Origin of the sequence: Haloprofundus sp. MHR1, assembly GCF_005155585.1 — an archaeon.
GTDB classification, from domain to species: Archaea; Halobacteriota; Halobacteria; order Halobacteriales; family Haloferacaceae; genus Haloprofundus; species Haloprofundus halophilus.
In genome coordinates this window covers 1559764-1667666 of the sequence record NZ_CP039833.1, presented here as the reverse complement: position 1 = coordinate 1667666, position 107903 = coordinate 1559764, and the positions used below count along the sequence as shown (strand labels likewise).

General features: G+C 66.6%; 120 protein-coding genes and 3 tRNA genes (2 of these 123 only partly in view). 64 read left to right on the top strand and 59 right to left on the bottom strand.

Annotated elements, in window-relative coordinates:
• Positions 1 to 153: the 3' end of a hypothetical protein gene (locus FCF25_RS08415; RefSeq protein ID WP_117593158.1), read on the top strand. It extends 525 nt beyond the left edge of the window; the window shows 153 of its 678 coding nt (coding positions 526-678); its start codon lies off the left edge, out of view; its stop codon occupies positions 151 to 153.
• A 10-nt stretch (positions 154 to 163) separates the two neighbouring features.
• Entirely contained in the window at positions 164 to 2275 is a 2112-nt protein-coding gene (locus tag FCF25_RS08410) for a caspase family protein (RefSeq protein ID WP_254425849.1), read from the top strand.
• Here FCF25_RS08410 and FCF25_RS15940 read toward each other — a convergent pair whose 3' ends face one another.
• Entirely contained in the window at positions 2276 to 2410 is a 135-nt protein-coding gene (locus tag FCF25_RS15940; protein ID WP_256360024.1) for a hypothetical protein, read from the bottom strand.
• A gap of 210 nt (positions 2411 to 2620) precedes the next feature.
• On the opposite strand from FCF25_RS15940, the gene FCF25_RS08405 reads away from it, so the two are divergent.
• From FCF25_RS08405 to FCF25_RS08395, 3 genes are all read left to right on the top strand, one after another.
• Positions 2621 to 3271: a helix-turn-helix domain-containing protein gene (locus FCF25_RS08405; RefSeq protein ID WP_137048167.1), complete on the top strand. Its 651-nt coding sequence runs from the start codon at positions 2621 to 2623 to the stop codon at positions 3269 to 3271.
• Positions 3272 to 3383: 112 nt separating this feature from the next.
• The gene (locus tag FCF25_RS08400; protein WP_137048165.1) at positions 3384 to 3749 is read left to right on the top strand and encodes an ArsR family transcriptional regulator; all 366 of its coding nucleotides are present in this window, start codon (positions 3384 to 3386) and stop codon (positions 3747 to 3749) included.
• Positions 3750 to 3814: 65 nt separating this feature from the next.
• On the top strand, positions 3815 to 4102 hold the full coding sequence (locus FCF25_RS08395; RefSeq protein WP_232819706.1) for a hypothetical protein: 288 nt from the start codon (positions 3815 to 3817) through the stop codon (positions 4100 to 4102).
• A gap of 37 nt (positions 4103 to 4139) precedes the next feature.
• On the opposite strand, the gene FCF25_RS08390 is transcribed toward FCF25_RS08395, so the two are convergent.
• On the bottom strand, positions 4140 to 5378 hold the full coding sequence (locus FCF25_RS08390; protein ID WP_137048162.1) for a potassium channel family protein: 1239 nt from the start codon (positions 5376 to 5378) through the stop codon (positions 4140 to 4142).
• Between the two features lie 122 nt (positions 5379 to 5500).
• On the opposite strand from FCF25_RS08390, the gene citZ reads away from it, so the two are divergent.
• From citZ to FCF25_RS08370, 4 genes are all read left to right on the top strand, one after another.
• Positions 5501 to 6640: a citrate synthase gene (gene citZ, locus FCF25_RS08385; RefSeq protein WP_137048160.1), complete on the top strand. Its 1140-nt coding sequence runs from the start codon at positions 5501 to 5503 to the stop codon at positions 6638 to 6640.
• 154 nt (positions 6641 to 6794) lie between these two features.
• On the top strand, positions 6795 to 7037 hold the full coding sequence (locus FCF25_RS08380; protein WP_117593173.1) for a hypothetical protein: 243 nt from the start codon (positions 6795 to 6797) through the stop codon (positions 7035 to 7037).
• A 175-nt stretch (positions 7038 to 7212) separates the two neighbouring features.
• Entirely contained in the window at positions 7213 to 10821 is a 3609-nt protein-coding gene (locus tag FCF25_RS08375) for a PAS domain S-box protein (protein ID WP_137048158.1), read from the top strand.
• 186 nt (positions 10822 to 11007) lie between these two features.
• On the top strand, positions 11008 to 11235 hold the full coding sequence (locus tag FCF25_RS08370) for a HalOD1 output domain-containing protein (protein WP_117593181.1): 228 nt from the start codon (positions 11008 to 11010) through the stop codon (positions 11233 to 11235).
• A 43-nt stretch (positions 11236 to 11278) separates the two neighbouring features.
• Here the strand turns inward: FCF25_RS08370 and FCF25_RS08365 are convergent, their stop codons facing one another.
• Positions 11279 to 12589, bottom strand: coding sequence for an MATE family efflux transporter (locus tag FCF25_RS08365; protein ID WP_137049380.1), 1311 nt, complete (start codon positions 12587 to 12589; stop codon positions 11279 to 11281).
• Between the two features lie 158 nt (positions 12590 to 12747).
• On the opposite strand from FCF25_RS08365, the gene FCF25_RS08360 reads away from it, so the two are divergent.
• Positions 12748 to 13179 carry a gamma-glutamylcyclotransferase gene (locus FCF25_RS08360; RefSeq protein WP_137048157.1) on the top strand — a complete coding sequence of 144 codons (432 nt, stop codon included), beginning with the start codon at positions 12748 to 12750 and terminating at the stop codon, positions 13177 to 13179.
• 253 nt (positions 13180 to 13432) lie between these two features.
• Positions 13433 to 14644: a threonine ammonia-lyase gene (gene ilvA / locus FCF25_RS08355; RefSeq protein ID WP_117593189.1), complete on the top strand. Its 1212-nt coding sequence runs from the start codon at positions 13433 to 13435 to the stop codon at positions 14642 to 14644.
• A 27-nt stretch (positions 14645 to 14671) separates the two neighbouring features.
• Here the strand turns inward: ilvA and FCF25_RS08350 are convergent, their stop codons facing one another.
• Positions 14672 to 15049 (bottom strand): hypothetical protein, encoded by a 378-nt coding sequence (locus FCF25_RS08350; RefSeq protein WP_137048155.1) that lies wholly within the window; start codon positions 15047 to 15049, stop codon positions 14672 to 14674.
• Between the two features lie 90 nt (positions 15050 to 15139).
• On the opposite strand from FCF25_RS08350, the gene FCF25_RS08345 reads away from it, so the two are divergent.
• Both FCF25_RS08345 and FCF25_RS08340 read left to right on the top strand, forming a co-directional pair.
• Entirely contained in the window at positions 15140 to 15520 is a 381-nt protein-coding gene (locus FCF25_RS08345; protein WP_117593195.1) for a Rid family detoxifying hydrolase, read from the top strand.
• Entirely contained in the window at positions 15517 to 15717 is a 201-nt protein-coding gene (locus FCF25_RS08340) for a hypothetical protein (RefSeq protein WP_117593198.1), read from the top strand. The genes FCF25_RS08345 and FCF25_RS08340 overlap by 4 nt, the downstream gene beginning before the upstream one ends.
• Positions 15718 to 15743: 26 nt before the next feature.
• Here FCF25_RS08340 and FCF25_RS08335 read toward each other — a convergent pair whose 3' ends face one another.
• Positions 15744 to 15983, bottom strand: coding sequence for a hypothetical protein (locus FCF25_RS08335; RefSeq protein ID WP_117593200.1), 240 nt, complete (start codon positions 15981 to 15983; stop codon positions 15744 to 15746).
• Between the two features lie 89 nt (positions 15984 to 16072).
• Between FCF25_RS08335 and FCF25_RS08330 the strand changes: the two genes are divergently transcribed.
• The 5 genes from FCF25_RS08330 to FCF25_RS08310 all read left to right on the top strand — a co-directional run bounded on the left by FCF25_RS08330 (position 16073) and on the right by FCF25_RS08310 (position 20820).
• Positions 16073 to 16153, top strand: a tRNA-Ser gene (locus FCF25_RS08330).
• A gap of 309 nt (positions 16154 to 16462) precedes the next feature.
• A complete protein-coding gene (locus FCF25_RS08325; RefSeq protein ID WP_117593203.1) occupies positions 16463 to 16648 on the top strand; it encodes a hypothetical protein in 186 nt (61 codons plus the stop codon).
• Positions 16649 to 16987: 339 nt separating this feature from the next.
• Positions 16988 to 18625 carry a thermosome subunit beta gene (gene thsB, locus FCF25_RS08320; RefSeq protein ID WP_137049379.1) on the top strand — a complete coding sequence of 546 codons (1638 nt, stop codon included), beginning with the start codon at positions 16988 to 16990 and terminating at the stop codon, positions 18623 to 18625.
• Positions 18626 to 18865: 240 nt separating this feature from the next.
• Positions 18866 to 19765, top strand: coding sequence for a hypothetical protein (locus tag FCF25_RS08315; RefSeq protein WP_137048153.1), 900 nt, complete (start codon positions 18866 to 18868; stop codon positions 19763 to 19765).
• Positions 19766 to 19827: 62 nt separating this feature from the next.
• Positions 19828 to 20820 carry an ornithine cyclodeaminase family protein gene (locus FCF25_RS08310; RefSeq protein ID WP_137048152.1) on the top strand — a complete coding sequence of 331 codons (993 nt, stop codon included), beginning with the start codon at positions 19828 to 19830 and terminating at the stop codon, positions 20818 to 20820.
• A gap of 38 nt (positions 20821 to 20858) precedes the next feature.
• On the opposite strand, the gene FCF25_RS08305 is transcribed toward FCF25_RS08310, so the two are convergent.
• Positions 20859 to 21092 (bottom strand): hypothetical protein, encoded by a 234-nt coding sequence (locus FCF25_RS08305; protein ID WP_117593210.1) that lies wholly within the window; start codon positions 21090 to 21092, stop codon positions 20859 to 20861.
• Between the two features lie 112 nt (positions 21093 to 21204).
• Positions 21205 to 22590, bottom strand: coding sequence for a short-chain fatty acid transporter (locus tag FCF25_RS08300; protein WP_168191222.1), 1386 nt, complete (start codon positions 22588 to 22590; stop codon positions 21205 to 21207).
• 286 nt (positions 22591 to 22876) lie between these two features.
• On the opposite strand from FCF25_RS08300, the gene FCF25_RS08295 reads away from it, so the two are divergent.
• From FCF25_RS08295 to FCF25_RS08285, 3 genes are all read left to right on the top strand, one after another.
• Positions 22877 to 24040 (top strand): thiolase domain-containing protein, encoded by a 1164-nt coding sequence (locus tag FCF25_RS08295; protein ID WP_137048150.1) that lies wholly within the window; start codon positions 22877 to 22879, stop codon positions 24038 to 24040.
• Complete coding sequence (locus FCF25_RS08290; RefSeq protein WP_137048148.1) at positions 24033 to 24368, top strand: Zn-ribbon domain-containing OB-fold protein; 336 nt, start codon at positions 24033 to 24035, stop codon at positions 24366 to 24368. The genes FCF25_RS08295 and FCF25_RS08290 overlap by 8 nt, the downstream gene beginning before the upstream one ends.
• 64 nt (positions 24369 to 24432) lie before the next feature.
• Entirely contained in the window at positions 24433 to 25395 is a 963-nt protein-coding gene (locus tag FCF25_RS08285) for an NADPH:quinone reductase (RefSeq protein ID WP_137048147.1), read from the top strand.
• A 28-nt stretch (positions 25396 to 25423) separates the two neighbouring features.
• Here FCF25_RS08285 and FCF25_RS08280 read toward each other — a convergent pair whose 3' ends face one another.
• The 7 genes from FCF25_RS08280 to FCF25_RS08255 all read right to left on the bottom strand — a co-directional run bounded on the left by FCF25_RS08280 (position 25424) and on the right by FCF25_RS08255 (position 32933).
• Positions 25424 to 27133, bottom strand: coding sequence for an acyl-CoA synthetase (locus FCF25_RS08280; protein ID WP_137048145.1), 1710 nt, complete (start codon positions 27131 to 27133; stop codon positions 25424 to 25426).
• A complete protein-coding gene (locus FCF25_RS15585) occupies positions 27130 to 27270 on the bottom strand; it encodes a hypothetical protein (protein ID WP_157972682.1) in 141 nt (46 codons plus the stop codon). Before FCF25_RS15585 ends, FCF25_RS08280 begins: the two co-directional genes overlap by 4 nt.
• 56 nt (positions 27271 to 27326) lie before the next feature.
• Positions 27327 to 28091, bottom strand: a complete 765-nt coding sequence (locus tag FCF25_RS08275; protein WP_137048144.1) for an enoyl-CoA hydratase/isomerase family protein — start codon at positions 28089 to 28091, stop codon at positions 27327 to 27329.
• Positions 28092 to 28201: 110 nt separating this feature from the next.
• On the bottom strand, positions 28202 to 29188 hold the full coding sequence (locus tag FCF25_RS08270; protein WP_137048142.1) for an LLM class flavin-dependent oxidoreductase: 987 nt from the start codon (positions 29186 to 29188) through the stop codon (positions 28202 to 28204).
• A gap of 3 nt (positions 29189 to 29191) precedes the next feature.
• Complete coding sequence (locus FCF25_RS08265; protein ID WP_137048140.1) at positions 29192 to 30406, bottom strand: acyl-CoA dehydrogenase family protein; 1215 nt, start codon at positions 30404 to 30406, stop codon at positions 29192 to 29194.
• A gap of 182 nt (positions 30407 to 30588) precedes the next feature.
• Complete coding sequence (locus FCF25_RS08260) at positions 30589 to 31362, bottom strand: SDR family NAD(P)-dependent oxidoreductase (protein WP_117593236.1); 774 nt, start codon at positions 31360 to 31362, stop codon at positions 30589 to 30591.
• Positions 31359 to 32933: a class I adenylate-forming enzyme family protein gene (locus FCF25_RS08255; protein ID WP_137048138.1), complete on the bottom strand. Its 1575-nt coding sequence runs from the start codon at positions 32931 to 32933 to the stop codon at positions 31359 to 31361. The genes FCF25_RS08260 and FCF25_RS08255 overlap by 4 nt, the downstream gene beginning before the upstream one ends.
• A 116-nt stretch (positions 32934 to 33049) precedes the next feature.
• On the opposite strand from FCF25_RS08255, the gene FCF25_RS08250 reads away from it, so the two are divergent.
• The gene (locus tag FCF25_RS08250) at positions 33050 to 34231 is read left to right on the top strand and encodes an iron-containing alcohol dehydrogenase family protein (protein WP_137048136.1); all 1182 of its coding nucleotides are present in this window, start codon (positions 33050 to 33052) and stop codon (positions 34229 to 34231) included.
• A gap of 30 nt (positions 34232 to 34261) precedes the next feature.
• Here FCF25_RS08250 and FCF25_RS08245 read toward each other — a convergent pair whose 3' ends face one another.
• Entirely contained in the window at positions 34262 to 35836 is a 1575-nt protein-coding gene (locus tag FCF25_RS08245) for an AMP-binding protein (RefSeq protein ID WP_137048134.1), read from the bottom strand.
• 79 nt (positions 35837 to 35915) lie between these two features.
• Here FCF25_RS08245 and FCF25_RS08240 point away from each other — a divergent pair, with 79 nt between their 5' ends.
• On the top strand, positions 35916 to 36371 hold the full coding sequence (locus tag FCF25_RS08240) for a MaoC/PaaZ C-terminal domain-containing protein (RefSeq protein ID WP_137048132.1): 456 nt from the start codon (positions 35916 to 35918) through the stop codon (positions 36369 to 36371).
• Positions 36372 to 36379: 8 nt separating this feature from the next.
• On the opposite strand, the gene FCF25_RS08235 is transcribed toward FCF25_RS08240, so the two are convergent.
• The 3 genes from FCF25_RS08235 to FCF25_RS08225 all read right to left on the bottom strand — a co-directional run bounded on the left by FCF25_RS08235 (position 36380) and on the right by FCF25_RS08225 (position 38768).
• Positions 36380 to 36847 (bottom strand): MaoC family dehydratase, encoded by a 468-nt coding sequence (locus tag FCF25_RS08235; RefSeq protein WP_137048130.1) that lies wholly within the window; start codon positions 36845 to 36847, stop codon positions 36380 to 36382.
• Positions 36848 to 36851: 4 nt separating this feature from the next.
• A complete protein-coding gene (locus FCF25_RS08230; protein ID WP_137048128.1) occupies positions 36852 to 37919 on the bottom strand; it encodes a phosphotransferase family protein in 1068 nt (355 codons plus the stop codon).
• A 138-nt stretch (positions 37920 to 38057) separates the two neighbouring features.
• Entirely contained in the window at positions 38058 to 38768 is a 711-nt protein-coding gene (locus FCF25_RS08225) for an HAD family hydrolase (protein WP_137048126.1), read from the bottom strand.
• 141 nt (positions 38769 to 38909) lie between these two features.
• Between FCF25_RS08225 and FCF25_RS08220 the strand changes: the two genes are divergently transcribed.
• From FCF25_RS08220 to leuS, 3 genes are all read left to right on the top strand, one after another.
• Positions 38910 to 40577 (top strand): long-chain fatty acid--CoA ligase, encoded by a 1668-nt coding sequence (locus FCF25_RS08220; RefSeq protein ID WP_137048124.1) that lies wholly within the window; start codon positions 38910 to 38912, stop codon positions 40575 to 40577.
• Between the two features lie 63 nt (positions 40578 to 40640).
• Positions 40641 to 41885 carry an MFS transporter gene (locus tag FCF25_RS08215; RefSeq protein WP_174786373.1) on the top strand — a complete coding sequence of 415 codons (1245 nt, stop codon included), beginning with the start codon at positions 40641 to 40643 and terminating at the stop codon, positions 41883 to 41885.
• Positions 41886 to 42002: 117 nt separating this feature from the next.
• Positions 42003 to 44648 (top strand): leucine--tRNA ligase, encoded by a 2646-nt coding sequence (leuS, locus tag FCF25_RS08210; RefSeq protein WP_137048122.1) that lies wholly within the window; start codon positions 42003 to 42005, stop codon positions 44646 to 44648.
• Positions 44649 to 44670: 22 nt separating this feature from the next.
• Here leuS and FCF25_RS08205 read toward each other — a convergent pair whose 3' ends face one another.
• From FCF25_RS08205 to FCF25_RS08155, 11 genes are all read right to left on the bottom strand, one after another.
• Positions 44671 to 45141 carry a hypothetical protein gene (locus FCF25_RS08205; protein ID WP_117593261.1) on the bottom strand — a complete coding sequence of 157 codons (471 nt, stop codon included), beginning with the start codon at positions 45139 to 45141 and terminating at the stop codon, positions 44671 to 44673.
• A gap of 216 nt (positions 45142 to 45357) precedes the next feature.
• The gene (gene hsp14 / locus FCF25_RS08200) at positions 45358 to 45801 is read right to left on the bottom strand and encodes an archaeal heat shock protein Hsp14 (protein ID WP_117593263.1); all 444 of its coding nucleotides are present in this window, start codon (positions 45799 to 45801) and stop codon (positions 45358 to 45360) included.
• Positions 45802 to 45937: 136 nt separating this feature from the next.
• Complete coding sequence (locus tag FCF25_RS08195) at positions 45938 to 46357, bottom strand: Hsp20/alpha crystallin family protein (protein ID WP_117593266.1); 420 nt, start codon at positions 46355 to 46357, stop codon at positions 45938 to 45940.
• A gap of 108 nt (positions 46358 to 46465) precedes the next feature.
• Positions 46466 to 47272: a prephenate dehydratase gene (gene pheA / locus FCF25_RS08190; protein ID WP_117593268.1), complete on the bottom strand. Its 807-nt coding sequence runs from the start codon at positions 47270 to 47272 to the stop codon at positions 46466 to 46468.
• Between the two features lie 62 nt (positions 47273 to 47334).
• Positions 47335 to 48000: an imidazole glycerol phosphate synthase subunit HisH gene (gene hisH / locus FCF25_RS08185; protein WP_137048120.1), complete on the bottom strand. Its 666-nt coding sequence runs from the start codon at positions 47998 to 48000 to the stop codon at positions 47335 to 47337.
• Positions 48001 to 48095: 95 nt separating this feature from the next.
• Positions 48096 to 49127 (bottom strand): phosphonate ABC transporter, permease protein PhnE, encoded by a 1032-nt coding sequence (phnE, locus tag FCF25_RS08180; protein ID WP_117593273.1) that lies wholly within the window; start codon positions 49125 to 49127, stop codon positions 48096 to 48098.
• A complete protein-coding gene (gene phnC / locus FCF25_RS08175; protein ID WP_137048119.1) occupies positions 49124 to 49900 on the bottom strand; it encodes a phosphonate ABC transporter ATP-binding protein in 777 nt (258 codons plus the stop codon). Before phnC ends, phnE begins: the two co-directional genes overlap by 4 nt.
• Before the next feature lie 30 nt (positions 49901 to 49930).
• Positions 49931 to 50980 carry a PhnD/SsuA/transferrin family substrate-binding protein gene (locus FCF25_RS08170; RefSeq protein ID WP_117593278.1) on the bottom strand — a complete coding sequence of 350 codons (1050 nt, stop codon included), beginning with the start codon at positions 50978 to 50980 and terminating at the stop codon, positions 49931 to 49933.
• A 103-nt stretch (positions 50981 to 51083) separates the two neighbouring features.
• A complete protein-coding gene (locus FCF25_RS08165) occupies positions 51084 to 51680 on the bottom strand; it encodes a uracil-DNA glycosylase family protein (RefSeq protein ID WP_117593281.1) in 597 nt (198 codons plus the stop codon).
• Between the two features lie 24 nt (positions 51681 to 51704).
• Positions 51705 to 52331 carry a DUF99 family protein gene (locus tag FCF25_RS08160; protein ID WP_137048117.1) on the bottom strand — a complete coding sequence of 209 codons (627 nt, stop codon included), beginning with the start codon at positions 52329 to 52331 and terminating at the stop codon, positions 51705 to 51707.
• On the bottom strand, positions 52328 to 52504 hold the full coding sequence (locus tag FCF25_RS08155; RefSeq protein ID WP_117593285.1) for a DUF5786 family protein: 177 nt from the start codon (positions 52502 to 52504) through the stop codon (positions 52328 to 52330). The genes FCF25_RS08160 and FCF25_RS08155 overlap by 4 nt, the downstream gene beginning before the upstream one ends.
• Positions 52505 to 52615: 111 nt before the next feature.
• Between FCF25_RS08155 and FCF25_RS08150 the strand changes: the two genes are divergently transcribed.
• The gene (locus FCF25_RS08150; RefSeq protein WP_137048115.1) at positions 52616 to 53242 is read left to right on the top strand and encodes an MBL fold metallo-hydrolase; all 627 of its coding nucleotides are present in this window, start codon (positions 52616 to 52618) and stop codon (positions 53240 to 53242) included.
• A 50-nt stretch (positions 53243 to 53292) separates the two neighbouring features.
• Positions 53293 to 53658, top strand: coding sequence for a hypothetical protein (locus FCF25_RS08145; protein WP_117593289.1), 366 nt, complete (start codon positions 53293 to 53295; stop codon positions 53656 to 53658).
• Positions 53659 to 53662: 4 nt separating this feature from the next.
• On the opposite strand, the gene FCF25_RS08140 is transcribed toward FCF25_RS08145, so the two are convergent.
• Both FCF25_RS08140 and FCF25_RS08135 read right to left on the bottom strand, forming a co-directional pair.
• Positions 53663 to 53812: a 50S ribosomal protein L40e gene (locus FCF25_RS08140; protein ID WP_058580509.1), complete on the bottom strand. Its 150-nt coding sequence runs from the start codon at positions 53810 to 53812 to the stop codon at positions 53663 to 53665.
• A 126-nt stretch (positions 53813 to 53938) separates the two neighbouring features.
• Positions 53939 to 54205 (bottom strand): co-chaperone YbbN, encoded by a 267-nt coding sequence (locus tag FCF25_RS08135; protein WP_117593291.1) that lies wholly within the window; start codon positions 54203 to 54205, stop codon positions 53939 to 53941.
• Positions 54206 to 54379: 174 nt separating this feature from the next.
• Between FCF25_RS08135 and FCF25_RS08130 the strand changes: the two genes are divergently transcribed.
• The 4 genes from FCF25_RS08130 (at position 54380) to hisE (ending at position 57546) form a co-directional block, all read left to right on the top strand.
• On the top strand, positions 54380 to 54541 hold the full coding sequence (locus FCF25_RS08130) for a preprotein translocase subunit Sec61beta (protein WP_117593294.1): 162 nt from the start codon (positions 54380 to 54382) through the stop codon (positions 54539 to 54541).
• 67 nt (positions 54542 to 54608) lie between these two features.
• Complete coding sequence (gene pdxT, locus FCF25_RS08125) at positions 54609 to 55205, top strand: pyridoxal 5'-phosphate synthase glutaminase subunit PdxT (RefSeq protein ID WP_137048113.1); 597 nt, start codon at positions 54609 to 54611, stop codon at positions 55203 to 55205.
• Positions 55206 to 55270: 65 nt separating this feature from the next.
• Positions 55271 to 57136, top strand: a complete 1866-nt coding sequence (locus FCF25_RS08120; RefSeq protein ID WP_137048112.1) for a prolyl oligopeptidase family serine peptidase — start codon at positions 55271 to 55273, stop codon at positions 57134 to 57136.
• A gap of 77 nt (positions 57137 to 57213) precedes the next feature.
• Entirely contained in the window at positions 57214 to 57546 is a 333-nt protein-coding gene (hisE, locus tag FCF25_RS08115; RefSeq protein ID WP_137048110.1) for a phosphoribosyl-ATP diphosphatase, read from the top strand.
• 24 nt (positions 57547 to 57570) lie between these two features.
• Here the strand turns inward: hisE and FCF25_RS08110 are convergent, their stop codons facing one another.
• The 10 genes from FCF25_RS08110 to ahaH form a co-directional block, all read right to left on the bottom strand.
• The gene (locus tag FCF25_RS08110; protein ID WP_117593302.1) at positions 57571 to 57978 is read right to left on the bottom strand and encodes a DUF6276 family protein; all 408 of its coding nucleotides are present in this window, start codon (positions 57976 to 57978) and stop codon (positions 57571 to 57573) included.
• 150 nt (positions 57979 to 58128) lie between these two features.
• On the bottom strand, positions 58129 to 58824 hold the full coding sequence (locus FCF25_RS08105) for a V-type ATP synthase subunit D (protein WP_117593304.1): 696 nt from the start codon (positions 58822 to 58824) through the stop codon (positions 58129 to 58131).
• Positions 58825 to 58945: 121 nt separating this feature from the next.
• Positions 58946 to 60370: an ATP synthase subunit B gene (locus FCF25_RS08100; RefSeq protein WP_117593306.1), complete on the bottom strand. Its 1425-nt coding sequence runs from the start codon at positions 60368 to 60370 to the stop codon at positions 58946 to 58948.
• Complete coding sequence (locus FCF25_RS08095; RefSeq protein WP_117593309.1) at positions 60370 to 62130, bottom strand: ATP synthase subunit A; 1761 nt, start codon at positions 62128 to 62130, stop codon at positions 60370 to 60372. Before FCF25_RS08095 ends, FCF25_RS08100 begins: the two co-directional genes overlap by 1 nt.
• Entirely contained in the window at positions 62127 to 62459 is a 333-nt protein-coding gene (locus FCF25_RS08090) for a V-type ATP synthase subunit F (RefSeq protein ID WP_117593311.1), read from the bottom strand. Before FCF25_RS08090 ends, FCF25_RS08095 begins: the two co-directional genes overlap by 4 nt.
• Entirely contained in the window at positions 62456 to 63502 is a 1047-nt protein-coding gene (locus tag FCF25_RS08085) for a V-type ATP synthase subunit C (RefSeq protein ID WP_117593313.1), read from the bottom strand. Before FCF25_RS08085 ends, FCF25_RS08090 begins: the two co-directional genes overlap by 4 nt.
• Positions 63499 to 64080 (bottom strand): V-type ATP synthase subunit E, encoded by a 582-nt coding sequence (locus FCF25_RS08080; protein WP_137048108.1) that lies wholly within the window; start codon positions 64078 to 64080, stop codon positions 63499 to 63501. The genes FCF25_RS08085 and FCF25_RS08080 overlap by 4 nt, the downstream gene beginning before the upstream one ends.
• A gap of 20 nt (positions 64081 to 64100) precedes the next feature.
• A complete protein-coding gene (locus tag FCF25_RS08075) occupies positions 64101 to 64364 on the bottom strand; it encodes a F0F1 ATP synthase subunit C (RefSeq protein WP_117593317.1) in 264 nt (87 codons plus the stop codon).
• 186 nt (positions 64365 to 64550) lie between these two features.
• Positions 64551 to 66818, bottom strand: a complete 2268-nt coding sequence (locus FCF25_RS08070; RefSeq protein WP_137048107.1) for a V-type ATP synthase subunit I — start codon at positions 66816 to 66818, stop codon at positions 64551 to 64553.
• Positions 66805 to 67137, bottom strand: a complete 333-nt coding sequence (ahaH, locus tag FCF25_RS08065) for an ATP synthase archaeal subunit H (RefSeq protein ID WP_117593322.1) — start codon at positions 67135 to 67137, stop codon at positions 66805 to 66807. Before ahaH ends, FCF25_RS08070 begins: the two co-directional genes overlap by 14 nt.
• 184 nt (positions 67138 to 67321) lie before the next feature.
• Here ahaH and FCF25_RS08060 point away from each other — a divergent pair, with 184 nt between their 5' ends.
• Positions 67322 to 67945 (top strand): methyltransferase domain-containing protein, encoded by a 624-nt coding sequence (locus FCF25_RS08060; RefSeq protein WP_137048105.1) that lies wholly within the window; start codon positions 67322 to 67324, stop codon positions 67943 to 67945.
• A 95-nt stretch (positions 67946 to 68040) separates the two neighbouring features.
• Here FCF25_RS08060 and FCF25_RS08055 read toward each other — a convergent pair whose 3' ends face one another.
• Entirely contained in the window at positions 68041 to 68475 is a 435-nt protein-coding gene (locus FCF25_RS08055) for a type IV pilin (protein WP_137049377.1), read from the bottom strand.
• A 113-nt stretch (positions 68476 to 68588) separates the two neighbouring features.
• A complete protein-coding gene (locus tag FCF25_RS08050) occupies positions 68589 to 69896 on the bottom strand; it encodes a hypothetical protein (protein ID WP_137048103.1) in 1308 nt (435 codons plus the stop codon).
• A gap of 181 nt (positions 69897 to 70077) precedes the next feature.
• On the opposite strand from FCF25_RS08050, the gene FCF25_RS08045 reads away from it, so the two are divergent.
• From FCF25_RS08045 to FCF25_RS08030, 4 genes are all read left to right on the top strand, one after another.
• Entirely contained in the window at positions 70078 to 71313 is a 1236-nt protein-coding gene (locus tag FCF25_RS08045) for a helix-turn-helix domain-containing protein (protein ID WP_137048102.1), read from the top strand.
• A gap of 116 nt (positions 71314 to 71429) precedes the next feature.
• On the top strand, positions 71430 to 72224 hold the full coding sequence (locus FCF25_RS08040; RefSeq protein WP_137048100.1) for an electron transfer flavoprotein subunit beta/FixA family protein: 795 nt from the start codon (positions 71430 to 71432) through the stop codon (positions 72222 to 72224).
• Entirely contained in the window at positions 72221 to 73168 is a 948-nt protein-coding gene (locus FCF25_RS08035; RefSeq protein ID WP_137048099.1) for an electron transfer flavoprotein subunit alpha/FixB family protein, read from the top strand. The genes FCF25_RS08040 and FCF25_RS08035 overlap by 4 nt, the downstream gene beginning before the upstream one ends.
• Before the next feature lie 235 nt (positions 73169 to 73403).
• Entirely contained in the window at positions 73404 to 74246 is an 843-nt protein-coding gene (locus FCF25_RS08030; protein ID WP_137048097.1) for a polyprenyl synthetase family protein, read from the top strand.
• Positions 74247 to 74256: 10 nt separating this feature from the next.
• Here the strand turns inward: FCF25_RS08030 and FCF25_RS08025 are convergent, their stop codons facing one another.
• Positions 74257 to 75414 (bottom strand): DUF373 family protein, encoded by a 1158-nt coding sequence (locus FCF25_RS08025; RefSeq protein ID WP_117593336.1) that lies wholly within the window; start codon positions 75412 to 75414, stop codon positions 74257 to 74259.
• 239 nt (positions 75415 to 75653) lie between these two features.
• On the opposite strand from FCF25_RS08025, the gene FCF25_RS08020 reads away from it, so the two are divergent.
• On the top strand, positions 75654 to 76649 hold the full coding sequence (locus FCF25_RS08020) for a radical SAM protein (RefSeq protein ID WP_137048095.1): 996 nt from the start codon (positions 75654 to 75656) through the stop codon (positions 76647 to 76649).
• Between the two features lie 238 nt (positions 76650 to 76887).
• Here FCF25_RS08020 and FCF25_RS08015 read toward each other — a convergent pair whose 3' ends face one another.
• Positions 76888 to 77574 (bottom strand): hypothetical protein, encoded by a 687-nt coding sequence (locus FCF25_RS08015; protein WP_137048093.1) that lies wholly within the window; start codon positions 77572 to 77574, stop codon positions 76888 to 76890.
• Between the two features lie 89 nt (positions 77575 to 77663).
• On the opposite strand from FCF25_RS08015, the gene FCF25_RS08010 reads away from it, so the two are divergent.
• The 3 genes from FCF25_RS08010 (at position 77664) to FCF25_RS08000 (ending at position 79147) form a co-directional block, all read left to right on the top strand.
• Positions 77664 to 78101: a TRAM domain-containing protein gene (locus FCF25_RS08010; RefSeq protein WP_117593341.1), complete on the top strand. Its 438-nt coding sequence runs from the start codon at positions 77664 to 77666 to the stop codon at positions 78099 to 78101.
• Positions 78102 to 78189: 88 nt separating this feature from the next.
• Entirely contained in the window at positions 78190 to 78651 is a 462-nt protein-coding gene (locus FCF25_RS08005; RefSeq protein ID WP_117593343.1) for a Tfx family DNA-binding protein, read from the top strand.
• An 88-nt stretch (positions 78652 to 78739) separates the two neighbouring features.
• On the top strand, positions 78740 to 79147 hold the full coding sequence (locus FCF25_RS08000; RefSeq protein WP_117593345.1) for a lipoprotein: 408 nt from the start codon (positions 78740 to 78742) through the stop codon (positions 79145 to 79147).
• A gap of 25 nt (positions 79148 to 79172) precedes the next feature.
• On the opposite strand, the gene FCF25_RS07995 is transcribed toward FCF25_RS08000, so the two are convergent.
• Positions 79173 to 79652, bottom strand: coding sequence for a hypothetical protein (locus tag FCF25_RS07995; RefSeq protein WP_137048091.1), 480 nt, complete (start codon positions 79650 to 79652; stop codon positions 79173 to 79175).
• 133 nt (positions 79653 to 79785) lie between these two features.
• Here FCF25_RS07995 and FCF25_RS07990 point away from each other — a divergent pair, with 133 nt between their 5' ends.
• Positions 79786 to 80571, top strand: coding sequence for an SDR family oxidoreductase (locus FCF25_RS07990; protein ID WP_137048089.1), 786 nt, complete (start codon positions 79786 to 79788; stop codon positions 80569 to 80571).
• Positions 80572 to 80773: 202 nt separating this feature from the next.
• Here FCF25_RS07990 and FCF25_RS07985 read toward each other — a convergent pair whose 3' ends face one another.
• Entirely contained in the window at positions 80774 to 81790 is a 1017-nt protein-coding gene (locus FCF25_RS07985; protein ID WP_137048087.1) for a mannose-1-phosphate guanylyltransferase, read from the bottom strand.
• Positions 81791 to 81839: 49 nt separating this feature from the next.
• Entirely contained in the window at positions 81840 to 82121 is a 282-nt protein-coding gene (locus tag FCF25_RS07980) for a hypothetical protein (protein WP_137048086.1), read from the bottom strand.
• A gap of 277 nt (positions 82122 to 82398) precedes the next feature.
• On the opposite strand from FCF25_RS07980, the gene FCF25_RS07975 reads away from it, so the two are divergent.
• The 5 genes from FCF25_RS07975 (at position 82399) to FCF25_RS07955 (ending at position 85309) form a co-directional block, all read left to right on the top strand.
• Positions 82399 to 83334 carry a replication factor A gene (locus FCF25_RS07975; RefSeq protein WP_117593354.1) on the top strand — a complete coding sequence of 312 codons (936 nt, stop codon included), beginning with the start codon at positions 82399 to 82401 and terminating at the stop codon, positions 83332 to 83334.
• The gene (locus FCF25_RS07970) at positions 83335 to 83928 is read left to right on the top strand and encodes an RPA family protein (protein ID WP_117593356.1); all 594 of its coding nucleotides are present in this window, start codon (positions 83335 to 83337) and stop codon (positions 83926 to 83928) included.
• Positions 83929 to 84196: 268 nt separating this feature from the next.
• Complete coding sequence (locus FCF25_RS07965) at positions 84197 to 84424, top strand: hypothetical protein (protein ID WP_137048084.1); 228 nt, start codon at positions 84197 to 84199, stop codon at positions 84422 to 84424.
• Entirely contained in the window at positions 84414 to 84626 is a 213-nt protein-coding gene (locus FCF25_RS07960) for a hypothetical protein (protein WP_137048082.1), read from the top strand. The genes FCF25_RS07965 and FCF25_RS07960 overlap by 11 nt, the downstream gene beginning before the upstream one ends.
• 266 nt (positions 84627 to 84892) lie before the next feature.
• On the top strand, positions 84893 to 85309 hold the full coding sequence (locus tag FCF25_RS07955) for a ribbon-helix-helix protein, CopG family (protein WP_117593360.1): 417 nt from the start codon (positions 84893 to 84895) through the stop codon (positions 85307 to 85309).
• Between the two features lie 25 nt (positions 85310 to 85334).
• Here the strand turns inward: FCF25_RS07955 and FCF25_RS07950 are convergent, their stop codons facing one another.
• Positions 85335 to 85790, bottom strand: a complete 456-nt coding sequence (locus tag FCF25_RS07950) for a DUF5814 domain-containing protein (RefSeq protein ID WP_117593363.1) — start codon at positions 85788 to 85790, stop codon at positions 85335 to 85337.
• Positions 85791 to 85932: 142 nt separating this feature from the next.
• Between FCF25_RS07950 and FCF25_RS07945 the strand changes: the two genes are divergently transcribed.
• Positions 85933 to 86005 (top strand) — tRNA-His (locus FCF25_RS07945).
• A gap of 363 nt (positions 86006 to 86368) precedes the next feature.
• Here FCF25_RS07945 and FCF25_RS07940 read toward each other — a convergent pair.
• The gene (locus FCF25_RS07940) at positions 86369 to 86560 is read right to left on the bottom strand and encodes a hypothetical protein (protein WP_117593365.1); all 192 of its coding nucleotides are present in this window, start codon (positions 86558 to 86560) and stop codon (positions 86369 to 86371) included.
• Positions 86561 to 86951: 391 nt separating this feature from the next.
• Positions 86952 to 88127 carry a CBS domain-containing protein gene (locus tag FCF25_RS07935; protein ID WP_117593367.1) on the bottom strand — a complete coding sequence of 392 codons (1176 nt, stop codon included), beginning with the start codon at positions 88125 to 88127 and terminating at the stop codon, positions 86952 to 86954.
• Between the two features lie 91 nt (positions 88128 to 88218).
• Here FCF25_RS07935 and FCF25_RS07930 point away from each other — a divergent pair, with 91 nt between their 5' ends.
• From FCF25_RS07930 to FCF25_RS07880, 11 genes are all read left to right on the top strand, one after another.
• Entirely contained in the window at positions 88219 to 88608 is a 390-nt protein-coding gene (locus tag FCF25_RS07930; RefSeq protein ID WP_137048081.1) for a cupin domain-containing protein, read from the top strand.
• Positions 88609 to 88677: 69 nt separating this feature from the next.
• A complete protein-coding gene (locus FCF25_RS07925) occupies positions 88678 to 90738 on the top strand; it encodes a DEAD/DEAH box helicase (protein WP_137048079.1) in 2061 nt (686 codons plus the stop codon).
• A gap of 101 nt (positions 90739 to 90839) precedes the next feature.
• Entirely contained in the window at positions 90840 to 92690 is a 1851-nt protein-coding gene (locus FCF25_RS07920) for an SLC13 family permease (RefSeq protein ID WP_174786372.1), read from the top strand.
• 57 nt (positions 92691 to 92747) lie between these two features.
• Positions 92748 to 92820: transfer RNA gene (locus FCF25_RS07915), tRNA-Pro, on the top strand.
• A 283-nt stretch (positions 92821 to 93103) separates the two neighbouring features.
• Entirely contained in the window at positions 93104 to 95209 is a 2106-nt protein-coding gene (locus FCF25_RS07910; protein WP_117593373.1) for a minichromosome maintenance protein MCM, read from the top strand.
• Between the two features lies 1 nt (position 95210).
• Positions 95211 to 95492, top strand: coding sequence for a hypothetical protein (locus FCF25_RS07905; protein WP_137048077.1), 282 nt, complete (start codon positions 95211 to 95213; stop codon positions 95490 to 95492).
• Between the two features lie 130 nt (positions 95493 to 95622).
• Positions 95623 to 96243: a hypothetical protein gene (locus tag FCF25_RS07900; RefSeq protein WP_198665664.1), complete on the top strand. Its 621-nt coding sequence runs from the start codon at positions 95623 to 95625 to the stop codon at positions 96241 to 96243.
• Between the two features lie 40 nt (positions 96244 to 96283).
• Complete coding sequence (locus FCF25_RS07895; protein ID WP_137048075.1) at positions 96284 to 96622, top strand: hypothetical protein; 339 nt, start codon at positions 96284 to 96286, stop codon at positions 96620 to 96622.
• On the top strand, positions 96619 to 97458 hold the full coding sequence (locus FCF25_RS07890; RefSeq protein ID WP_137048073.1) for a hypothetical protein: 840 nt from the start codon (positions 96619 to 96621) through the stop codon (positions 97456 to 97458). The genes FCF25_RS07895 and FCF25_RS07890 overlap by 4 nt, the downstream gene beginning before the upstream one ends.
• Positions 97459 to 97483: 25 nt before the next feature.
• Positions 97484 to 98251, top strand: a complete 768-nt coding sequence (locus FCF25_RS07885) for a hypothetical protein (RefSeq protein WP_137048071.1) — start codon at positions 97484 to 97486, stop codon at positions 98249 to 98251.
• Positions 98248 to 98940 carry a MinD/ParA family protein gene (locus FCF25_RS07880; RefSeq protein ID WP_117593383.1) on the top strand — a complete coding sequence of 231 codons (693 nt, stop codon included), beginning with the start codon at positions 98248 to 98250 and terminating at the stop codon, positions 98938 to 98940. The genes FCF25_RS07885 and FCF25_RS07880 overlap by 4 nt, the downstream gene beginning before the upstream one ends.
• A gap of 21 nt (positions 98941 to 98961) precedes the next feature.
• On the opposite strand, the gene FCF25_RS07875 is transcribed toward FCF25_RS07880, so the two are convergent.
• Positions 98962 to 99825: a transcription initiation factor IIB family protein gene (locus tag FCF25_RS07875; RefSeq protein ID WP_137048070.1), complete on the bottom strand. Its 864-nt coding sequence runs from the start codon at positions 99823 to 99825 to the stop codon at positions 98962 to 98964.
• 169 nt (positions 99826 to 99994) lie between these two features.
• Between FCF25_RS07875 and FCF25_RS07870 the strand changes: the two genes are divergently transcribed.
• The gene (locus FCF25_RS07870; protein ID WP_137048068.1) at positions 99995 to 100510 is read left to right on the top strand and encodes a hypothetical protein; all 516 of its coding nucleotides are present in this window, start codon (positions 99995 to 99997) and stop codon (positions 100508 to 100510) included.
• A gap of 4 nt (positions 100511 to 100514) precedes the next feature.
• Here the strand turns inward: FCF25_RS07870 and FCF25_RS07865 are convergent, their stop codons facing one another.
• The 4 genes from FCF25_RS07865 to FCF25_RS07850 all read right to left on the bottom strand — a co-directional run bounded on the left by FCF25_RS07865 (position 100515) and on the right by FCF25_RS07850 (position 102751).
• Positions 100515 to 101273: a CpsD/CapB family tyrosine-protein kinase gene (locus FCF25_RS07865; protein ID WP_137048066.1), complete on the bottom strand. Its 759-nt coding sequence runs from the start codon at positions 101271 to 101273 to the stop codon at positions 100515 to 100517.
• Positions 101274 to 101367: 94 nt separating this feature from the next.
• A complete protein-coding gene (locus FCF25_RS07860) occupies positions 101368 to 101787 on the bottom strand; it encodes an HIT family protein (RefSeq protein WP_117593391.1) in 420 nt (139 codons plus the stop codon).
• A gap of 69 nt (positions 101788 to 101856) precedes the next feature.
• Positions 101857 to 102474, bottom strand: a complete 618-nt coding sequence (locus FCF25_RS07855) for a uracil-DNA glycosylase family protein (protein ID WP_137048064.1) — start codon at positions 102472 to 102474, stop codon at positions 101857 to 101859.
• Between the two features lie 67 nt (positions 102475 to 102541).
• The gene (locus tag FCF25_RS07850; RefSeq protein ID WP_137048062.1) at positions 102542 to 102751 is read right to left on the bottom strand and encodes a hypothetical protein; all 210 of its coding nucleotides are present in this window, start codon (positions 102749 to 102751) and stop codon (positions 102542 to 102544) included.
• A gap of 121 nt (positions 102752 to 102872) precedes the next feature.
• Between FCF25_RS07850 and FCF25_RS07845 the strand changes: the two genes are divergently transcribed.
• The gene (locus FCF25_RS07845; RefSeq protein ID WP_137048061.1) at positions 102873 to 103127 is read left to right on the top strand and encodes a hypothetical protein; all 255 of its coding nucleotides are present in this window, start codon (positions 102873 to 102875) and stop codon (positions 103125 to 103127) included.
• 9 nt (positions 103128 to 103136) lie between these two features.
• On the opposite strand, the gene prs is transcribed toward FCF25_RS07845, so the two are convergent.
• Positions 103137 to 103988: a ribose-phosphate diphosphokinase gene (gene prs / locus FCF25_RS07840; protein ID WP_137048059.1), complete on the bottom strand. Its 852-nt coding sequence runs from the start codon at positions 103986 to 103988 to the stop codon at positions 103137 to 103139.
• 75 nt (positions 103989 to 104063) lie between these two features.
• Complete coding sequence (locus FCF25_RS07835) at positions 104064 to 104882, bottom strand: hypothetical protein (RefSeq protein WP_137048057.1); 819 nt, start codon at positions 104880 to 104882, stop codon at positions 104064 to 104066.
• A 182-nt stretch (positions 104883 to 105064) separates the two neighbouring features.
• Here FCF25_RS07835 and FCF25_RS15580 point away from each other — a divergent pair, with 182 nt between their 5' ends.
• Positions 105065 to 105217 carry a hypothetical protein gene (locus FCF25_RS15580; RefSeq protein ID WP_157972685.1) on the top strand — a complete coding sequence of 51 codons (153 nt, stop codon included), beginning with the start codon at positions 105065 to 105067 and terminating at the stop codon, positions 105215 to 105217.
• Between the two features lie 13 nt (positions 105218 to 105230).
• Here FCF25_RS15580 and FCF25_RS07830 read toward each other — a convergent pair whose 3' ends face one another.
• Positions 105231 to 105587 carry a hypothetical protein gene (locus FCF25_RS07830; RefSeq protein ID WP_117593403.1) on the bottom strand — a complete coding sequence of 119 codons (357 nt, stop codon included), beginning with the start codon at positions 105585 to 105587 and terminating at the stop codon, positions 105231 to 105233.
• Positions 105588 to 105790: 203 nt separating this feature from the next.
• Between FCF25_RS07830 and FCF25_RS07825 the strand changes: the two genes are divergently transcribed.
• Together FCF25_RS07825 and FCF25_RS07820 are read left to right on the top strand one after the other, a co-directional pair.
• Positions 105791 to 106915 (top strand): tRNA (guanine(26)-N(2))-dimethyltransferase, encoded by a 1125-nt coding sequence (locus FCF25_RS07825; RefSeq protein ID WP_137048056.1) that lies wholly within the window; start codon positions 105791 to 105793, stop codon positions 106913 to 106915.
• Positions 106916 to 107128: 213 nt separating this feature from the next.
• On the top strand, positions 107129 to 107903 hold the 5' portion of the coding sequence (locus FCF25_RS07820) for a YihY/virulence factor BrkB family protein (protein WP_232819707.1). The gene runs 458 nt beyond the window's last position; 775 of the gene's 1233 nt are visible here — the first part of the coding sequence; the start codon lies at positions 107129 to 107131; the stop codon falls past the right edge of the window.

The window sequence follows — 107903 nt, the reverse complement described above, 5'->3', positions numbered from 1 at the left end:
TACCACCTATCCCTCCCGGACGACAGTCCGCGAGTCGACCAGTTCGAGCACGTGTTCGACGCGCGCATCGAGCTCCGTCAGCGCGAACCGTACGGCCCCGAACAGCGGTGGCACGTCCCGGGCTACGGGACGACGGGGTGGATACAGATATGAGGGGGAAGCCGTGAGCACGCTCCGCTGCGTCTCGTTGAACGGGCGGGACGGTATCCGCCTCGTCGACAGTATCGAGAACGCGCGGTTCGAGCTGTACACGCCCGAACCGGTCGTTCCGCGGCAGGCGGGCCCCTCGGCGTTCTGTTTCCCGGTCGGCCTCGCGGTCGAACTTCGCACGACCTCGCTTCGCCTGCCGAAGTTGGCAGGGGTGATCGTACGAACCCAGGACGGACGGACCGTCACGCAGTCGATGAACCGCACCGGCCTCTCGCTCGACGCCGACGCCTACGACGTCGAGGTGACGACGGCACCGATGAAGCTGTTCGTCGCCGTCGACGACGCCGTCTCGATACGCTACGGCGAGCGGAGCACGACGTTCGAGTTCGACGGTCCGACGCGCGTCTACGTCGGCGCACGGTCGTTCCACGAGCGGCCGGCCGGTACCGTCGTGACGCCGGACGACCCCGAGGAGACGATGCGCGCCGTCTCGCTGCTCGGGTCGGCGTTGAAGACGACGACGCCGGAGCGGTCGTTTCCGACGCTTCGGGGCCACCCGCCGCTCGTCGAGCGCGGGGAAACGTTCGACGCCCCCGACCGCCTCGAAGCGCCGGAGACGGGCGTGACGCTCGTTCTTCCCCCGGAGCGCTCGGCGGTGTACGCCAGCGCGCCGCTGGCGTACTACCTCGGAGCCACGGTCGTTCCCGGGTCGGAGGCGCGGCTCGACGTCGCCGGCCGGTCGTTCCCGCTCGCACCCGACGGCGACGTCGAGCGCGAGCTCGGGCGGACGCTCCGGCAGGTGTTCTTTCTGGACTGTCTCACGCGGACGGAGGGGTACTATCCCGTCGACCTCCACGAGCGGCACGCCGTCGAGACGGCGTTCGACGTCGCGTTCGCCTCGCTGTACGAGTTGCCGCTGGACGAACAGCTCGCGGAGTACCTCTCGATGCCGTTCGAGGACCTCGAACCGTACCTTCCGGCGTGGAACCTCACGACGGACGTCCGGCCGACCGCGGAGAACGTCGAGATGCTCCCGTTCGTCGCCAACGACCTCTCGTTGGTTCGGTGTCCCGACCGACTGTCGCTCACGCCGCCGGAGCCCGAACCGAGGGCGGTGACGGATTTCTTCCGCCGAACTACCCGCGCACCGGCCGCGAGCGGGACGAGCGAAACGCTCGTCCGCGGCGCGTCCGACGCGGCGGAAACCGAGGAGATAGTCCACCCGCGACCCGCGGACACGGTCGAACACGCCTGGGTCGGTGAAGGGTTCCCGCTCGGGGCGAGCAAGGCGACGGCGGCGTCGTACCGCCGCCGCCTCGAACGCGACGTCTCCGGACGGACGAGCATCGACATCACCGTCGTCTGCAACGACGAGCAGATGCGCGAGGAAGGAGTCGTCGCCGAGCTGTACGGCCTCAGGGACCTGTTGCAGTTCGAAATCGACATCCGGTACGACCTCACCCGCGAGGAGCTGACCGAGGTGCTCTCGCGGCCGACGAACTTCCTGCACTACATCGGCCACGTCGACCACCGCGGGATGCAGTGCGTCGACGGCTTCCTCGACGCGCAAGAGCTCGACGACGTGGCCGTCGAGTCGTTTCTGCTCAACGCCTGCAGTTCGTACAAGCAGGGCGAGGCGCTGGTCGAACGCGGAAGCTACGGCGGCGTCGTGACGCTCTCGGACGTGACGAACACGACGGCGACGAAACTGGGACAGACGCTGGCGCGGTTGCTGAACTGCGGGTTCACGCTCCGGTCGGCGCTGACGATAGCCCAACAGGAAGTGTTCACCGCGAACCGGTACATCGTCCTCGGCGACGGTGGGTTGTCGCTGTGTCAGAACGAAAGTGGGGTTCCGAGTGTACTCCACCTCGACCACAAGCAGGCTGACGACACGTACGAAATAGAGATAGAGTACTATCCGGCGAAAGCCTACGACTTGGGTTCGCTGGCAAAGCCGCTCATCAGCGCGACCGACAAGTACTATCTGGCGACTGGCTCTATCGGAAAGTTCGAGGTGAGCGCCGACGAAACCGAACGGTTCCTGAGAATGGAGCGGGCGCCAGTGAAAATCAACGGTTCGCTTCGGTGGAGCGACGAGTTCTGTACGAACCGCGACGAGTAATCACGGACCGTTGATGCAGATCGAGTGGTTCGCCGCCACGGCTCCCGCCTGCGAGAGCAGGAGGGTCATCGTGAACAGGACGCCGATCATTCGCGGGTGGTCGCGCAGGTAGCTTGCGATTGGGTGGTCGCTCATGTACATCCGCTACGACACGCGGTGGTGAAATTTAATTAACTAAAATAATCTTATAAATGTATAGTGCTAAAAACTCATACACTTCCCGGCTGTGAGTTTCGCCGTCAGCGACCGAAAAATGTCCCGAAACCGTTCAGGTTCGGACTCGACCCGTGGTCGAGTTGACAGTCTCTGCTCGTTACTTTTGCCGCTCCGTTCGGTAGACCCCCTATGGGCGTCGTTGCCGAGTTCTCTATCCCGGTGGAGTCGTTCGCACTCGCAGAGACGTTCGACCGCGTTCCCGACGTACACGTCGAGGTCGACCGTCTCGCAACGCACAGTCGAGAGTGGGTACTGCCGTTCCTCTGGGTGTCCAGCGAGAGCGAGTCGACGGAGGTGGTGCGGGAGACGGTAGCCGACGACTCGACGGTGGACGAACTCACCGTCGTCGGCGAGTGGGCGTCGATTGCGCTCTACAACGTCCACTGGAGCGAGTCAGTCCAGCAGTTGGTCGACGAGATAACCGACCAACACGGTATCGCCCTCTCGGCGAGGGCCCACGACGGCAAGTGGTCGCTCAGGCTCCGGTTCGTCGACCGGTCGATATTCGAGGACTTCCGGACGTACTTCGACGACCACGACCTTCGGTTCGAGTTGGAGCGCATCCGGGAGATGCAGGAACCGAAACAGCGCGAGTACGGCCTCACGACCCCGCAGCGGGAGACGCTCGTCACCGCGTTCGAGATGGGCTACTTCACGGTTCCGCGGAAGACGAACATCACCGACCTGGCCGACGAACTCGGCGTGTCGCCGAACGCCGTCTCGCAGCGGCTTCGGCGGGCGAACGCGTCGCTCGTACAGAACACGCTGCTTCTCGACTAACGCTCCGACTGCGGAGGCGGGCGACCGGCGTCTGACCGGGGCTCGTCCGGCCTCGGGTCGCCTTCAGAGTTGAGTGCGCGGCGTCAAGGAGGTCGCAGAACTGTGGATGTGTATGAACGGACCGACGGCGACGAACTCCCCCGAAGCGACCGAACTCGACGCGGACGAGTGGAACGAACTGTTCGACGCACTCGCGGTCGACCGCCGACGGACGGTTCTGCTCGAACTCGTCGAGCGGGGTGCCCCGTTGTCGGTGGACGCGCTGGCAGAGGCCGTCTTCGAGCGGCACGGGCCGGGAGCGGACGCACCGCACGCCGAGTCGACTGCCGGAATCGAGTGCCTCCGAATCGAACTGTACCACGTCGACCTCCCGAAGTTGGCCGCCGCGGACCTCGTCGCGTTCGACGAGGAGACGCAGCGGGCCTCGGCGACCGAGCGGACGGCCGCGAGCGCCGAACTCCTCGACGGGTTGCGATAGCCGCCGGTCGCACGCCGCCGAAGCGGAGCGACGAGATTTTGGGCCCCTGCGCCCATTCGGTACTCGTGAGCGACGTTCCTGAGCGACCGAAGTCGGGCGGCCTCGTGCGGGCGCTGTCGGTTCCCCAGCACGCGAAAGTCGGCGTCGCGTCGGGTGTGCTGCTGGCGCTCTCTGCGTATCTCTTCCGAGTACTCGAACTGTTCGGGCCGTTCGGCGGCACCCAGCAGTTCCCGCTCGTCGGCCCGGAGGGGTGGTTTCTCCTGCTGGCGTTCGTGCTCGCGACGACGACGGCGATGCTCGTCACCGCCGCCTTGACCGTCGTCTCGGCGTATCGGTTGGCGCGCGAGCTCTAACACCGTCGGTCGAACGTACCGTTGCTCGGACGCACCGTCACTCGAACTCTCGGGGGTCGCCCGCGAGTTCGCTGAGGCGCTCGGCCCCCGCGCGAGTCCCCTTCGCGATGATGACGTCGCCGGCGTGAAGTTCGGTCGCCGGTCCCGGCGAGACGACCCACTCGCCGTCGTGTCCCTCTTCGGTCGACTCGGGACGGCGGACGGCGATGACGCGCATCCCCGTCTCCGTTTTCACCATCCGCTCGGCGAGCGTCGCGTCCGCGAGCGTGCTCCCTGCACCGACGGTGAGGCGGACGATTATCTCGTCGGACTCCTCGACGGCGGCGGCGACGACCGGGTGGGCGTCCAGGCCGCGGAGAACGCCCTCGCTGATTTCGAGGGCGGCGTCGCTTATCTCCTCGGTGGCGGTGGCGAGGTGGACGAGGCCGCGAAGCGAGATGGGGTCTTCGACGCGGGCGGCCGCGCGGAGCACCCACGCCTCGAAGCGCGACTGGAGCGCGTCGACTTCGGCCTCCAGTTCGTGGACCTCCTCGGCGACGCCCTCGCTGTCGAACAACACCGCGCCGTAGGCGAGGTCGACGGCGAGTTCGCTCATGTTCTTCATCAACACGATGGAGTCGACGGCTCGGCCCAGGTCGTCGATGGTCGGGGCGGGCGCGTCCGGCGCCTCGTACGTATCGCCCGTCGCCGTCTCGTAGACGGTGTCGAGCCCCTCCGTTCGGCCCCTGAGGATGACCACGTCGCCGGCGCGCAGCGTCGCGTCCCGGTCGGGGTTCGTCAACCACCCCGTCTTCCCCGTCGGCTGCGACTGCCGGATGGCGATGACCCGGACGCCGGTCTCGGTCTCCATGTTGATGTCGGCGAGCGTCCGGCCGTCGTACGGCGTCCCCTCGACGAGTTCGGCGCGGACGACCGCCTCGACGGCTTCGGGAAGCGCCGCGCGCATCGCCTCGGGGAGACCGATGTCCTCGAGGACGATCTTGGCGATATCGCCGGCGGCGTCGGCGATTTTCTCCGCCGCGCCGACGACGCCGAGCACGGGCGCGAGCGCCTCCGCGTCCTCGGTGCTGCGCGCGGACATCAGGAGACTCATTCGGGCTTTGAACTGGAGGATGTCCATCTGCTCTTCGAGCGTCAGTACCTCGGCGGCGAGTTGGTCGCTCCCGTGCAACACGGCGGAGTACGAGAGGTCGATGAGCAGTTCGGCGGTGTCTTTCATCTCCGAGAGCACCGCTTTCACGCTCACGGGTTCGTACTTGACCTCTCCGGGGTCCATGCTGTCGAATTCTCGGCGCGACGGCAAAAGGGTTGTCAGGCCGTCGCACCGGCGAAGGTAAAACCCGGCAGTGAAGGCGAGAACGGCAACGCTTTTTTGAAAGGGTCATGAACCTTCGTGACATGGCAGACGAGCTAAAACGGGGCCTTGAAGGCGTCCTAGTCGCCGAATCCGAACTCAGTCACATCGACGGCGACGAGGGCCGTCTCATCTATCGCGGCTACACCATCGAGGACCTCGCGCGCAACGCGAGCTACGAGGAAGTGCTCTATCTGCTGTGGCACGGGGAACTTCCCACACGCGAGGAACTCGACTCGTTCTCGGCGTCGATGGCCGAGGAGCGACACCTCGACGACGGCGCGTACGACGAAATTCGCGAACTCGCCGAACAGGACGAAGAGCCGATGGCGGCGCTCCGGACCATCGTCTCGTCGTTCTCGGCGTACGACCCCGACGCCGACGTCGAGGACGTCACCGACGAGGCGGTCAACGCCCGCAAGGGGCGGCGCATCACGGCGAAGCTCCCGACGGCGCTGGCGGCGTTCAACCGCCTCCGAAACGGTAACGACCCGGTCGAACCGCGCGAGGACCTCGGTCACGCCGCGAACTTCCTCTACATGCTCAACGACGAGGAACCCGACGACGTGCTCGCCGAGACGTTCGACATGGCGCTCGTGCTCCACGCCGACCACGGTCTGAACGCCTCGACGTTCTCGGCGATGGTCACCGCCTCCACGCTGTCGGAACTGCACAGCGCCATCACGAGCGCGGTCGGCACGCTCTCGGGGAGCCTCCACGGCGGCGCGAACGCGAACGTGATGAAGATGCTCAAAGAGGTCGACGAGAGCGACCGCGACCCGACCGAGTGGGTGAAGAAGGCGCTCGACGAGGGTCGCCGCGTCCCCGGCTTCGGTCACCGCGTCTACAACGTCAAGGACCCGCGCGCGAAGATTCTCGGCGAGAAGTCCGAGGAACTCGGCGAGGCGGCGGGCGACACGAAGTGGTACGAGATGAGCGTCGCCGTCGAGGAGTACATCTCCGAGGAGAAGGGTCTCGCGCCGAACGTCGACTTCTACTCGGCCTCGACGTACTACCAGATGGGCATCCCCATCGACATCTACACGCCCATCTTCGCGATGTCGCGCGTCGGCGGGTGGGTCGCCCACGTCCTCGAACAGTACGACGACAACCGTCTCATCCGACCCCGTGCCCGCTACGTCGGCGACGAGCACAACGAGTGGGTCGGCATCGACGAGCGGTAGTCCTCACGGTCCGCTCTCCGGGGCGAACGCGGTGAGCGTGCGCAGCGTAAAAGGCCGCCTCACGCCCCGTTGACGGCGTCGACGGACGGTTCAGCGTTCGTGAATTCCACCGGGCCACAAGGGTTTTACAGACAAACGGCCTACGGCGCGGTGCATGGCACAACGACGCGTCGACACCGACGAGATGAAGCAGCGAGCGAAAGTTCGAGCCAAGGCCGAAGCCGACAAACAAGCCGACGTGCTCCGCTCTCGACTGGGCGAACTCGCCGTCGAGGCCGCCGAGGAGTACTTCCCCGAACAGTACCAGCGCCGTCGCCGCGAGGACATGGCGAAGGCGTTCGCGGCGGGCGTCGCGGTCGGCGTGCTGTCGCGGTGGGCACTCAAACGACAGCGGTAGTTCGGTCACCCGTCCTCGTTTCTTTCGTCCCGCGCCCCAGCGACAGTTCCGGGTCGAACTGCGTTCGCCTCGTTCGAACGGTCGCCGCCGTTCAGTTTTCGGGAGTGACTAGTCACTGAGAGTGTAACTTCGCACACACAGCGTTTTTGTCCACGGCGTGAGGACAGTACACTCGATGAACGACAGGGACACTGTGGCGACGGAGCTACAGTTCCAAACGCTACTCGACTGCACCGACGGGGTCGCGGTGTTCGTTCTGGATGTCGACGGGCAGGTCGTGTCGTGGAATGCGGGAGCGGAGCGGATGACGGGTCGAACTGCTGACGATGTGGTCGGACAGCCGCTGTCGGTGTTCTACCGACCGTGCGCGGAGACAGAGACGCCGGCGTCGCTGTGCGACGCCGTGACTCGGAACGGTCGCGCCGAATCGACCGGGTGGGGCCGCGGGCCCGACGAGGAGAGGCGTCGCCTCGATTTGGAACTGCGACCGGCGGAAGACGGAACCGGCACCGAGGACCGATTCGTCGCCGTACTACGCGAACACGACGGCGAAGACACCGAAACCGACGAGGACGATAGAAGGGTCGGCGAGCGACGAGACGGCATCGACGACGACCGAAGCCCCGGGGACCCGGTTATCTCAGACGGCCTCTTCGAGGTCGCCGGGGACGCGCTCTATCGCCTCGACACGGACAGGCGGTTCGTCACGGTGTCGGAGGGTGTCGCGTCGATAACAGGGTACAGTCAGGAGCAACTGCTCGGCGAACACGTCTCGAGGCTGTTCGACGCCGAGACCGCCGAGCGGTTGCACCCGCTCGACGGCGCGTCGACTGCTCCCGACGACGGCGACGTGAGAACGGCGACAACCGCGCTGAAAACGGTGGACGGGTCGTCCGTCCGCTGTGAGGTTCGGAGTCGGATGGTCGGCACCGGTGACCGGGTTCGAGGGAGCGTCGGCGTCGTCGAGCGCGCCTCCGACCGCGTCGGCGACCCGTCCAGCCCGGCCCACCGGCGCGAAGTCGTCCAGCGACTTCTCGACACGGCACCGGTCGCGCTCGCGGTCAGGGAGAGCCAGACCGGGGTCACGGTGGGCAACGCGCGGGGGCGAGAGCTGTTCGGTTTCGCCGCCGAGGACGACTCGCGGGCGGTGGGACCGTCGGTTCGCTTCTTCGACGCCGAAGGCGAGCCGATGGCCGTCGACGACCGACCGATACGCCGCGCTGAGCGGACGCTCGAACCGGTGTACGGCGAGGAACTCGTGGTCGAACGCGCGGGCGGCAGTCGCCGGTCGCTCCGCGTCGACGCCGTGCCCGTGACCGACGAGACGGGCGAACTCAGACACGTCGTCGCCGTGGCCGAAGACGTCACCGAACGGAAGCAGCGGACCGAGACGCTTCGGCAGCAGCGACGACAGCTCCGAACGGAGCTGAGCGAGGTGCTCGACCGGGTGACCGACGCCGTGTTCGCGCTCGACACCGAGTGGCGCTTCACGTACGTCAACGAGACGGGCGAGAAGCTGCTCCGGCGCACGGAGGAGGAGCTGCTCGGCGAGTCCGTCTGGGACGCGTTTCCGGAGGCGGTCGGCACGACGTTCGAAGACGAGTACCGGGAGGTGATGCGCCGGCAGGAGCCGACGACGTTCGTCGAGTACTTCCCTCCGCTGTCGGCGTGGTTCGAGGTTCGAGCGTACCCCTCGGAGACCGGCGTGTCGGCCTACTTCCGCGACGTCTCCGACCGGCACCGACGCAAACAGGAACTCGAACAGTACGAGGCCGTCGTCGAGACGGTCGACGACGCGGTGTACGTCGTCGACGGGGAGTCGCGCTTCGCCGCCGTGAACGACGCGTTCACCTCGCTGGTGGGGTACTCGCGCTCGGAACTGCTCGGCGAGAAGAGCGAACTGCTCCGCGCCGACGACGTCGGCGGGACCGTCGAGCGACTGACCCGCGAACAGCTCGACGGCGACCGAACCAGAGCGGTCGTCGAGAGCGAGATCCGACGGCGCGACGGCAGCGTCTTCCCGGCCGCGACGACGGTTACTCCGTTCCCGAGCGACGACGGCGGTTGCGGGCGCGTCGGCGTCGTTCGCGACATCAGCGAGCACAGAGAGCGCGAACGACAGCTCGAATCGCTCTCGAAGGCCGCCGGACGGCTGCTCGACGCGGACTCCCAGCGGGAGATGGCGACTATCGCCGTCGACACCGCGGCGGGGGTGCTCGACGGACCGTTCGTCTCGGTCGCGCTGTACGACGAGACGAGCGGGGCGCTCCGCCCGCAGACGGGGTCGGCGACCGACGGGCGGCTCGCCGACGTGGAGCGATTGCTCGACCCGGAGGCGGAGCTCGCCTGGCAGGCGTACGTCGACGGCGAGCGGTACGTCTTCGAGGACGTCGAACCGGTCGACGAGGAGTCAGATCCGTTCGACGTCGCCGTCTACCCGCTGGGCCGTCACGGCGTCTTCCTCCTCGGGGGGAGCCCGGACCCGAAGACGGCGAGTTTCGCCCGCATCCTCGCGGCCAACACCGAGTCGGCGCTGGACCGCGGCGACAGGGAAGCGCGTCTCGTCGAGCAGCAGACGCAGCTACGCGAGCAGAACCGGACGCTCGGCCGCCTCAACCGCGTCAACGGGGTGACGCGTCAGGTTCTCCGGACGCTCGTCGACGCCACCTCCCGCGCGGAGATAGAGCGGTCGGTCTGCGAGCAGTTGACGACGACGGGACCGTATCGGTTCGCCTGGATCGGCGGCCGCGACGTCGTCGACGACACGGTCGCGCCTCGGACGTCCGCCGGATTCGAGAACGGTTACCTCTCGGAACTGCGGGCGCTCACGGACCGAACGCATCCGTCGGTTCGGGCGGTCGAGAGCGCCGACCCCGTCGTCGTCGACGACCTCCACGACGACCCGCCGTTCGACACGTGGCGCAGCGAGGCGCTGAAACGCGGCTACCAGTCGCTCATCTGTCTCCCGCTTCGCTACCACGGCACGTCGTACGGCGTGCTCTGCGTCTACGCCGACCGACCGGACGTGTTCGACGAGATGGAGCGGTCGGTGCTGCGCGAACTGAGCAACACGACGGCGTACGCTATCAACGCCGTCGAGAGCAAGCGAAGTCTCGTCGGCGACGCCGACGTCGAGCTCGAACTCACCGTCGAGGACGACTCGGTCTCGTATCTCCGCGCGAGCGAGGAGCTGGACTGTTCGCTGGAGCTCGACGACCTGGTGACGCAGGAGGAGGGCGGTCTCCGCGCCGTCTTCACCGCCCGCGGGGTGGATTCGGAGTCGTTCGTCGCACACACGAAGCAGACGCTGGACGTTCGAGAGCTCCGTCTGGTCGACGAGAGCGGGTCGGACGCGGTGTTCGAGTGCACCGTCGGCGTCGAACACATCTTCCAGACGTTCGTCGACTACGGCGTCGTCCCGCGGCGGTTCGACGCCGCGGACGGCGTCGGCAACGTCACGGTCACCGTCTCCGACCAGTTCGACGTCCGGTCGTTCGTCGAGACGCTGCGGACGCAGTACGACCGCGTCGAACTGACCGCTCGCCGGGAGCGACCGCGGGAGTCGCCGACGCTCGGGGAGATGCGCGCGCAGTTGAACGCGCAGCTCACCGACCGACAGCGGCAGGCGCTGGAGACGGCGTTCGCCAACGGGTTCTTCGAGTCGCCGCGGTCCAGCACCGAACGCGAGATCGCCGACCGCCTCGGCATCGCTCAATCGACGCTCAACGGCCACCTCAGGGCCGCACAGCGGAAAGTACTGGAGTACCTCTACGAGCCCGACTGAGCGGTACCCTATCAGTATCGCCCCGGATAGACCGGGAGCCGATGTGGATAGTGGAATCTCACATGGGGCTGGATTGCGTATCGAAAATCGAGAATGTCCGATACGGTTACTAAATGGGCCACCAGTAGTCGGCCGGTTTCTATCACTGCGGTCGAGGCTGTCGCCGAGTGTCTGAACAGCAACCCGATGGAGCTCGAGATGTCGCTCGTCGAAGTTGTCGACGCGGACGCCCTCGACGACCTGTTCGACGGAGCCCACCGAAGAGCCAGCGACGACGGTCTGCTCCTCACGATATTCACGTTCTGCGGATGCGAGGTCACGGCTTACGACGACGGAAAAGTCACCGCGACGCGACTCGACAAGCGTGCCAGCGTCACGTCGAACAGCGGTTCGAAAGCGTCGCTCCGACGCTGAGCGTACGCTGACGCTGAGCGTCGCTCCGACTCACAGCGGCCCGTCACCCTTCGGTCGCGCTTCCTCGCTCGGCCATCATTCTCGCCGCGCGACTCGCCCAGTCGCTTCTGCGGAAACTCCAGCCGACGACGAGCGCCATCCAGAGATAGCTGAGTCCGATGCCGAGATACGCGCCGAGCGGACCGTAACCGAGCGTCTCGCCGACCAGCCACGAGAAGCCGAGAAAGAAGCCGAGCATCCCGGTAGTGCGCGCGACGAACGGCGTCCGCGTCTCGCTCGCACCCTGTAGCGCCCCCGAGAGCGCGACGAACACGACGAGCACGCACCCCGAGAGCCCGTACACCCGCGCGAAGTTCGTCGCGTACCGGACCGTCTCGGGGTCGTCCGAGAAGAGGCGGACGAACCATCCCGCGCCGAGCACCAAGAGGAGGCCGACGACGCCGACGGTGACGACGCCGAGCGCCGCGACGGCCCACCCCTCGAACCTGGCCCTCTCTGGGTCACCGTCGCCGAGTGCCTGCCCGACGACGACGCTGGCGGCGACGCTGTACCCGCGAGAGAGCGGACCGGTCACCTGTTGGTACATCCGGCGACCGATCTGGAACCCGGCGTTGACGGCGGTGCCGAAGCCCAGAAGCAGCGAGTTGAACGGGAACTCCGCGAGCGTGGCGACGAACCCCTCGGCGATGCGCGGGAGACTGACCTCGACGAGTTGCCGAGCGATGACCAGGTCGCGGGGCCGCGCGAACGACGCCTCGCTCCACGGCGTCCACATCGCAAGCAGGAGAAGCGCCGCCGTCACGACGTTGGCTGCGGCCGTGGAGACGCCGACGCCGACGACGCGCAGCTCCGGGAAGCCGAACAGGCCGAGGCCGAGCACGACGGTTCCCGAGATGTTGAGCGCGTTGGCGAAGACGTTGATGTACATCGGCGTCCGCGTGTCGCCGGTTCCCTGCAACGAACGCGCGCCGATGAGCGCGACGTGACGTGCCGGTGCGGTGGCGAAGATGAGCGCGAGATACTGCCCGCCGAGCCGGGCGACCCGCTCGGAAGCGCCGAGTATCGAAATCGCCCACTCGCCGAAGAAGAGCCCGAACAGCGCGAACGGGACTCCCGTCAGAACTCCCATCAACAGCGCCTGCGTGATGGCCTCGTCGCGGTTGGCCGTCGCGCCGCTTCCGGTGTCCTGACTCGAGAGCGCGATGGCGCCGCCGCCGAGTCCGAGACCGATGCGGAGCGGGAATCGGGCGTAGAGGTCCGCGAGACCGATGGCGACGACGGCCGCCGGCGAGAACAGCGCCGTCACGATGACGTCTGTCGTCCGCATCAGCGTCCGGAACGTCTGCTCGGCCATCACCGGCCAGGCCAACGAGAGCACCCGCCGCCAGACCGGCCGTAGCCGTCGCCACAGACTCACGGTCGCCCCTCGTCGTCTCCGCGCATACGCGGACCAGGATACAGACCGTGTTACGCCCCCCGAAGGGGGAAGTGGCTGCCGGTACTCTCTCCGGTATGGACTTCTTCGTGTACGGGACGCTCACGGACCCCGAACGCGTCGCCGAGCTCGTCGACTCGTACGTGTTCGTCGGCCCCGCCCGACTCTCCGGTCTCCATCCCGTTTCGGGGCGGTATCCGACGCTCGCGCCGGGCGGCGAGGTGGCGGGACGGCTCCTCCGAACCGACGACGTGGAGACGCTCGACCGCTACGAGGGCGTCGACGCCGGGCTGTACGCCCGCGTCCAGGTTCCGCGAGCCTCGGCAGCCGCGAACACGGCCGCCGACAGCGACGACGACGAGACGCCACCGGACGTAGCGGTGTACGTCGGCGACCCCGAGCGTCTCGACACCGAGGAGTCGATCTCGTGGCCGGGCGGCGGTTCGCTCGAAGCGCGAGTCCGCCAGTACGTCGTCGACCACGACGTGCGGATACACGAGCTCGACTGACGGTTCCGCGAGCGTCGAAACCGACATCTGGTCGACATCTGGTCGATACCTGGTCGACATCTTCCCGCGACAGACGAGTGGCCGACAGGCGTCTGACGGTCGTTCGAGGTCGACGCCGTCTGTCACTTTCACTTTCACTCTGCGTGCCTGATTTTTATATACTCCCACCGCTTAGCGGAGGTTGCACGTCACACGTGCATTCCCCTTTCCCCTAAGGATAAACGATTAACAACCACCGACAGGTATCTCGGATATGCTCTCTCTGTCGGACGTTCTGGCGGCCCGCGAACGAGTCAACGAGGTCGCACGTCACACGCCACTGGAGTACTCGCACACGTTCTCGGATATGACCGGGGCGGACGTCCACCTGAAACTGGAGAACTTCCAGCGGACGGGGTCGTTCAAGATTCGGGGTGCGACGAACCGCATCGTGACGCTCTCGGAGGAGGAGAAAGCGGCCGGCGTCGTCACCGCCAGCGCCGGCAACCACGCGCAGGGCGTCGCGCTCGCTGCCACGCGCGCGGGCGTCGAGTCCACCATCGTGATGCCGAAGTACGCGCCGATTTCGAAGGTGAAGGCGACCGAGCGCTACGGCGGCGACGTCGTCCTCTCGGGCGTCGACTACAACGACGCGCAGGTGAAGGCTCACGAGATAGAGGAAGCCGAAAGCCGGACGTACGTCCACGCGTTCGACGACGAGTACGTGATGGCCGGACAGGGGACCATCGGCCTCGAAATCGTCGAGGACTGCCCGAACCTCGACACCGTCGTCGTCCCCATCGGCGGCGGCGGCCTCATCTCGGGTATCGCCACCGCGATAAAGGCGAAGAAGCCCGACGCACGCGTCGTCGGCGTCCAGGCCGAAGGCGCGTCGAGCGTCGCCGACTCGCTACAGAAGGGCGAGATACACGAGTTAGAGAGCGTCGACACGATCGCCGACGGCATCGCGACGCGGAACGTCGGGACGGCCCCGTTCGAGGTCATCCGAGAACGCGTCGACGAGGTCGTCACCGTCTCCGACGAGGAGATAGCCGTCGCGCTGATGTACCTGCTCGAACGGAGCAAGACGCTCGTGGAGGGCGCGGGCGCTGTCGCGCTCGCGGCGCTTCTGTCCGATACGTTCGACTACGAGGCGGGCGAGACCATCGTCCCCGCGCTCTGTGGCGGCAACATCGACCTCAACACCCTCACGACGGTCATCCTCCGCGGCCTGGTCGAGACCGGCCGTTATCTCAAGGTTCGGACCGTGCTCAAGGACCGCCCGGGCGCGCTGGAGGACCTCATCCACATCGTCGCCGAGCAGCAGGCGAACATCTACGCCATCCGCCACGACCGAACGTCGCGCGACATCGGGATGAGCGACACCGAGGTCGAACTCGACTTGGAGATGCGCGGGCCGGAACACGTCGAGGCGTTGCTCGCCGAGATACGCGAGCGGGGGTACGAAGTGGAAGTGCTGGTCTGAAGCGGTCAAGCGCGCCGTGGTCCGTCCCTACCGCGACGATTCGAGGAGCGGACGTGCGGCGAGAGCGAGCGAGACGAGGGCGGCGACCGCGAGCACGACGCCGAATCCGAGCAACGGTCGAGTCGGCGGCACGGCGTACCGGACCCCCGCGAGGGCGACGACGGCGTAGCCGAATCCGGCGACCGACTCGGCGATTCGCCGCGCCGTCGTCAACTCCGGCGACCGGAGGTGACGGTACGACACGAATCCCGCGAGAGCGGCACCGACGAGACCGGCGGGGATGCCGAGAAAGAGCGAGAACTCGATAACCGACGACGCGAGTTCGGTGACGAGGCCGCCGACGAGCAGGAGCGTGGAGAGCGCGACGCCGACGGCGACGACGAACGCGTAGCGAGAGGAGTTCACGACGAGACGTATCGGCGTCTGAGAAGAAGAAGGTACGTCTCGGTCGCCGGGTCCCCGCGTATTAAGTCGTCTCCGCGAGAGCCACCGAGCATGAAGCGAATCATCAGCACGGACGACGCGCCCGCCGCCGTCGGCGCGTACAGTCAGGCGACGACGAACGGTTCCATCCTCTTCACCGCCGGTCAGATTCCGCTGACACCGGACGGCGAACTGCTCGACGACGCCGACATCGCGACGCAGACCGAGCAGTCGCTCGACAACGTGATGGCGATTCTCGACGCCGAGGACGCCGACGCGAGCGACGTGCTGAAGATGACGGTGTTCCTCGGAGACATCGACGACTTCGACGAGATGAACGAGACGTACGCGACGTACTTCGACGAAGAGCCGCCGGCGCGCAGCGCCGTCGAGGTCGCGGAACTCCCGAAGGGCGTCGGCGTCGAAATCGAGGCCATCGCGTCGCTGGAGTGAACCGACGCGTCAAGTCGAGTCTCCTCTGGGGGCTGGTCGGGTTCTTCGCGTTCCTCGTACTCGTGCAGGGGTACGACCTCGCGGTCGGACGACTGCCGCTCGGCTTTCTCGCGCGGGTCGGCGTCGCGGTCGGCGTCGGGGCGGTCGCCGCGGGCGTCTCGTACGTCGCGGAGCGGCGGTTGCTCGCGAGACGGTGACGGCGAGACGGTGACCGCGAACCGGTTCAGACGTCCTCTCGGAGGCGAATCTCGCCTTCGCTCACCGTCTCGACGTACTCTCCCCCGACGGCCAAGTCGTCGGCGTCGGCGTCTTCGCGGCCGAAGACCGCCATAATCGCGTCGGTGACACCGGGGTCGGGGTCGACGTAGGCGACGTTCCCGTCGACGGATGTCACGAGACCGAGTTTCTCGCCCGCGGCGTCGACCAGCACTTTGCCCTCGTCTTCGGAAGTCAGCGTTGCCATCGCCGGTAGTTCGGCCCGTGGTACCGTAGTGCTGTCGGGCGGTGCGAAAGGAAGGGTTTAAACGAGACACCGGCCAAAATTCGATGCGAGCCAGGATGGCCGAGTGGTAAGGCGCACGCCTGGAAAGCGTGTTCCCTCTGGGATCCAGGGTTCAAATCCCTGTCCTGGCGTTCTCGTAGAACAACACTCCTGAGCGGCGCGTCTCGTCGCGCCGCGGGGCGGTGTTGTGCGTCGGAACCTGACGACAGGTGATTTGAATCAGGGAAGTCGCAACCTGTGAGCAGAGCGAGCAGGTCCGTCTTCACGTCGTTCAAATCCCTGTCCGTAGCGCGTCTCCCCCGACAACACCTCCGAGTAGTACACCTCGTCCTCGACGACTCGTGACGTCCGTCTCCGGCGCGGAGAGTGGTCGCACGTTCGACACGACAGCGAGAATCAGAGAAAGATTGATACGGGTGGCAGACAATCACAAACACGAAATGCCTGACACGAAAAGCGGCCGCGAGAGGAAGGGCAGAAACAAGCGTGCACAGCTGGAGCACCACCTCGCTCGTCGGGAGGTACGGACGCTTGACGTGAACGACGAACCGGAGATATACGACGACGTGGAGGAACTCGACGAAGCCGTTCTCAACCTCTACGCCCTGAACGGTCGAGAGCAGTAACCGAACTCCCCGTTTCGCTTTTTTTTGGGTCGACAGCCGAGCCACGCGTCTCGTACGCACAGCGAAGAGACGTACGCTGTCACGCGGAGTCAGTTGCAGATGGCCGTCTGCGGTCGATTTTGTATATAAAAGGCCGATTTTTCCGCCCCGAGCGTCGATTCGAGATTCCTGTTAACACAGTTCATTAGTATCCGGTTCACGGGTCCGGTCCGTGTGTTTTCGAGCGGTGAGTGACAGTGTGTGGCGTGGCGTTCGATAGCTCGTCAGCGGAACTTTTTTATAGAAGCACAAACAATCCCGGTGTAGACCATGAGCCAGCGAATGCAACAGGGTCAGCCGATGATCATTCTCGGAGAGGATTCCCAGCGCGTCAAGGACCGCGACGCGCAGGCGTACAACATTCGCGCGGCCCGCGCGGTAGCGGAGGCCGTCCGCTCCACACTCGGGCCGAAGGGGATGGACAAGATGCTCGTCGACTCGATGGGCGACGTCACCGTCACGAACGACGGCGTCACCATCCTCAAGGAGATGGACATCGACAACCCGACGGCCGAGATGATAATCGAAGTCGCCGAGACCCAGGAGGACGAGGCCGGCGACGGGACGACGACGGCCGTCGCCATCGCGGGCGAACTCCTCAAGAACGCCGAGGACCTCCTCGAACAGGACATCCACCCGACGGCGGTCATCAAAGGTTACACCCTCGCCAGCGAGAAAGCGCGCGAGGAAGTCGACAACATCGCGACGCGGGTCGACCCCGACGACGAGGAGCTGCTGAAGAAGGTCGCCGAGACCTCGATGACGGGCAAGGGCGCGGAGCTCAACAAGGACGTGCTCGCCGACCTCGTCGTCGGCGCGGTCCAGCAGGTCACCGTCGAGGCCGACGACGGCTCGCACGTCGTCGACATGGAGAACGTCAAGATCGAGACGCAGACCGGTCGCTCCGCCGGCGAGTCCGAACTGCTCCGCGGCGCGGTCATCAACAAGGACCCCGTCCACGACGACATGCCCGTCGAGTTCGACGAGGCGAACGTCCTGCTGCTCAACGAGGCCGTCGAAGTCGAGGAGGCCGGCGTCGACACGAACGTCTCCATCGACAGCCCCGACCAGCTCCAGCAGTTCCTCGACCAGGAGGAGGAACAGCTGAAGAAGAAGGTCGACCAGATCGTCGACTCCGGTGCGGACGTCGTCTTCTGTCAGAAGGGCATCGACGACCTCGCCCAGCACTACCTCGCCAAGCAGGGCGTGCTCGCCATCCGCCGGACGAAGAAGTCCGACATCGAGTTCCTCAAGAACGTCGTCGGCGGCAGCGTCGTCACCGACCTCGACGACGTCGGCGACGCCGACCTCGGCTTCGGCTCGGTCCGCCGCGACGAGGAGGACGAACTGTTCTACGTCGAGGGTGAGGACGCCCACGGCGTCACGCTCCTGCTCCGCGGTTCGACCGACCACGTCGTCGACGAACTCGAACGCGGCATCCACGACGCGCTCGACGTCGTCGCCACCACCGTCTCCGACGGCCGCGTGCTCGCCGGCGGCGGCGCTATCGAGGTCGAACTCGCCTCCCGGCTCCGCGACTTCGCCGACTCCGTCTCCGGTCGCGAGCAGCTCGCCGTCGAGGCGTTCGCCGACGCGCTCGAACTCGTCCCGCGCGTCCTCGCCGAGAACGCCGGTCTCGACGCCATCGACACGCTCGTCGACCTCCGCGCGGCCCACGAGGACGGCGACGTCCGCGCCGGCCTGAACGCCTTCACGGGCGACGTGGAAGACACGTTCGAGGCGGGCATCGTCGAACCCGCTCACGCCAAAGAGCAGGCGCTCTCGTCTGCCACCGAGGCCGCGAACCTCGTACTGAAGATAGACGACATCATCGCCGCGGGCGACCTCTCGACCGGCGGCAACGACGACGAGGAAGGCGGCGCACCCGGCGGCATGGGTGGCATGGGCGGCATGGGCGGCATGGGCGGCGCGATGTAACACGACCTTTTACGCTACACTCGGGCGGCAACGCCGCCCTCGTTCGGTAAAAGCTCGGCCAAAAGCACTCGTCGCTCGCTTCAGTCGCTCCGCGACTTCCGCTTGCGACTCGGCCCGCTCGGGCCTGACGGCCCTCGCGGTGAGTGAACTGGACGACTTCCGCCTGTGGTACCGCCGTTCGACCGACTCTCGAATTTTTCAAACACAAAACATATACTGCGTTTCCGAGTAGCGGCGGCTATGCCCTCCAGACGTACAGTCGTCGCTGCCGGATTGGTCGCTATCTCCGGGTGTTCGACTGGTTCGAGTGACGAAGGGAAAACGGACGAGAACCGGCAGACGAAGTCTCGGTCGAATCTGACGACGGCCGACGAAGAAACCGAGAGTGCAACGCCGGTGCAGGAACTTCGCGTCGGCGAGACGGCAGACATCGACGGCGCTTCCGCCACTGTGTCGGCGATAGATACACAGGAGTCGGTCTACGTCACACGAACCGACTGGATGGACGTTCTCACCGCCCACCCAGCGCGATTCGTCTTCGCGTCGGTAACTGCCGAGACCGAGTCAGAGTTCCCAGTATCGCGGTTCAGTCTCGTCGACGACGACGGGCACACCAGCGAATACACCGATTTCGGGAGTCGTCCCGGCTACTCCATCGTGCCCGATAGCGAACCGCATCAGTCGCTCGATGCCGACGGTTCGGAAGGGTGGATCGGATTCTCCCTCCCCGCACCGTACGACGGTGACGGACTCCGACTGACGTTGACCGCAGGTAACGAGACGGCGACGTGGGAACTCCCGGAGAAACTCGTCAAAACGCTTCGTACGCCGCTTCCGACGTTCGAGTACGTCGAGGTCGAGATACCCGAGGGAGCGTCGCTCGACGACTCTTTCGAGGTGTCTGTTACGGTCCGGAACACGAGCGATGTAGACGGAACGTTTCGCGGGAGTCCGAACGTCAACGAGATGCTGTACGGCCCGTTCTCGCTGTCCGTTCCGGCCGGAACGGAGGAGACGTGGACGACCGAGATTCGAACGTCGGAGTACGCCGACGAGAACGGCGACGAAATCCGTATCTCCCTGTACAGTCCGCTGGAAACCGTCGAACGAACCGTCGTCGCCGACGCCTCGCAGTCGTAGCCGCGACCAACCCCACCGAAGCTTAGCAGTAACTAAATAGGCGCTCCGCAAATTTTGCGAGCATGAAGACGCTGCTCCTCAACAGCGAGGACGTACACCACAACGCTCGGATGCCGGAGCTCATCCGAGCCGTCGAGGACGCCTTCGCCGCCTACGAGCGCGGCGACGCGCAGATGCCGCCGAAGTCGTACATCGACCTGCCGCAGTACAACGGCGACTTCCGGTCGATGCCCGCCTATCTGGAGGCCGCCGACTGGGACGCCGCCGGCATCAAGTGGGTGAACGTCCACACGGACAACCCCGGCGACCACGACCTGCCCACCGTCATGGGGACGATGATCTACTCGGACCCCGAGACGGCGTTCCCGCTCGCCATCATGGACGGCACCGAGTTGACGATGCAGCGCACCGGCGCGGCCGCCGCCGTCGCCACCGACCACCTCGCCGTCGAAGGGGCGAGTTCGATGGGTATCGTCGGCGCGGGCGTCCAGTCGTACACGCAACTGCGAGCGATTTCCGAAGTGCGGCCCATCGAGGAAGTCGTCGTCTCCGACCTCGACGAGGAGCGCGTCGCGCGCTTCCTCGACACCTTCGAAGACGAGTTCGACATCCGCGCGGGCAGCATCGAGGAGGCCGCCTCCTGCGACGTGCTCTCGACGGTGACGCCCGTCGAATCGCCTATCGTCCCCCGTGAGGCCGTCGGCGAGCACACCCACATCAACGCGATGGGCGCCGACGCCGAGGGGAAACACGAACTCGCCGACGAGGTGCTTCTGGACGCCAAACTCGTCATCGACGACTACGAGCAGACGACCCATTCCGGCGAGATCAACGTCCCCTACAACGCGGGCGTCCTCGGCGACGACGACATCTACGGCCAGATTGGTGAAATCGTGGTCGGGAAGATAGCGGGCCGCACGGAAGACGACGGAATCACCGTCTTCGACTCGACGGGCCTGGCGATTCAGGACGTCGCCGCCGCCCACGTCGTCTACGAGCACGCCGACGAGAACGACAACGGCTACCCGTTCGACCTGATGGGTCTGGACGGGTAGGCGTCGGTTAGGAGCTCGGGCTTCGTCGCCGTCTCACGTTACTCCGCTTCCGTCTCGTCGGTTTCTCTGCGCCGGTCGATGCGTTCGAACACCCGCGTGAGCAACCAGACGATTATCACGAACGGGAGCAGCGGGACGATGAGAATCACCAGAAGCAGCGCGTACGTCAGGCCGATGACGTTCATCTCGGTGTCTGGGCGACTCTTGTACCCCGGGGTCACCGTCCGGTAGGCTTTCGTCATCAACCCCGGCGTCTCGTCGTCGGAACTCATGAGTGAGTGTACGACGTCCGCCGGATTAAGCGTTGGTCGGCCGACGGGTCGTTCTCGTCGAACCGGCGGCAGTCGCAGCGCCGAAAGGACGAAAAACGCGTCTGTGCGCCGACTACGCGCCGATTCCCATCCCGAGGAACAGAGTCATCGTGATGGCCATGATGATGAACCCCGCGACCATGGCGACGGTGGTGTAGCCGAGGATGTCGCGGGCGCGTAGTTGCGCCAGCGCGAGCGCCGGAACCGCCCAGAACGGCTGAATCATGTTCGTCAGTTGGTCGCCCATCATCTCGATGACGACGGCGGTGTACAGCGGCATGCCGAGTTCCCGTGTCGTCTCGAGGAGAATCGGACCCTGTGCGACCCACTGACCGCCACCGGAGGGGACGAACACGTTGACGATACCCGCGCTGATGAGGCCGAGCACCGGCCACGTCAGCGGCGTCGCGATGTCGGCGAAGAAACCGGCGATGGCCGCGGCGAGTGCGGTTCCCGTGAGCAGTCCAGCGATACCTGCGTAGAAGGGGAACTGAAAGAGGATGCCGGCGACGTTCTTCACGCTCTTGTCCATCTGCGTGACGATGCGCTTCGGCGTCACCCACAGTACGATGGCGCAGAAGATGAAGAACGCGTTGATGGTGTTGAGGTTGATGGCACCGAGACCGCTCTGAAGGACGTCGGAGAGGAAGTAGTACGCCGGGAACAGCGCGATAATCAGACCGAGGAACCGCGAGTTGTTGAGACGGTCGGCGGCGGTAACGCGCGACTGTTCCCCTGTAGCGACGCCGCCGTCGGCGGCGACGCCGGAGTCGGGTGCGTCGTCCTTCGTCTGCAGGCCGGTCGCGATCTCGTCGTAGACGTTCTCCGGTAGTTCGGTTATGTCCTCGCTACCTTTCGGGTGGAGACTCCCCATTACGAGGGGGATGACCGCGAGCAGGAGCACGACGGTGACGATGTTGGTCAGACTACCGATGGTCTCACCGAGCGGGATACCGCCCTGTGCGTACTCGGGGAACGTCGACGGGATCGCCGCCGGGTCGGCCATGATGAGACCGCTCGACGTGGTGATGCCGGAGTGCCAGATCATGAGCGCCGTGTACCCGGCGGCGATGAGAAGCGGGTAGTGAAGCTTCAGTCCCTTCTCCTTGCCGCGGAACGCCACCTGACGGGCGATGACCGCGCCGACGATGAGGCCGATGGCCCACGAGATGAGACCGGCGAGCATGGCGACGAACGAGGTCAGCGCGACGGCCGAGAACTGCGATTTCGGGAGTCCGGCGATTCGTCGTAAGAGCCTCGACACCGCGGGCGACTTCGCGATGGCGTCGCCGACCATCAGCGTGAGCGCGAACTGGGCCATGAACACCAGCAACGTCCAGACGCCGCCGAACCACGCGTCCATCACGCCCGTCGGCGAGGTGCCCACCAACAGCGCCCCGACCGCAGCGATGAGCGTGAGAATGATGACGAGCACGTACGGGTCCGGTACGTACTCCATCGCGATGTCTGCAAACCATTCGCCTAGTCGTTTCACCGGGTCAGTAAGTGCCATACGCTACAGTCCCGAATGAATAATTCATACATAATGGTTTGCCATGTTATCGCATCACAGTCGACAGAAAATTGAGGTTATCTGATATACGTTACTGGTATCGTCACTACTTGCCATTTCCGCCGAGGTCGTCGGTCCTCCGCCGCAATCACCGGTTCTCCGGCCCGACCGTCCCCGCCGCGGCCTTCCGGCGACGTGACGCTTAAGCACCGGGGCCACGGACACACCGCCGATGAACGATGTGTGTGTGGTTGGCACGGGAACCACCGAGTTCGGCGTCCGCGAGGAGGGCATCGTCGAACTCGGCGTCACGGCGGTCGGGCGGGCGCTCCGCTCCTGCGACGTCGACAGGGAGGACGTCGACGCGCTCTACCTCGGGAACTTCGTCGCCGGGATGCTCGAAGGACAGGAAACGCTCGCGCCGCTGGTCGCCGACAGCGTCGGTCTCGTCGGCGTCCCGACGATGAAGACCGAGGGCGCGTGCGCGAGTTCGGGTATCGCGTTCAGACAGGCGTATCAGGCGATCCGAACCGGTATCCACGACGTGGTCGTCGTCACCGGCGTCGAGCGGATGACGAGCGCCGAGACGTCGGAGTTCACCCGCGCGCTCGGAAGCGCCGCCGACCACGGCACCGACGGCGCGACGGGGTTGACGTTTCCGGGCTTCTACGGGCTCGTGCTCGACCGCTACATGCACGAGTACGGCGCGACCCGCGAGCAGGTCGCCGCCGTCTCGGTGAAAAATCGGAGAAACGGCGCGTCGAACCCGCGGGCGCGGTTCCGGTCGCCGGTGACCGTCGAGGACGTCGTCGACTCCCGACTGGTCGCTGACCCGCTCCGCCTCTACGACTGCTGTCCCGCCGCCGACGGGGCCGCCGCGGTCGTGCTCGCGTCGGCGGACGTCGCCGACTCGTACACCGACGCGCCGATACCGGTGCTCGGCAGCGGACACGCGACGGGCCGAAGCGCCGCGTACCGCTACGACGACCTGACGACGCTCGAAGCGACGACGCTGGCCGCCGAGGAGGCGTACGACGAGGCGAACATCTCGCCTTCGGACGTCGACGTCGTCGAACTCCACGACTGTTTCTCGGCGGCCGAAATCGGTGACTCAGAGGACCTCGGCTTCTTCGAGAAGGGCGAGGGCGCGGCCGCCGTCGCCGAGGGTCGGACCGCAGTCGACGGCGAAGTTCCCATCAATCCGAGCGGCGGGTTGCTCGCGAAGGGTCACCCGGTCGGTGCGACCGGCATCGGCCAGATTTACGAAGTGTGTCTGCAGTTGCTCGGCGAACACGAGAACCAGGTCGACGGAGCCGAGGTCGGACTGGCGCACAACCTCGGCGGGAGCGGTGCGGTGAGCACCGTCACCGTCCTCGGAGGGCCGTCGCGTGTCTGAGTCGCCCCCGAGGTTCCCGGCGACGCGGTGCGCCGACTGCGGGCTGTTGTACGGCCACGAAGCGTACATCTGCCGCGAGTGCGGCTCCGAGACGTTCGCGGAGGCACCGCTCGACGGGACTGGGACGGTGTACGCGCGGACGACGATTCGGGTTCCGGGGTCCGACCAGCAGGGAGAGGAGCCGTTCGAGGTGGCCGTCGTCGACGTCGGCGGCGAGGAGACGGTGAGAGTGACCGCGCGCCTCGAAGAGAACCCCGAACTCGGCCCCGACGACCCCGTCGAGTTCGTCGACAGACGAGACGGCGTCTTCTACTTCCGGGCGGCGTAACGCTCCGGGGGTCGAATCGCCGTCTCGGGGTCGAACTTTTCACCTCCGGAACCAATGGCTCCCCATGCGTGCCATACGGTACCACGAACACGGCGACCAGGACGTGCTCCGCGTCGACGACGTCGAGAAACCGACGCCGAGCGAGGGCGAGATTCGAGTCGAACTGAAGGCGGCGGGCGTCAACCCCGTCGACACCTACTTCCGCGACGGGTCGTACCAGCCCTTCACGCTCCCGATGGTTCCCGGCGTCGACTTCGCGGGCGTCGTCGACGAAGTGGGGACAGGAGTCGAGGGCTTCGACGTCGGCGACCGGGTGTTCGGAACTGGGTTGGGAAACGACCGCTACGGCAGCACGGCCGAGTACGTCATCGCGCCCACCGACCGAATCGCTCACCTCTCGGACGGCGTCTCGTTCGTCGAAGCGGGCGCGGCGGGCGTCGCGACCGTCACGGCGTGGCGGGCCATCGTCGACCACGCGGCGCTCGAACCGGCGGAGTACTGTCTCGTACACGGCGGCAGCGGCGGCGTCGGTCACGCGGCCGTCCAGATCGCCGCCGCGTCGGGCGCTCGCGTCGTGACGACGGCGAGCGAGCGGTATCACGACGCCCTCTCGGAACTCGGCGCGCGGACGGTTCTCGACTACGAACGCGACGACCTCCAGTCGGCGGTCGCGGAGGCGACCGACGGCGGTCCGAACGTCGTCGTCGACCACATGCTCGAACGTTACCTGCAGTTCGACTGCGACGTCGCCGCGCCGTACGCCCGCATCGTTCTCTTCCGCAACCGACATCTCGAAGCCGGGTTCACGAACGTCCCCGCCGCCGGGGGGAAGGAACTGCAGTTCCACCTCATGAGCATGTACAACGCGCCGCGGCTGGCCGACCCGCTGGCGCGCGTCGACCGCCTGCTGGCGGACGGTCTCCTGCGCGTCGAAGTCGCCGGCGAGTACGGCTTCGACGAGGTGGCCGAGGCCCACAGGCGGGTGCGCGAGGAGAGCTTCCTCGGAAAACTCGTCGTCGTTCCCTGACGGCTCGTGGAACGACCGCCGTCGGCCGCTACGCCCCGTCTTCGCGGAGTTCGACGCGGCGAATCTTCCCGCTCGACGTCTTGGGGAGTTCGTCGAGGAACTCGACCTCCCGGGGGTAGGCGTGTTTGGCGAGTCGCTCGCGAACGAACCCCCGAATCGAGGCGGCCACCTCGTCGTCGTGGCCCCACCCCTCGGTCGTGACGACGTACGCCTTCACGAGTTCGCCGCGCTTCTCGTCGGGGACGCCGACGACGGCCGCCTCCGCGACCGCCTCGTGTTCGAGCAGCGTGCTCTCGACCTCGAAGGGGCCGATGCGGTAGCCCGACGAGAGGATGACGTCGTCGGCGCGGCCGACGAACCAGAGGTAGTCGTCGCCGTCGCGTTCGGCGGCGTCGCCGGTCAGAAACAGCTCTCCGCCCTCGTGTTCGACCCACGCTTCGGCGGTCTTCCGCGGTTCGTTCCAGTAGCCCCCGAAATACGTCGCCTCGCCGCGGGCGACCGCGAGTTCGCCGACTTCGTCGGCCTCGGTTTCGGCCCCCGTCTCGGGGTCGACGACCCGGACGTCGAACCCCGGGAGCGGCCGTCCCATGCTCCCCGGCTTCACGTCCATCTCGCAGGCGTGGTGGTTGCCGGCGACCATCCCGCACTCGGTGACGCCGTAGTGGTCGTACACGGTGACGCCGAGTTCCTCGTCGAACCAGCGCATCACCTCCGGGTTCAGCGGTTCGCCCGCGCTGTTGCCCTTCCGCAGCGAGAGGTGGTACGACTCGTGGGCGTCGCCGGCGGCGACGAGTCCGCGATACGCCGTCGGACTCGTGGCGAGGCTCGTCACGTCGTAGCGCTCCATCACCGCGTACCAGGCCTCGGGGTCGAACTCGCCCTCGTAGAGCACGTTCGGCACGCCCATACTCACGGGAGCGATGCCCGCCGTCAGCAGGCCGTACATCCACCCGGGGTCGGCCGCCCCCCACACCGTCTCGCCGTCGCCGAGGGCCATCGAGCACTCCAGATACGGGTAGAGCGCCGCCAGTACTCGATGCGTGAGTTCGCAGCCCTTCGGCGGGCCGGTCGTCCCGCTCGTGTACTCCAGCGTGCAGAGGTCGTCGGCGGACGTCTCGGCCGTCTCGTACGTCGACGGTTGGTCGGCGACGAGCGCCTCGTACTCGATATCCTCGCCGTCGAGGTTTTCGCCGTCATCGCCGACGACGCCATCGGCGTCACTGCCGCCGACGCCATCGCCGTCGGGTCCGTCGCCCCGACGGTCGATGACGACGACGTTCTCGATACCCACCTCGTCCTCGACGGCGGCCACCTTCTCTCGGTACTCGGTCGTCGTGAACACCGTCTTCACGCCCGCGTCGGCTGCGCGGACCTCGATGGCGTTCGGGCCGAACGCCGTGAACAGCGGGACGTACACTGCGCCGCGTCGCCAGATACCCAGAAACGTCGGGTAGAGCTCCGGAAGACGAGGAACGAGCGTCGCCACGGGTTCGCCACGCTCGACGCCCAGCGATTCGAGGGCGTTCGCCACCCGCGCGCTCCGCTCGTCGAGGTCGGCGTAGGTGAGCGTCTCGCGCTCGCCCTCGGCAGCACCCTCCCAGTAGAGCGCCGGGCCGGAGCCGACGTGCCGACAGACCGTCTCGTGGGCGACGTTGAATCGGTCGGGGGCGTTCCAGTCGAACCCCGCCCAGACCTCGCCCCACGAGAAGGACGCGCCGAGTTCCTCGTACGTCGTCATGGCCGTCCACTCCCGTCGGCCAAATCGGTCACGTCGGTCGCGTCGGTCGAGTCGGTCGAGTCGGTCGAGTCGGCCGAGTCGGTCGAGTTAGCCGAGTCGGTCGGATTCGGTCGCCCCTCCGTGCGTTGTGTGCTCATACCATGGCGATTCGAACAGGAGGGCATAAACTTCGGTGTCGAGGCGAGGTACCGCCTCACTCGGCGAAGTCGGGGTCTCGGCCTTCGAGAAACGACAGCGCCCCCTCGCGGGCGTCCGGCCCCGAGAAGAGGTAGCCCAGTCCGTTCCGCATCGCCTCGTCCTCGCCCGCAAAGCGCAGCGACGCGTTGAGCCACGTCTTCGTCGTCTCCAGCGACGCGGGCGAGGAGCGCCCGAGCGCCGCGACGATATCCGAGACGGCGTCGTCGACCTCGCCGTCGTCGACGGCTCTGGCGAACAGCCCCCACTCGACGGCCTCCTCGGCACCGAGTTCCCGACCCGTCAGCGCGAGGTCGGCCGCGCGCTGGCGACCCACGAGGCGGGCGAGTCGCTTCGCGCCGTAGAACGGGTACGCCCCGATACGCGTCTCCGGGAGTGCGAAGACGGCGTCGCGGGGGGCGACCGTGAGGTCTGCCGACATCAGGAGTTCGAACCCGCCGCCGTAGGCCGACCCGTTCGCCTTCGCGACGACCGGCACTGGCGAGCGTTCGATAGCGCCGAAACAGCCGAGTACCGTATCCGCGAGTTCGCGGGCGTCCCGGGGGTTCTCGACGTCGGCGAGCGACCCGATGTCGTCGCCCGCGCAGAACACGCGCCCGCTTCCGGTGAGGACGATTGCGCGAGCACCGTCGTCGTCGGCGCGCCGCACTCCGTCGGCGACGGCGTCCCACATCTCCAGCGTCATCGCGTTCAGTTTCTCGGGGCGGTCGAGACGAACCGTGCTCACGCCGTCGGCGAACTCGTAGCTGACGTGTTCAGTCATGTGGTGACAACCCGCACAGTACCGGATAGTTCGTGCGGTTCCGGAAAACACGGGAGCGAGTGCGTCAGCGACTCGCGGGTGAGGGCGTCAGCGACTCGTGAGTGAACGCGTCAGCGACTCGCGGGTGCCAACGCCTCTATCGTCCGAAGCGTCAGGTCGTCGTCTGCCTGTCGCGGGACGGTGACCATCGGTCGGTCGAGCACGTCGAGGTCGAGAATCGTCTCTAATCGCCCTCGGGCCGCGTCGGGCGTTCCGGCGACGCCGAGCGCGCGGACCATCTCGTCGGTAACGGCGTCGCTCGCCGCGGCGCGGTCGCCGCTCCGCCACGCTTCGGCCACTCGGTCGGCCTCCTCGGGGAATGCGGTGGCGACGGCGCGTCGATAGCCCTCGCCGCTGCCGACGTAGTAGGCGAGGTGACCGCGGACGGCGTCGTACGCGTCGGTTTCGTCCTCGGAGACCGCCGCCGGAACGTACGGCGCGACGGCGATGTTTTCCGGGTCACGTCCGGCCTCGCGCGCCGCGTCGGCGACGACATCGAACGCCTCCGAGAGACCCTCGAACGGGATGTTGTGCGGAATCCAGCCGTCGCAGACGCGGCCGGTCGCCCGTCTGTTCGCCGGGCCGAGCGCCGCGTTGTACACCGGCACGTCCGCGTCGAGGCCGGGGAAGTCAGCCACCTCGAACAGTTCTCCCTCGTAGTCGACGGCGTCGGCGTCGCTCAGGTAGGCTTTGACGAGTTCGACCGTCTCGTGGATGCGGCGGACTGGCTGGTCGTAACTCGTCCCGTGGAGGTCTTCGACGGCCTTCGGCGTGCTCGCGCCGACGCCGAGGGTCAGACGGCCGGGAGCGAGTCGGTCGACTGACGCGGCGGCCATCGCGATGACCGCTGGCGACCGCGAGAACACGTTGACGATGGCCGTGCCGAGGTCGATTCGTTCGGTCCGCATCGCGAGTTCCGCGAGTTGGACGAACGCGTCGGTGCCCCAGAGTTCGCTCACCCAGACGGCGTCGTAGCCGAGTTCCTCCGCCCGCTCGGCGACCGAGGCGGGTGACTCGGCGGCGACGTCCGGGAGCAGCAGTCCGAGCGAGGTCGGCATCCGCTACTCCTCGTACCGCGTGACGTTCTCCAGTTCGGAGTCGTCGATTTCGGAGAAGGCGTCGCGGGCGATGACGCGCTTGTGCACCTCGTCCGCGCCGTCGACGAAGCGGAACTGCCGGACGTTCTGGTAGAAGTCCGCGAGCGGGAGGTCCTCGCCGACGGCGTTCGCGCCGCACATCTGCATCGCCGTGTCGATGGCCTCCTGGACGACGTTCGACGTGTAGAGCTTGCTCATCGACACCTCGATTCTGGCCTCGTCGCCCGCGGTGATACGGTCGGCGGCGTGGCGGACCATGCAGCGCGCCGCGTGGAGTTCGGTCTCGGCCTCGGCCACCGAAAAGCGGATTCCCTGTTTCTCGGCGACGGGCGAGCCGAACGCCTCGCGCTGGCTGGTGTACGCCTTCGCCACGTCGAGCGCGCGCTGGGCCATCCCCGAGTAGCGCATGCAGTGGGTGAGTCGCGCGGGACCGAGACGCTGCTGGGCGATGGAGAAGCCCTCGTTCTCCTCGCCCATGAGGTTCTCGACGGGGACGCGGACGTCGTCGAACTTGATTTCGGCGTGGCTCGTCCCGAGCAGTCCGTCGGCCATGTGCGGGATGCCGCGCTCGACCTCGACGCCGGGCGTGTCGGCGGGGACGAGGATGATGGAACAGCCGCTGTAAGGATGGGCGTCGAAATCCGTGCGGGCCATCACGAGCAGGATGTCGGCCTCAAGTCCGTTCGTCGTCCACCACTTGTGGCCGTTTATGACCCACTCGTCGCCCTCCTTTCTCGCCTCGGTCTTGAGCATCTTCGGGTCCGACCCGCCGCCCTGCATCGGCTCGGTCATGCAGAAGCCGGAGCGGATCTCTCCGGCGACGAGCGGGCGGAGCCACTCCTCTTTCTGCTCCTCGGTGGCGACGAGTTCGAAGGTGTGCATGTTGCCCTCGTCGGGGGCGTCGACGCGGATGGCGGGCGCGGCCAACAGGCTCCGCCCGGCCTCCTCGAACGCCGGGAGCACGTCGCGGAACTGCATCCCCATCCCGCCGTACTCGGTCGAAATCTGCGGCGCGTAAACGTCGCGCTCGCGGGCTTCGTCCCGCAGGTCGGCCAGTCGGTCCTCGCCTATCGGCCCGTCGCCCAGCAGGTCGCGCTCGACGGGAATCACCGTCTCGTCCACGAACTCGCGGACGCGTGCCGCGACCGCCTCCGCCCGTTCGGAATCGTCGTACTCCATAATCGTTCATGCGCGTTCTGTGCTAAAAGTTCTCTCACCGCGGCGATTTGCCGCTGGAGGGCGCGGAACGCGCGCCTTGGGGCGTTATCGGGCGTATCCGACGGTTCGCCAGCGTTGGCGGTCCGTCGGCATCAGACGGCTCGTCGGCATCAGACGGCTCGTCGGACTCGAACGGGTCACCGTTACCGGGCGGTCCACCCGCCGTCGACGGCGAGACAGGCGCCGGTGACGTAGCTGGCGGCGTCGCTCGCGAGGAAGACGACCGGCCCCGCGAGTTCTTCGGGGTCGGCGAAACGGTCCAGCGGCGTCCGGTCGACGATGGACTGCCTGAGCGTGTCGTTCTCGCGCACCTCCGCCGTGAGGTCGGTAGCGACGTACCCCGGCGCGACGACGTTCGCGCGCACGTCGGGAGCCCAGTCGAGCGCGATGCTCTTCGTGACGCCGACGAGGCCGTGCTTCGAGGCGACGTAGGGATGCTGCCGCGGGAGGCCGACGACGCCGCCGACGCTGGCGACGTTGACGAGCGAGCCGCCGTCGCTCTCGGCGAGGTACTTCGCGGATTCCTGCGCGCAGCGGAACGCCCCGCGGAGGTTCACGTCCAAAACGAAGTCGTAGCCGTCGGGGTCGACGTCCTCCGGTCGGCCGAGCGCCGCGGCGGGGTTGACGCCCGCGTTGTTGACGACGACGTCGACGCCGCCGAACGCGTCGGCCGTCCGCTCGAACAGCGCTCTGATGTCCTCGTCGTCGGTCACGTCCGTCGGGGCGACGAGGCTCTCGGCGCCGTAGGACTCGATTCGCTCGGCTGCCGCTTCGACGTCCGACTCGGTTCTGGAGGTCGGAACGACCGTCGCGCCGGCGGAGGCGAGGCCCTCGGCGATGGCGAGGCCGATGCCGCGCGTGCCCCCGGTGACGACGGCGACGCGACCGGTGAGGTCGAACTGGTCGAGCGCGTTCATCGGCTCACCTCCTCGGAGGTGGCGTCCGAATCGGACGCTGGCTCGGATTCGCGGTCCCAGTGGTTCACGCTCTCCTCCTTCTCCCGCGTCCGGAGCTTCTGTTTCTGTATCTTCCCGGTCGGCGTGTACGGAAACTCCTCGACGAACTCGATATATCGAGGGATTTTGAACGAGGCGAGTTGGTCGCGGCACGTCTCGACGACCTCCTCCTCCGTCAACTGGTGACCCTCCTTGACGCTGACGAGCGCCTTCACGACCTCCGTGTAGAACTCGTCGGGACTCGGGATGACCGCCACCTCGTCGACGGCGTCGAGCGCCTTTATCACCCCTTCGACCTCGTACGAGGAGATGTTCTCGCCCGCTCGCCGGACGATGTCCTTCTTGCGGTCGAGGAAGTAGACGAAGCCGTCCTCGTCGAGTTTGCCGTAGTCGCCCGTGTAGAACCAGCCGTCGTGGACGGCCTCGGCCGTCTTGTCGGGTTGGCGGTGGTAACCGGCCATCAGCGCCGGGCAGTGCTGGATTATCTCGCCTTTCTCGCCGGTCGGGACGGGGTCGCCGTCGTCGTCGACGACCTTGATTCGCTTCTCCGCCGGCGGGAGCCCGATGCTCCCGATGCGACGTTTCTCGGGGTCGGTCGGGTTGAGCATCAGAAGCGGGTCCTCGGTGAGCGAGTAGCCCTCGACGACGCGCAGGCCGAAGCGCTCCTCGAACGGTTCGATGAGTTCCGGCGGCGTCCCCGCCGAGAAGACGAGTTCGACCGGGTTGTCCGCGTCGTCGGGCGACTCGGCGACGTTGTCGAGCATCTTCAGCATGCTCCCCATGGCGTTGAACTCGGTGACGCCGTGCTCGCGGCACCAGTCCCACCAGCGCGAGGAGGAGAAGCGCTCGTAGATGACCACCTCCGCGCCCGCCGCCGCCGCGCCGAGCGTCGAGTAAATCTGGGCGTTGGCGTGAAACAGCGGCAGCGCGGTGAACAGCGTGTCCTCGTGGGTGAAGCCCATCCGCTTCTGGAAGTCGACGGCGCTCAGCGTCCAGTTCTCGTGCTGGCACTCGACGGCCTTCGGCGGCCCCGTCGTCCCCGAGGTGTACATGTGGAGGCCGACCGAGCTCTCGTCGCCGTCGTGGGAGTCGACCTCGGTCGACTCGTCGGCCGAAAGCGCCGGCAGCGACTCGTAGTCGTCGACGGCCTCGGTCGTCAGGATTCGCTCGACCGAGGTGCCCTCAACGGCTTCCTCGGCAACTTCGAGCAGCTCGGGTGTCGTAACGAGCAACTCGGGCCGCGAGAGCTCCAGCGAGTGACGCAGTTCGTCGGGTTTGTACTCGGGGTTCGACGGCGCGGTGATGCCGTCGAGGTAGCCGTTCGCGAACATGAGAAACAGGAACTCGGGGCAGTTCGGCAGAAAGAGGCCGACCGCGTCGCCCGCCTCGACGCCGAGCGACGACAGCGCGTTCGCGTAGCGCTTCGACTCCTCGGCCGTCTCCTCGTAGCTGTAGCGCTCGTCGGGAAACGTCAGAAACGGCTTCTCCGGCGTCTTCTCCACCCGGCTTTCGAGCAGTGCTTCGATGCGCATTCGTGGTCGGGGGTACGTCCATCCACCACATGTAGGTTGTTATTCGTGAACATTTGTCTTAGCGCGCGATCAAGTCACCAGTCAACATTTATCACGGTTCGGCGTCCGGGAGTCGTATGGTGCGCGAACACCGGTACGAGGCCGCTCGGTTCGTCTGGGGCGAGAACGCCATCGGACGGCTGGACGACCTCTTACCGGAGGCGGGGGTCGAACGGGCGATGGTCGTCTGCGGCGAGCACGTCGGCGCGAACGAGGAACTGATGGGCGCAGTCGAGGACGCCCTCGGCGAGCGTCACGTCTACACCTACACCGGCGCGCGAGGCGACACGCCGCTCCGAACCGTGGAGGCGGGTGTCGAGGTGTTCCGCGACCACAACGCCGACGGCCTCGTGAGCGTCGGCGGCGGCAGCGCCAGCGACACGGCGAAGGCGATCTCCGTCTTCGCGGCCGAGAACGACCGCGACCTCCACGAGATGAAGACGCAGACGACGGAAGACGGGGAGTCGCACGTTCCGGAGCTCCCGGCGACGAAGACGCCCGTCTTCGCGGTGTCGACGACGCTGTCGGCCGCCGAGGTGTCGAACATCTTCGGCGTCACCGACGAGGAGGCGGGAGACAAGGCGGTGGTTCTCGACGAGAAGATTCGACCGCAGGCGTGCATCTACGACTCGGCGGCGACGGCGACGACGCCGCCCGCCACCGTCGCCAGCACGGGGATGAACGCGCTCGACCACGCGGTGGAGATTCTCTACTCCGACGGCCACGCGGAGAACCCGTTCTACCAGGCGACCGCCGAGAAAGCCATCGACCTGCTCGTGACGAACCTCCCCGCCGCGGTCAACGACGGCGACGCCGACGCGCTCGTCGACGCCCAACTGGGGGCCGGCCTCAGCGGTCTCGGCATCGTCGGCGGTATCAGCATCAACCACGGCATCAACCACCCGCTCTGCGCTCGCCACCCCGTCTCGCACGGCGACGGCAACAGCATCCTCCTGCCGCACGGCATCCGCTTCACGTACGACGCGGTGCCCGAGCGGATGGCGCGCCTCGCAACTGCGCTCGGCGTCGAAGTCGAGGGCGATTCGGCGACCGACGAGGCGACGCTGGAGGCGATGTGCGACGTGGTTCGGGACCTGCAGGAGGAGATAGGCGTCCCGTACCGCCTGCGCGACGTCGGCGTCGACCGGGACGACTTCGAGGCGATGGCGAAGATCGCGGCGCACGACTCGGCGATGGCGAACAACCCGAAGCGGGTCACCGAGTCGGACATCGTCGATATCCTCGAAGCGGCGTGGTGAGGGTGGAGTGACGAAGTCGAACCGAGTCGCTCAGATGCGTCGTTCCTCGCCCTCCCAGTACTCCTCGCGCAGTTCCGTCTTGAGCACCTTCCCGTAGGAACTCCGCGGGAGTTCGTCGACGATTTCGACCGACTTGGGTTTCTTGTACGCCGCCAGCGACTCCGCGCAGCGCGCTTCGACCTCCGCGGCGAGCGTTTCGCCGTCGGTATCGGCTCCCGGCCGCGGTTCGACGACGGCCGTCACCTTCTCGCCCCAGTAGTCGTCGGGGACGCCGATAACCGCGGCGTTCGAGACGGCCTCGTGGCCGATGACCACCTCTTCGACCTCTCGGGGGTAGACGTTCATCCCGCCGGTGATTATCATGTCCTTCTTGCGGTCCATGATGTACAGGTAGCCCTCGTCGTCGACGCGGCCGATGTCGCCGGTGCGGAGCCAGCCGTCCGAGAACGCCGCCTCGGTCTTCTCCGGGAGGTTCAGATAGCCCGGAGTGACGTGCGGCCCCGTCACCACCACTTCGCCGGGTTCGCCGGGTCGGACGTCTCGGCCGTCGTCGTCGACGATGCGGACGTGCGCGATGTCGACCTCGCGTCCGGCCGAGGCGAGTCGCTCCCCGTCACCTTCGAGCGCCCGACGATGGTCCTCGTGGTCGAGCAGCGTCACCAACATCGGACACTCCATCTGTCCGTACGACTGGACGAACACGTCGCCGAGGCGGTCCATCCCCTCGGCGAGTCGCGCGGCGCTCATCGGCGACCCCGCGTAGTAGACGTTCTTCAGCGAACTCGTGTCGCGGTCGCCGTCGTACTCGTCGAGGAGTTTGTACACCATCGTCGGCGCGAGAAAGACGGTGTTGACGCCCCGGGACTCGACCGCGCCGAGGAATCGGTCGGGGGCGAATCCGTCTTCGAGGTGGTTCGTCCCGGCCGACAGAACCGTGGATTCGACCAGAAAGCCCGAACCGTGCGTCAGCGGTGCGGCGTGCAGCGTCACCTCGCCCGCCCGCTGGTCGAGCGCGTCCCTCAGCCCGAGCGCCGTCGAGAGCCACGTCCCGTGGGTGTGCAGGACGCCCTTCGGCCGGCCGGTCGTTCCGGAGGTGTACATCACCGCGCAGGGATGGTCGAGCGACACGTCCGCGGGCCGGTCGGTCGGGTCGGCGTCCAGAAGCGAGTCGTACGACCGGACGTTCCCGTCCCACGACTCGTGGAGGGCTTCGTCTTCGCCGTCGACAACGACCGTCGCACGTAGCGACGACTCCATCGTCCCGCAGTGGTCGGCGAACGACGTCTCCGTGACCAGCACGTCCGCGCCCGCGTCGTCGACGAGCAGGTCGTGCTCTCGGGGGGTGAGCATCGAGTTCAGGGGCACTTTGCTCGCGCCGAGCCGGTAGAGCGCGAACGACGTCTCGACGAACGCGGCGTGGTTCTTCGTCAGCAGTGCGACCCGGTCGCCGCGTTCGACGCCCAGTTCGGCGAATCCACTCGAAAGTCGCCGGACTCGGACGGCTAGCTCCTCGTAGCTCCGCTCTCCGCGGACGCCGCGACCCGACAGCGCGACGGCGTCGGGGTGGTGTCGCGCCGTCCGCTCCAGCGCGTGTGCGAGATTCATGCTATCCGCTAGCACAAATCGTGCATAAAGCTTCGCCCGGGGGGAGCAGTTATGAGGTGTGTTCTCGTACCACGGACCGATGTCAGGACCGGTTCGCTACTACGACGACCTCTCGGTCGGCGACACCTTCGAGACCCGCGGGCGCACCATCACGGAGACGCACCTCGTCACCCACGCCGGCAACACCGGCGACATGAACGAACTACAGATGAACGCCGCCTACGCCGCCGACACCGAGTTCGGCGAGCGACCGGTTCACGCGCCGCTGACGTACTCGGTGATGGAGGGGCTCATCACGAGCGACTTCCGAAACGAGGCGTCGAACGTCTGTTACTACGGCCTCAACTCGATGCGGATTCCCGCGCCGACGTTCGTCGGCGACACCGTCTCCGTGAACCGGGAAATCGTCGACAAGCGCGACAAGTCACCGGGCGGCATCGTCGCGTTCCGCGACGAAGTGACGACCGACGACGGGCGGACGGTGTTGGTCTGCGAGACGCTGGAGTACATCCGAAGCCGGCCGGAAGGGAAGTAGGCGGCGCCTCAACGTTCGTCCCCCGACCGTCGCCGGAAGAAACTCGTGATTCGCAGCGTCAACACGGTTTCGTCCGCTTGATTCGAGACGGTCTGTTCGACGGTGACGAGGCCGCGGTCGGGTTTCGACGCCGACGCCCGTTTGCCGACGATTTCGACGCGAACCGAGAGCGTGTCGCCGGCGCGGACCGGCGCGAGGAAGTTCGCCTCCTCGATGCCGGTGCCGCCCATCACGGACGTGTGCGCGTAGAAGTCGTCGGTGACGAGACGGTTGGCGAGCGCCATCGTGTGCAACCCGCTGGCGACCAGGTCGTCGAACACTGATTCCTCGACGGCCTCGGCGTCGACGTGGAACGGTTGGGGGTCGTATCGGTCGGCGAACGCGATGATCTCGGCGCGGGTCACGGTTCGACCGCCCGTCTCGAACGCGTCGCCGACGGCTAACTCCTCGAAGTGCAGCGTCTCCGTCGGATTCATTCGCTCACCACCCCTGCGACCCGTCGATAACGTCGCGGGCGTACGCGACGAGTTTCGGCGTCCCCTCGTCCATGGCGGCGTACAGCGGGTCGTCGCTGTCGCCGGCGAGGTGGCGCGCGTAGAACATCTCGCAGACCGCCGCCAGTTTGTACGTCGCCAGCGCCAGGTAGAACGTCGAGTGCTCGACGGCGACGCCCGAGCGTTCCTCGTAGCGCGCGGCGAGTTCGCGGCGGGTCGGATAGCCCTCTCGCGCCGTGAACGACGGCATCAGCTCGGGAATCGGCGGTTCGGCGTCGGGGTCGTCGTGCCAGAACAGGAGCATCCAACCCAAATCCGACAGGGGCGCGCCGAGCGTGCAGAGCTCCCAGTCGACGACGGCGGCGAGTTCCGGCGGCGTCCCCGGCGCGAGGATGACGTTGTCAAGTTTGTAGTCGCCGTGAACGAGCGTCTTCTCGGGCGATTCGGGCACGTTGGCTTCGAGCCACGACTCCACCTCCTCGCGGCCGGGCAGCCCCTCCGGGCGCTCGGTCCGACCGGCGGCCCACGCCATCTGCTTCTCCCAACGGTCGACCTGTCGTTCGAGGTAGCCCTCGGGGCGGCCGAACCCGCCGAGTCCGACGGACTCGAAGTCGAGCGAGTGAATCGCCGAAAGCGAGTCGACGAGTTCGCAGCCGAGTTCCGCCCGCCGCTCCGGGGTCGCAAAGCGCTCGGGTTCGTCGAGGCGGACCACGTCGCCGTCGACGCGCTCCATGAGGTAGAACTCGCTGCCGACGACCGACTCGTCCTCGCAGTGCAGCACCGTCGGCGGGACGGGGACGTCGGTGTCCTGCAGCGCGTCCATCACGCGATACTCCCGGCCCACGTCGTGCGCCGTGTCGGCGGTTTCGCCCGGCGGCGGCCGTCGCAGCACGAGGTCGCGGTCGCCCCACGTGACGAACAGTGTCTCGTTGGAGTGTCCCTCCCGGTGCCACTCGACCGAAAACGTCCCCGCGTCGCCGAGTTCGGACGCGAGGTACGTTCGGAGCCGTCGTTCGTCGACGAGTCGCTCCTCGTAACTCCGCTCGTTGGTCATCGGTAGCAGTTGACGAACGACCGCCTAAAACGCTCCGCCGGCGGCAGACGAGTCGGTAGCGCGGACGAGTCGAAGCGTCAGTCCGAAACAGCGGCGTCAGTCCGTAACGGCGGTGTTACTCCGTAATGACGTCGACACTCAGCGTTCGACGCCGACGATATCGAGAATCTCCCGCAAGTCGTCGACGCGGTAGTCGACTGCGGGGCCGCCGTCGGCGCCGTAGGCGACGGTCGACAGCCCGGCGTCGGCCGCGCCCCGCATGTCGTGTTCGTAGCGGTCGCCGACCATCAGCGCCGTCTCCGGCGGGGCGTCCGCGGCCGCGAGCGCCGCCTCGAACATCGCCGAGTCGGGTTTCGTCCGGCCGACCGACTCGGAGGTCGTCACCGAATCGAAGGCGTCCGCGAGCCCGAAGATATCGAAGATGAGCCGCGCCTCGGCGGTGTCGATGTCGCTGACGACGCCGACGTGGTGGTCGGTTTCGGCGAGCCGTTCGACTGTCTCGACCGCCCCCGGATTCGGCCGCAGCGTCTCTCGCTGGACGCGCTCGAACGCGGGAAGCCACTCGTCTGACGGGACCGAGTCGCCGACGACGGCGTCGACGGCGCGGCCGTACGCCGCGCGCGAGGACCGGAACTCGGTCCCCGCGCGTTCCTGGAAGTGGCGTCCGACCTCGGTTCGCCACGTCTCCAGCGCCACGTCGACGGACGTCGGGAGGCCGTGGGTTTCGTCGAGCGCCTCGACGAAGCGTCGATGCGATTCGCGCGCCGAGCCGACGTCGAGGAGGACGCCCCCGATATCCCAGAACACGGCCCGCCAGTCGTTCGTGTCGCCGTTTGGGTCGTCGTTCACGCTCGATAGGTTGGCGGGTCACCGCGATGAACCCTCCGGCAGGTGCGTCGAAAGAGACGACGAGAGACGGACGAACGGAGGGCGACGAACGCTACCGGTGTCGGCAGAACTAATGGGGGTGCCTACCGTCTGTCACGGTAGATGATGTCATCCACGGAGCTGACCCTTCGCCCGTTCTTCTGGCGCGCGACGAGGCTCTTTCCCGAGAAGGAAGTCGTCTCGCGGGGCCCGGACGGGATGACCCGCTACACCTACCGCGAGTTCGGCGAGCGGGCGCGGAAACTCGCCGGAGCGCTGTCGTCGCTGGGCGTCGAATCGGGTGACCGCGTCGGCACGGTCGGGTGGAACACCCACCGGCACTACGAGGCGTACTTCGCCATCCCGCTGATGGGCGCGCAGCTACACACCGTCAACGCCGTCCTCCCCGACGACCACGTCGAGTACATCGTCGAGGACGCCGGCGACGAGGTGCTGCTCGTCGACCCCGGCGAGCCGTTCGAGACCGTCGAGCGACTGTGGGACCGCTTCGACGGCGTCCGCGAGGTCGTCGTTCTGGACGACCACGTCCCGGAGACGGAGCTCGACTGCGTCACCGCCTACGAGGAGCTCGTCGCCGACGCCGAGCCGATGGAGTGGCCCGACCTCTCGGAGGACCAACCCGCCGGGATGTGCTACACCTCCGGGACGACCGGGAAGCCGAAGGGCGTCGAGTACACCCAGAAGATGATCTACAGCCACTCGATGATGGTGGCGACGCCGTCGGCGCTCGGCGTCGACGAGAGCGACGTGGTGATGCACGTCGTGCCGATGTACCACGTCAACTCCTGGGAACTACCGTTCTCGGCGGCGATGGCGGGCGCGAAACAGGTGTATCCCGGTCCCTCGCCGGACGCCGAGACGCTCGCGCGACTCATCGAGGAGGAGGGCGTGACGCTCACCGCCGGGGTGCCGACCGTCTGGATAAATCTGCTCGACTACCTCGACGACCACGACGTCGACGTCAGCAGCCTCGAACGCATCGTCGTCGGCGGCAGCGCCGCCCCGAGCGCCGTCATGCGCCGCTTCGAGGACGAACACGACGTCACCATCGAACACGCGTGGGGGATGACCGAGACGATGAGCATCGGCAGCGTCTCGCGGCCCAAATCGGGGATGCGCGAGTGGAACCGAGAGGAACGCTTCGAGAAGCGAGCCAAGCAGGGACTGCTCTCGCCGGGGATGGAGATGAAACTCGTCGACGACGGCGGCGAGGAGATGCCGTGGGACGGCGAGTCCGCCGGCGAACTGTACGTCCGCGGGCCGACGGTCGTCTCCGAGTACTACAACCGGCCGGAGGCCAACCGAGGAAGCTTCGAAGACGGCTGGTTGAAGACGGGCGACATCGCCGTCGTCGACGAGGACGGCTACCTGGAACTCGTCGACCGGGCGAAGGACGTCATCAAGAGCGGCGGCGAGTGGATTTCGAGCATCGAACTGGAGAACGCGCTGATGGAACACGACGACGTGCTCGAAGCCGCCGTCATCGGCGTGCCGCACGAGCGCTGGCAGGAGCGACCGGTCGCCTGTATCCAGCCGAAACCGGGGGCGACGCTCTCGGCCGACGACGTGCTCGCGTTTCTCGGAGAACGTTACCCGCGGTGGTGGCTCCCCGACAACGTCGTGTTCGTCGAAGAGGTCCCGAAGACCGCGACCGGGAAGTTCGACAAGAAGCGGTTGCGCGACGAGTACGGCGACGCCGACCTCCCGCGCGAACCGGGTGAGAAGGGCGAAGCGGACGGCGACGAACGCAGTGGCGGCGACGACCGGTGACGATGGAGGCGAGCGCACCGTGCGGCCACCGCGAACGCTCCGCGCGTCCGGAGGTGTGACCCCGTGTACTCGTGGGTGAAGCGTTCGAACGTCTACTACGGCTGGTTCGTCGCCTTCGCGTGCTTTCTCGGCGCGACGGTCGTCTTCGGCGTCTCGTACTCCTTCGGCGTGTTCTTCGACCGGATGCTCGTCGAGTTCGGCCGGTCGCGGGGCGAAACGTCGCTCATCTTCGGCGTCCAGACGTTCGTGATGTACGTCGGGGCGGCCGTCGTCGGCGGCTTCGTCGACCGCTACGGGACGCGGCCGCTGCTGTTGGCCTCGATGGGCTTTCTCGCCGTCGGGTTGGGTGGCTTGGCGCTGAGCACGTCGTTTCTGCAGGTGCTCCTGTTCTACGGCGTCGTCACCTCGCTCGGTCTGAGCGTCGTCTACGTCGTCGCCTTCGCGACGGTTCCGCGGTGGTTCGAGCGCCGCCGGGGGTTCGCCGGCGGCCTCGCCAGTTCGGGTACGGGCGTCGGGATGTTGGTCGCCACGCCCGCGGCTTCGGCGCTCATCGTCGCCGTCGGGTGGCGCTGGACCTACGGCGCGTTTCTCCTCGCCGCGCTGGCGATGCTCGCCGTCGCCGCCGCGCTCGTCGCCGACAGTCCGCGCCGCCTCGACGTGAACGCCGACGTGGAGTTCGACGGCGGCGCGCCCGTAGAGCGCGAGGCGATGCCGTGGCGGACCCAGTTCCGCGAGACGGTCGCCGTCGCGCGCACGCCGGCGTTCCTGCTCGTGCTGTTCGGGTGGGTGTTCATCTACGCGTCGCTGTACGTCGTCTTCGCGCACCTCGTCGTCTACACGGCCGACGCGGGACTCGGCCGCGGCGTCGGCGTCTTGGGGCTCACCCTCGTCGGCGCGGCGACGAGCGTCGCCCGCCTCGGCATCGGCGGCGTCGCCGACAGACTCGGCCGGACGCGGGTGTTCGTCGCCTGTTCGGCGACGATGGGCCTGTCGACCGTCGTGTTAGCAGCGACGGAGTCCGCGGCGGCGGTGTTCGCCTTCGCGCTGGTGTACGGGACCGCCTACGGCGGTAACGGCGCGCTGCTGTCGCCGCTCACCGCGGACCTGTTCGGTGCGGAGAACATCAACGTCGTCTTCGGTCTCGTCTCCGTCTCGTTCGCCATCTCGGGACTCTTAGCCCCGCCGTCGGCGGGACTCGCCTACGACGTGTTCGCGAGTTACGCGCCCGCGTTCGCTGTCTCGGGCGCGCTCGGCGTCCTCGGCGCGGCGATGGTCGGCGTCGCCGCTCGGTTGACGACGGACGCGTGAAGAAACTCGATTCGGCCCGATTGTCGGCGTACGCGGCGCGAGCGTTTCGCGCTCGCTGTCAGATAGCAACCTATAGAAGTTCGACGGCACTACTGTTTCAGCAACGCGGGATTTTCGATGCAAACGCAAGACAACTACGACCACGCGAAGATCGAGCAACGGTGGCAGGAGGCGTGGGCCGAGGCGGGCGTGTTCCACACCGCCGACGACGCCGAGGACCCGACGTACGTCCTAGGGATGTACCCCTACCCCTCGGGGAAACTCCACATGGGCCACGTTCGGAACTACACCATCACCGACGCCTACGCCCGGTACCGGCGCATGCGCGGCGACGACGTGCTCCACCCGATGGGATGGGACGCGTTCGGATTGCCGGCCGAGAACGCCGCCAAGGAGCGGGACACGAACCCCCGCGACTGGACGCTCGACTGCATCGCGACGATGCGCGGACAGATGGAGTCGATGGGGTTCGGCTACGACTGGCAGCGGGAGGTCACCACCTGCGAACCCGAGTACTATCGGTGGAACCAGTGGCTGTTCGGTCGGTTCCACGAGGCGGGACTCGTCGAGCGGCGCGACGCCGAGGTGAACTGGTGTCCCTCCTGCGAGACGGTGCTGGCCGACGAGCAGGTCGAGGGCGAGGCCGAACTCTGCTGGCGCTGCGGCACGCCCGTCGAGCAGCGCGAACTGGCCCAGTGGTTCCTGAAGATCACCGAGTACGCCGACGAACTGCTCGACGACATCGACGAACTCGACGGCTGGCCCGCCTCCGTCCGTCAGATGCAGCGCAACTGGATCGGCCGCCAGCACGGCACCCGCCTCACGTTCGAGGTCGGGGGCCACGGCCCCGTCGAGGCGTTCACCACCCGCGCGGACACCGTCTTCGGCGCGACGTTCTTCGCGCTGGCACCCGACCACCCCATCTCGCAGGAACTGGTCGCCGAGGACGCCGCCGTCCGCCGGTTCGTCGAGGAGGAGGCCGACCCCGAGGGCGACGAACCGAACGGCGTCGAGACCGGCCTCACCGCGACGAACCCCGTGACGGGCGAGGAGCTTCCCGTCTTCGTCGCCGACTTCGTGCTGTCGGACGTCGGCACCGGCGCGCTGATGGGCGTCCCCGGCCACGACGACCGCGACCACGCGTTCGCCGAGAAGATGGGCGTCGAGATCCGTCCCGTCGTCGCCCCCGAATCCGAGGAAGGAGAACCGACCCCGCCGGACGTGAGCGAGACGGCCTACACCGAGGACGGCGTGCTCGTCGACTCCGGCGAGTACAGCGGCCTCGACAGCGAGACCGCCCGCGAGCGCATCACCGAGGACGCCGACGCCGCCGAGTTCACCACGCAGTACCGGCTGCGCGACTGGGGAATCTCCCGCCAGCGCTACTGGGGAACGCCGATTCCGGTCGTCCACTGCGACGACTGCGGGCCGGTGCTGGTGCCCGAGGAGGAGCTACCCGTCGAACTGCCCGAGTTCGTCAACACCACCGGCAACCCGCTGGACGCCGCCGAGGAGTGGAAGCGGACGACCTGTCCGGACTGCGGCGGCGACGCCGTCCGCGAGACGGACACGATGGACACGTTCGTCGACTCCTCGTGGTACTTCCTGCGGTACGTCTCGCCGGAGCTCGACGACGCGCCGTTCGACGTGGAGCGGGCCAACGACTGGATGCCGGTCGACCAGTACGTCGGCGGCATCGAGCACGCCGTGATGCACCTGCTGTACAGCCGGTTCGTTACGAAGGTGCTCGCCGACACCGAGGGCCTCGAACACCGCGAGCCGTTCTCGAACCTGCTGGCGCAGGGGATGGTCCAGCTGGAGGGCGAGAAGATGTCGAAGTCGAAGGGGAACGTCGTCTCGCCGCAGCGCATCGTCGAGGAGTACGGCGCGGACACGGCCCGCCTGTTCATGATGCAGGCCGCCCAGCCGGAGCGGGACTTCGACTGGAGCGAGGAGGGCGTCGAGTCGAGCCACCGCTACCTGCAGCGACTCGCGCGGGCGGTGCGGACGTTCGTCGAGACCGAGTACGACGGCGCGGAGGACGAGACGGCCGCCTACGTCGACCGGGAGATAGACGCCACCGTCGCGACGGCCCGCGAGGAGTTCGAGACGCTGACGTTCAACACCGCGCTCCGCGAGGCGCGCGAGTTGACCTCGTTGCTCACGCAGTACCGCGAGACGGACGCACCGCACGGTCCGACCGTCGAGCGCGGCCTCCGGACGGTCGTCAAACTGCTCGCGCCCGTCGCCCCCCACGTCTCCGAGGAACTGTGGGAGTCGCTCGGCGGTGAGGGGTTCGTCGTCGAGGCCGACTGGCCGGAGTTCGACGGCGACGCCGACGAGTTGGCGCTGGCGCGTCGACTGGTCGAGAACACGCGGTCGGACGTCCGCCACATCGTCGACGTCGCCGGTATCGACGACCCCGAGCGCGTCGACGTCGTCGTGGCGGCCCCGTGGAAGTTCCGCGCGCAGGAACTCGCCCGCGAGTCCGACGCCCCGAACGTGATAAGCGAACTGATGCAGGTCGACGAGATTCGCTCGCAGGGCGACGCCGCGGCGTCGTTCGGGCAGGACCTCCAGGAGGAGCGCCAGTCGCTCTCGGAGACGCTCTCGGCGGCGCAGGAACGGGCCGAACTGGAGCGAGCCGCGTGGCTCGTCGAACGGGAGTTCGACGCGGAAGTACGGGTCCTCGGCGCGGACGAGGCCGACGACGACATCGCGCGGAAAGCCAGTCCCGGCCGACCCGCGATCCACATCGACTGAGCGACGCTCCGCGGGAGCTTTTTTAAACGGTCTCGGTGTCGAACGCGGCGTCGACCGCGGACGGGTGGAGATCGAGCGCGTACGGGATGGCGTACGCGGTCGCGACCGCGAGGCCGTTTGCGATAACGGGGGCGAACGCTTCTGCGGCGGTGCTGCTGCCGACGGGTGTGTTCGAGACGAGCCCGAGCGCGACGACCTGGAAGCCGAACCCGCAGCCGACGAGTAAGACGAGCGATTCGACGCGACGCGCGTGCGCTCTCCGGTCGTGCGTTCGGGAAGGCGTCCGGCGGCGGACCCAGGCGACGCCGCCGACGAACGCCGCGAGCACGGCGAGTACGAACGACGCGGTGGGGTCCGGTCGAGCGGCGACGCCGAGCGTTCGGAGTCCGGTCGAGAGGCCGATAATCAGGAGCGTGAACAGAAACGCGGTAGTCGTCGCCCACTGGAGGCCTCCGACGAGTGCGGTTCGGAGCGACGGGCGGTACGAAGTCACGGAGACAGGTATGAGAAGCGTTCACTTATATCTCACGACTTGGAAAGTAGCTCCGAGCGAACTGTCGAGGCGAGGAGAGAGCGTACGACTGACCGGTGTGCGACTCGCTCGGAAACCGAAACAGAAGCGAGAGACGAGACGCGGGAACCGGGGACCAAACACGAAAACCGGAGGGGAAAACGAGCGGGGGCCGAGAGGACCGGCCATCCGAGCGACTCAGTCGATGTCGATTCGGTGGGAGTCGTCGCCCTCGTCGACGGCGCGCTTCGGGAGGTGGACCGTGAGGACGCCGTTGGAGTAGGTGGCGCGGGTCTCGTCTTCGCGGACTTCCTCGGGGAGGCGAACGGTGCGGCTGACGGACTCGCTGCGGCGCTCGCGGCGGATGTACTCGCTGGTGTCGTCGTCGCGGGCCATCTCGCGGGAACCGCTCAGCGTGAGGGTCCGTCCGGACAGCGAGAGGTCGATATCCTCCTTCTCGAAGCCGGGCATGTCGGCGGTGACGACGAACTCGTCGTCCTCGTCGGCGACATCGACGGAGATGCCCGTGGTGTTCCACATCGGTCGGTTCTCCTCGAACTGTCGGTTCATCCCCTCGAACTGCTTGCTCATGCGCTCGAACAGGTCCTCGAACTCGTCGAACGGGTTGGAACGTCGCATCATCTGTAATTCACCGACACCCTATGAGGCGTCCTTCGAATATAAAGATTTCTGGAGCGGAGATAGCAGTTCGCACGATACGGGCACCCTCTACCCGCAATACCACATTTTCCAAAAAATGACTCGTGAACGAATGGCGTCACTCGATGTCGATTCGGTGCCCTTCGTCGTCGTCGGAACGGCGTTGCTTGGGCAGTCTGACGGTGAGAACGCCGTGACGGTAGGAGGCGTCCGACGCCTCCTCCTCGACCGACTCGGGCAGGTGGACGGTTCGAGAGACGCTTCGACGGGTCCGCTCCCGCCGGAGGTAGGCGTCGTCGCGCTCCTCGGCGGTGTCGCTGTGTTCGGCGCGAATCGTCAACTGGCGGTCGCGCACCGAGAGGTCGATGTCCTCGGTTTCGTAGCCCGGGAGGTCCGCGGTGACGACGAACTCGTCGTCGCGCTCCTCCAGGTCGATGGAGACGTCTCTGAGCCTCGACATCCCCGACGACTCGAAGTTCCGACTCAGTTGGTCGAAGAGGCGTTCAATCTCGTCGAACGGGTTGTTTCGGTCCGGCATGACACGTGAGAGTGCGACCGCCGACAGTAAGAGTATTCTCCGTTCGGCGACGGGTCGTCCGCTCGGCGACGGACCGTCTACTCGGCGACGGACCGTCAGCTCGGGGCGTCAGTACAGCACGTGGCGGGTGTCGTACGACCCGAGGCGGCGCACCCAGCCGTTTTTCGCAATCTCCTCGACGTCGGCGACGGCCTCCTTCGCGCGTTGCTCGTACAGTCCGGCCTCGAAGTCGAGGTGGAACAGGTAGTCGCCCAAGCGGTTCCCGCTCGGCCGCGACTCGATGCGCGAGAGGTTGATGTCGCGCTCGGCGAACGCCTCGAGCAGTTCGAGCAGGAGCCCCGGATAGTTGGCGTTGGGGTAGACGACGAGCGAGGTCTTCCCGCCCGCCTCCGAGCGCTCTTCGAGGGGGGCGACGACCAGAAAGCGAGTCGCGTTCGAGGACCGGTCCTGGATATCCTCGGCGAGCACGCGGAGGTCCGACCCGGCCGTGTCGGGGTGGGCGATGCCGGCGACGCGGGGGTCCTCGCGGGCGCGTTCGACGCCGCGGGCGGTGCTGGCGACGGCCTCCAACGACACGTCGGGGTAGTGCTCTTCGAGGTAGCCGCGGCACTGCGCGAGCGCCTGCGAGTGGCTGGCGACCACGTCGAACGACTCGCCCTGCGCGACGAGCGCGTGACGAATCGGCGTGATGAGTTCGCCGACGACGCTCACCTCGCGCTCGGCGAGCGCGTCCAGACTTTCGGTGACGCTGCCTTCGATGCTGTTCTCGATGGGGACGACGCCGCGCCGGAACTCGCCGTCGGCGACGGCGTCGACGATGCTCGCGACCGACTCGCGGAACTCCACGTCGTCGGCGACGGCGCTTGCGGCGCGATGGGAGTACGTCCCCGCGGGGCCGAGGGTGACTGCCTGCATTGCCGCGTTGTTGTCGGGAACGGGGGAAAAACGCGTCGGGTACGGCAGAACTGCCTTCGCGTCTACTGGTCAGCGCAGAACTCGACGAAGTTCCGCAGGATCCGCAGCCCCGTCTCGCCGCTCTTCTCGGGGTGGAACTGCGTACCCATCACGTTGCCCGCCTCGTTGGCGACGACGGCCGGGAACTCGACGCCGTAGTCCGTCGTGGCGACGACGGCGTCGTCGTCCTCGGGGACCGCGTAGTACGAGTGGACGAAGTAGGCGTACTCTCCATCTACGCCCTCGACGAGCGGGTGGTCGCGCTCGACGGAGAGTTCGTTCCAGCCCATGTGCGGCACTTTCTGCCCTTGCGAGAAGCGGACGTTCGTCCCCGGAACGAAGCCGAGACCCTCCACGTCGCCCTCGCCGGCGTGTTCGGCCTCTTCGCTCGTCGTCAACAGCATCTGCATACCGAGGCAGATGCCGAAGATGGGTTGGCCGCGGTCGTCTGCGGCTTCGAGCGCCTCTCGGTAGGGGTCGGCGTTCTCCATCCCCTCGCGGAACGCGCCCACGCCGGGGAGGACGATGCCGTCGGCGTCGGCGAACGTCTCGGGGTCGTCGGTGACGGTGACGTCCGCGCCCGCGCGTTCGAGGCCGCGAACTGCGCTGCGGAGGTTGCCGAGGCCGTAGTCGACCACGACGACGGAGGCCAGCGACTCCTCGGGAGGCGTCGGCGATGTCGTACTCATACACGAACGTAGGAGGGTGAGCGTCTAAGTGTGTTTCCGTCCGAGCGAGCGTAGCCGAGCGGAGACGTGAGAAGAAAAGCCGAGACAGCGAAAAGCTACTTCGTCAGCGACTCGGCCATCCGACGCGGGAAGCCGAGCAGCAGCGTGAGGAAGCCGTCGGGGCTCTCGTCGGCGCGGAGCCGCGAGCGGACTCGCTGGCTGAACATCTCGACGCTGATGATGAGCACGAGGATGACGAGGATGGTCGCCATCATGTTCGTGAAGCTCAAGAGGCCCTGCTGGACCGCCAGCACTTGGCCGAGGCCGCCGCCGCCGATGATACCCAGCGTGACGGCGATGCGGACGTTGATCTCGAAGATGTACAGCGTCCACGCGATGAACGGCGTCGTCACCTGACTCAGCATCCCGAAGGTGATGGTCTGCGGGCCGTTCGCGCCCGTCGTGCGCATCGCCTCGATGGGACCGTCCTCCACCTCTTCGAGTTCGTCGGTGTAGAGGCGGCCGAGGTTACCGATGGTGTCGGTGGCGATGGCTAACACCGCCGTCGCCGGGCCGATGCCGCCGAGGGGGACGTAGATGAGCGCCCACACCAGCGCCGGGATGGCGCGAATCGACGACATCACGCCGCGGAACACGAAGTTCAGCGGGAACGGCGTCACGCGCTCGGAGCCGAGGATACCGAACAGCAGCGCGAGCGGGAAGCCGATGAGCGTGCCCGCAAAGCCCATCGCGAGCGTGATACCGGCCTCGCCGAAGATGGCGAGCGGTCCGCCCGTGGAGGGGTCGGTGAGGCTCGCCTCGGAGTCGAAGATGAGGTTGCGCTCCTCGATGAACGCCCAGTACTCGGCGAAGCCGCTCGGGTCGAGGAAGGGGAACGCCGAGAAGTCGAGGAACGGGAAGTAGTCGGTGAGCGCTTCGAGGAAGTTCGGGAAGTAGCGCCCGAGGTCCGCCTGGAACATCTCGACGGCGTACAGCGCGTTGTAGAAGAAGAACAGGACGACGGCGACGCCGGCGGCGATGAGCAGCCACCTGACGCGACGGCCCCGTTTGATCTCGTCGAACTGCGCTTCGAGGCGCGAATCTCTGTCGGTTCTCGGCTCCGTTTCCGAGGGCGTGTCGGTGCTCATTTCGTCACCGCCTTGCCGTCGGCGTCGTCGTCCGACGCCTCGAACATCCCTTCGGTGTCGATGTCGCCGTAGATCTCGTCGATGACGTCCATCGAGAACTCGTCGCGGTAGCCGTCGAAGACGAGTTCGCCGTCGCGGAGGCCGATGAACCGCTCGCCGAACTTCCGGGCGAGGTTCACCTGGTGGAGGCTGATGGCCGCCGTGAGCCCGCGCTCTTTGGCCGCCTGTCTGAGATACCGCATCACCTGCTGGGAGCTACCGGGGTCGAGGCTCGCCACCGGTTCGTCCGCGAGCAGGATGTTCGGCTGTTGAACCAGCGCGCGGGCGATGCCGACGCGCTGTTGCTGGCCGCCGCTCATCTGTCGCGCCCGCTTTCTGGACTCGTCGAGGAGTCCGACGGTGTCGAGCGCGTCGAGTGCGCGATACTTCTCCTCCGTGTCCTGTAACTGGAGGACGCTCTTGAGGAAGCCGGTTCGACTGAGCGACCCGGTGAGCGCGTTCGAGTACGCGCTCATCTGTCCGATGATGTTGTGTTGCTGGAAGATCATCGCGATGTCCTTTCGGGGGCTGTCGACCGGCGTCCCGTCGACGCGAATCTCTCCCTCGGTGGGACTGGTCAACCCGTTCATACACCGAAGGAGCGTCGACTTGCCGGACCCCGAGACGCCGAGCACGATGACGAACTCGCCCTCCGGTATAGAGAAGCTGACGTCTCTCAGGGCGACGGTGTCGCCGAACTCCTTCGTGAGCCCCTCTACAGTGATATTGCTCATGTTGCTGGTCAAAAATCGTCGATAATCAGTTTACGAAAGGTCTTCGAACTCGAGACCGAGTTCGTCGAGCACCTTCGCGATCGGTTCGTAGTCGTCGATGGTCCCCTCCTGGACGCCGGTGAACCACAGCGGCTCGCCGTCGTAGTCGTCGCCGTGGCTGAGGTCGTCCTCGGAGACGTTCAGGATGGCCTGTTCGACGTCCTCGCGGACGGAATCGTCCCAGTTGCTGCGCGAGACGAGCGGCGCGCGCGGCAGCGGGTCCGACACCGCGAGCAGGTTGAGTTCGGGGTCCTCGGTACCGGCGTTCTCGTACTCCGCGGAGATGTCGACGAAGTCCTGCGACATCTCGTCGAACTGCGCCTTCGGGACGTGCGCGGCCGTCGAGAACGCGCCAGTCGTCGCGGCGGCGACGTCGTCGCGGGCGATCATCTGTTCTTTCGCCGTCGTGTGGTCGGAGTACTCCGCGTCGAAGTCGGCGGCGTCACCGTCGGGCGCGTTGCCGATGTCGAGGCCGGCGTCCTTGAGGATGGTCAGGGGGACGAGCGTTCCGCTCACCGAGAGGATATCGCCCATGTACACCTGTTCGCCCTGCAGGTCGGAGAGCTGACTGATGCCGCTGTCGGTCGTCGTCGTGATGAGCGAGAAGTACTGCGCCGCGCCGTAGGCGACGCGGATGCCGATGACGTCGACGACGTCCTCCCCGGCGATGGCCGCCGAGGGCGAGGTGTCGGCGATTTCGCCCTGGTCGTTTCGGATCGCCTGTAGCGTCGCGGTGTAGCTGTCCGCGCGCGACGGTTCGATGGTGACCGAGGCCTCGGATTCGAGGTACTCGAACATCGGCTGGTACTGTTCGGTGATCTCGACGTCGGCCTCGGCGGGGTTGAGGATGAACCGGACGACCGACTCCGAGTCGGCTTCGCCCGCCGTCGCCCCCGATTCGTTGCCGCCGGTCTGGTTGTCCCCGCCCGCGTCGCCGTCGGATCCGCCGTCGGTACAGCCGGCGAGCCCCGCGATACCGGCCGCACCGGTTGCTTTCAGAAACGTACGTCGATTCGATGCCCAGCCGAACTTGTCGGACATAGAAGAGAACATCGAGTAACTGCATTTAGGAGTTTCTATGTTGTCTATATATCGGCCAGTGTGAAAGACTAGGCAGCGAACGGCGGCCGCGACGGATTTCCGGTTAGAAGTCGCCGAGGCTCGACTGTCCGCCGTCGCCGTCGCCGACGTCGGCGATGTCGGCCGCGCGGGCGATGACCTCCTCGAACGTCTCCTTCTGGCTTCGGTCGTACAGCGTCGCCGCCGGATGCAGACAGACGAGCGCTCGAACGGACTGCTCGCCGATGCGGACGTCCTCGACGGTGCCGGCCTCCTTCGTGACCGCGACCGACCGGTCGAGGAGATGCTGCGAGGGGACTTTGCCGAGCGTGACGACGAGTTCGGGGTCGACGCGCTGCAGTTCGGTCTCTAAATAGCCGCGGCAGTTGGCGAGCTCTTCCTTCTTCGGGTCTCGGTTCTCCGGCGGCCGACACCGGACGCAGTTGGTGATTCGTACGTCGGCGCGCGCGAGACCGACGTCGCGGAGCGCGTCGTCGAGGACGCTCCCCGACCGGCCGACGAACGGCTCGCCCTCGGCGTCCTCGTTCGCACCGGGCGCTTCGCCCAGAAACACCAAATCGGCGTCCTCCGGGCCGGCGCCGTTGACGATTCGGCTCCGCGACTCGACCAGTTCCGGACAGCGCGTGCAGTCGCGGACGCAGAGTCCCTCCATCTCGTCCATAGCGTATCGGCGGTCGGCAGCGTCTTAACTCTCGGTCGTTTCGTCGTCCGCGCCATCGTTTCCGTCGCCCGTGTCGTCCGTGTCGCCCGGCGCCGACGGGTCGACGGCCCACCGACGCGCCCCGCGGGCGGCGAGACGCGCGACGCGGACGGGTTCCGGCCGCCCGCCCTCGAGCGTGAACGCGCGGACGAGTTCGGCGGCCGCGTCGTCGTCGCAGCCGACGGCCCTGACGAACAGCGCCGCGTCGCCGACGACGACGCGGCGACGCGGCGGTTGCGCGCGGTAGATTCGCCGTCGCTCGGCGAGTGCTTCGCCCGAAAACTGCGCGCGGAGCGCATCGTCCAGTCCGGGGCTTTGCTCGAAGGAGACCGACAACACCGGTCGGGAAACGGCCTCGCGGAGCACCCGGAGGTCGACGAGATTGAACCACGCGGGCGCGATGCCCGCGAGAACGAGAACGCGGACGTCTTCTCTGGCGAGCGACTCGCTCAGCGAGACGACCGCCGACGTCGCGTCCGTCCCGCCGACCGCGCAGGTCTCGAATGCGACGCCGTCGACGACGCCGTCCGCGCGCACGACGACGCCGCCGAGGACGCTCCGGTCGTCGCCGTCCGAGAACGCGAGGCCGAGCGCTCGCGCGCCGCGTTTCACTCGCTCTTGATGTCTTTGAGGGTGTTCAGGAGTTCCTCGTTCGACGCACCGATCTCGAACTCCACGCTCCCCTCGTGGTTGTTCTCACTCGTCGCAACGCCGTCTTCTTCGTCGAAGTCGGTGCTGTACTCCTGGTTCTCTTGTTCGGATTCGTCGTAGCTCCCAAAGCCCATGCACGTAAACTTTGCCGATTCACACTGAAAAAGCTCTCGGAATCAGTGAGACACAATGACAACCACGCCGCATTCACCGCTGTTTTCACCGTCGAAACCGAGAGCCTCTGTATGGAACCGATATGCGTCACCAGCGACGCCGAGGAGTTCACCTGTAACGCGTACCTCGTTCTCGGCGAGCAGACGACGCTCGTCGACGCGGGGACGATGCCGGGCGTCGTCGACGCGATTCGAGAACACACCGACGAACTCGACGCCGTCGTGCTCACCCACCAGCACACGGACCACATCGGCGAACTCGACGCCGTCCTCGACGCGTTCGACGCCGACCTCTACGCCTACGGCGACCACCCGCGGCGGACGCACGCGCTCGAACCCGACGAGACGGTCCCCATCGGCGACGAGATGGCGGAAGTCGTCTACACGCCGGGGCACGCCTCCGACCACGTCTCGTTCGTCACCGAGACGAAACTGTTCAGCGGCGACGTCGTCGTCTACAACGACGGCGCGTTCGACGACGGGAGTTTCGGCCGCACCGACATGGCCGGGCAGTCCCGCGAGCGACTCGTCGAGAGCCTCCACGACCTGCTCGACCACCTCCCCGAGACGGTGACGGCGATGTACGCCGGCCACGGCGACGTGTTCGAGGCGGAAGAGGAGGGTGACAGCGTCCGCGACGTCGTCGAACGGGCGCTCGAACGAGCAGAGCGCCGCGAACCGAAGTACCCCGAGCAGTAGCGCCCACTGCGACGACGGAGAGTTATGTCGCCGGAGCACCAGTATCGGACATGACGAACGCGCGGAACCGACGCGGCGACACCGTATCGCTGGGGAGATTGCACTACGTCGGTGTCGCGCTGGCGCTGATTACCGGTGTCATCCACCTCGCGCTCGGCGTCCCGAACGTCCCGAGCACGCTCGGCGTCCTGTTCGTGCTCGCCGGGCTCGGTTACGTCGGCGGCGTCGTGCTCTTGCTTCGCGGCGTCGCCAGACGACCGCTGTATCTCGCCGGCATCGGTATCACCGTCGTCCAGATTCTGGCCTACGTCGCGCTCAACGCCGGGGACCTGTTCAGTCCGGTCGCCGTCGTCGACAAGGTCGTACAGTTGGCACTCGTCGGCGCGCTCGTGGTGCTGTATAGAAGAGAGACCTGAGAGATCAGGCGTTGCGCGGTTCCTTCGACTTCGGTCGAAGGTGCTTGTAGCCGCACTTGCGGCAGAAGTCCGTGCGCATCGGGTTGCGGGCGTTACAGCGCATGCAGATCTGTTTTTCCAGCGTCCGGTTGACGGCGTGCTCGAAGCTAGGCATGCAATCTGCTTCCGGTGCGAGTCGTATAACGCTTGCGAGAACGCGCTCCCGGGCGGAGCGTCGAGACTCAGCGTCTCTGCGTCGTCGCCTCGGTACGTGGTCGCCGAGAAATCGAGTGAGCGTCGTTTACGCGCCCGCTTCCTGCAGCGCCGCCTCGATGTCCTCGCGCTGAGTGACGCCGACGAACCGGTCGACGACGCCCTCGTCGTTCTCGACGACGAGCGTCGGCAGCGAGCGAACCTGATACTGGTTGGCGACGTCCTGCTCCTCGTCGACGTTCACTTTCTCGAAGTCGACGTCGGCGTAGTCGGCCTCCAGCTCTTCGAGAATCGGGTCCTGCGTCTTGCACGGGCCGCACCAGTCTGCGTAGAAGTCCTTGAGTCGAACAGTCATGCTTTCCCGACACGGGGTTACCTATCGCCGCGCATAAGAGTTTCTCACCTGTTCGGCGACCGAACCCGAGCGCCGTCGGCCGACCGGACTCGGCTTTCCGGACGCCGCTCGCCGCGGAGACCGGTCGAACGCCGAGTCGAAACGTTTAGGCGGGCGACCGACAGAGGTGCCCCCATGAGCAAGGGAGACAACAGCGGCGGCCTGATGTCGAGTGCGGGGCTCGTCCGCTACTTCGACGCCGAGGACCGAAACGCCATCCGAATGAACCCCAAGACGGTGGTGGCGTTCGGTCTGCTGTTCGGCATCGGCGTCCTCGTGCTGAACCTCGTCGCGTAACTGCGCGCACCGCGCGCGACCGCCGCGACAACGCGTTCTTTTTCAGCGACACCCCCCAACGCAGCGTATGCTCACCGCAGGCGTCGTCGCCGTCCAGGGCGACGTGTCCGAACACGCCCGCGCCGTCGAACGCGCCGCCCGCGCCCACGGCGAGGACGCGGAACTCGTCGAGATACGCCAGTCGGGGCTCGTCGCCGACTGCGACGTACTCCTCGTGCCCGGTGGCGAGTCGACGACCATCTCGCGACTGCTCCGACAGGAAGGCATCGACGAGGAGATTCGTACCCACGTCGACGCCGGAAAGCCCGTCCTCGCCACCTGCGCCGGCCTCATCGTCTCTGCCCGCGACGCGAAGGACGAGCGCGTCCACAACCTCGACATCTTGGACGTGACCGTCGACCGCAACGCGTTCGGCCGCCAGAAGGACAGTTTCGAGGCTCCGCTCGACGTCGACGGGCTCTCCGACCCCTTCCCGGCGGTGTTCATCCGCGCGCCGCTCGTCGACGAAGTGGGCGAGGACGTGTCGGTGCTCGCGCGCTGGGACGACACGCCCGTCGCAGTCAAGCAAGGGCCGGTCGTCGCCACGTCGTTCCACCCGGAGCTAACCGAGGACGTGCGACTGCACCGGCTGGCGTTCTTCGAGCAGGCGGCGGCGTCGCGGTAGTAAACGTCGCAGGAAATTCATCTGACACGACTGCTTAACTGCATCGGCTGTATCTGCGCAGACACATGTCGGACGACACGCTGTTGGAGGAGTTGGTGAATCTCCCGGAGATAACCAGACCGAGCGCCTCACCGGACGGCGAGCGTGTCACCTTTTACTCCGACACGACCGGCCGAAACGAAATTTTCGTCCTCGACGTCGACACCGGCGAGGCCGAGCAGTGGAGCGATGGCACCGATATGCAGGCGTGGTGGCCGCTCTCGTGGTCGGCGGACGGTGAGCGGGTGTTCTTCCACCGCGACGCCGACGGCGACGAACAGAACGACATCTACGCGCTGGCGAGCGACGGTGCGACGGAACCTGTCGTCGAAACCGACGACCAGACCAACCTTCACGCAGTCGGTACTGACGGCGAGACGCTGCTCGTCGCCTCGAACCACGAGAGAGGGATGGACCTCTATCGGTACAGGCTCCCGACCGACGAATTGGAGCGACTCACCGACCACGACCAAGTCTGGGAGTCCTGTCTTTCGCCCAACTGTGAGCGCGTCGCCTACGCGGCCAACGAGTCCGAGAACGCCGACAACAGGGACACGTATCTCGTCGATATCGACGGGGCGAATCGAGAGATACTCGACGTCGGGGTCGTGGGGTCGCATACGGACCCGCAGGACTGGACTCCCGACGGCAACCGACTGCTGATTGCGGACAACAGCGAGGGTTTCGGCCGCTGCGGCGTCTACGACCTCACCGGCGGCGAAGTCCGATGGTACGGCGACCTCGATTACGAGGAATCGCCGGCGTGTTTCAGTGCCGACGGGTCGAGGTTTCTCGCCGAACGCGTCCGCGACGCTGCCGTCGTCCCCGTCGTGTACGACACCGAAACCGGCGAGGAGTTCGAGTGTCCGCTCATCGACGGTGTCGCCGAGTTCGGGTGGCGAAGCACGAATCTGCTCGCGGACGACCGGGTTCTTCTCTCGTACACGACGCCCACCCGCCCGACGGAACTCGTCGCCTACGATCTCGACGCGAACGACACCGAAACGCTGTTTCGCCCCGACTGTAGCCGGTTTAGCTCCGACGACTTCATTGACGCGGCGTATCTGACCGTCGAATCCGACGGCGTGCCAGACACACGACAGGCGGCCGTCGAACACGACCAGTACGAGACACTCGAAATCGGTGCACTGTTCTACGACTCCGGGGCACGCCCGTCGCCGCTTTTGGTCAACGTCCACGGCGGGCCGCGGCGTGCTGACAGAAAAACGTTCCACTACCGGACGCAGTACCTTCTCAAACGCGGATACTCGATACTGCAGGTGAACTTCCGCGGGTCGAGTGGTCGCGGCCGTAAGTTCACTCAGAAACTCGTTGGCGACTTCGGCGGGGCCGAACAGGGCGATATCGCCACCGTCACTGAACATGTCCTCGAAACACACGACTGGCTCGACGCAGAGCGCGTCGGTGTCTGGGGCGGGTCGTTCGGCGGCTACTCAACGTACTGGCAGATGGTCCAGTATCCTGACCTCTACGCGGCCGGCGCACCAGTCGTCGGCTACACTGACCTCGAACTGATGTATGAGGAGGCGATGCCGCAGTTCCGAACCGGATTCATGCAGAAGTATCTCGGCACACCCGAGGAAAACCCAGACCTTTACCGCAAGCGCAGTCCCATCACTCACGCCGAAAACCTTGCTGCGCCGCTTTTGATGGCCCACGGCGTCAACGACCGCCGCGTACCGGTGTCGCAGGCGCGCGTCTTCCGCGATGCGCTGAGAGAACGTGGATACGAGGAGGGCCAAGATAAGGAGTTCGAGTACCACGAAATCGAAAAACGCGGCCATCATACCACCGACGCGAGCCAGCGGCAGAACACGCTTCAACTGTTCGAGTCGTTTCTGGACCGTCGCCTCAGAACTTCGGAGACGTAGCTCGGCGGAGACCCGCTGCAACCAGTCCTCGATGACGAAACGCACGCTTTTCACCGTCGGCGCGCGTCCGCCCGGATATGAGCGATACGAACTCGGAGACGGACGCAAGGGAGACGGCCGACGCCGACGACATCCTCGACGACCTCTTCGAACTCGTCGAACAGCGCAAAGAGGAACTGCCCGAAGACTCCTACACGACGTCGCTTTTCACCCACGAGAAGGGCGAGAACGCCGTGCTCGAAAAACTCGGGGAGGAGTCCACCGAGATAATTCTCGCGGCGAAAGACGACGATACCGACGAGTTGGCTCACGAGAGCGCCGACTTCGTCTACCACCTGCTGGTCCTCCTCTCGATGAAGGGGATGACGCTCGACGACCTGCGAGAAGAGCTCGCCGCGCGGTTCGGCTGAACGTGTAGGGGCGACGGAACGCGGTCAGTCGACGAACTGCGCCAACTGCGGGCGACGGCGGTCGACGTCGAAATGCGGTTGGACCGACCCCGCGGCGGCGATGCGGTCGAGCGTCAGCATCGGGTCGCCGCCCGCGCGTTCGGTCTCGTCGTACAGCGTCTCGATGGCGGCGCGTTCGAGCGCGAGCGAGTCGAGTTTGCCGAGCAGGAGCGCGAAGGCGACGCCTGCGCGACCGTCGGGGAACGAGTCGAGCACGTGCGAGAAGTCGGCGGCGTCGGTCGGGGCGACGGAGTCGGCGGGCGACTCGCTCGCCTGCGTGCGTAGACAGACGGTACAGAGTTCGACGGCCTCGCTCCGCTCAGGGGCGTACTCGCGGAGGTCCTCGGGAACGGCGAACGAGACGGTCGGCGACTCGCAACTCGAACAGACCATACGTGACGCACGGTGGCCGTCCTCGAAAAGCCAGCGGCCCGCGGATCGACAGGTTGCCCTCGCGTGAGTTTCGTCGACGACCGCCGGCCGCCCTGCTGACGGAGGACGGCGAGAACGGAGAGAAGAGAACGGATATCGACGGCTCTGCGCTCAGTCGGCCGTGACGGTGCCGGGTTCCTTCGCGGCGGCTTTCTCGGCTTCTTCCTTTTCGGCCTTCTCCTCTTCTTCCTTCTTGGCCTTGATCTTCTTCATGCGGAAGATCTCCTCGCGCTCCTGCTCTTCGAGTTTCTGTTCGATGTACTCCTCGGCCTCGTAGAGGTCCGGAAGCACCTTGAACTCCAGCGCGTTGACGCGGCGCTTCGTCGTCTCGATCTCGTGGAGCATCTTCTTCATCGCCGTCTCGACTTCGGCGGCGAGGATGATCGATTCGAGCAGTTCCTCGTAGGCGTCCGCGGCCTCGTCGATGCGCGCGGAGGAGCCGAGCAGGCCGTAGCCGCGCTGGTCGAGGCTCTTTCTCACCCGACTGGACTCGATCTGCGGGACGACGACGCCCATGATGTTCTTCGACTGGGTCGTGATCTCGGGGTACTCCTTCAGCGCCGCGGCCGCGCCGCGGACGGCGACGTCGCCCTCCATCGCGCGCGCCATGTTGATCTTGTGCTGGGCGCGCTCGTAGTCCTCGGACAGGCCCGACCGCACGTCCTGCGCCTGGTCGAGGATGTCCATGAACTCCATGATGAGACCGTCGCGCTTCTGTTCGAGCGTGTCGTGACCCCGCTCGGAGAGTTCGATGCGGTCCTCGATCTCCATGAGGTTCTTCCGGGTTGGTTTGACGTCTTCGGCCATCTGTTGTCGGAAGATTGCGGATGGAGGCGGTTAACCTTTTTCTGTTTTCCCGTCGCCGCAGCCGGCGCGCGAAGCGGTGCTGGCGCTACCGGTGGCGATAAACGAAGGAAAAGTGCCGGGGTCAGTCCGCGGTGACTTCTTCGGCTTCGGCCTCGCCGACGTCTTCGCGGTAGTACTTCTCGATGAGGTCCTCGTCGACGCGGTTGAGTTCCGCCTTCGGGAACATCGACAGCAGGTCCCAGCCGATGTCGAGCGTCTCCTCGATGGTCCGGTTGGTGTCGAAGCCCTGGTCGATGAACTCCTCCTCGAAGCGGTCCGCGAAGTCGAGATACTGGTTGTCGCGTTCGCTCAGCGCCTCGCGGCCGACGATGTTCACCAGGTCGCGGAGGTCCTCGCCCTCCGCGTACGCGGCGTACATCTGGTCGGAGACGTCCGCGTGGTCCTCGCGGGTGAGGCCCTCGCCGATACCGTCGTCCATCAGCCGAGAGAGGCTGGGCAGCGGGTTGATCGGCGGTTCGATCCCCTGCGAGTTGAGGTTCCGGTCGATGTAGATCTGGCCCTCGGTGATGTAGCCGGTCAGGTCCGGAATCGGGTGGGTGTCGTCGTCACCCGGCATCGTGAGGATGGGAATCTGCGTGACGGAGCCCTCGCGGCCCTCGATACGACCGGCACGCTCGTAGAGCTGTGCCAGGTCGGTGTACATGTAGCCGGGGTAGCCACGTCGCCCCGGCACCTCTTCGCGCGCGGCACCGATTTCGCGCAGCGCCTCGCAGTAGTTGGTCATGTCGGTGAGGATGACCAGCACGTGGTAGTCCTTCTCGAAGGCGAGGTACTCGGCGGTCGTCAGCGCCATGCGCGGCGTGACCGTCCGCTCGACTGCGGGGTCGTCCGCGAGGTTCATGAAGACCACGGAGCGTTCGAGCGCGCCGGTGCGCTCGAAGTCCTCCATGAACTCGTTGGCCTCTTCGGCGGTGATACCCATCGCGCCGAAGATGACTGCGAACTCGCTGGCGTCTTCGCCGTCGTCGGCGGCCTCCTCGGGCACCGTCGCCTGACGGGCGATCTGGAGCGCGAGGTTGTTGTGCGGCAGGCCGGACGCCGAGAAGATGGGCAGTTTCTGCCCGCGGACGAGCGTGTTCATCCCGTCGATGGCGGAGACGCCGGACTGGATGAACTCCTCGGGGTACTCGCGCGAGAACGGGTTGATCGCCTCGCCGATGATGTCGTGTCGGTCATCGGGGACGATCTCCGGGCCGCCGTCGATGGGCTGGCCGGAGCCGTCGAGAACCCGCCCGAGGAGGTCCTCGGTGACGGGCATCTTCAGCGTCTCGCCGAGGAAACGGACGGACGCGTTTCTGTCGATACCGGTGGTGCCCTCGAACACCTGGATGGCCACGAGGCCCTCCGAGGATTCGAGGATCTGGCCGCGCTTCGTCTCGCCGTTCGGCGTCTCGATCTCGACGATCTCGTCGTAGCCGACGGGCTCGTCGACTTCGGCGAACACCAGCGGGCCGCTGATCTCGGTGATGGTTTGGTACTCTTTCATTAGTAGAGCTCCCGGAGCTGTTCGGTGATGTCCTCTTTGAGCTCGGCGATGTACTCCTCCCACTCCTCCTGGACGCCGACGCGGTTGATGCGCGGTGCGGCGTCGATGGCCGTAATCTCCTCGACGGGGACGCCCGCTTCGAGCGCCTTGAACGCCTCGTCGTGGTAGTGGTGGATGGCAGTCAGGAGCAGGTACGTCTTCTTCGGCGGACAGTAGGTGTCCGTCGGGTGGAACGCGTTCTGCTGGAGGTACGCCTCACGCAGGTAGCGCGCGACGTCGAGCGTCAGCTGCTGGTCCTCCGGCAGCGCGTCCTTGCCGACCAGCTGAACGATCTCCTGCAGTTCGCTCTCCTCGTCGAGCACGTCGACGCCCCACTGGCGCTCCTCGGGCCAGTCGTCGGCGACGTTCTCGACGAACCACGGGTCGAGCTGGTTCTTGTACAGCGAGTACGACTCGCTCCAGTTGATCGCCGGGAAGTGCCGACGTTCCGCGAGGTCGGCGTCCAGCGCCCAGAACGTCTTCACGATACGCAGCGTGTTCTGGGTGACCGGCTCGGAGAAGTCGCCGCCCGGCGGCGACACCGCGCCGATAGCCGAGACGGAGCCTTCGGTCCCGTTGATGTTCTCGAAGTAGCCGGCGCGCTCGTAGAACTGCGAGAGGCGCGCGGCGAGGTAGGCGGGGTAGCCCTCCTCACCGGGCATCTCCTCCAGCCGGGAGGAGATTTCGCGCATGGCCTCGGCCCACCGCGAGGTGGAGTCGGCCATGAGCGCCACGTCGTAGCCCATGTCGCGGTAGTACTCCGCGATGGTGATTCCCGTGTAGATGCACGACTCGCGTGCGGCCACGGGCATGTTCGAGGTGTTCGCGATGAGCGACGTCCGGGCCATCAGCGGGTTGCCGGTCGTCGGGTCCTCGAGTTCGGGGAAGTCCTCGATGACCTCGGTCATCTCGTTGCCGCGCTCGCCGCAGCCGACGTAGACGATGATGTCCGCGTCGGCGTACTTCGCGAGCTGGTGCTGGGTGACCGTCTTCCCGGAACCGAACGGGCCCGGAATCGCGGCCGTCCCGCCTTTGGCGATGGGGAAGAGGCCGTCGAGGATGCGCTGTCCCGACACGAGCGGGATGCGCGGGGTCTTCTTCTCCTTGGAGGGGCGGGCCTGACGGACCGGCCACTCCTGGTGCATCGTGACCTCCTCGCCGTTGTCGAGTTCGACGACCGTCTCCTCGACGGTGAACGAACCGGCCTCGATGGCGGCGACTTCGCCGCCCTCGAAGTTCGGCGGGACGAGCACCTTGTGGTCGATGGTGACCGTCTCCTCGACGGTGCCGACCACGTCGCCGGGGGCGACCTCGTCGCCTTCGGAGACTTCGGGCACGAACTCCCACTGTTTGTCCATCTCGATGCCGGGCGCGTCGACGCCGCGGTCGAGGAAGGCGCTGTTCATCTTCTCTTCGAGTACGTCGAGCGGTCGCTGGACACCGTCGTAGATGGTGTCGAGCAGGCCGGGACCGAGGTCGACGGTCAGCGGTTCGCCCGTGTTCTCGACGGGTTCGCCGGGGCCGACGCCCGAGGTCTCCTCGTACACTTGGATGGTCGTGGTGTCGCCCTCGATCTCGATGACTTCGCCCATCAGCCCTTCGTCACCGACGTACACGACGTCGTTCATCCGGGCGTCGAGGTCGACAGCGGTCACGACCGGACCACTCACGCTCTGAATTCGGCCGTCCTCTCGGACGGTCTCTTGTGTTGCTTGGCTCATTGGTTCTCGTCTTCCATTAGGTCGATACCGATTGCTCGTTTGATCTGGTCACGCAGTCCGCCACCGCCCGCACCGCCCGCACCGAGCGTGACGAGCGTCGGTTCGATGCTCTGCTCGACGGACTTTCGGACGTTACGCGAGAGGTGCGCGAGGTCCTCGTCGTGCATCACGACGATGCCGACGTCGTCGTCGGCGAGCGTCTCTTCGACGGCGGCGTCGAGGCGCTCGTCTTTCTCCGACTCGGGGACGTTCTGGAACTTCCGAACGCCCGCCAGACGGAAGCCGGTGGTGAAGTCGGGGCTGCCGATGACGGCGATCTCCTGACTCATAGTATCACCAGTTCCTCTTCTATCTCGTCCTCTGAGAGCCCCGCTTCGCGTGCGCGGGCGATGGCGCGGATGTTCTCCACTTCCCGCTCCTTGGCGAGAATGTAGGAGATGATCGGCGACACCGACAGCGGGAACACGTGGCCGAGGGTCTTGGAGTACTCCAACAGCGCCGCTTCGAGCGCGCGCTCGAAACCGATGAGGCTGTCGGCGCGTTCGAGGTCGGTCAGCGCCGCCGAGAGGCGGTCACCGTAGACGCTCTCGCGGATACGGGTCACCAGCTCGTCGGGACTCGACGCCAACTGCGACAGTTCGGTCGCGCTGAACAGTCGACCGCCGTCGATGTAGTACTCCGAGGGGTCGATGTTCGCTCCGCTTCGAGCGAGTCGAAGCGCGTTCCGCGCGTTACGGAAGTCGATCTCGGCGTGCAGGAACTCGCGGTACTGCTCGGTCGCCTCGTTCGTGACGAGACCGCTGAGCAGGTTCTCGTAGAACGTGCGGTCGACGGCGTTCTCCAGCGGGACCAGCACGCCGGACTCCTCGTAGTCGTCGTACGCCGCTCGCAGCGGCGGGCCGTAGATGGTGCCGCTCAGTCGGTCGACGACCTCCTCGATGGTGGTCGCTTCGAGCAGCCGTTCGACGAGACGGTCGTCGAACTCGCCGGCGCGGATGAGGTCGGTCTCGACCTCCTCGCGCGGCGTGTCGGCGTAGATGCCGCGGATGATCGTCTTGACGTTCCACGCGTCGAACTTCCGGAGGTAGCGTGCGATGAGGTCGTACAGTCGCCCGCCGGCCCAGTCGAGGATGTCGTTGAACTGCTTCGCGAGGCTGCGGTTCAGCGCGTACTCGATCAGGTCGACGCCCGAGAATCGGGCCCCGAGGGCGTTTATCTCCTCTTCGTACGTCGACTCCTCCATGAAGCGAGCGATCTCGGCGGGGCCCATCCGGAGGAGTTTGCGGTAGTCCTCGTCGTCGTACAGTGCGCCGCGTCGCGCTCTGACGCGGGCGTTGACGTACTCCGGATTCGAGCTGCCGGTTGCGCTCATTGTTCGAACAGTCGGGCGCTCACGTCCTTCAAGTTGTCCTCCCAGACGGCGTCGAGGACCGAGTCGAACGTGTTGTTCACCCGAACGCGGGAGTTTCGTCCCTCGACGACGACGCCGCCGAGACAGTCGCGGTCGCCCGCGAACTCGTAGCCGTCGTAGTCGGCGAGAATCTCGGTGATGAGCGCCTCGTCGTCGGCGCGTCCGTAGACGAGCACTTCGTCCTCGTCTTCGAACTCCGTCGACGCCGCGTCGAGCAGCTCTCGGGTGAGCGTCTCGCGGTCAGCACCGTCGAGAGCGACCAGTTCGGCCTCGACCCGCTCGTAGACGTCTTCGAGCACGTCGCGGCGGGCTTCGAGGCGCTGCTGTTTCGCCTGCAGTTTCGCGCTGGAGAGCGACTGTTCGCGCTCCTGTGCGATCGTTCGCTCGACGGCGCGTTCGCGCTCCTCGAGCAGTTCCTCTGCGTCGGCTTCGGCTTCGGCGACGATCTCGTCGGCACGCGCTTGGCCCTCCTCGCGGATGTTCTCCGCACGTGCGCGAGCGTCGTCCCGAATGTCCTCAACGACAGTATCCAAACTCATGGTGGAAAGAGAGAGGTGGTTTAACCGAGGATGAACACGACGACGAGCGCGAGAATAACGAGCGTCTCCGGCAGGACCGTCAGGATGAGGCCCTGAACGAAGAGGCTGTCGTCCTCGGCGAGAGCGCCGACTGCGGCGGCACCGATACCGCGCTCTGCGTAGCCTGCGCCGAGTGCGGCGAGACCGACCGCGAGACCGGCGGCGGCGGCGCCGTCGAGCGCCGGGCCGCTGGATCCTTCAGCCTGCAGTGCAACGTTAGCGATTTCGGGTAGGGATTCGATCATGGTGAGTAGGTGTATGGTTCCGGTTAGTCGTCTCCGAACAGTTGGTAGTTGACCGTACTGCGGTCATAAAACTTCCCAAAGAAGACGGCCAAATCGCCCGCTGCGGCGTTTGCTACCCGGTGGCACACAGTGTAGAGAATTGTTACCGAGAGAGAAGAGAACCGAAGCCGACCGCCGCGAGAGCGGTCAGTCTTCGGTGGTGTACTGGCGGTCGTAGCCGAACGGTTCGTACTCGCGGCCGCCGCCCTCGTAGAACTTGCCGAAGAACTCGACGTACTCGAGACGGACGGCCTGCAGACCGGCGCTCGTGATGCCGAGCGTCAGCACCAGCGCGTGGCCTAGGATGAGTACGACGATGCCCACGAGGAACAGCGCCGCCCCGCCGTGGAACAGGCCGCCGAACATGATGGCCCCCGCGCCGTACTCGTTGACGACGTACTCCGGTCCGTAGCTGGTGAGGAAGTGGATCTCACCGTCGTGCTGGTACGCGCCGAACACGAGCAGGTTGACCGCGAGCGCCATCCCGGCCTTCGCGAGCAGCACCGCGCCGATACGGGCGTACGACAGCACGTTCACGAGCACGTTCAGGAACTCGACGACTTCGGCGAGGTCGGCGATGGCCAGGAACACGAAGCCGACCGCGAACGCCACCAGGCCGGCGATACCGACGACGGCCGGGAAGCCGTTGAAGCCGAGTTCGAACATGGCCTGCATGTACTGCTGGCTGGACTCCGGCGCCGCGCCGGTGCCGTCGAACAGCGTGAACAGGAACGCCGGTTTCGCGTCGCCGTAGTGGAGACTGAAGATCCAGACCCACAGGCCGTTCATCATCAGCAGCCACGAGCCGCTCTCGAGGACCGCGTGCTTGATGTCGTGGTGTTCGGCGACCTCGAAGAAGTCGAGGATCCACCCGATGTTGAGGTGGACGATGCCGACGAAGATGCTCACCACGAGCCAGCCGATCGCCCAGTAGATGCCGGCGGGCGAGAGACCTTTCTCCATCGGCGGGTGGCCGCCCCAGATGACCTCACCGAGCACGTGGAGGCCGAGGAACTCGCCGTAGAGGATGCCGAACAGCATCGTGAATCCGCCCGCGAAGAGCGTGATACCGCCCATGCTCTTGAACGCCGGGCGGTCCTCGAAGCGAGTGTAGAGGAAGTACCCGATAGCCGTGTAGAGAATCCCGTAGGCGAGGTCGCCGATCATGAACCCGAAGAACACCGGGAACGTCAGGAAGACGAACACCGACGGGTCGAACTCGCTGTACTTCGGTCGGCTGACCGCGTTGACGAGCACCTCGAACGGCTTGACCGCCCCGGGGTTGTCCTGGACGACCGGCGGGTCGTCGTTCCTCGTGACGACGCTTCCGCCGTCGGGCTTTGCCCGACGTGCTGCCGAACCCTGTTCGGCACCCCCGTCGGCGCGCGCCTCGGGTTCGTCCGCGCCGCCGTCGGCGGCAGTCGGTTCGCCGCCGGTGCCGCTCGGCACCTGTTCGCGGGTGGCTTCCTGTCCGTCGCTCTTGAAGCTCGCGCGTTCTATCTCCTCGACTTCGACGTGCTGTCCGACGTCGTCGCGGAGCGCGCTCGCGAACTGCGTGTATCGCTCGGTCGGAATCCAGCCCTCGGCGACGAAGGCGTTCTCCGTCGTCGCGAAGGCCAGCGGCGCTTCGGTCTTCTGGACCTCGATCGAGAGCTGTTCTTCGGCGGCGAGCAGGAAGCCCGCGGCGTCGAGTTTGACCTCTTCGAGTTCGTCGTCGACCGTCGCCAGCCGCGACTCCAGTTGCTGTTTGCGGTGGCGGAGTTCGCCGACGTACTCCTCGGGGCTCGACTCCGACTCGGGAACCTCGTACGTCGAGAAGTCGGTCCCGACGAGCGCCTCGTCGAGCGCGTCTTCGCCCGCGCCGTCGGCGGGGTACGCGAAGACGGCGAACACGTCGTCGCCCTCGTGAATCTCGAACGCATCGACGCTGTCGGCGTCGACGAGCGACCGTTCGACGTCCTCGCGGTCACCCTCGCCGACGGCGACCTGGAGCGTGTCGTAGCCCGACAGCAGGTCGAGGTCGATACCGAGGTCGGCGAACGGTTCGACGGCGTCGATGTCCTCCTGGACGCTCCGGAGTTCGTCGCGGAGTTCGTCGCGGCGGTCGTTGAGTTCGTTGACCTCCGCGCGGACCTCCGCGAGCTCGGCTTCGAGCGCCTCGTCGGTGACGATGCGGGTCGGGCCCGCGTCGTCGCCGTCGACGTCGAGGATGCTCTCGAGCGAGCGGACGGTGACGAGTTTGTCCGACGCCTCCTCGGCACCTTCGACGGGCGTCCCGTGCGAGAACCCCTCCCAGGTACCGTCGTAGTCGGAGACGTCGAGCAGGTTCTGCTCGTGGGTCGTCTCGATGACGTCGTCCATGAACCGTTTGGCCCCGGTGACCGAGACCTTGCTCATCTGCTCAGGTCTGAGCATGCACCGCCTCCTCGAACCGCTCTACCGTGTACTCTACCGCCTCCTCGACGTTCGACTGCGCCTCGGCGACGAGCTCCTCGCGGGCGCGCTCGCCCTCCTCGATGATCTCCTCGCGCTCGGCCTCGATCTCTTCGCGGGCCTCCGCGAGGCGGCGCTCCTCCATCTCGGACGCCTCCGCTTCTGCCTCGGCCCGAATCTGCTCGGCGCGGTCGCGGGCGTCGGAGATCAGTTCGTCGCGCTCGCGCTCAGCCTGCGCGATGATGTCGTCGGCGTCGGATTCGGCCGACTTGATCCGTTCGAGAACCTCTGGTCTCGGCATACTCACTAATCGTTGGAACGTTGCACCACGGCCGTATAAGGTGTTTGCGGAAGCAATCGGGCGACTGGACGGAGTACATAGCTGTTCCGGCGGCGACGGCCGGGACGCCGTCGCCTCGGGACGCCGAACCCGTTAGTATCGGAGAATCCGCAGGATTATGCCCGCCGAGTTCGAACTGCCGGCAATGGGTATCCTCGAGGACAAAGGACGGGCGCGGCTGTTCTACAAGTACCTCTCGAAGGTGTACGACCAGGTCAACCCGTTCATCTGGAACGAAGAAATGCGCGCGGAAGCACTCGCGCTGCTCGACATCGAACAGGGCGACCGCGTGCTCGACGTCGGCTGCGGCACCGGCTTCGGTACCGAGGGGCTGCTCCAGCACACCGACGACGTCCACGGTCTCGACCAGAGCGTCCACCAGATGGAGAAGGCGTTCCAGAAGTTCGGCAAGCGCGACAAAGTTCGCTTCTACCGCGGCGACGCCGAGCGACTGCCGTTCAAAGACGACAGTTTCGACGTCGTCTGGTCGTCCGGCTCCATCGAGTACTGGCCGAACCCCGTCGACGCGCTCGAAGAGTTCCGCCGCGTCGTCAAACCCGGCGAGCAGGTGCTCGTCGTCGGCCCGAACTACCCGAAGACGACGGTGATGCAGAAGGTCGCCGACTCCATCATGCTGTTCTACGACGAGGAGGAGGCCGACCGGATGTTCGAGGAAGCCGGCTTCGAGGACGTCGAACACGTGCTGATGGGGCCGTCGTACGACCCCGATATCGCCATCACGACGGTCGCCCGCGCACCTGAAGAGTAGCGGTCGACCGCAGTAGCGGACGAGTTCGTCCCGGGAGCGGCGACGAGACGACGGAGACAGTTTTCCACCGACCCGCGTCGTCGGACGGGTATCGCTCATCGAACGACTGCCGAGAGCGTGACGAGCGGTCGCCCCTCGTACCGCACGTCGACGGTCACCGACGACCCGACGGTCAGTTCCGGGTCGTTCGTCCCGGCGACGGCGACGGATGCCGTCTCGCCGGCGCGCCACTCGGGGTCCGCGGCGGAGTTGAACGGTCCGGTCGGCCCGGGCCGAAAACCACTCGCGGAGAAGAACGGAACGGGCGGGTGGTGTTCGAGCGGCTCTCCGTCGACGCTGACGCGCAGTTCGAGTCGCCGTACGTCCAGCGTTTCGCCGCCGCGGTGAACGAACTGTAACGTCTCGCCAGTCGCGGTGAGCGACAGCGCCGCCCGCGTTCCGCCGCCGACGCCGGCGGTCGTCTCGGCGTGGTCGAGTGCGACGGCACCGACGCTGGCGGCGAGGCCAACCGAGAGCAACAGCAACAGCACGACTCCGACGGCGGGAACCGAGGCGCGGGTGCGAGACGACACGCCGCGGAGTGGTCCCGCTATCGGTCATAAGGGTTCGGAGCGGACGGGGACGAGTCGCAGAGAACCCGACGCTACGCGTCAGCGCCGACGCGAGCGTGCGTCGGCGGCGGCGCGAGCGAGTCGTTCGGGTCGCTGACGTTCATCGGGTCGTCGGGCGTGAGTTCGATGGAGACGAAGGAGTTGCCGCGGATCGCCTGCACGACGAACTCGCCGTCGGGCGCTGGCGTCCAGAGGACGCCGTCGGCGTCGGTGCGTCCGAGGAACGTCGGCTGTTCGTTGCTGTCGGGGCTGCCGAGACTGACGTTTCCTTGGACGGAGTCGCCGGTGGCGGCGTCGACGAGTTCGATGCGGAGCGGACCGCCGGCGTACGTCGGGTGGACGCGGAGTTCGAGCCCCGAGCGGGTACTGTTGGTCGACTGTGCGACGTGGGCGTTGTCGAGGGGGATACGCTGTATCTCTCTGAACACCTGCCCCTCGTCGCCGCGGTCGACGTACGCGGTGAGGTCGCCGCCGGCGTACCGAACCTTCCCGACGAAGATGTTGCTGGCCTGCACGCCGGTCGGACTGTTGAACTCGCCGCGTTGCATGATGACCGGGTACGCCCGCTCCATCACGTCGGGGAGTTCGCCGACCGTGATTCGGCCGGACGCGTCGGAGGTGCGCTTCGAGTCGTCGTACACCTCGCGGACGTAGACGCCGTCGTCTATCATGGAGAGGACGACGCCGTCGGTCGTCGTCTGCACGTACGTCCGAGTGGGGGGAGCGCCGCCGCGGAGGACCGCCGCGGCGCGCTCTCGAATCGGACCGCGCATCGTCTGGAGTTCGAGTCGAACCGATCCGACTCGCCCGTCGATGGAGAGGCCGTCGATGCCGTCGGCGGTCCGTTCGAGCATCGTGGCGTTCGCTCGGAGTTCGGCCGCTTCGGTGTGGACGTGCGCCAACCGAACCAGCAGTTGCGTGGCCGTTATCTCGCCGGTGGTGTGGGCGTCCAGAGCCGCCCGTTCCTCGGCTCGGAGGTCGTCGACGCGGATTTCGAGTTCGGTCAACGCCCGCAGCACTGCCTTGCGGCGCTCGTTTTCGTTCTCCATCGCGGCGAGTCGCTGTCCGGTCGTTCGCGTCCGGAGCTCGGAGCGAACCCGCGTATCCCGAACCGCCAACGAGGCGCTCAGGTTCGCCGAGGGCGCTCCGAACGCCGTGTTGGTGTCGTCTTCGTCCAGCATCAGGACGCTCGTCTCGTTGTCGATCTCGGCGAGCGACGACTCCGACTTCGCCGCCAGAGACGACGACTCCGCGGCGGACGGCGTCGCGACGACGACGCCGCCGACAGACGAGACGAGGAGGAGGAGGGTAGTGGCCAAAGCGGCGGACTGTCTCATCATCGGCGCGTACACAGTCATCATATTAAAACCGGTCGCTGTAGAGCACACGACGGCTCGTCGACAGGAAACGGCGGAACGTCGTCGAAACCGACACCGCTCGCCGCGGCGACGTCGGCGCAGAGCGCCTGTCGGACATCCGATGGAAAGCGTTTTGCCGTACCCCCGAGAGTTGGTGAACTGTATGCGGTATGCCGCCCTCGTGCTCGCCTTCCTCGTCTTCTCAGCCGGCTTCGCACCACCGGCCGCCGCCGTCGTCGGAACCGACGACGGGCAAAGAGCGACGCTGCTACAGGCCGAGGAGCCGCCGGACACACAACTCGTCATCGCCATCAAGCGCAACGGCGACGCGAAGTGGTCGGTCGTCACGCGGTACCCGTTGAGCGGCAACAACAGCAGCGCGGCGTTCGAGCAGTTCGTCTCGGACCTCCGCGCCGGCGAGGCCAACGCGACGCTGGACGAGCGGACGTTCGAGCAGTTCGCCGCGCTCTCGTCGGAGGCGACGGGCCGCGAGATGGAGATTCAGAACGTCAGCTACCGAGGCACCGTAGAGAACGACACCGGCGTGCTGAACATGACGTTCACGTGGACGAGGTTCGCCTACCAGGGCGACCAGGACCTCAGAGTCGGCGACGCGTTCGAGACGCCGGACGGCGGGACGTGGTTCCCCCGCCTCGGGGCGAACCAGCGGCTCGTCATCGAGGCGCCCGAAGAGTGGAACTCCCAGGACGTGAGCTTCCCCGCCCGCACCCGGAACGGAACGACCGTCATCGTCGACGGTCCCCGGGAGTTCACCGACCGCTCCGGAGACGGCAGCGTCATCGACATCTCGTACGACCCGCCGGGGTCGGGTCGAGACACGGGAACGGGCGACAGCGACGAACTCGCGCTCATCGCGGGCATCGGCGCAGTACTCGTTTTCGCCGCCATGCTCGCAGCGGTCGTCCTCCGACGCCGTCAAGGGTTCGAGGAGGTCGACGGAGAGGTCGTCACCGTCGACGGGCCGACGACATCACCGCCGCGTGCGGCCGGCGGCGGCGCGTCGGCCGTCGACCCACTGTCGTCGGAAGAACCGGAGGAAGAGGAGGAGGAGGAAGAGAACGACGACGACGTGGACCTCTCGCTGCTCTCGGACGGCGAACGGGTCGAGCACCTCCTCGAACACAACGGCGGCCGGATGCGACAGACGAACATCGTCGCCGAAACCGGCTGGTCCGACGCGAAAGTGTCGCAGTTGCTCTCCTCGCTGGCGGACGAGGGACGCGTCGAGAAACTGCGCCTCGGTCGGGAGAACCTGATTTCGCTGCCGGGCGAGAACGGAAACGGGAACGGAAACGGCGGCAGCGACGACACCAGCGGCGACGACGACACCGACGGCGACAGCAGCGACAGCGGCGACGACACCGACGGCGACGGCTGAGCCGCCGACTCGAACTCGAGTCCGTACTCGAGAACGAGTACGAATTTGCCGCACGTCGCGGCGTACCGCCTCTCGTTCCGAAAACGTTTACCGGCGAGTGGAGGTAGTGGTCGATGATGAAGATTCTCGTAACCGTCAAGGAAGTCGCCGAAGTCGAAGACGACTTCGAGATCGACGGGCTCGGAATCGACGAGGCGTACCTCGAGTACGACCTCAACGAGTGGGACGACTACGCCGTCGAGGAGGCGGTCCAGATAGCGGAGGCGGGCGACGACGTCGAGGTCGTCAGCGTCACCATCGGCCCCGAACGCAGCGAGGAGACGATTCGGATGGCGCTCGCCAAGGGCGCGGACCGCGCGATTCGCGTCTGGGACGACGCGTTCGAGGACGTCCAACTACTCGACGTCGCCGCGAAGACGCGTCTGCTCGCCGCCGTCGTCGAACAGGAACAGCCGGACCTCGTACTGACCGGCGTGCAGGCCGCCGACGACGGCTTCGGGGCGACGGGCGTCTCCGTCGCCGACGAAGTCGGCTTCGAGTGGGCCGCCGTCGTCAACGAACTCGACTTGGACGCCGAGGGCGGCGTCGCCAACGTCCGCCGGGAGCTCGAAGGCGGCGTCGAGGAGCTCACGGAGGTCGACCTCCCCGCGGTGCTCACCATCCAGACGGGTATCAACGACCCCCGCTACGCGAGCCTGCGCGGTATCCGGCAGGCCCAGCGCAAGGAGATAGCCCCGATGGGCCTCGACGACCTCGGTCTCGACGCCTCCGCGCTCGACAGCCCGATCGAACTCACGGGGATGCGCGAACCCGAGAGCGAGTCGGACGCCACCATCTTCGAGGGTGACGCCGGGGAGACCGCCGCGCAACTTGCCGAGGTCCTCCGCGAGAAGGGGGTGGGCGCGCAATGACGGTGCTCGCTATCGCCGACCACCGCCGCGGCGACCTCCGCGACGTGAGCTACGAACTCGTCAGCGCGGGCCGCCAACTCGCCGACGCGACCGGCGGCGACCTCCACATCGCGGTCATCAGCGGCGACGTCGACGAGTTCGGGGAGAAACTGAACCTCGACGGCGTCGACGCCGTCCACACCGTCGCGAACGGCGAGGAGTTCAACCACGACGTGTACGCGGGCGCGGTCGAAGCGCTGTACGCCGAAGTCGAGCCCGCGGTCCTACTGATGCCCAACAGCGTCAACGGCCTCGACTACGCGCCGGCGGTCGCCAACGTACTCGACCTGCCGCTTGTCTCGGACGCGGTCGACTTCAGCTACGACGGCGGCCTCACCGCGACACGCGAGATGTACGGCTCGAAGGTCGAGACGACCGTCGACGTCGACGCGGAGCGCGTCGCCGTCACGATTCGCGGCGGCGAGTGGCCCGCCACAGCCGGTACCGGCGACGCCGAGATTTCGGCGTTCGACTACGAACCCGACGGCGACCTCGGCTCCCGCGTGCTCGGGTTCGAGGAGGTCGCCGGCGGCGACGTCGACATCACCGACGCGGACGTGCTCGTCTCGGTCGGCCGCGGCATCGAGGAGGAGGAGAACCTCGAACTCGTCGAGGAACTCGCCGACGCGCTGGGTGCGACGCTCTCCTCGTCGCGGCCCATCGTCGACGCCGGATGGCTCCCGCCGAACCGGCAGGTCGGCCAGTCCGGGAAGGTCGTCACCCCTGACATTTACCTCGCGGTCGGTATCTCCGGGGCGGTCCAGCACGTCGCCGGGATGAAAGGCTCCGACACCATCATCGCCATCAACACCGATCCGAACGCACCCATCTTCGACATCGCCGACTACGGTATCGTCGGCGACCTGTTCGAGGTCGTTCCGGAACTCATCGAGCAGTTCTCCTGAACCACGACCTTTTGCGCTACGGGCCGCCTCTGGCGGCCCTCGGCAAAAGCTCGACCAAAAGCACTCCTCACTCATTTCAGCGCGGCAAGCCGCGCTTCCATTCGTTCGTCGGCCCGCTCGCTCCCTTCGGTCGCTCGCGGAACTACTCAGAACGGATAGGCTTCTAAACTCACCGCCGACCCCGTTTCTCCGCATTTCGGTACGTACTTCCCTGACCGTCCCTACCTGTCCGATAATGGAGTATTTGGAGCGCCGGGTCGCCATGGTCAACGACCGCCTCGAGGCGGTCGTCGAGTCGGTCGAACCCGACGAGTTGTCCGAGCAACTCGGCCACGTCTCCCTCGCAGGGGGCAAACGCGTGCGACCCACGGTGACGCTCCTCGTCTGCGAGGCGGTCGGCGGCGACCCCGTCGACGCCGTCGATTTCGCCGTCGGCGTCGAACTCGTCCACAACGCGTCGCTCGTCGTCGACGACATCATCGACCGCTCGGACCTCCGCCGAGGGACGCCGAGCGCGTGGGCCGAGTACGGCTACGGCCCGGCGATTCTCGCCTCGGACGGCCTGCTGGGCGAGGCGTTCGCGCTGTTCTCCGCGGAGGAGCAGGCGATGCAGGTCGTCGCCGAGTCGATGGTCGAACTCGGCGAGGGCGAGGCGACGGAACTCGTCGCCCAACCGACGAACGAGGAGGAGTACATGGAACTCGCGCGCCGCAAGACGGGCGCGCTGTTCCGCGCCGCCGCCGAGGTCGGCGCGGTGGCGGGCGGAGCCGACCCGTTCGCCGTCGAGTCGTTCGGCGAGTACGCCGAGCGCGTCGGCATCGCGTTCCAGATTCGCGACGACGTGCTGGACGAGACGGCCAATTCGGCCGACCTCGGCAAACCGGCCGGCCAGGACGAGACGATGGAACGCCCGTCGCTCGTCCAGATTACGGACCTGACGCCCGAGGAAGCCGACGGCCGCGCCCGAGCGCAGTCGGAGGCCGCGCTCGAGGCGCTCGACGCGACTGACATCCCCGAGTCCGACGCGAGAAAGTATCTCCGCGACCTCGCGGAGTTCGTCGTCGTCCGCGAGCGCTGATCTTCGACGCTCAGGCCGGTTCCGCGCCGGTCGGGTACTTCGACTCCGCGATAGCGAACGTGAGCGTGCTCAGCACGCCGAGCAGCGTCCCGCCCGTGAGCGCCAGCGCGAGGTCCGTGAGCGTGAGCGTCCGGACCAGCGCCACCGTCTCGCCGGCCGGAAGCAGTCCCGAGAGGAAGAACCCCGACAGCGCGTACAGGACGAGCGCGATGGCGACGACGTAGAACGGCGCGTTGAGGTAGCGCCACTTGAACTCGTCGACGAGATACTCGTCGGTCACCTGGCCGAGGCTGCTCGTGACGCCCGCCGCGGCGAGCCACTGCACCGCGCCGTGGACGAACGCGGCGAGCAGTGCCGGGGCCGTGAGCGACCCCCCGACGGCCCGTTCGACCGCGTCGATGGTCTCGATTCCCTGTGCGCCGCCGACGATGATGAGCGCCGCCGCGACGACGTAGGTGATGAGCGTCACTCGGCCGGCGTACAGGATGTTCCGCGTGCGTGTAGCCGCGTCGTCGACGAACCGCTCCAGCCCGAGCCCGCGAAACAGGACGTAGAGGCCGAGCAAGGCCGATATGAGTCCGAGAACGGTCGCCCCCTCGACGTCGAACAGCGTCGCGATGGTGACGAACGGGTAGATGAGCAGCAGGATGCCCAGCGGAACGAGAATCGTCCCCCGGGTCTCGGGGTCGTCGAGCACCTGCTTGATGGTGTAGTACATCGACTCCAAGTCCTGGGCCTGTCGAACGACGACCCGGCGGACGCTGTCGATGGGGACGCGAGAGCGGATGACCGGCAGAACCGACTCGTCCTGCGCGCCGTCGGTGATGACGACCGCGCGGACGTTCTCGCCGGTCTGGAGGCTCGCCAGCACCTCGTCGACCTCGTCGCCGACGGCGCGATTGGCCTTCACGTCGTTGCCGTTGAGCCCGGTGACGGCCGCGACTTCGACCTCTTCGGCGTCGTCGGGGTCGCCGGATTCGAACTCCTCGACGAGGTCGTCGTGGACGTGGATTCCCTGAAAGAGGACGTTCACGTCGGAGTCCTCCGGGTCGGCCGTCGCGAGCGCCACCGCGGCGTCCTCGACGCTCTCTCGGCCGACGACCGGCGTCTTCATGCCGGTTTTGCGGCCGAGGTCGTCGTCGAGGTCGACACAGAGGACGAGCAGCATCGTCAGCGGCTACGCCAGCATGCTATATTTGCTTTCGGGAGCGTCGGCGCTGTCCGGTCGGTCTCCAGTCGGTCGGTTATCGCGCTTCGAGTCGCGAAGAGCCGGCCGCAATCGGCGAGCGAAGGGTGCGCACGTGTGACAGATGCGAACAGTCGGCGTTCGCGGACAGACGCCACACATCGACGAGAGACGAGTCGCACGCCTTTTGACGCTGCGCCGAATACGACGGTAACAAGCGAATGATCTCGAAGGGCTGCGAACAGTGCGCCATGGGAGGGAAGATGGTACTCTTCGTCTACGGGTACTGTGACCAGCGGGACTGTTTCTACTGCCCTCTCGGCGAGAACAGAAAGAACGTCACCGACGTGTACGCCAACGAGCGCCTTGTCGAGGAGGACGAGGACGTCATCCGCGAGGCCAAGCGGATGGACGCGCTCGGCACCTCGATTACGGGCGGCGAACCGCAGGAAGCGCTCGACAAGACCTGTCGGTACCTCAGCCTCCTGAAGGAGGAGTTCGGCGAGGACCACCACACCCACCTCTACACGGGTATCCCGGGCGGGCGCGAGAACATGCGCCGCCTCTCGGAAGCCGGCCTCGACGAGGTTCGGTTCCACCCGCCGCTGGAGCTGTGGGGCGAGATGCACGGCACCGAGTGGGAGGAGATTCTCTACGTCGCCCGCGAGGAGGGGCTCACCCCCGCCTTCGAGATTCCCGGAATCCGCGCCGAGGAGGAGTTCCTCGAGTTCCTCGACGAGGGCGCGGCCGACTTCTGCAACGTCAACGAGTTCGAGATGTCCGACGGGAACTATCGACGGATGCAGGAGGAGGGGTACGAACTGCAAGAGGGCCACATGTCGGCCGTCGACGGCTCGAAGGAGGCGATTCTGGACGTGATGGGCGACCACGAGCGCGTCTACTTCTGCACCTCGGTGTTCAAAGACGCTGCCCAGCACAGAAACCGCCTGAAGCGGATGGCCCGCAACATCCGCCGGGAGTTCGACGAGATAACCGACGACGGCACTCTGGTCTACGGCAAGACGTGGGAAACCGAAGCGCGCCTACAGGAACTCGGCGTCCCCGAGGAGTTCTACACTGTCAAATCCGAGCACGTCGAACTCGCGTGGTGGCTTCTGGAGGAGATGATCCAGGAGGGCGACGTGGAGAGAGGCGAGATCGTCGAGCAGTACCCGACCGTCGACGGGACCGTGGTCGAACGGACGCCGTTGGCGTAACGCGGCGGTTTTTTGGTCCAGATTTTTGTGCGGAGCGCGAGCGAAGCGAGCGCGACGAAACAAAAAGGTGGGACGGTACCGTGGTCGAACGGACGCCGTTGGCGTAACGCGGCGATTTTTTGGTCCAGATTTTTGTAAGGAGCGCGAGCGAAGCGAGCGCGACGAAACAAAAAGGTGGGACGGCACCGTGGTCGAACGGACGCCGTTAGCGTAGATTCGGTCAGAAGTCGCCGAGTTCTCAGACGTACTCGACGGTGAGCGCGTAGTACGCGCTCGGGCCGAAGACGAGCGCCGCGGCGACGACGACCCACTCGTCGAGCGTCACGCCGAGGGCACTCCCGACGGCGAGCAGACAGACACCGGCGGCGACGCCGCCGAAGACGAACAGTCGGCGCGTCGACGGCGACGGAACGACGCCCGCGTGCGCAGCGTACAGACCGCCGGTGAGCGAGACGAGAAGAGCGTCCGCCGTCGCGTACAGCACGGTGTCGGCGACTGCACCGAGACAGAGGAGAGCGACGGCGACACCCAGACAGCCGAGCGCCGTCTGCGCGGGCGAGAGCGGATTCAGCGGCGACCCGTATCGGAGGTAGTAGGCCAGCGGCGGTAACAGCGCCAGCAGCGCCAGCAGCACGCCGAACGTGACCCCGGCCAACGGCGTCGAGGCCCGAACGCCGCCCAGCGTCGCCTCGACGAGGAGAACCGCGCCGACGAGTCCGCCGAGTGCGAGCACGGCCGTCGGCGGGAGCACGTTCGTCGGGTTCTCGTCGTGGACGACGGCGTAGGCGACGAAGGGATAGCCGAGGAGGACGGCGACGAGCGTCGTCCGCAACACGTCGCCGGTGAGCACGAGCGAGGAGACGAGAAACGAAAGCGAGAGCAACGTCCCGGCGACGAGTGCGAACTCCGGGACGCGTCGACTCATACGTGGCGCTTCGAGCGGCGCGACAAAACGGGTTTCGACCCGGTGAGCGATACACAAGCGTTTAGATGAACGCCTGAGTAGTCACGTTCATGCCGGACTGTCCACTGGCCGACGAGTGCCCCAGTTTCTCCGAGCGAATCCAAGGGATGGGTTGCCAACACTACGGCGACCGCGGCGGTGCCGAATGGTGCAGCCACTACAGCATGCCCATCCGCGAACTGAAACAGCAACCGGTCAAACCCGGCGAAGAGGTCGTCGTCGAGGTGACCGACATCCACGAGAGCGGCGCGGGCGTCGGGCGGACCGAGGACGGGTTCATCGTGATGGTCGACGGCGTGCTCCCCGACGCGCGAGCGCTGGTGAAGATTACGCAGGTGAAATCGAGCCACGCACGCGCCGACGAGGTGGAGCGACTGCCGATGGAACCCGAGGAGGAAGAGCCCGAACCCGAGCGAAGCGGCGACGACGACGAGGGACCGAAGCGTCCCACGGCGCTCGGCAGCCGCGACAACTTCTGGGGAGCGTAAGCACCGCCCGCCGCCGAGGCGGCACCCACGGACAGTCCCGACTTTCGGTTTTCTGTAGCTTTTTGCCGACGGCGTTCGACGCACGCGTATGGACGAGCAGGACGTGAACGAGATACTCGAACAGGCGGGCTTCGCGCCCGACGAGAGCGTCCTGACGCGCCGACAGGCCGAGGTGCTCGCACTGCGCGAACGCGGCGTCCGTCAGTCTGACATCGCCGAGTTCCTCGGCACGTCGCGCGCGAACGTCTCCAGCATCGAGGCCAGCGCCCGCGGCAACGTCGAGAAGGCCCGCGAGACGGTGGCGTTCGCCGAGGCACTGACCGCACCCGTCCGCGTCGACGTCCCCGAGGGGACCGACCTCTACGACGTTCCGAAGGAAGTGTACGACGCCTGCGACGCCGCCGGCGTGAAGGTGAACCACACCGCGCCCGACCTGATGAAAATCGTCAGCGACGCCGCGGGCGACGCCATCCGCGGGCGCGAGGTTCGGGTGCCGCTTCTCGTCGGGGTGACGAGCGAGGGTGCGGTGAGGGTACGGCGGTCGGCGTAGGCAGGAGCGTCCAGAGGCGTTTACGATCTGATTTCTGTGTGAGGAGATACAGATAGTATAATATCTCCACCTTCCTCAACTACGCCCGATGGAGCGGCGTAGCCTCTTGGGATTGGTAGCCGCGTTCGCGCTTGCTGGTTGTTCCTCCAACGCCGAGCAGACGATAGAGGTCTCGGGGCTGGTAGCACGGAACGCCGACGACACCGCTCACACCCTCGATATTGAAATCGTCGTCGACGACGAACTGACGTTCGAGGCGTCCGTCAGACTCGATGCTGCGGTGTACGACGGCGACCGTCTCGTCGACGATTCGACCAAAAAATGGCGCGACGTTGGTTCCGAATCCGAGCGGTATATCCTCCGAACCAGAATCGACGAGAACGAGTGGTCCGAGACCGACTTGGCCGAGGCAGGGTTTTCGTGCGTCAATGTGGACATAGACATTCAGCTAGGCGGTGAAGAGAGAATTCTGTATTATCACTGTGAATCCGGCTAAAACCGTCGACGAGAGACCCAATCACTCATCCCTCACCAATCTGGGTCACATTCAGGCCGAAATACTTCCCGACTCGAATCTCCGCTAGCGTGCAGGAGCGCGAGAGGTCCCACGTCAACGAATCCGAAAAGAGACCGGATTTAGCCCGAATTCGGTACCTGTTCGAGATAGAGCAAACATCTACAATGGTGTACGTCGAGTTCGGTGCGAGGTCGTAGTCGGAAGAAGAGAGCAGTTCGTCGCTCGCTGCGTCGAATAGTTCGAGCCGTAAGGGAGCCCAGTCGGATTTCTCGTTGACGATTCGCAGATTGGATTTCGGGGAGTCGCCGCAGGTGAGAGGTGAATCTTCGGTCGTGGTTCGCTCGGACTCCTCTGCGTTGTCGCACAGAGAGTCGCCTACCCCCGGGGGAACGTTGGGCGAGTCTGGTTCACGTCGGTCGGCCGAGAGACAGCCCGCAAGCAGCGGAGCGGCGACGATAGCCCGGAGGACCGCCCTTCGTTTCACAATTCTCGATAACGACAACGTGGAATAAGCTTTCCGTGCGGACAATCACACTCGGGTCACCGTCGAAATACCCGATATTGCACGTCTTGCCGACTTGAGAGATACTTTTGCGTGCACTGTCCTCGCACACCACATGGACCTCGGAGTATCCGGAGACGTAGCACTGGTGACGGCGAGTTCGAGCGGCCTCGGCCACGCGAGCGCCGAATCGCTGGCGGCGGAGGGCGCGCACGTCGTCATCTGCGGCCGCGACGAGGAGCGCCTCGACGAAGCGGCCGAGGAACTCGACGCCGTCGGCGACGGCGAGGTGCTCGCGGTGCCGACGGACCTCACCGACCGCGACGACATCGCGGCGCTTGTGGAGGCGACCGTCGAGGAGTTCGGCCAGTTGGACCACCTCGTCACCTCCGCTGGCGGGCCGCCCAGCGGGAGTTTCGACGACATGTCCTCCGAGGACTGGTACGGCGCGTACGACCTGCTCGTGATGAGCGCCGTCTGGACCGTCAAGGAGGCCGAACCCCACCTGAAGGAGAGCGACGCGGGCACCATCACCTGCATCACCTCGACGAGCGTCCGCGAGGTCATCGACGACCTCATCCTCTCGAACAGCGTCCGTCGCGGCGTCATCGGCCTCGTGAAGTCGCTCTCGCGGGAGTTCGCTCCCGACGTTCGCGTCAACGCCGTCCTGCCGGGCGCGCACGAGACCTCACGCGTCGAGGAACTCGTCGAAGACGCCGTCGAACGCGGCGACGTGGACAGCTACGAGGAAGGACTGGAGGGATGGTCGAACGGCATCCCGATGGGCCGCATCGGGAAACCCGAGGAATTGGGTGATACCGTCGCGTTTCTCGCGAGCGACCGCGCGAGTTTCGTCAACGGCGTGGCGCTCCCCGTCGACGGCGGGAAGATGCGCTCCTAAGCCACCTTTTACGCTGCGCGAGAGCGCTCGGCGCTCTCGCTCGGTAAAAGCTGGACCAAAAACACTCCTCCTTCGGTTCGTTCGCTTCGCTCACGTCCCTCAGTCGTCGGCCGAAAATCGCGGAGCGATTTTCGGGCACATCAGAACACAGTTCTGAGGGCGGCCCGCTCGCGCCTCCGGCGCTTGCGGTATGGTGTTCTACCTAGAATCGCCCTTCCTCTCTCAGCACCGAAACCACCTCCCGCACTCGCTGGGCCTGTTCCTTCGGCACCACCAACACCCGGTCGTCGTAGGCGACGACCGCCAGTCCCTCCACACCCACCAAGGAGACGTGTTTGTCGTCGCTGGCGACGACGTTGTCCGCGGCGTCGACGGCGAGAAAGTCGCCGAGCGCGACGTTTCCGTCGGCGTCGGCGTCGAGCACGCGCTCCAGCGCGTCCCACGACCCCAAGTCGTCCCAGTCGAACGTCGCGGAGACGACGGCGGCGTGGTCGGCGCGCTCCATCACCGCGTAGTCGACGCTCACGTCGTCGACGGCGGCGAACCCTCTCTCGGCGTCGCCCGCGTCGAGCGCCTCGACGAGCGGCGCGAGTTCGGTGTCGCGGGCGGCGTTGAGGAACGAATCGGGCGTCCACGCGAAGATGCCCGCGTTCCACAGATAGCCCGAGTCGACGTACTCGGCCGCGGTCTCGGCGTCGGGTTTCTCGTGGAACGCCGCGAGGTCGGCGTGCGGTTCGGGTTCGTCTCGCTTCTCGCCGGGTTCGATGTAGCCGTACCCGGTGTCGGGTCGAGTGGGTTCGACGCCGAAGGTGACGAGCGCACCCGTCTCGGCGGCGACGCGAGCGCCCGCGCGGGCGACGGGCTCGAAATTCCCGGAAACGGTGTGGTCGCTCGGGAGGACGAGCACGACGCAGTCGCCGGTTTCTTCCTGTATTCGGTGGGTCGCGTAGGTCAGCGCCGGGCCGGTGTCTTTGCCCTCGGGTTCGACGAGTACCGTGGCCTCGGGGGCGTGGTCGGGAACCTCGTCGGCGAAGTCGGCGCGCGTGCAGACGAACAGTTCGTCGGCGAAACTCGCGCGCTCGGCCGTCTTCGAGAGCAACGAGTCGTCGTCGGAGTCCGAGAGCGAGAGAAACTGCTTCGGGCGGTGGCTCCGGCTGGCCGGGTAGAGTCGGGTGCCGGTGCCGCCTGCGAGCACGAGCGCGACGAGCGGTCTGTCCATGGGCTACGGAGTCGCGGCGGGGGGAAAGCTATCGTGGACTCGGCGCGCGTCACCACGTCTCGACGACGCCCGCGCGGACGTCCTCGGCGCAGCCCTGACAGTCGGGGTGGTCGGCGTCGAAACAGGATGGACGGCCCTCGTCGCCGATGCCGACGGCTCGCCGTTCGGCGTAGCGGCGACAGACGAGTTTGGCGCGGCCTTCGTCGTCGACGGGGAGCGCGTCGGGGACGCCGCCGGACTGCCCCTCGCGGTAGGCGCGCTTCGACTCGGCCCACTGCCGACCCGCCTTGCGGAACGTCTGTCGGACGATGCGTTCGAGGCGCGGGTCCATGCACTCGAATTGCGGCCGGGCGGTAATAATCCTCGTGGAGTCGGCGCGTTCACTTTCGCTCGTCGAGCGGACGTTCGGCGACTGTCGGCAAATACCTCCGCCAAATCGCCCGAAGACGAGCGCTCCGAGCGTCAGACGCGCGTCCGACGTAGACCGCGCCCAGCGGCCCCCACCCTCGGGATTTCACTTCCGTCGCGGTGCCGGAACTTTTTATACCAGTAGGAGCCAACGGGCGTATGCCTCTCATAGAAAACCAGAGAAGAGGCAGTGAGACCACATGACAGATTTGCGTACACACGCAGCGGAGATTGCGGAACAGTTCTCGGACCACCTTGACGTGGACGAAGACGAGATCGAAGAGCGACTGGACAACCTCGTCAACGAGTACAAAGTGCCCGTGGACGAGGCGCGACGGAGCGTCGTCAACCACTACCTCGACGAGGCGGGACTCGAACGCGACGCGATTCGCGCCGGCGGCGGCGGCAGTCAGGCCGTCGAAGTCTCGGACATCGACGAGGACGAACAGTGGGTCGACCTCACGGTGAAACTCGTCGAACTGTGGGAGCCGCGTAGCGACTCCATCTCGCAGGTCGGCCTGCTGGGCGACGAGTCCGGCACCATCAAGTTCGTCTCCTTCACCACGTCGGAACTCCCGGAACTGAAAGAGGGAGCGGTGTACTCCCTGCAGAACGTCGTCACCGACGAGTACCAGGGACGGTACTCGGTGAAGCTCAACCGGACGACGACCATCACCGAACTCGACGAAGAGATCGAAGTCGGCGACGACTCGGTGAGCGTCGAGGGCGCGTTCGTCGACATCCAGAGCGGGTCGGGACTCATCAAGCGCTGCCCCGAGGAGGGTTGCACGCGCGTGCTCCAGAACGGCCGCTGCTCGGAACACGGCAACGTCGAAGGCGAGTTCGACCTGCGCATCAAGGGCGTCCTCGACGACGGCAACGAGGTGCAGGAGATCATCTTCAACAAGGAGATGACCGAGGAACTCACCGGCATCGCGCTGGAGGAGGCCAAACAGATGGCGATGGACGCACTCGACACGACCATCGTTGCCGACGAGATGGCCGAGGACGTGCTCGGGCGCTACTACCGCGTCTCCGGGCCGACGCTCGGGCGCTACGTGCTCGTCAACGAGTTCGAACAGCTCACCGGTCCGGTCGACGCCGAGGCCGTGCTCATCAAAGCGAGGTCGATGTAAATGAGTCAATCCGCACCCACCCGCGAAGTCGCCCGGCGCGTCTTCGCCCAGGAGTTCAACGACGCTGCATACACGTTCAAAGAGTCCGACGACGAGCGCGCGCCCGTCTACCTGCTGCTGCCCTCGGGCGCGCAGGCCAACCGCGTGTTCCTCGTCGGCACGCTGACCGAGAAGGAGGACGTCGGCGAGGACAACGAGTACTGGCGGGGCCGCATCGTCGACCCCACCGGGACGTTCTTCGTCTACGCCGGGCAGTACCAGCCCGAAGCCGCGAGCGCCCTGCGCGACCTCGACGCACCCTCGTACGTCTCCATCGTCGGCAAGCCGCGAACGTACGAGACCGACGACGGCACGGTGAACGTCTCGGTCCGTCCCGAGTCCATCAGTAAAGTCGACGCCGCGACGCGCGACCGCTGGGTCGTCGAGACGGCCGAGCGCACGCTCGAACGCGTCGACAGATTCGAAGAGGAAGGCAACGAGTACGGCCGGATGGCCCGCGAGCAGTACGACCTCCCGGTCGACAGCTACCGGCAGGCCGCCATCGCCGCGCTCCAAAGTCTGGAAACGACCGACGAACTGGAAGCCGAAGCGTAGTCACGTAGCCGCGTAGTCGGCTGACACCGCAAACGACACACCGTCGACCGCACTCCGGACCGACCGCGCACGCGTTCCCCCGGCGCGCGGTTCGGAGTCGCGGTCATGACGCGGTGGCTCGGTCGGAGTGAAACTGACGACGAAGTCGCACGGAGAGCGACAGCTACAGAGAGAATCGACGACAGAACGCCGCCCGGCACGGCGCGAACGGAAACGCGTCGGGTGTTGCAGCACCCGAACGCCGGGCATCCCTACCACGGAGAGCCCAGTGAGCACTGATAGCCCACTCTCACAAGAAGCTACGGAAAACGAACATAGACAGGAGAACGTCACCGGTCCGCATCCCGCGTACGACGACCACGGCCGTCTCGACTACCGATACTGGCGCTGTGAGCGGTGTGGGTTCGAGAGTGTCGACCCCCGACTCCGCGACGGCTGTTTCCGCTGCGGTGCAGCGCGGGCGGGTGGAGACGAGGGAGGCGGCGATGCCGACTGACCGCGACTCGCCGAGCGCCGACTGGCGGCGCGTCTACGCGGAGATGGGCGTCGACGCCGACGACGAGGGCGCAGCGGAAGCACGTCTCGGCGACGAACGGATAGACGCCTACGCGAGGGAAGCCGACTCGGAACCCGACGGCGACGAGACGGCCGCGCCCGAGTCCGAGAACAGCCCGACTCGTCGAGAAGGTCGCGCCTGATTCAGGGGTTCGCCCGATTCGGCGGCGTCGCGGCCCGACCCCCGCCGACAGCGTCGGCGTCGTCTACTCAGTAGTCGGCGTAAAGGGGGCAGTTCGACGGAGACAGCGCGCAGTTCGACGGAGACGACCACAGTGCGGAGACGTTCGTACGGTCGCACCCGAACCGACGGGTAGCCGACGCGAGATTCGGGCCGTGACCTACAGTCGAACAGACTGGTAACCCGTCTGACGAACGATTAAGTAGCACGGAGTCACAACTCAAGAGCATGGGCAACAAGAACAAGACCATCTCGTTTCGCGTCAACGAGGACGCGTTCGAGACGCTCCGCGAAATCGCCGAGGAGCGCGATATCTCGCTCTCGGCGGTGTTTCGTGACTACGTGGACACGCTCGTTGCCCACGACGGCCAGGTGCGAGTCGTCCCCGAAAACGAGTTAGAACGGAGTCACGACGACGATACGGCCAGCTTTCCACCGACCGTCGAGGTACCGAAGAGCTTCATCCGCGAACACGAGCGCCTCGAACTGGAGACCGAACACCTCCGCGAACAACTCGAGGAACACAAACGCTACGTCAACTACCTGCGCGAACAGGTGGAGGAACTCGACGGCGACGACGAGGACGTGATCCAACTCGAAGAGTTGGACGGCGAGCGCGACGACCAACCGTTCCGTCTGGGCTGACGGTTCCCCCGTTTTCCCGCCACACTCACCGCGTCAGCGACCGCTTCGCCTCGGCGGATTGCTGCTGCATCTCCCGGTTACCGTCGACGGCGGCGAGCGACTCGACGGCTTCGAGCGTGCGCACCGACTGGTCGAGAAACGAGAGGACGTCGCCGGGGTACGCGTAGAGCATGTAGTCGTCGGTCATCACGTCGACGATGGCGTCGGGACCGAGTCCCTGCGCTCGGAGCTCCAGCAGGTAGCTGACGAACTTTCGCTCCGGGTGGCCGCAGTAGGGGTTAGTGTCGCAGTCGCAGTCGAGGAAATCCTGCGCGAAGTCGAGCACCCGCTCGCGGGTCGCCTCGTCGAGTTTTTCGAGGCCGTCGCCGGTGTACAGCACGTCCAGCGTCGCTCCCTTGAACGCGCCCTTCGGGATGCTCGTCTCCAGTTGGGAGGCGATCTGGCGGTGGTTCTTCAGATAGATTTTGTCCGTGATGGCCACTGTCGGGCGGTGATAGGCGGGTCGGCCCCAAAAGCGTCTCGGCTCTCGGAGCGGAGTCCAGGAGTGTGCGCCCTGTCGTCCACTGGCGAATCTCAAGCAAGTCGTAACGTATTTGAGTCGCAGCGGAGTACGATTGGATGTGTCCGGGTTGGGGTAGTGGACCATCCTTCAGCCTTGTGGAGGCTGAGACGCGGGTTCGATTCTCGCACCTGGACCTTTCTGACGCGAACTACGCCACGAGCGACTGCACTCAGAGAGCGCGTCGTGAGTGCTCCGTGGGCGTCGAAGGTCATCGAAGAGAATCGAACCCTGCAAGGCGCGCGCAACGAAGTGAGCACGTCTTGCTCCGGTTCGATTCTCGCACCTGGACCTTTCTGTCTCCGAGTAAAACGAGGAGACGAAGGTCCGTTGTAAGAGAGCGAACCACGAGAGTCGCAGCGCGAACGGGGTGAGCGACCGTCTCTCGGAGGTTCGATTCTCGCACCTGGACCTTTCTGACGCGAACTACGCCACAAGCGACTGCGCTCGGAGAGCGCGTCGTGAGTGCTCCGTGAGCGTGTGCTCGCGTCGGCGAGAACTCAGTACCCGCCTGCGTCGTCGAAGCAGCGTCCGCACCGGGACGCACCGCCGTCGTCGACGGCGTCGGCCAAGTCGACGACTGACGTGGCCTTCTCGGAGACGTGGAACAGCGCCCCGCAAGCGGTGAGTCGGTGAGCGTGGTCGGTGGGCTTGTGAACGGTCTCGGTCTGCTCGTTGAGGACTCCCCGCATTGTTTCTACGGAGGACTCGAGTACAGTAAAACGTGGTACCCGTTAACTACGGGAAACGGCAGTCATCGGACGCGTCTCGGATGGACGAGGTCCGGCGATACGGCCTCATTCGCCGCCACCGCGTGGAACGGGCCAGTCCTAGGAGGTCGTGAGAGGTACCGTACCGACACCGTGAGGGTGACGGCGTCGGCCGAGTCATCTCCACCGGAAGCGAAGGGGTTCGTCGAGGATTCGAGCGAAGAGGTCGCCCGGAGTCTTCGGCTAACTCGCCGCGGTTCGGTCCGTGGCCGAGGCGAGGTGTAAACCGAGCGTCGTCGCCGGTGCCGAGTGTCGGGCGCTCGACCGGCGAGAACGGCGTCGCCGCATCCACGGGTTGCGGCGTCGGACGCTCTCAGAGCGACCCCGGCGGATTCGAGGAGCGAATCGAGCGGATGGCGTCCGGAGAACCGCTCGTCTGGATGATGTCGAACGCGGTCATCAGGTCTGTCCGCGAGACGATACCGACGATGTCCCCGTTGGCGTCGATGACGGGGAGGCGGCCGACACCGTTCTCCTGCATCAACTGCAGTGCCTCCATCGCGTCGAGGTCGGGGGTGACACTCGCGATATCGCGCGACATCACGTCCTCGACGCGATATGCGTCGCGTTCGACCTCGTCGACCGACCGAGCGTCGTTGAGTGTCACCATCCCGGTGAGGCGGCCGCCGCGCATCACCGGATAGCCGGTGTGTCGCTCCGTGAACATCCGGTTCATCAGTTCGGCGATGCTCGTGTTCTCCTCGACGGTGTGGAGGTCCTCCTTCCCCGTCATGATGTCGCGGACGGTCACGTCCTGGAACGCCGCCTTCATCACGGTCTGCTGGGCCTCGCTCGACGCGCCGATGTAGATGAAGAAGGCGAGCGCGACGAGCCACAGGTTCGCGAACAGTCCGAAGATACCGAGCAGGAACGCGAACGCTTTGCCGACTTCGGCCGCAATCTGGGTCGCTCGGGCGTACGACCGGTCACGGGCCAACAGCGCGCGGAGCACGCGTCCGCCGTCCATCGGGAACCCCGGGAGCATGTTGAACACCGCGAGGAGCACGTTCGTCAGCGCGAGGTAGCCGAGCACGAACCTGGCGGCGTCGAGACTCGCCGGAAGCGCGAGAAACGCGACGTAGGAGAGAACGCCGAGGGCGATACTGACGGCCGGTCCGGCGAGCGCGACGTTGAGTTCCTGCTTCCAGTTCTCGGGCATCTCGGTGAACCGGGCGACGCCGCCGAACAGCCACAGCGTGATGGATTCGATCTCGAAACCGTAGCGGAGCGCGACCAGCGAGTGGCCGAACTCGTGGAGGAGGACGCAGGCGAACAGTCCGACGGCGGCGGCGGCGCCGAGAATCCAGGGCATCGCTCCCGCCGTGAGTGGCCCGGCGTCCAGCGACGACCCGAACAGGTCGTTGACGGTGCCTGCGAGCGATCCGACGTCGAGTCCGATGAGATACGCAAAGAGTGGAAGTACCAACAGGAACGTGAAGTCTAACCGGATGGGGATACCGAAGGCGCTCCCGATTCGAATGCCTCGCATACGAGAGGTTAGGGTCCGGGCCTTCTTAAACTCGGGCGTGGCTCCGGCGGTGGCGGGAAACGCTTACACCCCGTGGGGCGTAGACGCGAATATGGAATCCAACGACGGTGACGACGGCGGGGCGGTCGTCAAGCGCGAGTCCGAAGTCGAGTACGAATCGGTCGGCGCGGCCGAGGGGATGAGGAAAGGTGTGCTCCTCAGCGACGCCGACGGTGCACCGCACTTTGCGATTCGACGGTTCAGCCTCGACCCCGGAGCTTCGGTCCCGAAACACACCAACGAGGTCGAACACGAGCAGTACGTTCTCGACGGCGAGTACACGGTGGGCGTCGGCGGCGAGGAGTACGAGGTGTCGGCGGGTGACTCGCTTCTCATCCCCGCGGGCGTCGTCCACTGGTATCGAAACGAGAGCGACGAACCGGGCGCGTTCCTCTGTGCGGTGCCGAACGGCGACGACAGCATCGAGTTGGTCGAGGAGTAGGGAGGCGGAACCCGGGGGAGCCTCCGCGGAGTCGAATCCCTGAAATACCCCGTTCTCGTACCACTCGACGTGTCTCAGCAGGTCGCGCAGGTCGACACGCTGTTCCTCCACGAGAGCGGCGGCCGCGACGATTACACCGTCGTCGCCACCCGCGACGGCGAGCGGCTCTTCCGCGGCCGACTCGGTCTCAAGGAGACGAACGCCGGTCCCCGACCCGGGAAGTTCCGCATCGTCGACGGTTCGGACGAGGTGCCGCGAAGTCCCGACCAGTTCGTCGAACTGGCCCGCCGAGCGTCGCGTATCCGCATCTCCCAACAGACCTCCCAGCACGGTCGAAGCGAGCTACGGGAGATGCTCGACGGCTACCAGCTCGACGCGCTCGTCGTTCGGACCTGCCGGTTCTGCGCCGACGGCGGCCGTTACTCGCCCATCACCGAGGAGACGGCCATCAAGACGGAGCGGGAGTACATCTGTCCGGACTGCGCGATTCGCGAACTGGAGCGAGAGCTCTCGTTCAAAGGGAACCTGACCGCGGCGGCGCAGGACCGCCTCGAAGAGCTCCTCCTGGACGTACAGGACCTCGACCGCATCACGAACCTGCTGCAAGGAAATCTCGACCCCGACCTGACGAAGTTCGACGAGATAAGCGCGACCGTCGAAGACGTCGACCCCGTGCCGACGAGCAGTCTGAATCTGCATCCCGAGCTACAGAAGATGACCGAAGGGCGGTTCGAGAACCTCCTGCCGGTACAGAGTCTCTCGGTCCGAAACGGCCTCTTCGACGGACAGGACCAACTCGTCGTCAGCGCGACGGCGACGGGGAAGACGCTCGTCGGCGAGCTCGCCGGGGTGAACCGTGCGTTGGAGGGGAAGGGGAAACTACTGTTTCTCGTTCCGCTCGTTGCGCTCGCCAACCAGAAGTACGACGACTTCAGAGAGCGCTACGGCCACCTCGCAAACGTCACGATTCGGGTCGGGGCCTCGCGAATCAACGACGACGGCAACCGCTTCGACCCGAACGCCGACATCATCGTCGGCACGTACGAGGGAATCGACCACGCGCTCCGAACCGGAAAGGACCTCGGCGACATCGGCAGCGTCGTCATCGACGAGGTGCACACGCTGAAGGAGGACGAGCGGGGCCACCGCCTCGACGGCCTCATCTCGCGGCTGAAGTACTACTGCGAGGACCGCGCGGAACGCCGCGAGAACTACGGCGGGGCGCAGTGGATCTACCTCTCCGCGACCGTCGGTAACCCCGAGTGGCTGGCGCGACGACTGGAGGCGACGCTCATCGAATTCGAGGAGCGACCCGTCCCCATCGAGCGCCACCTCACCTTCGCCGACGGACAGGAGAAAGTACGAATCGAGAACAAACTCGTCCGCCGCGAGTTCGACACCGAGTCCTCGAAAGGCTACCGCGGCCAGACCATCATCTTCACCAACTCGCGGCGGCGCTGTCACGAGATTTCGCGTAAATTGGAGTACGACGCCGCGCCGTACCACGCCGGGTTGGATTATCGGAGAAGAAAGAAAGTCGAGCGGATGTTCGCCAACCAGGACCTGGCGGCCGTCGTCACGACGGCGGCGCTGGCGGCGGGCGTCGACTTCCCCGCCTCGCAGGTCGTCTTCGACTCGCTGGCGATGGGCATCGAGTGGCTCTCCGTCCAGGAGTTCAGCCAGATGCTCGGCCGTGCTGGACGGCCGGACTACCACGACAAGGGGAAGGTGTACATGCTGGTCGAACCCGACGCCGCCTACCACGGGTCGATGGAGATGAGCGAGGACGAAGTCGCGTTCATGCTCCTGAAGGGCGAGATGGAGGACGTGGCGACGATGTACGACGAGTCCGCCGCCGTCGAGGAGACGCTGGCGAACATCACCGTCGCCGGCAAGCGCGCCAAGCGACTGAACGACCGGATGCTCGGCGAGATACCGACGAAACACGCCGTCGGGAAACTGCTGGAGTGGAAGTTCATCGACGGCTTCGAACCCACCCCCCTGGGGCGGGCCATCACGCGACACTTCCTCGCGCCCGACGACGCGTTCCGGATTCTGGACGGGATACGGAACGGACTGGACCCCTACGCCATCGTCGCCGAGATGGAACTGGCCGACGACGACTACTGAGGTCGAGAACGAGTCCAGAATCGGGGTCGACTGCACGGCCGACCGCCGCACCGCATTGCGAACACCTCACTCTTTTGCCAGCGCGGACCCTCTGGCCGCGCGTGGCAGCGATAACACCGGGCATCGTCTTCGTCTCTCTCGTCATCCTCGCTGCGCTCGTTCTCTTCGCGACGGAGCCCGTCCCGGTCGATATCACCGCGCTCGGGGTGATGGTGACGCTGATGCTCGTGCAACCGGTGACGGAGGCGCTCGCGTCGGTCGGACTGCTGGCCGCACCACTGGTGATGATTTCGGTCGAACAGGGGCTGTCGGGCTTCGCGAGCCAGGCGACGCTCACCGTACTGGCGATGTTCATCCTCAGCGACGGCGTCCAACGGACCGGCGTCGTCCAGATACTCGGCGCGAAAATCGCGGCGGTCACCCGCGAGAGCGAGAGTCGCCAGTTGGGTGCCGTCATCGGCGTCGTCGCCCCCATCTCGGGCTTCATCAACAACACGGCGGCCGTGGCGATTCTCCTCCCGATGGTGACCGACCTCGCCGAGCGCGGTCGGAACTCGCCGTCGAAACTGCTGTTGCCGTTGTCGTACGCGTCGATGTTCGGCGGGACGCTCACGCTCATCGGCACGTCGACGAACATCCTCGCCAGCGATATCTTCGACCGCCTCGGCTACGAGCCGTTCTCGATGTTCGAGTTCACGGGGTTGGGAGTCGTCGTGACGCTCGTCGGAACCGCGTACCTGCTCACGGTCGGTCGGTATCTCACACCCGCGCGCATCAGACCGCAGTCCGACCTCACCGAGGAGTTCGAGATGGCCGAGTACCTGACCGAGGTGCTCGTCCGGGAGGACTCCCCGCTCGTCGGCCAGCGAGTGCAGGACGCACTGGTCGAAACCGCACTCGACGTCGACCTGCTCCAGTTGATTCGCGACGGCGACGTGTTCCTCGAACCGCTCGGCCCGAAGGAGATACAGGCGGGCGACGTGTTCGCCGTTCGGACCGACCGCGACACCTTGATCGAGCTGTTGGACGTGGAGGGGCTGGACCTCGTGCCGGTCCGCGTCGACGAGGAGACGCTGGAGGCCGGCGAAGGCGGACAGAACCTCGTCGAAGTCGTCGTCGCCCCGCAGTCTGCGCTCGTCGGCGAGTCGCTCTCCTCCATCGGCTTTCGTCAGCGCTACGACGCCACCGTGTTGGCGCTGCGGCGCGGCGGCGAACTCATCCGCCGACGGATGGACGACGTGGCGCTACAGGTCGGCGACACGCTGCTCGTGCAGGCGTCGACCGAGAGCGTCGAACGCCTCGACCGCAACCGCGACTTCATCGTCGCCCAGGAGGTAGAGCGCCGCGACTTCCGCGAGTCGAAGATTCCGGTCGCCGTCGGTATCGTCGCGCTCGTCGTCGCCGTCGCGGCGCTCACGCCGATTCCCATCGTCGTCTCGGCGCTGGCGGGAGCGCTGGCGATGGTCGCGACGCGCTGTCTGAAGCCGACCGAGATATACGAGGCCGTCCAGTGGGACGTCATCTTCCTCCTGGCGGGCGTCATCCCGCTCGGCGTCGCCATGCAGGAGACGGGGGCGGACCAGTTGCTCGCCGACTTCGTCGTCGCCAGCGCCGCCGCGTTGCCCATGTTGGGCGTCCTCGCGCTGTTCTACGTCGTCACGGCGCTCTTGACGAACGTTATCTCGAACAACGCGAGCGTGGTGCTGATGGTCCCCGTGGCGGTGGAGGCGGCGACCCAGATCGGGGCGAATCCGCTCTCGTTCGTCATCGCGGTGACGTTCGCGGCGTCGACGGCGTTCATGACGCCCGTCGGCTACCAGACAAACCTCTTCGTCTACGGCCCCGGCGGCTACAAGTTCACGGACTACCTCCGGGTGGGCGCGCCGCTGCAGTTGCTGTTCGCCGTCGTCACGACGCTCGGTATCACGGTGTTCTTCCCCGTCACGGGGTGAGCGACGGGAAGCGTGGAACGAAACGCTTTACATTGGATGTCGATTTAGTACTGACGCGGGACCATGGGTTAGCCTGGTATACTTCGGGCCTTGGGTGCCCGTGACCCCGGTTCGAATCCGGGTGGTCCCACTCCACCTTTTTACTTCGTCGGGTGCGCCTCCGGCGCACCACTCCTCGCAAAAAATCTGTCTTCGCGAACGGAGTAAGCGAAGGCTCGTCAGAGCGAAGCTCTGACGGTGGATCAAAAAGGCCGCACAGTCGGTAGCTCCCGTCGTTCGTCCCAGTCACGTGACCCGGGGGGCGACGGTGTCGTAGTTTTACGTATCCTATCGAATTCGGCCGTCGGTTGGGCGAGCATCACTTCCACCCCGAGGCGATACTTCTTACACGGAGAGGAACTAAGCGTGTGTCAATGGCGCAGGCATCGAATCAGGAGTTGACCGAGCGGTTCATGCAGTTCTACCGCAACTACTACCGGGACCGCATCGGGCAGCTCGCCCAGAACTACCCCAACGAGCAGCGCTCGCTCTTCATCGACTACGACGACCTCTATCGCTTCGACCCGGACCTCGCCGACGACTACCAGTCGCACCCCGAGCAGATGCGGGAGTACGCCGAGGAGGCCCTCCGCCTCTACGACCTCCCCGCGGACGTCAGTCTCGGACAGGCGCACGTCCGCCTCGACAACCTCCCCGAGAGCATCGCGATTCGCGGCATCCGCGTCCACGACGACCACGTCGGGAAGATGGTGAGCATCCAGGGCATCGTTCGCAAAGCGACCGACGTCCGGCCGAAAGTGACGCAGGCGGCGTTCGAGTGCCAGCGCTGCGGAACGATGGCGTACATCCCGCAGTCCGACGGCAGTTTCCAGGAACCGCACGAGTGCCAGGGCTGCGAACGACAGGGGCCGTTCATGGTCAGCTTCGACCAGTCGGAGTTCATCGACTCCCAGAAACTCCGCGTCCAGGAGAGCCCAGAGGGCCTCCGCGGCGGCGAGACGCCCCAGAGCATCGACATCAACGTCGAAGACGACATCACGGGGAGAGTGACCGCCGGCGACCACGTCACGGTGGTCGGGGTGCTCCACATCGAGCAGATGAAGAACGGCCAGGAGAAGTCGCCCATCTTCGACCTCTACATGGACGGCGTCTCGGTGACCATCGAGGACGAGGAGTTCGAGGACATGGACATCACCGACGAGGACAAGGAGGAGATCGTCGAGCTCTCGACGCACCCGGACATCTACGACGAGATGGTCGCCTCCGTCGCGCCCGCCATCTACGGCTACGAGAAGGAGAAACTCGCGATGATTCTCCAGCTCTTTTCGGGCGTCACGAAGCACCTACCCGACGGCTCTCGTATCCGCGGCGACCTCCACATGCTCCTGATAGGGGACCCCGGTACCGGCAAATCGCAGATGCTCTCGTACATCCAAAACATCGCGCCGAGGTCTGTCTACACCTCCGGCAAAGGTTCGTCCTCGGCGGGTCTGACCGCCGCCGCCGTCCGCGACGACTTCGGCGACGGCCAGCAGTGGTCGCTCGAAGCCGGTGCGCTCGTGCTCGCCGACAAAGGCATCGCGGCCGTGGACGAACTGGACAAGATGCGGCCGGAGGACCGTTCTGCGATGCACGAGGCGCTCGAACAGCAGAAGATTTCGGTGTCGAAGGCGGGCATCAACGCGACGCTCAAATCCAGATGTTCGCTGCTCGGCGCGGCGAACCCCAAATACGGTCGGTTCGACCAGTACGAACCCATCGGCGAGCAGATAAACCTCGAACCGGCGCTCATCTCCCGGTTCGACCTCATCTTCACCGTCACCGACCAGCCCGACCCCGACCACGACGGTAAACTCGCCGACCACATCCTGCAGACGAACTACGCGGGCGAGTTGAACACCCAGCGGACGAACCTCACGACGTCGAACTTCACCCAGAAGGAGGTCGACGCGGTCACCGAGGAGGTGGCGCCGGCCATCGAGGCGGACCTGCTGCGGAAGTACATCGCGTACGCCAAACGCAACTGCTTCCCGACGATGACCGACGAGGCGATGGCGACGATCCGGGAGTTCTACGTCGACCTGCGCGCGAAGGGGGCCGACGAGGACGCCCCCGTCCCGGTCACCGCCCGGAAACTGGAGGCGCTCGTCCGTCTCGCCGAGGCGAGTGCGCGAATCCGACTGTCCGACACGGTCGACGCGGAGGACGCCGAACGCGCGGTCGACCTCGCGCGGTCGACGCTGCAGGACATCGGCGTCGACCCCGAGACGGGACAGTTCGACGCCGACGTCGTCGAGACGGGGCAGTCGAAGACCCAGCGCGACCGGAAGATGAACCTCCGGAAGCTCATCGGCGACATCGAGGGCGAGTACGACGGCGGCGCACCGGTCGAGGTCATCCTCGAAGAGGCAGAGGAGAAACTCGGTATCAGCGAGCAGAAGGCCGAACAGGAGATAGAGGGGCTCAAGCGGAAAGGCGAACTGTACGAACCGACGCAGGGCCACCTCCGAACGACGTAAGATGGACCGAATCTCCGCACTCCGGAACGTCGAGGAGGCGCTTCGGGCGTTCGAGGAGGGCGAGGCGGACCTCGCGAGCGCCGAGCGCCGCGTCGTCGCCGTCTTGCGGACGTACGCGACCGAGTTCGAGGTCGACGGCCTCTCGGCGTATCGCGCACGGGGCGACGACCGCGCCGACGGTCTCGTCGTCGTCGCCGACTCCGAACGTGAAGCCGAAGAACGGATTCGGTCGCTGCTCGACGACGAGGGCGGTCTCACGTTCGAGGTCGTCGAGACGAACTGACCGTCGAGGGCGGTTCGGACGTTCTCCGGGGGATGCGACGAACGAGAAGGGAGACGTGGGACCGATGTGCAAACACTTTAGTCTGTTGCAGCGATACATCAAAAGGACAACGTGAGGGAGACACTCAGTCGTGACAAGTGAGGAGACAGCCGTGGAGAGCGTGTTCGACGGAGCGTCGAGCGTGCTCCTCCTGTCCCCGTCGCTCGACGAAGGCGAGAGCGACGCGTGTATCGAGTTGCTGCACCCCGACGACGCCGACAAGAACGCGCTGTGGGTGTCGTACACCAAGTCTCCGGACGCGCAACTGCGCCGATGGCGAACCCACAGCGAGCATCCGCCGGCGAACGTCGGCGTCGTCAGCGTCGGCGATTCGACGCGCTCCGTCGGCGCGCCTGCCACGGCGGGAGCGGACGAAAAGCAACTCGACACGGGTGTCAAAACCGTCGCCAACCCCAACGACCTCACGGGGCTCGGCATTAGTATCACCGAACAGCTGAGTCGCTGGCGGGACAACGGCAACCGGACCGTCGTCTGCGTCGACTCGCTGACGGCGATGCTGCAGTACGTCGAACTCCAGACGGCCTACGAGTTCCTCCACGTCCTCACCGGCCGGCTGTACGCCGTCGACGCCGTCGCACACTTCCACATGGACCCCGGCGCGCACGACGAACAGACCGTCGAGACCATCGCCTCGCTCTGTGACGCCGTCGTCGAACTCCGCGACGACGGGCGACGCGTCAGGTGTCGATAACTCCGAAGATTTTAATTTTAGAACGGTTACAGCTGTATTCGTGCTGCTGGTCGTCACGTACTCACAGGCCGCGCGAGCGACGCTCCGGAACGTCTGCCAAAGCCACGAGGCGACCGTCGTCAGGCGGTTCGGCCGCGCGGCGCTGTTCAAAGCGACCGAGTTGGGCGCGTTTCTCGCCCTCCGGTTGCGAGCGAAACACGGCGGTGACGTGCAACTGTCGCGGACCGAGCCGTTCAACGAGTTCGCCGAAGTGGAAGCGGACATACGCGAGGCCGCGACGGCGTACGAAGCCCGCGACTCGCCGAGCACGCCGTACGCGAAGTTCGCAGCGGGAACCGACTATCCGAACCCCGAACGGATGCGCGGCCGAGAGCTGTGAGCGTCGTGACGGTCCGCGTCGGCGCGAGGACGTACAGCGGTCGAGCCATCGACCTCAGAACGGAGAACGTCGCGCCCACGGCCGTCTACGAAGCCACAACGGGGGACACGAACGGCCGCGTCGTCGTAGAGAGCCCGGAACCGGGCGAGGGGTACGAGACGCTGTGGTGCATCCGCGAAGAGCCGACGAGTTCGGTCGTACGCTCGCTGGAGGCGGCGGCGCGGTCGCGCGGACAGACCGCACCCGAAGACGACGAACGGGCGAGTGTCGAAGCGACGCTCGCGGAACTCGACGTACCGACGGTCGAGACGACTGCGGCTCGTCGCCGCGTCGCCAGCGTGGGTGCGGACGAGGAGCGGCTTCGAGAACACGTCGCGGAACTGCGGGGAAGACTGCAGGCCCGTCGTGAGGCGGGCGAGAGCGTCGACGGCGTCCGGCAGACGCTCTCGGAGGCGGCCGGGCGACTCACCGAAGTCGAGACGGAGCGGATCGCCGCCGAACAGGCGCTCGAACGCGCCGAGCGCGAGGCCGCCGCCGCGCGAGACGCCCGCGAACGGCGACTCCGACTCGAAGACCGCGCCGCAAACCTCGCACGTGCGGCCCGTCGCCACCTCGCCGGAGGAGTGTACGACGAGTTCGCGTCGGCGTTGCGGTCGCTGCCCGGCGAAGCCGAGCCGGGTGCGGCGCCGACGGAGTTCCGCGGTGACCCCGTAGTCGCCCGACTCGCCGCCGTCCGCGTCGCCGACCTCGACGCGCCCGTCGTCCTGTGCGCCGACCGGTTCGACGACGCCGACGCCGCCGCGGCGGCCCTCGACACCCGAGTCGTCCGAGTTTAAATACGGTCACGCGGCAGACCGGGGTATGGAGCTCTCTTGGAGCGTCGACCACGCCGAGGGCATCTCGTTCGTGACCGTTCGAGTGACCAACGACACGCGCGTCGACCAGCGTATCCGCGTCGAGAACCGACTCGCCGGACCGGTGTTGCCGCCGCGACGTGCCGGCGTGCCGGAGGCCGGATGGGACGACAGCGGGTACGAAACGGTCGTCCCCGCCACGGAGTCCGCTTCCGTCGGCTACGCCTGCCCGGCAGACGCCGACGAACCGCCGGTCGAACTCGTCGAAGCGGGTCGTGTAGACGGACCCGAGCGTCGAGACGCGACGCCGACGACCGAAGAGGCTCTGCGACGGTGTGGCGTCGCACGTCCGCCGCGCGAAGCAGTCACGGTTCCCGAACCGAACGACGGGAGCGGCGACGAGCACCGGGTCGACGAGCACCGAGTCGACGAGCACAGAACCGACGGACGTGAACGGAGAGGTCCGGAACGGGACGCTGGCCGCGACGGAGCGGAGCGTCGGGCGACTCCGGCCGAAGTTCCCGAACCGGTCGACGTGTGGTTCGACGGAGTTCGGGCGCGCATCGGACGGGCCGAGACGCTCACCGGCGCGTCCGTGGCGGAAGCGACGACGACGCTCGAAACGCTCGGCGGCCTCGGGGCCGCGGAGCGACTGCCCGCGCGACTCGAACGCGACGCCACGGCGTTGCGCGCGATCGCGACGAACGCCGAGCGACTCGCCGACCGCGCCGAATCGACGGACGTTCCGGTCGAAGCGCTCGGGAGGTTGGCGTGATTCTCGCCGTCGTCGGCGGAAAGGGCGGCGTCGGCAAGTCGACGGTCGCGTACAACCTGACCGCAGCCCTCGACGAAGGTGGCGAGCGGAGACGGAGTCTCGTCGTCGACGCCGACCTCGGGATGGCCGACCTCCCGTCGAAGCGGGGCCCCGACCTCCACGACGTGCTGGCGGGACGCGCCGACCCGCTCGAAGCGGTTCGAGGTGGACCGGTCGACGTACTCGCGTGCGGGCGGTCGCTGGCCGGCGCGCGGGCGGCGGACCTCGCGTCGCTGTCGGCGGCGCTGGAGCCGGTCGAACGCGAGTACGGAACCGTCGTTCTGGACTGTCCGGCGGGGATGCGCGCCGACGTGGGAGTGCCGCTGGCGCTGGCGGACGCGTGCGTCGTCGTCGCCTCGCCGAAACCGTTCGCGCTCGCCGACGCGGTTCGGAGCAGAGCGCTCGCCCGCGAACTCGGTTCGGGCCTCGCCGGCGTCGTGTTGAACCGCGTCGTCGACGCCGCGCCCGAACGGGCCGTCGGCCGAGCGTTGGGCGCGCCCGTCGCGACCGTCCGCGCGGACCCGCGAGTCGGCGAATCCGTCGAGAGCGAGCGCCCCGTCGTTGCCGCCGCACCGGAGAGCGAGGCGGCGGGGGCGTTCCGGCAGGTCGCGGGCGCGGTTCGCGCCTGTAACCGGTCCTGTAGGCGGTGAGGTCGAGAGAAAAAGGCTCGGTCAGTCGCGCAGGTCGTAGTAGGTGCTCCGGAGCGTGACGGGCGTGACGCCCGCGACGTCGGCCGCCTCCTGTTGTGTCACCCGCGCGTCGAATTTCCGGGCGGCCGTGTAGAGACAGGCGGCGGCGACGCCGCCGGGATTTCGACCCGCCGCGAGACCGCTGTCGTGGCTCTCGGCGGCGAGTTCGCGGGCGCGGCGCTCCACCGCCGAGTCGAGGTCGAGCTCGCTCGCGAACCGGGGGACGTACTCCGCGGGCGAGATGGGGCCGACCGGAAGCCCGAGGTCGCGGTTGAGGGCGTCGTACGCCGCGCCGTGTTCGTTCTCCGTCGCGCGGGCGACGTCGAGCACTTCGTCGACGGTCCGCGAGACGCCGGCGACGCGGCAGGCGGCGTAGACGCACGCCGAGGAGAACCCCTCCAGCGAGCGTCCGCGAAGCAGGTTCTCGTTCTGGGCCGAGCGAAACAGCGAACAGGCGTGGTCGCGGACGCGGTCCGGTAGCGACAGCGCGCCGGTCACTCGCCGGATTTCGGTGAACGCGTACACCTGATTGCGCTCGCGCTTCGAGGAGATGCGCGCGCGGTTGTGCTGTCGACGCATCCGCGTCAGACGGCGACGCTTACGGCCTTTGACTCGGGTCGACCGGCCGATTTCGGTAGTGAGGCCGCGGTCGTGTCGCGAACGCGTCAGCGGCGCGCCGGTCCGCTCGGGGTTCGTCTCGTCGTCGGCGAACGACCGCCACTCGGGGCCGTGGTCGATGTGGTCGGCGGCGACGACGAGGCCGCAGTTCGCGCACACGGTCTCGCTGCTATCCTTCCGCAGTCGGCCGTCGCATTCGGGGCAACCGGTCGCTTGTGTCTTGCTCATACTCGAAACTCGGTCCCGATGGAGTATTTAAACACGGGAGAAATCGACGGGAATCGGGGTGTGACGGCTCGAAGAGCGTATCGGTCACCGATACGTTCTCGTTCTGTTTTATTGAATACTCTCCTACGTCGATAACTTTTAGTGTGGAGGGGAAGCACCTGCCGCCAGAATGGGACTGGCTGACATCGCCGCGGGCATCGAGGTGACCGCCGAGCAGGACGCGCGGGGCGTCCCCACCGTCGACGACACCGGCGTCGACCTCCGAGAGCGGTTCGACGCGCACGCCGAGTCGCTCCCGTGCGACCCCGACGCGGCCGCAACGGTGTTCGACGCGTACGCGGGCGGCGCGAGCGTCGGCGAGAGCGCACACGAGGCGGGCGTCGCGCCGATGACCGCCGCGAAGACGCTACACCGCTGCGGCGTGACGGGCGTGACGCCGCTGAGTCCGACGGCACGGGAGATTCTCCGGGACTGGCTCGACGGCGAACTCCCTCGGACGGAGGCGCGGACGCTCACCGGAGCGTCGAAGACGGAGTTCGCGCTCGCGGCGTACGTCGAGACGCACGACCCGGTCGAGGAGTTGGCCGACGCGACGGCCGGCGAACTGACGCCCGGCACGAACGCGACGGTGGCGAAGCGGGACGCGCTGGCGGAGACGATGAGCGACGCGAGCGAGTTCTTCTGAGTCGTTACTTCGTCAACCGCCGCAGCGACGACGGGAGATAGCCGTCGACGCCGGCGAGAACGCTCTGCTCTTCGAATTCGAGGTCGAGTTCGGTCGCGACGACCACCTCCGCGGCGTGAGCGACCGTCGGCGCGAACTCCCCGGAGGCGTCGAGCGACGCCGGGAACGACGCGTCGGTGGCGGGGACGAACGCGTCGGCCGCCTCGAACCGCCCGCGAGTGGCGATGGTCGCGTGACTCTCGATACCGAGGTCGGCGAGTCTGTCGCGGATGCGTCGGTTCGCCTCCGCGCCGCGGTCGGTCGCGGGTGTAACGGTGACGACCCGTTGGGCAGCGTCAGCGGCCGCGATAGACTGGTTGGCGGCGACCGGCGGCACGTCGAGGAGGACGTGGTCGAAGGCCTCGCTGGCCTCGGCGACGCGCGTCTCGAATCGACGAGCGGCCTCGGCAGTCTTCGCGCGGGCGAAGCGCTCGAACGGCGCGCTGGCGGGGACGCAGGCGACGCGTCCGGCGACGGCGTCGGGGAGCGGCACGTCGACGAGTCCGGCCTCTAACGGCGTCTCCGGTTCGACCAAGAGCGTCGTCATGTCGGTGTCGAGTCGGCCGTCGAGGTAGTCAGCGAGCCCCTGCGTCGCGAACGCGGCGTCGAGTATGGTGACGTCGCGGCCGTCGTTTGCGAGCGTCGCCGCCAGTTCGAGCGTCGTCCGCGTCGTCCCCGCGCCGCCGGTCGCCCCGACGAGCGCAGCGGAGACCGTGTCAGACATACGCCGAGTTGGTGCCGCCATCCGGCTAAAAATCTACGGTTCTCTGGACAGTTCGACTCGGAAGCGAGTTTCGCCGCGAGACGGCGCGACCGACTCACCCGGCGATGTCGTCGGCGATGGCGTCGAGTTCCTCGTCCGAGAGCTCGGGTCGCTCGCCCGCGACGGCGTGAATCGGGCCGCCGCCGTCGCCCTCGAAGCGCGGCACGAGGTGGACGTGAACGTGCGGTACCTCCTGTCCGGCGGCGCTGCCGTCGTTGACGCCGACGGTGACCGCGTCGGCGTCGACGGCCGACTCGACGCGGGGGGTGAGTTCGTGGACCGCCGCGAACAGGTCGGCGGCTTCGTCGTCGGAGAGGTCGTCGAGTCGCTCGGCGTGGTCCTTGGGGACGACGAGCGTGTGCCCCGCTGCGAGGGGGTTGGCGTCGAGGAACGCCAGTACCGTGTCTGTCTCGTAGACGGTGCGTCCGGGAATCTCGCCCGCGACGATTTTGCAGAAGATACAGTCGTCGGCCATGGTGTGAGCGTCTCTCGCCGTCGGCAAGAAAGTTCGGACGGAGGCGAGGCGGGTCGCCTCGGCGGCGGCTCAGGGCAGGTGCTCGGCGATCGCGTCGCGGTACGCCTCCGCCGTGTAGCCCAACCGCGAGAGCCACACCTCCTGATACGACGGGTGCAGGAGCGGCAGCACCCTGACGTCCAGCGCCTCCGAGTCGAACGGCTCCAACACCCGGTCGAGGAAGCCGTCGAGACGTTCGTCGTCGAACGCGAGAAGAGTCGCCGTCGCGTGTCTCCCGGTCGTGACCACGAGGTCGGGCGACACCGCTTCGAGTTCGGTTTCGAGGTGGACGCGGCAGTTGCGGCGCTCCTCGGGCGTCGGTTCGCGGTTCGACCCGTCTTCGCCCTCGGGGAAGCAGTTCACGGCGTTCGTGTAGTACGTCCGGTCGGCGTAGCCGAGCGACTCGAACAGCGACCGAATGCGACGGCCGGAGTGTTTGGAGGTGTAGGCGAACCCGGTGTGGTTGCCGCCCTTCCAGATGTCGGCGTCGGGGTCGCCCGCCCCGGGCGCTTCGCCGACCACGACCACGTCGGCGTCGGTGGGTCCGTTCCCCCACGAGATGCAGGTGCGCGACTCGACGAGGGCGGGACAGCGCGCGCAACCCGGTTCGAGTACGTTCTTCTCTGATTCGTCCGGATGAGTCGGCATGACGCTAACGTGGAGTTGTCTGCGGGTCGGCCGGACGGCGAATCCGGCGTGGTCGCCGTCGTCCCGTTCAGCGGCCTCGGTGGCGGTCTTCTATCTCTCGCGCCCGTTCGTCGATTTTCGAGAGTTCGCGCACGACCTCGTCGTCGCGTCCCCCGTGCGCGGTCCGAACCGACAGGTCCAGCGGCGACGGGACGAACCGGGGGTCCTCGTCTTCGCCGGAGTCGTCGTCTCCGCGTCCGACGAGAGCGAGAAACACCTCCCAGAGACTGCGAGCCATACCACCAGTTCACGGTCGGCAGTTGATAAGCGTTCGCGCCGGACCGACCGGCCGAAACCCGCTTCGCTCCCACCCCTCGGGAGCGAAAGAGTGAGGTGGAAGAGGGGCGGAGAGGAGGGAGATGCTCGAATCACTCCTCGAACTGCTGCCGGAGTTCTTCTCGGTGTTGTTCTTCGCCAGCGGCGCTGCCGCCCTCTCGACGCTCGGCGTCTACATCGAGCGGCTCGCGCTCGAAACGATGGCCACCGGCGACACCGTACTGGCGCTGTGGCTCGCCGTTATCGGACTGATGGCGTTCTACTTCGGTCCGTATCTGATGGGACTCACCGAAGCGCTTCCGCGCGGGAAACGGCTGCTCGCTCGTCTAGCCGAGTAGCTCCCGAGCTCAGAGCGCGTCGGCGACGACTGGCGCCACGCTGACGGCGCTCACGTCTCGTTCGACCGTGTCGGTTCCGTACACTGCTTCGATTCCCGCGGCGGCGAGCTTCGTCCGCGCGTTCCCCGTGAGCACCGGGTGGACGCAGGTGGCGAAGACGTCGTTCGCCCCTCGGTCGGCGAGCGCGCTGACCGCCTCGCTCATCGTCGACCCGGTGGCGATGATGTCGTCGACGACCACTACGTCCCGGTTTTCGACGGAGGCGTCGCTCGGTCGGACGCTCACCTCGCCGGTGTCGTAGTCGCGCGTCTTCTCGAAGTAGTCGGTGTCGCCCGCGCCGTAGACGTCGCGGACGCGTTCAGCGAGTTCCTGAGCGCTCTCGTCCGGACCGAGAAACAGCGGCTCGTCGAGGTCGTCGGGGAGGGGGTCGGCGAGGAGCGACGAGGCGTCGGCCGACTCGCACGGAACCTCGAAGAAGTCGGCGACGCTCTCCTCGTGCGGGGTCACGAGCACGACCCGGTCGGTGCCGGAGCTGATGGCGCGGGCGACGGCGCGAGCGGAGACCGGCTGGCCGGGTTTGAACGCGCTGTCCTGACGGCTGTACCCCATGTACGGGACGACCGTGACGATCTCCGCCGCGCCGGCCTCCCGCGCGGCGTCCTGCAGCTGCAGCAGTTCGAGGTGCGCGTCCGACGAAGTGGTCGCGCAGACGACGACGGCGCGGTCGTCGTCGAACGTCGGAACCGAGGCGAGCAGTTCGCCGTCGGGGAAGCGGTCGTACTCCGCGACGGCCAACGACTCGCCCGTCTCGGCGGCGAGTGCGGCCGACAGCGCCTGCGAGGTGGAACCGGACAGTATCATAGGTGCGTCTCCTCGTCCCGGCCTAAACCCGTTTTCGTTACCGCCGCGCGGTGGGACGGTCTCTCGGTGATCCGCTCACTCCTCGACGAACCGGTGGGCGACGCCCGCAATGCCGTCGAGGCCGAGCGTCTGCGAGCGCCAGCCGTCGCCCGCATCCAACAGCAGCGTTCCCGACTCGGTGACGGCGTACGTCGCCGGGCCGTGGGTCACGCCGACGATCCGTTCGTCGACCGGCGCGTCGACGGCCTCCCACTCGTTCTCCTCCGTGCGCGAGAAGACGCGACCGTCGCCGACGGCGTGAGCGCGCCGACCGTCGCTGGCGACGACGCGGAACGACCCCGAGAGCGCGTCCATCCAGCCGTTTCCGAGCGCGTAGAGGCCGGACCCGGTCGCCGCCAGCGGGACGCCCGCCGCCGACACGTCGCGCGCGTCGTCGAGTCCGACGTGCGAGAGGCCTCCGTCGTCGGCGCGGTGGACGCCGTCGGCGGCCGCGACGAGCGCGCCGTCTATCGCTCGCGGGTTGTCGACCTCTCCCGCGGTGGTCCACGAGTCCGGGTCGGTCGCCGCGTCGGCGGAGCAGCGCGCGACGCGGCCGGAGCCGTCGGCGGCGAGCAGCGTATCGCCGTCGAATCCGACGGCGACGGCCGAACCGAACCCTACCTCCTCGAACCCCTCGCCGCGGCCGTCGTCGAGGAGTGTCGCCTCGTCAGTGGCGACGGCGATTCGCCCGCCCTCGCCGGCGACGTCGAGCGCCGTACATCGGCGTTCGATGCCGAACCCGCCGATTCTGTCGTCGGAGACGTCGACGGCGACGACGCCGAGCGCCGCGGCGACGAACAGCTCCGTCTTGCCGCTCTTGTCGGCGTAGACCCGCTTCTCGTCGATGGTTGACATACGTCCGTAGTCGACGCCGGTGTGCGAAAACGTTCCGTCTTCGAACTCCCCACGCGGACAAAGTGTAAACCGTATGATTGAAGCGACGAGAGAACGTCAGCAGTCTGAGAGTAGATAGAGAGGAATCGAATCCGCGCGAGGCCGCATCGCGCCGACACCCCCCGACAACACACATACCAGCCGTGTCACAGAAAGTACTGCTCATCTGTCAACACTGCGACCGGGCGCTGCCCGGCGAGAAACGCGACGACGGGACGCTCCGACCGTACGGAGTGAGAGACTGTCCCGACTGCCAGCGAGCCGACTTCGAGGTCAGAGGGTTCGAGAACTCCTGACCGGGAGGTCGGCTCAGAGGAACTCGCGGACGTCGGAGTACCACATGTCGTGGTGGTCGACGAGTTCCAGCGCGTCGGCGATGTCGACGGCGAGCGCGTGCCAACACCGCTGGTCGGGGTCGTCCGGGTCGAGGTTGTACGAACTGTCCTTGCAGGTGCAGCTTCCCTCCTCGACGACGTACTCCTCGGCGTAGCCGACGACGACGGTGAAGTCCCGGTAGCGCTTGACGCGGCGCTCGGAGACGGCTTCGATGGCCTGTGTCGCGCGCGTCCCGTGTGCGGAGACGAGCGTCTCGACTACCGGCCCGGTGAGCTTTCCGGCCTCGGTAAGTGCGGCCTGCCAGTCGTCGTCGCCGTCGCCGTCGTTCACGACGCCGGATTCTCGGGGGCCCCACAAAACGCGTTCGATGCTGGTGGCGGCAGGGCAGGGCAGCGGCGGGGCAGGGCGGCGGCGGGACGGGGCGGGGCAGGGCGGCGGCAGGGCGGCGGCGGGACGGGGCGGGGCAGCGACCGAACCCGAGCGAAGCGAACCCGGACCGCGCCACTTTTCGCCGCCGCCGGGCGACTCCGAGTATGCAGATACGCGAAGGCGGCGTCGACATCGAGGTCGCCGACTCCCGCGACGGAGCCAGCGAGGGCGCGGGCGACGGGGTGTTCTTCAACCCGACACAGGAACTGAACCGCGACGTGACGATAGCGGCGCTCCGCGCGTACGAGGAGCGAGAGCCGCGCGCGGAGACGTACCTCGACGCGATGACGGCCAGCGGGATTCGGGCGGTCCGCGCCGCCGCCGACGGCTGGCGCGTCACCGGCGCGGACATCGATTCCGAGGCGGTCGAACTCGCGCGGTCGAACCTCGAACGCAACGGATTGGAGGGAGAGATACTCGAACAGAACGTCAACGCGCTGCTGTACGGGGACCGCGAGGTGTACGACGTGGTCGACGTCGACCCGTTCGGGACGCCCATCCCCTTCGCCGACGCGGCGCTGTCGAACGCGCGGAACATGGTCTGCGTCACCGCCACCGACACCGCGCCGCTGTGCGGAGCGCACCAGAACAGCGGGATTCGGAAGTACTCGACGCTCCCGCAGAACACCGACTTCCACGCCGAGATGGGGCTTCGCGTCCTCCTGTCGGCGCTGATTCGGACCGCCGCTCGCTACGACGTCGCCGCGAAGCCGATTCTCTCGCACGTGTCGAGACACTACGCGCGGACGTACCTCGAACTCGACCACCGCGCGACCAGCGCCGACGCGCTCGTCGAGCAGTTGGGCTACGTCCACAGCTGCGAGGACTGTCTCAGCCGAACCCACGAGTTCGGCCTGTTGTCGCATCCGCCGGAGGAGTGCCCCGCTTGCGGGAGCAACCGTCTGCTCTCTGCGGGACCGATATGGCTCGGTCAGACCGCAAAGAGCGACTTCGCCCGCTCGGTTCGCTCGCATCTCGACGACGGGATGGGAACGAAGAAGCGCGCGTCGCGGATGCTGTCGACCATCGCCGAGGAGATAGACCGGCCGACCCACTACGACCAGCACCGCCTCTGCAAGCAGTGGAACCGCTCGGCGAACGCGATGGACGAGTTCCTCTCGGACCTCCGCGAGGCGGGCTTCGAGGCGTCGAAGGCGCACTACAGCGGCACCGCGTTCAAGACGGACGCGAGCGTCGCCGAGATGCGCGAGGCGACGCGGCCGGAGTGAACCGAGTTCGGGTGTCGAAGCCGACGATTACGTTGACTCCGATGCGCTGACGCTCCAGTGCGCTGACGCTCCGGTGCGCTGGCGCGCTACCGTAACAACGCTCCGGTGCGCTCGCTGTGGCTGATAGTGTCCATCGATTACTTGTAGATTGTTACCGAACGTTGCCACGTGTCATCGGCATCTCTCAACACGTCTTCCGGTTACCTCGGTACCGTGCGGGCCGTCGTAACGGAGGTGCAGGAGCGCGAAGTGACGTTTCTGGCGGCGAGCATCTCCTACTACGCGTTCGTCTCGCTGATACCGCTGTTGGTGCTCGCGGTCGTCCTCGCGGGGCTCGTCGGCGGCGAAGCGCTGCGAGGCGAAGTCATGACGCTGGCCGAGCAGTATCTCGTCCCGTCGGCGCAGGACGCGGTTCTCAGCGCGATGACCGACCAGGCGGCTCAAGGCGGCCTCGGCGTCGTGAGTCTCCTCCTTACGACGTGGGGGGCGCTCAAGCTGTTCCGCGGCGTCGACACCGCGTTCTCGCGGGTGTACGGTTCCGAGACCGGCGGCATCGCCGACCAGGTGAAGGACGGCCTCATCGTCCTCGGTGCCATCGGCGCGGGCGTCGTCGGCGTCATCGCCGTCAGCGCGGTTATCGCCCTGCTGCCGATTCCGTACATCGGCCTCATCGGGCCGGTTATGCTGCTCTTGACGCTCTGTGCGGCGTTCTTCCCGCTGTACTACGTCTTTCCGGACGTGGGCGTCACCCCCCGAGAGGTGCTCCCGGGAACGGTGTTCGCCGCCGTCGGGTGGTCGGTTCTCGGCGCGGTGTTCGGCATCTACGCCGCCGCCTCCAGCGGCGTCGGCGGACTGCTCGGCGGTATCCTGCTGCTTCTCACGTGGTTCTACTTCGGCGGCACCATCATCCTCGTCGGCGCGGTGGTGAATGCCGTTCTCTCGAACCGTCTCACGGACCGGCAGGTACAACAGGAAGGGGCCCGACAGG

What these genes read in the sequence shown, in the direction of transcription:
- FCF25_RS08165 (WP_117593281.1), bottom strand. Translation starts at nt 51,680, where the DNA reads ATGGACGAGATGGAGGGACTCTGCGTCCGCGACTGCACGCGCTGTCCG.
- FCF25_RS07930 (WP_137048081.1), top strand. Translation starts at nt 88,219, where the DNA reads ATGGAATCCAACGACGGTGACGACGGCGGGGCGGTCGTCAAGCGCGAG.
- FCF25_RS07860 (WP_117593391.1), bottom strand. Translation starts at nt 101,787, where the DNA reads ATGGCCGACGACTGTATCTTCTGCAAAATCGTCGCGGGCGAGATTCCC.
- FCF25_RS08020 (WP_137048095.1), top strand. Translation starts at nt 75,654, where the DNA reads ATGATCTCGAAGGGCTGCGAACAGTGCGCCATGGGAGGGAAGATGGTA.
- FCF25_RS07970 (WP_117593356.1), top strand. Translation starts at nt 83,335, where the DNA reads ATGAGTCAATCCGCACCCACCCGCGAAGTCGCCCGGCGCGTCTTCGCC.
- FCF25_RS08260 (WP_117593236.1), bottom strand. Translation starts at nt 31,362, where the DNA reads ATGAACGCGCTCGACCAGTTCGACCTCACCGGTCGCGTCGCCGTCGTC.
- FCF25_RS07975 (WP_117593354.1), top strand. Translation starts at nt 82,399, where the DNA reads ATGACAGATTTGCGTACACACGCAGCGGAGATTGCGGAACAGTTCTCG.
- FCF25_RS07865 (WP_137048066.1), bottom strand. Translation starts at nt 101,273, where the DNA reads ATGTCTGACACGGTCTCCGCTGCGCTCGTCGGGGCGACCGGCGGCGCG.
- pheA (WP_117593268.1), bottom strand. Translation starts at nt 47,272, where the DNA reads ATGCAGGCAGTCACCCTCGGCCCCGCGGGGACGTACTCCCATCGCGCC.
- hisH (WP_137048120.1), bottom strand. Translation starts at nt 48,000, where the DNA reads ATGAGTACGACATCGCCGACGCCTCCCGAGGAGTCGCTGGCCTCCGTC.
- citZ (WP_137048160.1), top strand. Translation starts at nt 5,501, where the DNA reads ATGGCAGACGAGCTAAAACGGGGCCTTGAAGGCGTCCTAGTCGCCGAA.
- pdxT (WP_137048113.1), top strand. Translation starts at nt 54,609, where the DNA reads ATGCTCACCGCAGGCGTCGTCGCCGTCCAGGGCGACGTGTCCGAACAC.
- FCF25_RS08370 (WP_117593181.1), top strand. Translation starts at nt 11,008, where the DNA reads ATGGAGCTCGAGATGTCGCTCGTCGAAGTTGTCGACGCGGACGCCCTC.
- FCF25_RS08145 (WP_117593289.1), top strand. Translation starts at nt 53,293, where the DNA reads ATGACGAACGCGCGGAACCGACGCGGCGACACCGTATCGCTGGGGAGA.
- FCF25_RS08250 (WP_137048136.1), top strand. Translation starts at nt 33,050, where the DNA reads ATGGTGCGCGAACACCGGTACGAGGCCGCTCGGTTCGTCTGGGGCGAG.
- FCF25_RS08130 (WP_117593294.1), top strand. Translation starts at nt 54,380, where the DNA reads ATGAGCAAGGGAGACAACAGCGGCGGCCTGATGTCGAGTGCGGGGCTC.
- prs (WP_137048059.1), bottom strand. Translation starts at nt 103,988, where the DNA reads ATGATACTGTCCGGTTCCACCTCGCAGGCGCTGTCGGCCGCACTCGCC.
- FCF25_RS08050 (WP_137048103.1), bottom strand. Translation starts at nt 69,896, where the DNA reads ATGATGAGACAGTCCGCCGCTTTGGCCACTACCCTCCTCCTCCTCGTC.
- FCF25_RS07855 (WP_137048064.1), bottom strand. Translation starts at nt 102,474, where the DNA reads ATGCCGACTCATCCGGACGAATCAGAGAAGAACGTACTCGAACCGGGT.
- phnE (WP_117593273.1), bottom strand. Translation starts at nt 49,127, where the DNA reads ATGAGCACCGACACGCCCTCGGAAACGGAGCCGAGAACCGACAGAGAT.
- phnC (WP_137048119.1), bottom strand. Translation starts at nt 49,900, where the DNA reads ATGAGCAATATCACTGTAGAGGGGCTCACGAAGGAGTTCGGCGACACC.
- hsp14 (WP_117593263.1), bottom strand. Translation starts at nt 45,801, where the DNA reads ATGATGCGACGTTCCAACCCGTTCGACGAGTTCGAGGACCTGTTCGAG.
- FCF25_RS07875 (WP_137048070.1), bottom strand. Translation starts at nt 99,825, where the DNA reads ATGAGCAAGACACAAGCGACCGGTTGCCCCGAATGCGACGGCCGACTG.
- FCF25_RS08365 (WP_137049380.1), bottom strand. Translation starts at nt 12,589, where the DNA reads ATGGCCGAGCAGACGTTCCGGACGCTGATGCGGACGACAGACGTCATC.
- FCF25_RS08390 (WP_137048162.1), bottom strand. Translation starts at nt 5,378, where the DNA reads ATGGACCCCGGAGAGGTCAAGTACGAACCCGTGAGCGTGAAAGCGGTG.
- ahaH (WP_117593322.1), bottom strand. Translation starts at nt 67,137, where the DNA reads ATGCCGAGACCAGAGGTTCTCGAACGGATCAAGTCGGCCGAATCCGAC.
- FCF25_RS08110 (WP_117593302.1), bottom strand. Translation starts at nt 57,978, where the DNA reads ATGGTCTGTTCGAGTTGCGAGTCGCCGACCGTCTCGTTCGCCGTTCCC.
- FCF25_RS08030 (WP_137048097.1), top strand. Translation starts at nt 73,404, where the DNA reads ATGGAGTATTTGGAGCGCCGGGTCGCCATGGTCAACGACCGCCTCGAG.
- FCF25_RS08265 (WP_137048140.1), bottom strand. Translation starts at nt 30,406, where the DNA reads ATGGAGTACGACGATTCCGAACGGGCGGAGGCGGTCGCGGCACGCGTC.
- FCF25_RS07935 (WP_117593367.1), bottom strand. Translation starts at nt 88,127, where the DNA reads ATGCGAGGCATTCGAATCGGGAGCGCCTTCGGTATCCCCATCCGGTTA.
- FCF25_RS08195 (WP_117593266.1), bottom strand. Translation starts at nt 46,357, where the DNA reads ATGCCGGACCGAAACAACCCGTTCGACGAGATTGAACGCCTCTTCGAC.
- FCF25_RS08280 (WP_137048145.1), bottom strand. Translation starts at nt 27,133, where the DNA reads ATGACGACGTACGAGGAACTCGGCGCGTCCTTCTCGTGGGGCGAGGTC.
- FCF25_RS08305 (WP_117593210.1), bottom strand. Translation starts at nt 21,092, where the DNA reads ATGAGTTCCGACGACGAGACGCCGGGGTTGATGACGAAAGCCTACCGG.
- FCF25_RS08040 (WP_137048100.1), top strand. Translation starts at nt 71,430, where the DNA reads ATGAAGATTCTCGTAACCGTCAAGGAAGTCGCCGAAGTCGAAGACGAC.
- FCF25_RS08255 (WP_137048138.1), bottom strand. Translation starts at nt 32,933, where the DNA reads ATGCGCATCGAAGCACTGCTCGAAAGCCGGGTGGAGAAGACGCCGGAG.
- FCF25_RS07985 (WP_137048087.1), bottom strand. Translation starts at nt 81,790, where the DNA reads ATGGACAGACCGCTCGTCGCGCTCGTGCTCGCAGGCGGCACCGGCACC.
- FCF25_RS08095 (WP_117593309.1), bottom strand. Translation starts at nt 62,130, where the DNA reads ATGAGCCAAGCAACACAAGAGACCGTCCGAGAGGACGGCCGAATTCAG.
- FCF25_RS08275 (WP_137048144.1), bottom strand. Translation starts at nt 28,091, where the DNA reads ATGACTGAACACGTCAGCTACGAGTTCGCCGACGGCGTGAGCACGGTT.
- FCF25_RS07960 (WP_137048082.1), top strand. Translation starts at nt 84,414, where the DNA reads ATGCCGACTGACCGCGACTCGCCGAGCGCCGACTGGCGGCGCGTCTAC.
- FCF25_RS08085 (WP_117593313.1), bottom strand. Translation starts at nt 63,502, where the DNA reads ATGAGCGCAACCGGCAGCTCGAATCCGGAGTACGTCAACGCCCGCGTC.
- hisE (WP_137048110.1), top strand. Translation starts at nt 57,214, where the DNA reads ATGAGCGATACGAACTCGGAGACGGACGCAAGGGAGACGGCCGACGCC.
- FCF25_RS08080 (WP_137048108.1), bottom strand. Translation starts at nt 64,080, where the DNA reads ATGAGTTTGGATACTGTCGTTGAGGACATTCGGGACGACGCTCGCGCA.
- FCF25_RS08380 (WP_117593173.1), top strand. Translation starts at nt 6,795, where the DNA reads ATGGCACAACGACGCGTCGACACCGACGAGATGAAGCAGCGAGCGAAA.
- FCF25_RS08000 (WP_117593345.1), top strand. Translation starts at nt 78,740, where the DNA reads ATGGAGCGGCGTAGCCTCTTGGGATTGGTAGCCGCGTTCGCGCTTGCT.
- FCF25_RS07850 (WP_137048062.1), bottom strand. Translation starts at nt 102,751, where the DNA reads ATGGCTCGCAGTCTCTGGGAGGTGTTTCTCGCTCTCGTCGGACGCGGA.
- FCF25_RS08100 (WP_117593306.1), bottom strand. Translation starts at nt 60,370, where the DNA reads ATGAAAGAGTACCAAACCATCACCGAGATCAGCGGCCCGCTGGTGTTC.
- FCF25_RS08400 (WP_137048165.1), top strand. Translation starts at nt 3,384, where the DNA reads ATGAACGGACCGACGGCGACGAACTCCCCCGAAGCGACCGAACTCGAC.
- FCF25_RS08230 (WP_137048128.1), bottom strand. Translation starts at nt 37,919, where the DNA reads ATGACCAACGAGCGGAGTTACGAGGAGCGACTCGTCGACGAACGACGG.
- FCF25_RS07905 (WP_137048077.1), top strand. Translation starts at nt 95,211, where the DNA reads ATGGACCGAATCTCCGCACTCCGGAACGTCGAGGAGGCGCTTCGGGCG.
- FCF25_RS08075 (WP_117593317.1), bottom strand. Translation starts at nt 64,364, where the DNA reads ATGATCGAATCCCTACCCGAAATCGCTAACGTTGCACTGCAGGCTGAA.
- FCF25_RS07955 (WP_117593360.1), top strand. Translation starts at nt 84,893, where the DNA reads ATGGGCAACAAGAACAAGACCATCTCGTTTCGCGTCAACGAGGACGCG.
- FCF25_RS08310 (WP_137048152.1), top strand. Translation starts at nt 19,828, where the DNA reads ATGAAGACGCTGCTCCTCAACAGCGAGGACGTACACCACAACGCTCGG.
- FCF25_RS08035 (WP_137048099.1), top strand. Translation starts at nt 72,221, where the DNA reads ATGACGGTGCTCGCTATCGCCGACCACCGCCGCGGCGACCTCCGCGAC.
- FCF25_RS08235 (WP_137048130.1), bottom strand. Translation starts at nt 36,847, where the DNA reads ATGAATCCGACGGAGACGCTGCACTTCGAGGAGTTAGCCGTCGGCGAC.
- FCF25_RS08295 (WP_137048150.1), top strand. Translation starts at nt 22,877, where the DNA reads ATGAACGATGTGTGTGTGGTTGGCACGGGAACCACCGAGTTCGGCGTC.
- FCF25_RS08300 (WP_168191222.1), bottom strand. Translation starts at nt 22,590, where the DNA reads ATGGAGTACGTACCGGACCCGTACGTGCTCGTCATCATTCTCACGCTC.
- FCF25_RS08245 (WP_137048134.1), bottom strand. Translation starts at nt 35,836, where the DNA reads ATGAATCTCGCACACGCGCTGGAGCGGACGGCGCGACACCACCCCGAC.
- FCF25_RS07845 (WP_137048061.1), top strand. Translation starts at nt 102,873, where the DNA reads ATGCTCGAATCACTCCTCGAACTGCTGCCGGAGTTCTTCTCGGTGTTG.
- FCF25_RS08240 (WP_137048132.1), top strand. Translation starts at nt 35,916, where the DNA reads ATGTCAGGACCGGTTCGCTACTACGACGACCTCTCGGTCGGCGACACC.
- FCF25_RS08315 (WP_137048153.1), top strand. Translation starts at nt 18,866, where the DNA reads ATGCCCTCCAGACGTACAGTCGTCGCTGCCGGATTGGTCGCTATCTCC.
- FCF25_RS08150 (WP_137048115.1), top strand. Translation starts at nt 52,616, where the DNA reads ATGGAACCGATATGCGTCACCAGCGACGCCGAGGAGTTCACCTGTAAC.
- FCF25_RS07980 (WP_137048086.1), bottom strand. Translation starts at nt 82,121, where the DNA reads ATGGACCCGCGCCTCGAACGCATCGTCCGACAGACGTTCCGCAAGGCG.
- ilvA (WP_117593189.1), top strand. Translation starts at nt 13,433, where the DNA reads ATGCTCTCTCTGTCGGACGTTCTGGCGGCCCGCGAACGAGTCAACGAG.
- FCF25_RS08015 (WP_137048093.1), bottom strand. Translation starts at nt 77,574, where the DNA reads ATGAGTCGACGCGTCCCGGAGTTCGCACTCGTCGCCGGGACGTTGCTC.
- FCF25_RS08285 (WP_137048147.1), top strand. Translation starts at nt 24,433, where the DNA reads ATGCGTGCCATACGGTACCACGAACACGGCGACCAGGACGTGCTCCGC.
- FCF25_RS08375 (WP_137048158.1), top strand. Translation starts at nt 7,213, where the DNA reads ATGAACGACAGGGACACTGTGGCGACGGAGCTACAGTTCCAAACGCTA.
- FCF25_RS08325 (WP_117593203.1), top strand. Translation starts at nt 16,463, where the DNA reads ATGCCTGACACGAAAAGCGGCCGCGAGAGGAAGGGCAGAAACAAGCGT.
- FCF25_RS07870 (WP_137048068.1), top strand. Translation starts at nt 99,995, where the DNA reads ATGGGACTGGCTGACATCGCCGCGGGCATCGAGGTGACCGCCGAGCAG.
- FCF25_RS08060 (WP_137048105.1), top strand. Translation starts at nt 67,322, where the DNA reads ATGGGTATCCTCGAGGACAAAGGACGGGCGCGGCTGTTCTACAAGTAC.
- leuS (WP_137048122.1), top strand. Translation starts at nt 42,003, where the DNA reads ATGCAAACGCAAGACAACTACGACCACGCGAAGATCGAGCAACGGTGG.
- FCF25_RS15585 (WP_157972682.1), bottom strand. Translation starts at nt 27,270, where the DNA reads ATGAGCACACAACGCACGGAGGGGCGACCGAATCCGACCGACTCGGCT.
- FCF25_RS07835 (WP_137048057.1), bottom strand. Translation starts at nt 104,882, where the DNA reads ATGTCAACCATCGACGAGAAGCGGGTCTACGCCGACAAGAGCGGCAAG.
- FCF25_RS08155 (WP_117593285.1), bottom strand. Translation starts at nt 52,504, where the DNA reads ATGGGCTTTGGGAGCTACGACGAATCCGAACAAGAGAACCAGGAGTAC.
- FCF25_RS08360 (WP_137048157.1), top strand. Translation starts at nt 12,748, where the DNA reads ATGGACTTCTTCGTGTACGGGACGCTCACGGACCCCGAACGCGTCGCC.
- FCF25_RS08070 (WP_137048107.1), bottom strand. Translation starts at nt 66,818, where the DNA reads ATGCTCAGACCTGAGCAGATGAGCAAGGTCTCGGTCACCGGGGCCAAA.
- FCF25_RS08090 (WP_117593311.1), bottom strand. Translation starts at nt 62,459, where the DNA reads ATGAGTCAGGAGATCGCCGTCATCGGCAGCCCCGACTTCACCACCGGC.
- FCF25_RS08220 (WP_137048124.1), top strand. Translation starts at nt 38,910, where the DNA reads ATGATGTCATCCACGGAGCTGACCCTTCGCCCGTTCTTCTGGCGCGCG.
- FCF25_RS07910 (WP_117593373.1), top strand. Translation starts at nt 93,104, where the DNA reads ATGGCGCAGGCATCGAATCAGGAGTTGACCGAGCGGTTCATGCAGTTC.
- FCF25_RS08405 (WP_137048167.1), top strand. Translation starts at nt 2,621, where the DNA reads ATGGGCGTCGTTGCCGAGTTCTCTATCCCGGTGGAGTCGTTCGCACTC.
- FCF25_RS08045 (WP_137048102.1), top strand. Translation starts at nt 70,078, where the DNA reads ATGCGGTATGCCGCCCTCGTGCTCGCCTTCCTCGTCTTCTCAGCCGGC.
- FCF25_RS07990 (WP_137048089.1), top strand. Translation starts at nt 79,786, where the DNA reads ATGGACCTCGGAGTATCCGGAGACGTAGCACTGGTGACGGCGAGTTCG.
- FCF25_RS07825 (WP_137048056.1), top strand. Translation starts at nt 105,791, where the DNA reads ATGCAGATACGCGAAGGCGGCGTCGACATCGAGGTCGCCGACTCCCGC.
- FCF25_RS08120 (WP_137048112.1), top strand. Translation starts at nt 55,271, where the DNA reads ATGTCGGACGACACGCTGTTGGAGGAGTTGGTGAATCTCCCGGAGATA.
- FCF25_RS08170 (WP_117593278.1), bottom strand. Translation starts at nt 50,980, where the DNA reads ATGTCCGACAAGTTCGGCTGGGCATCGAATCGACGTACGTTTCTGAAA.
- FCF25_RS08140 (WP_058580509.1), bottom strand. Translation starts at nt 53,812, where the DNA reads ATGCCTAGCTTCGAGCACGCCGTCAACCGGACGCTGGAAAAACAGATC.
- FCF25_RS08335 (WP_117593200.1), bottom strand. Translation starts at nt 15,983, where the DNA reads ATGGCAACGCTGACTTCCGAAGACGAGGGCAAAGTGCTGGTCGACGCC.
- FCF25_RS08005 (WP_117593343.1), top strand. Translation starts at nt 78,190, where the DNA reads ATGGACGAGCAGGACGTGAACGAGATACTCGAACAGGCGGGCTTCGCG.
- FCF25_RS07885 (WP_137048071.1), top strand. Translation starts at nt 97,484, where the DNA reads ATGGAGCTCTCTTGGAGCGTCGACCACGCCGAGGGCATCTCGTTCGTG.
- FCF25_RS08025 (WP_117593336.1), bottom strand. Translation starts at nt 75,414, where the DNA reads ATGCTGCTCGTCCTCTGTGTCGACCTCGACGACGACCTCGGCCGCAAA.
- FCF25_RS08345 (WP_117593195.1), top strand. Translation starts at nt 15,140, where the DNA reads ATGAAGCGAATCATCAGCACGGACGACGCGCCCGCCGCCGTCGGCGCG.
- thsB (WP_137049379.1), top strand. Translation starts at nt 16,988, where the DNA reads ATGATCATTCTCGGAGAGGATTCCCAGCGCGTCAAGGACCGCGACGCG.
- FCF25_RS07940 (WP_117593365.1), bottom strand. Translation starts at nt 86,560, where the DNA reads ATGCGGGGAGTCCTCAACGAGCAGACCGAGACCGTTCACAAGCCCACC.
- FCF25_RS08270 (WP_137048142.1), bottom strand. Translation starts at nt 29,188, where the DNA reads ATGCCGACCTCGCTCGGACTGCTGCTCCCGGACGTCGCCGCCGAGTCA.
- FCF25_RS08105 (WP_117593304.1), bottom strand. Translation starts at nt 58,824, where the DNA reads ATGGCCGAAGACGTCAAACCAACCCGGAAGAACCTCATGGAGATCGAG.
- FCF25_RS08135 (WP_117593291.1), bottom strand. Translation starts at nt 54,205, where the DNA reads ATGACTGTTCGACTCAAGGACTTCTACGCAGACTGGTGCGGCCCGTGC.
- FCF25_RS15940 (WP_256360024.1), bottom strand. Translation starts at nt 2,410, where the DNA reads ATGAGCGACCACCCAATCGCAAGCTACCTGCGCGACCACCCGCGAATG.
- FCF25_RS08010 (WP_117593341.1), top strand. Translation starts at nt 77,664, where the DNA reads ATGCCGGACTGTCCACTGGCCGACGAGTGCCCCAGTTTCTCCGAGCGA.